We start from the raw sequence: 113,727 nt of genomic DNA, 5'->3' as shown, positions 1-113,727 counted from the left end.
TGACGGTCGCCACCTGGCGCGGCATCGTCGTTCCGAAGAAGACCCCGGCGAACATCGTCGAGACGCTGCGCGCCGCCTCCAAGAAGGCGGTCGAGGAGCAGGGCTTCCGCGACCAGCTGACCAAGATGAACCTCAGCTACGCTTATCTCGACGGCCCGGAGTACAAGGTGGCCATGGAGAAGGACGCCGAGATGTTCAAGGTGCTGATGAAGCAGATCGGCCTGTCCAAGTAAGCCGATCCTAAGCAAGCCGCTTCACGTAAGCCGCATCCCCGGCGTGTCCCCGGCGGCCTTCGGGCCGCCGGGCGTCCGAAGGAGATTCATTCATGAGCAACGCTCCCGCTCCGGGCGGCAAGGTTGGCCTGCGCCCGCAGGACCGCCTTGCCACGCTGGTCATCGCTGTCCTCGTCATGGCGGTCGCTGTGGCCGCCATCATCGTCGCGGGTGATTTCCCGCCGACCATGCTGGAGACCGACGTCGGCCCTGCACGCTTCCCGATCATCTTCGCGGTCGCCCTTCTGGTGCTCTGCGCGATCCTGGTCTTCAACACGCTTCGGGCGCCGGCCGCTCCCCCGGACGATCCGGCGCAGGCCGAACCCAAGGCCAGCTACGGCACGGTGGCCATCGGCATCGTCGCGACCGCCGCCTGCCTGTACGCCATGGAGTTCGTCGGCTACGCCATCGCGACGCCGATCTACCTGTTCGGCCTGATGTGGCTGATGGGGCGGCGCAACGTGATCGCGAACGCCGCCATCGCCGCCGTGCTGACCGCGCTCATCTACGCCGCCTTCGCCGTGGCGCTCAGCGTGCCGCTTCCGGTCGGGAGTCTTTTCGAATGACCCGAACCGATCCGACCGGCCGCAACACTCCGCTGACGGAGGGGTGAGATGTACGAACTCGACATGCTTCTTCACGGCGCGCAGGCGCTGTTCAACCAGCCCATGGCGCTGCTGCTCGCCCTGTTCGGCGTTACGCTGGGCATCATCATCGGCGCGCTGCCCGGCCTGACGGCAACGATGGGCGTGGCGATCCTGCTGCCCTTCACCTTCGGCATGGACCCGCTGTCGGGCCTGTTGATGATTTCCGGTGTCTTCTTCGGCGGCATCTACGGCGGGTCGGTCACGGCCATCCTGCTCAAGATTCCCGGCACCCCGGCCGCCGCCGCCACCGCCATCGACGGCTTCGAGCTGACCAAGAAGGGGCAGGCCGGCATCGCGCTCGGCACCGCCACCTTCTCGTCCTTCCTGGGCGGCACGGCCAGCGTGTTCGTGCTGATCTTCCTGGCCCCGGTGCTGGCGCGCTTCGCGTTGGAATTCAGCGCGTCGGAATCCTTCGCGCTCGCCGTCTTCGGCCTGTCGATCATTGCCAGCATTTCCGGCGTGTCGGTCATCAAGGGCCTGATCTCCGGCTTCCTCGGCCTGCTGCTGGCGACCGTCGGACTCGACCCGATGGGCGGCTTCCCGCGCTACACCGGCGGCTACACCGAGCTGTTCAACGTGCCCTTCATCCCGGTGATGATCGGCCTGTTCGCCGCCGCCGAAGCCTTCAAGTCGCTGGAGGACCCGCAGGTTCGCGCCGGCATGGCCGCGGCGCTGGACCGCATCATCCCGCCCTGGCACATGTTCCGCCGCCAATTGGGCAACATCGCGCGCTCTTCGGGCCTCGGCATCATCATCGGCATGATCCCGGGCGCCGGCGCCGACATCGCCGCATTCGTCGCCTACAACGAGGCCAAGCGCTTCAGCAAGACGCCCGAGAATTACGGCAAGGGCGAGCTGGGCGCCGTCGCCGCTTGTGAATCCGGCGCCAACGGTTGCACGGGCGGCGCGCTGCTGACCATGCTGACTCTCGGCATCCCCGGCGACGCGGTGACCGCCGTGATGCTGGGCGCCCTGACGCTCCAGGGCCTGCAGCCCGGCCCGCTGCTGTTCAAGGACCATGCCGATCTGGTCTTCACGCTGTTCGCCGGCATGCTGGTCTGCTACGTGATGATGCTGGTGGTCGGCCTCGGCTCGCTGCGCTTCATGGGGCGCATCCTGCAGATGCCGAAGTCGGTTCTGACGCCGTGCATCCTGGCGCTGTGCATCGTCGGTACCTACGCCATCAACAACAGCCTGTTCGACATCTGGATCATGCTGGCCGCCGGCGTCGTCGGCTACTTCATGCAGAAGTGGGACTTCCCGGCCTCGCCCGTCGTGCTCGCCCTCATCATGGGGCCGATGGCGGAGGCGAACTTCCGCCGCGCGTTGTCGTTGTCGGGCGGCAGCTACGACTTCCTCTACACCCGCCCGATCACCGCGGTCCTGCTGACCATCGCGATCCTGACGCTGATGCTTCCGCTGCTGCGCCGCCTGTGGGCGCAACGCTCGCCCGGCGGACCGACGACGATCAACCCGGCCGCTGGGAGCAGCCGCATGGGGACCCCGGAATGACGACCACGACCAGCATCGGCCTGGAGGCCGTCTTCGATCCCGAGCTGCGCAACGGCACCGGCGAGAATCCGGTCTGGGACACCGAGCGGGCCTCATGGACCTGGATCGACATCCCGGCGCGGACCATCCACCGGCTCGACCCGTCCAGCGGTGCCCACCGCCGCTGGACCCTGCCGGAGATGATCGGCAGCCTCGTCCTGCGTCCGGACGGCGGCGCGGTCTGCGCCTGCGAGACCGGAATCTTCGACGTGGACCTGCCGGACGAAGGCGGGGAGGCGGTGGTCACCACCCTCGCCACCCACCGCTTCCCCAAGGAGGGCATGCGCTTCAACGACGGGCGCTGCGACCGGCAGGGGCGGTTCTGGCTGTCCAGCATGGTCATGGACATCAGCAAGGGTGACTCCTCCGGCCTGTGGCACCGCTTCACGCGGGCCGACGGGCTGACCGAGACGGGCACCGGCGGCTACATCATCCCCAACGGCTCCGCCTTCAGCCCGGACGGGCGCACGCTCTACGCGTCCGACAGCCACCGCGACGTGCGGATGGTCTGGGCCTGGGACTATGACACGGACACCGGCACCGCCGGCAACCGCCGCCCCTTCGTCGACATGCGGGCCATGGTCGGGCGCCCCGACGGTGCCGCGGTGGACGTCGACGGCTGCTACTGGATCTGCTGCCTGGATGAGGGTTGCATCAAGCGCTTCACTCCGAACGGCGACCTCGACCGCCGCATCGAGGTGCCGATGCGCAAGCCGACCATGTGCGCCTTCGGCGGGCCGGACCTGCGGACGATGCTGGTCACCTCGCTCAGCCGCGGGCCGGCGGACCTCGCCGAGGACCCGCATGGCGGGCGCGTCCTGATGTTCGATCCCGGCGCCCAGGGCCTGCCGGAACCCCGCCTGGCCGATTGAACCCTCTCCCCTCTGGGGAGAGGGTGGCCTGAAGGGCCGGTGAGGGGGGTGCGCGTCGCGGTGCGTCCGGCAAAAGCGCAACCCCCTCACCCTAACCCTCTCCCCGGAGGGGAGAGGGAATGTCAAGACCAAGACACGAGAGGCAAGGAATGTTTGACGATCTGAAGGGCAAGCGCGTTCTGATCACCGGCTCCACCCAGGGCATCGGCCTGGCGGCGGTGGAGGCGTTCGCCCGCGCCGGCGCCAAGGTCGCCATGAACGGCCGCCGCGTTCCGGCGGACCTGGAGACCACGCTGGCCCGCCTGAACGGGCTGGGCGGCGAGGTCGTCTTCCTCCAGGCCGACGTGTCGGACAGCGCGGCCTGCGGCACGCTGGTCGAGGCCTTCGTCGAGCGCTTCGGCGGCATCGACGTGCTCATCAACAACGCCGGTGGTCTGGTCGCGCGCAAGCCGCTGCCGGAGATCGACGACGCGTTCTTCGACGCGGTGACCGACCTGAACTCGCGCTCCGCGCTGATGGTGACCAAGCACGCCCTGCCGCACCTGAAGGCCGCGGCGGCGCAGAACGGCACCACCTCTTCGGTGATCTCGGTCGGTTCGGTCGCCGGCTACACCGGCGGCGGTCCGGGCGCCGGCCTGTACGGCGCGGCGAAGGCGTGGCTGCACAACATCCAGAAGAACTGGGTGGCCTTCCACACCAAGGACGGCATCCGCTTCAACATGGTCTCGCCGGGCACCTTCGACACGGCCTTCCACGCCGACAAGGACGAGGACACCAAGGCCCGCATCGGCTCGGGCTTCCCGATGGGCCGCTTCGGCCGTCCGGAGGAATGCGCCCCGACCTTCCTGTTCTTCGCGTCGCACGCCTGCAGCGGCTACATCACCGGGCAGGTTCTCGACGTCAACGGCGGCCAGTATATGCCGTAACGGGACCTGCTGTAACGGTTGGCGAACCCGTCCGCGTCCGCCTGGGTCAGAGCGGGCGCGGCGGGATGCCCGCCGTGAGGGCCGCCGTCTTGGCGGCGATGGCCGGCAGGGTGGGGAAGGGCACGCCGTCCTCGCACCGCAACTGGCGGGCCACCGCGTGCAGGGTGCCGTGATGACGGCGGCAGAGGATGCCGTCGGTGTCGCGGTCGTAGAGCCGGACGAACTGGACGGGCGCCGCTCCGTCCTCCGCATGGACCTCCACCTCCACCAAGTGGGTGCAGAAGGAGCAGGCGGTCAGCGGGTCCGTCGAATCGAAGGCCACGCCGGCCTCCAGGCAGCGCCGGGCGAAGGCTTCGAGCAGCACCGACGCGCTGTCCACCGTTTCCAGCCCGCGCAGGGCGCGCACGACGTCGCGCATGTGGCCGACCTCCGGCAGGATCAGTCCGGCGGCGGAATGGCGGTCGTGGATCACCAGCTTCATCATGATGCGCAGGCCGTTTCGAACAGGGGGGGGCGGTGGTTGGCCGTGCCGCCCGCGGCGGCGTAGCCGGGCCGGCTCGACCAGACCCGTTGGCGGATGCGAATCTGCGTCCGGCAGTCCGCCGAACAGTAGAGCGGAGCGGGGCCGCGGCCGGAACTGCGGGTGAAGGGACGCCCGCAGCAGGCGCAATGGAGCTTGGGCGTGGGAGTGGTCTGGAGCTTACGGGTGTGTGTCGGCGTCGTCATGGCTGGATTCACGAGGCATTTCCAAAGTTGGACGGACTATACGAGCGGTCTGTGACAGTTTGACGGGTGGGGGCGGGCTACCACTTTTTCGCGCCCCGCCCGTCGCTCGCGGACACGGAAACGCCCTTGGGGGCCGGCCGGTTCCCCTCGGCGCGGCACAGCGTCCGGTGAACTCGGACAATGCATAAAATTAAGTTGTTTTTTCGCCGTAAGACGATTTTTAGGAGAGAGTTGTTCTTCATTTAAGCACTGATAAATTGTCTTTGCCGATAAAAAATCGCGTTGTAAGGTCGCCTCTGGCGGACGTGGGTGTTTCGGCAGGCCAGTGACGCGCTGGTTATGGCTGGCGCCCCAAACCGGGGGAGCGCCGGATCGTCTTGTCCGCCGCAAGAGGAAGGGGCGGATATGGGAGCACCGACGAAGGCGACGATTCTCATCGTGGATGACACCGCCGACAACCTGTCGCTGCTGAGCAGCCACCTGAAATCCATTTATGCGGTCAAAACGGTGAACAACGGCGACGCCGCTCTGCGCATCGCCTTTTCCGACCATCCGCCCGATCTGATCCTGCTCGACGTGATGATGCCGAGCATGGACGGCTACGAGGTGTGCCGCCGCCTGAAGGCCGATCCGCGAACCAGCGACGTTCCGGTGATCTTCCTCACCGCCCGCACCTCGGTGGAGGACGAGAAGTTCGGCCTCGATCTGGGCGCCGTCGATTACATCAGCAAGCCGATCAGTCCCCCCATCGTCTTGGCGCGGGTGAAGAACCACCTGTCGCTGAAGGCCACCGCCGACTCGCTGCGCGCCACCGTCGAGGAGGTGCGGGCCGCCCACAGCCGGCTGGAGGAGACGCAGCAACACCTGATCCAGACGGAGAAGATGGCGGCGTTGGGCCTTCTGGTGTCCGGTGTCGCCCATGAGATCAACACGCCGATCGGCGTGGCCTTGACCGCGGTGTCCCATCTCTCCGGACTGGTCGAATCGTTGGCCTCGCAATTCCAGAGCGGGGCGATCCGCAAATCCGACCTCGCCCGCTTCCTGGAGAACGCGCGGGAGGGGACCCTGCTGGTCACCACCAACATCGTGCGCACCGCCAACCTGATCCAGAGCTTCAAGCAGGTCGTGGTGGACCGTGCCGGATCGGAACGGCGGGTGTTCGACCTCAAGGACTATCTCTCCGACGCGCTGTTCGGGCTGGACCCGCATCTGCGCGAGGCCGGGCACAGCCTCACCGTGTCCTGTCCCGCCGGTCTGGCCATCGACAGCCATCCCGGCCCATTGTCGGAGGTGCTGTCCATCCTGATCCGCAACGCGGTGGCCCACGCCTTCCGGCCCGGCCAGAACGGGCGCGTCATCCTGTCGGTCACGGCGCGGGAGGAGGATTGGGTGGAACTGCGCCTGTCCGACGATGGCAAGGGGATCGACCCGGAGCATCTGCCCAAGCTGTTCGATCCCTTCTTCACCACCCGCCGGGGCATCGAATATCCGGGGCTGGGGCTCTACATCGCCTTCAACCTCGTCCATCAGGTGCTTCAGGGGACCATCGAGGTCGAAAGCCAGCCCGGCGGCGGCGCCAGCTTCGTCGTCCGCATGCCGAGGCGCGTCTCCGCTCCGGCCGACGCGCCGGCCTGAGGTCGGCTCGCAGAGGAATCCGCAATCAGCAGGCCGGAATGCGCGCGGCGACACGCTCCAGCACCGATGGGGGATCGACCGGCTTGGCGATGTAATCCACCGCCCCCATGGCGAAGCCGCGTTCCCGGTCGGCCTCGTCGGCCCGTCCGGTCAGGAAGATCACGGGGATGTTGCGGGTTTCCGGCGCCTCCTTCAAGGCGGCGCAGACCTCATAGCCGTCCATCTCCGGCATGACCACGTCCAGCAGGATCAGGTCCGGCGCCGGAATCGCGGCGGCGATCTCCAGCGCCTTGCGCCCGTTGTTGGCGACCTTCACCCGATAGCTGTCCTTCAGCAGGCCGCTGAGCAGCTTCAGATTGTCCGGCGTGTCGTCAACGACGAGGATGGTGGGCTTCGACGCGGCAGGAGCCGGTGCGGGCGATGCGATGTCCATGAAAGCGTTCCGAATTGGAAGCCGGGGGGCCGGCGTCTGTCAGGATTGGGTGGTCATGCCGCGGTCGATCAGGGCCGCGTCCAGGGTGGCGGCGGCCTCGTCGAAGTCGAAATTGCGGATCTGGCCGACGATGGCTTCGAACCGATCGGGGAAGGCCGCTTGCAGAAGGTCGGCGTTCGCCGTCAGCACGTCCTCGGCGTCGGGATCGCTGTCGAGCAGAAGCTGGCGGAGCCGGTGGCACAGGCCGCGGAGTTCGGCCGCATCCACCATGGCCGGCGGGACCGCGGACGGCGCGCCGTCGCCGTTCGTCGTCAGTGCCGCGTCCAGATGGGCGAGAAGGGCACCCAAAGGCGGTTTCAACGCGGCCAGCCGGGCGTCGATCTCCGGGCGTGGCCGGGCATCGCGGATGGCCGTTTCCAACTGTTCGGCGGCATCCTGGACCGGGTGGGCGCCGATGTTGCCGGCGGTTCCCTTCAGCGTGTGGGCGTACCGCTCCGCCGTGATGACGTCGCCCGCGTCCAGCGCCGAGCGGATCGCGGTGACCACTCCGCTTTGTCCGGCGGAGAACTTGCGCAGCAGGTCGAGGTAGAGACGCTTCTTGCCCAGCACCCGCGACAGCCCGGTGACGGTGTCGAGTCCGGGAACGCCGGTGGGCAGGTCGCCCGGGTCTTCCACAGCCGGCGCGGGGTTGGGAGCCGGGGACCCGGCGCCCAACCCCGGCCGGGGCGTGATCCAGGCCAGCAGGGTGTCCCACAGCGCATCCGGGTCGATGGGCTTGGCCAGATAATCGTTCATGCCGGCGTCGAGGCAACGGTCGCGGTCGGCCTGCATGGCGTTGGCGGTCATGGCGACGATGGGCAGGCCGGTGAAGCCCAGCCGGCGGATTTCCACGGTCGCGGCGACGCCGTCCATGACCGGCATCTGCATGTCCATCAGCACGAGGTCGTAGTGGGCCGCCTGCACCATGCCCACGGCGATGGCGCCGTTCTCCGCGACCTCCACCACCAGCCCGGCGTCGCCCAACAGCTCGCAGGCCACCTGCTGGTTCAGGTCGTTGTCCTCCGCCAGCAGGATGCGGGCGCCGCGCAGGTGCGACAGGTCGGCGGCGGACGTGGCGGCGGTCGCCGAAGGGGTGTCCGCCGTCTGCTCGTCCGCGCCCAGAACCCGCATGATGCCGTCGAACAGGGCGGACGGGTTGACCGGCTTGAACAGAACCTCTTCGATCGCCGTGTTCTCGGCACCCTTCAGCACCTCCTCCCGGCCATAGGAGGTGACCATGATGTGGTGGGGGGCCTGGTCCAGCTCCAAAGCGGCGAGGCCGGCGGAGGTCTCCAGGCCGTCCATGCCCGGCATCTGCCAATCCAGAAGGACGACACGGAAGGGCCGCCCCTCGCGCGCCGCGAACCGCGCCGCCTGGATGGCGGCGGGGCCGGACTCCACGGCCTCCGCGGTGAAGGACATGGCCGACAGCATGTCGGTCAGCACGACGCGGGCGTTCTCGTTGTCGTCCACCACCAGACAGCGCAAGCCACGCAGGTCCGGCCGCGGCAGCAGAACGCGGCGCGGCTTGTCGCGGCCCAGCCGGGCGGTGAACCAGAAGCAGGAGCCACGGCCCGGCGCGCTGTCCACCCCGACCGAACCGCCCATCAGCTCGGCCAGCCGCTTGGAGATGGCCAGCCCCAGACCGGTGCCGCCGTACTTTCGGGTGGTCGAGGCGTCGGCCTGCTGAAAGCTTTGGAAGAGCTGATTTTTCTGGTCGTCGTTCAAACCGATGCCGGTGTCGCGCACCTCGAAGCGGACCAGAAGCTCGCTCCCGACCTCCTCCTCCAGCCGCACGATGATGGCGATCTCGCCGCGCTCGGTGAACTTGACCGCGTTGTTGGCGTAGTTGACCAGGATCTGTCCGATGCGCAGCGGATCGCCGAGCAGGTCGCTGGGCACGTTCTGGGCGACGTCGAAGATCAGTTCCAGCCCCTTGGCCGCGGCCTTTTCTGCGATCAGGTCGGCCAGCGTGCCCAGCACCTTGTCGAGGTGGAAGCCGGTGCGCTCGACGCTCAGCTTCCCGGCCTCGATCTTGGAGAAATCCAGGATGTCGTTGATGATGCCCAGCAGATGCTGGCCGGATTGGCTGATCTTGAGCACGTAGTCGCGCTGGCGCGGCGTCAGGTCGGTTTTCAGAGCCAGATGCGACAGACCGATCACCGCGTTCATCGGGGTGCGGATCTCGTGGCTCATGTTGGCAAGGAAGCTGGCCTTCGCCTGGGACGCCGCCTCCGCCCGGTCGCGGGTCAGGCGCAGCTCCTCGGCCTGGGTGCCCAGCCGGACGACGGCGTTCAGGATGCTGTCCAGCTCCTGGGTGCGGGCGCCGGGAAGCCGGATGTCGCGCTCGCCCTCGCCGATGCGGCGCAGACCGTCGGCCGCGAAGAGCAGGGGCCGCACCACATGGCGGCGGATCAGCAGCCCCGCGGCGATGAAGATCGCCAGCACCGCGACGAAGGCGAACTGGATGACCTGCGACACCAGACGGGTGCGTTCCTGGATCTGACCCAGCCGGCCAGCCGTCAGCTCGGTCACGTCGACGAGCAGCCGGTCGCCGACCGTGTTCAGTTCGACGAGCGTCTGCGCCCATTTCTCGGCGAGGCGCTCCTCCTCGGCGGGCGCGACCGCATCGCCGGAGGGGGGACTCTCCAACCGCCGCGCCTTCGCCGAGGAGACCTGCCGGATCACCGCGTAGGCGTCCGTCACCTGCCGCTTCAGCGCGGGATCGAACTGGAAGGTCGGGTGGAAGGCCAGCGCCTGGGCGGCCAGCAGGGCCTCGCGGCGGCGGCGGGCGTCGTCGGCGGACAGGACGATCGCCCCCGACTGCTTCAGCCGCTCCAGATTCACGACGGCGCGTTGGCGCTCCAGGATCAGCGGCACCATGCGGTCCTGGCTGTCGGCGGCCAGCCGTTCCATCTTGCCCTGTTCGGCGACGATGCCGAGGAAGAGGAGGCCGATCAGCGCCAGCAGGATCGCGCCGCCGGTCAGAATCGCCGGCTGCAGCCGTACGCGGGGATGCCTGCGGTCGCGGGCGGGCGTCATGGCCGGTTCCGGATCAGTAGATGTCGAAGGGGAAGTAATTGCGGTTGATCCGCTGATAGGTGCCGTCGTTGCGCAAGGCCGTCAGCGCCCGGTCCACCGACTCCTTCAGCGCGTGCCGCTCGGGCGGGAAGACGATGTGCACGGTTCCGCCCAGCCCATCCTCCGACATCGGGGTGCCGATGGTTTCGAAACCATCCCCGGAATCGGACAGCAGGAAATGCACCACGTTCAGCGTCGGGCCGATGGCCATGTCGCTTTGACCGCTGCGCATGGCTTCCCACAGGTCGTCGAGTGTGGAGACGGGAATCACGTTGGCGTTCAGCGCCGGATCGGCGCCGGCCAGGCGGAGCAGGGCCGCGTGCTGCCGCGAGCCGCGGATGGCGGCGATGCGCCGGCTGCGGACCGCGTCCTCCAGACCCAGTTCGGGCACGCCCCGCCGTCCGACCAGACTGGTGCTTGATCGCCAGTAGGGGATCGAGAACAGAAGCCGCTGCTCGCGGTCCGGCGTGCGCAGGACGTTGCCGAAACCGATGTCGAAGCGTCCCGCGGCGACGTCGTCGATGATCTGCTTGAAGGGGGCCGCGTCGAAGCTGCACACCACGTCCATCGACCGGCACAGCTCGCGCCCGAAATCGATGTTGAAGCCGACCAGCAGCCCGTCGGCGTTACGGTCGCTGAAGGGCGGCGAATGGTCGATGACCACGATGCGCAGGAACGGCTTGCCGGCCGGCGGCGGTGCGTCCGCCCGTGCCGTCTGGGCCAGCGCGAGTCCGGCGGACAGGGCCGCGATGATCGCAAGGACCGGTGCGGCGGGGAAGCGCATGCGGAAACCCATCGGGGCCTCAGTACATCCGGAAGGGCAGGAAGCGGGAGCTGATGGCGTCGTAGCGCCCGTCCGCGAGGATGGCGCGCAGGGCCATGTTGACGCGGTCGCGCAGTTCCTCGCGCCCCAGCGGCAGGGCGATGGCGGATTCGCCGCCCAGTCCGCTCTCGGTCAGCGGGTCGCCCACCACCTCCAGCGCCTCTCCCTCCGCGCTGGTCAGCAGGTGGACGGTGACGGCGGTCGGGGCCAGCGCCAGATCGACCCGCCCATCGATGACGGCGCGCAGCGCCTCCGCCTGATCGTCGTAGATCACGGTTGTGCAGCCGGTGTTCTTCGCGGCGAGGTAATCATACTGCTTCGAACCGCGGGTGACGGAGACGCGCTTCCCCGCCAGATCCGGCGCCACGCCCGGCGTCCATTCCCCGGCCCGCCCGATGTAGCTGGAGCTGGACCTCTTGTGGCGGTCGGTGAAGAGGTATTTCTTCATCCGCTCCGGAGTCTTCAGGATGCTGGCGACCGCGAAGTCGGCGGCGTTGCGGTCGAGCAGGTCCAGAACCTCCGGGAACTGCAGGGCGGTGATCTCGCAGCGGATGCCCATGGTGTCGCACAGCGCCCGGGCGATCTCCACCTCGAAGCCGGTCAGCGTGCCCTGCTCATCCACCATCGCGTAGGGCGCCATCCTCCAGGTCAGCACCCGGTAGACCTCGTCCGCACGGGCGGACACCGTTGCCAGAACGCAGAGCAGGATGGCAAGCCACAGGGTCGCGACGGTGCGGAACGGCATCAGGCGGTGCATAAGCGGCCTCGGCAAAGCGGAACGATGGAGCGCGGCGCCCGTTCGGCGTTTCGGCGCCGCGGATACGGAGCGCCTGGATTGAACTTCCACGCTTTCACCGGACCATTTTCCGGCTTCTTCGAGACAATACCATCAAGAAAAGACCGGTCAAGCTGGTATTAACCTCATAAGTTGTTTTATCTCTGGAGCATATCGCCGGGATGGTGTCTTGCGGATCGCCCGTCGCCGGTGTTTCCTTCGGGTTTTACCGACCCTGGCGATCGTCAGGCCGCCAGGGTGCGCGACAGCGCCTTGACCTTTCCGGTCGATTCCGCGGCTTCCTCGGTGGCGCGGGCGATGCCGGCCATGTTGCCGCTGATGGTCGTGATGGCGTCGGCGGTGAGCTGCATGTGGGCCGAGATGTCGCGGACCACCGCGCTCTGCTCCTCCGTGGCAGACGCGATGGCAGTGGAGATGCCATTCAGTTTGCGGATTGTCCCGCCGATCGAACTGATGGCGCGGGCGGCGGAATCGGTGGCCCCCTGTACGTTGGCGATCTGCGAGGTGATCTGTTCCGTCGCCTTGGCCGCCTGGGTCGCCAGCGCCTTCACCTCTGTCGCGACCACCGCGAAGCCCTTGCCGTTCTCCCCGGCCCGCGCGGCCTCGATGGTCGCGTTCAGCGCCAGCAGGTTGGTCTGGTTGGCGATGTCCGAGATCATCTTGACCACCAGGCCGATCCGCTTGGCGGCCTCCACCAGCTCCTCGACGGTCGCGCCGATCCGTTCGGCCTCGCCGACCGCTTCGTTCGAGATGACGGAGGCGGTGGCGGTCTGTTGGCTGATCTCGTTGACGGAGGCGACGAGTTCCTCGGCGCCTGCGGCGACGGATTGCACGGTGTGGCTGGTCTGGGCGGCGGCGGTCGCGGCGGCGGCGGCCTGCCGGTTGGCATCGGCGATGGCTTGGCTGATGTGGCCGAGGTCGCCATCCACCGTGCGCCCGACGCCGGCGCGGTTCAGCCGCTCCTTCACCCGCTCCGTGATGTCGGTGGCGAACTTGACGACCTTGACGAGGCGGCCTTGCGGGTCGAAGACGGGGTTGTAGCTGGCCTGGATCCACACATCCCCGCCATCCTTGCGCAACCGTCGGAACTCGGTCGTCTGATGCTCGCCGCGACGGAGCGCGTCCCAGAACCGGCGGTAGCCGTCGCTGTTGCGCTCCTCCGGCGCCACGAACATGGCGTGGTGCCGGCCGGCGATTTCGTCCAGCCGATAGCCCATGGTGGCAAGGAAGTTGGCGTTCGCCGTCAGGACGTTGCCGGTGATGTCGAATTCGATGACCGCCTGCGATTTGTTGATCGCGGCGATCTGCCCCTCCTGGTCGGCGGCGTGGCGTTTGACGGCGGTGATGTCGATCGCACAGACCACGATCCTGGTGGTGCGGCCCCCCCGGTCGCGGATCGGCGCGAAGATCGCCTGGACCCACGTCTCCCGCCCCGTCGCGCCGAGCAGCAGGCATTCCCCGGACCACGGTTCGCCCCGCCGCAGCGCGTCCCACAAGCCCTTCGGGTTGCCGCCTCCCTCGCCGTGAAGGGAAAGAACCGATGACCATTGCCGGCCTTTGACCGCGTCCCGGCTGCAGCCGAGCGCCGCAACAAATGTGTCGTTTGCGGAAAGAACAATTCCGTCCAGCGAAAGTTCGACAATGGACTGCGCGGCATCCAGCGCCGCGAGCTTGGCTGTTTCTTCCGCGCGCTTCGTTGACAGGAGTCTGAACATGGCATCACCAGGGGGCTTGTGGAAATGGCCGTTGGAAGGTACGCGGGATTGATTTAGATGCCACTAATCATGGATTTCAAATAAATTTGTTACATAGTGGCGCGTCAAATGGTCATAATCTTATCGTTTACGGCGTTTGTAATATACAATGGCGGATCTCTGGCCAAATCAGTCCTGCATCATCAGTTTTGACTCGTCCCTGGTAAATTTCAGAAGCATTTGCGGAACAGAAATTACCAGACAGATCGTCAATCCTTGCTGGTCTCACGTGCCAAGTCTGGATCGCGCCGTCCCCGCTGCCGGATGGGCCTTGGTGACAGAGTGCTTCACCGCGATGTCGAACCGTTTTTCCCAACAGTTGACAAGGAAACCATCACGCTATAGTTTCCTAGGAAACTAGCGGGAGTGCCGGTTGCCCGAATCGACCATCAGCCCCCTCGACGCGCATCTCGGCTACTGGCTGCGCTTCGTGTCGAACCATGTGTCCCACGCCTTCGCCGCGAAGCTGGCGGAACGGGGGGTGACCGTCGCCGAATGGGTGGTCCTGCGTGACCTCCACAGCCGCGACGGCGTTGCGCCCAGCCTTCTCGCCGACCGGCTGGGCATGACGCGGGGCGCCATCTCGAAACTGGCCGACCGGCTCGCCGCCAAGGGGCTGCTCACCCAGACCACCGATGCGGACGACCGGCGTTGCCAGACGCTGGCGCTCACCCGGCAGGGGCGGGCGCTGGTGCCGGACCTCGCCGCCCTGGCGGACCGCAACGACGCGGATTTCTTCGGCCACCTCGACCCCGCCGAGCGGGCACGGATCGAGGAGACTCTGAAGGGCATCGTCCGCCGGATGGGGCTGCGCTCCATTCCCATCGATTGACCGCGACGCGCGCGCTTGCACGGAGGAAATGTCATGAACTCCAAAATCACGGCCATCCTGCGGGAGTGCAGCCGCGCTTCGGACGAGGAGCGCACCACCTTCCCCGAGGTTGTCGCGGCGCTGGCCGTCGCGGGGGTGGAGCGCTACCACACCGACCTCGTGCGCGCGGAAACCACCTATTACTTCCCGGACGGGACGACGGAGCGGCTGGAGGCCCGACCTTCCCCGCTGCCGCCGGCCCTGGACTTTTCGGCGGAGGGGGTGGAAGCCGCCGTCCGCGCCATCCAGTCCGGAGCGATCCGTTACGGCGGCTTCTGCGAGCGGGTGCTGCGGGCCGGCTGCGCCGGCTGGACGGTCAGCCTCCTGGGCCGTCGGGTCGTCTATTACGGCCGCAGCGGCGACAGCCACACCGAGTGGTTCCCCAGCGCACGCTGACGCCGCCTTACCTCCGTCACCAGCCCAGGCGGCGGGACAGCACGGGGCCGAGGTCGCCGCGCCACTCCTTCAACTCGGCCTCCGCGCGCTCGACCGCCCGCTGGTCGCGGTAGCGCTTGAGCGCACGGTTCGCGTCGCCGCGCGCCTCCATGGCGGCCAAGCGCTTCGCCACCTCCGGGTCCGACGCCACGGCCTGCCGCCAGCGCTCCAGCCGCACCTCCGCCACCGCGTCGACGATGGGTTGCAGCGCTGGCATGCGGCCCAGCTTCTTCACGCCGGGCGCCAGCCGGGCGGCGGCGGCGGCGGCGGCCTCCTTGGGGATGCGTGGGAAGGCCCGCTGCACCGCCTTGGTCAGGGCGTCCTTGATGTCCTCGCCGCGTTGCTTGGCTTCGGCGCCCCGGCTCACCCGCGCGGCGGCGCGCGCCTGCTTCCTGGCGTGCCAGGACAGGATGCCGTCGGCGATCTCCCGCGCGTCGGCGTCGAGCCAGACGACGCTCCCCGCGCCGGCCGCGAGCAGGGCCTTCGCTTCGTCGGGCAGTTCCGGATCGTCCGCGGAGGCCGTTCCGGCGAGCCCCAGGGCCTTCAGCGACCGCAGCGAGCGTGCCCGCCCCTCGTCGCCGGCCAGCAGAACGGATTCCGCCATCGCCCCGCCGTCCAGCAGGCTGTGCAGAAGCTCCAGGTCGCCATGCGTCCAGCGGCGGGCGGCGGTCAGCCGCTCCACCCGCAGGCGCAGCAGGTCGCGCGCCGCCGGGCGCGCGGCGGCGGGAACGCAGCGTTCCACACGCCACACCCCGCCCTCGAACCGTGCGGCGGCCCATTGCGCGCCGTTCTCGACGGGCTGGTCGGTGGAGAAGGCGTCGCCCAGATTCCATCGGTCGCTGGCCCGCAGGCAGCCCTCCGGCGGCGCCAGCCATGGCGTTCCCGGCTTGGAATAGAAGCTGGCGGCCACCGGGCTGCGCAGGACGAAGCGCCAGCCCGCGACCTCCGCGGCAAGGCTGTCTGGCATGGCGGCCGGACGCGGCGCATCACCCAGCTTCAAGAGGGGTTCGGGGGCGTCCTGGCTGGGCAGAGAGGTTTCGGGCGACGGGTGTTCAGACGGCATGACGGCTCCTTCCGGCGGCACTGTAGCACAGGGCGGAACGGCACCCCGCAACTTTAGCCGCACCCCAGCCTGTCATTTTCAAACGCCATGTGGAAATTTTCTAAAAGAAAATCAGCAATATCTATCGTCAATTTTGGAACTTTGTGGAGAACACGCTCCTGATGTGGCGTTTCAAGGTTCTTTGACCGAAATCAAGGAAAGACGTCTTGCTCTGCCTTTGAATCGGACAATGCTGTCCGTTTTCGAGGATTCTGTGATGCGATTATTGTCCATCAAAGTCACTCTACCGGTGATTGTTGGCGGGCTTGCCCTGCTTGGAATTTTCATGGCGGGAGATGCCGCGCTCGTGGCCCTTCGCGGCGTCGAAGCGGCGTCGGCTTACCGGAACGTCAATCGGGTGGCTGGTGGATTGGTCGTCGCCGCCGGAGAGTTCGCCCTCGAGCGGGGAGCCACCAACGGAGCGCTGAACGGGGCCGGTGCGCTGCCCCCTGAACGGCTCGCCCGGCTGCAGCAGCGCCGCGATGCCGCCGACGCCGCGTTGCGCACCGCGCTGGAGGCGCTTCCCACCATTCCCGAAATGGTCCCGCACGGTCCGCGCCTGAACGAGGTGGAGGCATCGTCGGCCTCCTTCCGGGACGACCGGCGCAGAGTGGACGAGGCGTTGGCCCGCGACGCCGGCGGGCGTCCGCCGCAGGTGGTGTCGGGCTTCGCCGGCACCATCACAGCCCATATCGAACGGATCGGCGCCTTGCGCCTGCTGCTGGAGGCGGTCGCTCCGCCGCCGAAACCGGCAACGCTGCAACTTGTCCAATTGCGCGGCTACGCGGCCGACATGGCCGAACACGCCGGGCGGGAGCGTGGTCTGTTCAGCGCCCTCATCGCCAGTGGGCGACCGGTCGCCCCCGGACAGGCCGAAGCCCTTGCGAAATCCCGCGGGCGGTTGGAACAGGCGTGGGACGGCATCCGCGCCCTGCGCACCCGGCCGGACATCGCGCCCGACCTCGCGCGGGCCATCGACGGGGTCGAAACCGCGTATTTCCAAGCGTTCGCCGAGACCCGGCAGGCGGTGCAGAAGGGAGGGGCGGACGGCCGTTATCCCTTGACCGTCGACGACTGGATGAGCCGGGCGACCATGGGCATCGACTCCATCCTCAGGCTGGCCGGAACGGTGGGCGCCGCCATCGACGCGGCGGTCGCGGAAGCCGCGGAGGAGGCGCGCACCGACCTGCTCGTCAGCCTTGCCGTGCTCACGCTCAGCCTGATTCTGGGCATCGGAGGCTCGCTGCTGGTGATCCGGCGGATCGTCCGCCCGCTGACGGCGATGACCGAGGCCATGCGGCAACTGGCCGATGGCGATCTGACGGCGGCCATCCCCGGCACCGGGCGCCGCGACGAGATCGGCGCCATGGCGCAGGCCGTCGCGATCTTCCAGGAGCACGCCGTCGCCCGCGAGCGGCTGGAGGCCGAGCAGCGGCGCGACCGGGAGGCGCGCGAGCGGCGGGCGGCCGATCTGGACCGGCTGACACGGGGCTTCGAAGCCAAGGTGAGCGGGCTGGTCGGCACCCTGTCCTCCGCCGCGACGGAGATGGAGGCGACCGCCGGCTCCATGTCGGCGGCGGCCCGGCAGACCGACCAGCAGTCCTTCGCCGTGGCCGCCGCGTCGGAACAGGCCTCGACGAACGTGCAGACCGTGGCGGCGGCGACCGAACAGCTCACCGCCTCCATCCGGGAGATCGGCAACCGCGCCGCCCAGTCGCAGGCCATCACGACGCGGGCCGTCGCGGACGCCCGGCGGACGGACGAGACGGTGCGGCTGATGGCGGGCTGCGCCCAACGCATCGGCGAGGTGGTCGGGCTGATCCAGGCGATCTCCAGCCAGACCAACCTGCTGGCCCTCAACGCCACCATCGAGGCGGCCCGCGCCGGCGACGCCGGCAAGGGCTTCGCCGTCGTGGCGCACGAGGTGAAGACGCTGGCGAGCCAGACCGCCCAGGCGACCGACGACATCGCGGCGCAGATCGCCCAGGTGCAGACGGTGACGCGCGACGCCGTCGAGGCGATCCGGGACATCGCCGGTGTGATCGGCGAGGTGAACGAGATCGCCACCGCCATCGCCGCCGCGGTGGAGGAGCAGGGCGCCGCCACCCAGGAGATCACCCGCAACGTCCATCAGGCGGCCGTCGGCACGCAGGAGGTCGCGTCCAACATCGCCGGCGTGCAGCAGGCGGCCAACGACACCGGGGCGGCGGCGACCCATGTGCTGAGCGCGGCGCAGGAGCTGTCGCAGCAGGCGGAGCGGCTGACCGGCGAGGTCGGCGACTTCCTCGCCGGCGTCCGCAGCGCCTGACCGCAACGGGTGCGACCTTACCAGGCGCTCGGGACCAAGCGCTCGGGCGGTGCTCAGTGGGGAGCGGACTCCTCCCCGGCGCCGTCCTGGCCGAAGCTGTGCAGGATGCGGGCGAAGCTGGTGGCGCCGGCGCTGCGCATGGGAACGAAGGGCTTGCCCATGCGGCGGCACAGCCCCTTGACCCGCAGGCAGGCGTCGTGGCTGACGCAGTCGACCGGACAGACCACCACGTCGGCGCGCTCGACCAGCCCTTCCAGGCAGCGGGTCGTCTGTTCGAACCCGCCGTCATGGTGAAGCAGGCAGCCGTTGCGGGTCTCCACCGCCGCCCGCAGGTGGGGCAGGCTCTTGGTCCGTCCGCCCACATAGAGGATGGCCCGCCCGCCGAGATCGGTCGGGGCGTTCGTCCCGGCGGCGGCGGTGCGGCGGAGCTGCGCGGCCGGCGGGTCGAGCAGGCGGCGCAGCCGCTCGACCTCGGCCTCGGCGTGGCGGGCGCGCATGCGCTCGCTGGCGACGCGGCGGTGCAGGGCGTCCATGGTGCGCAGCAGACGCGCCTGGCCCGGCGCCCGGACCGACGGGGTTTTCGGAACGTTGGGCGTTTCCGGAACCGCGGGTGCGGCCCGCTGGGCGGCGAGCTGTGCTTCCAGCTCCCGGATGCGGGCGTCCTTCTCGGCGACGCGTTCGGCGGCGGCGCGCTCCTGCTTCGCCAGCCGGGCGGTCAGCTCCTCGCAGCGCCGCGCCAGATCGCGGTTCTCGCGCAGTTGGCGGCGGTTCTCGCCCCCCATGATGTGGGAGAGCATGTGCACGTCGGCGAAGGCGCGCACCCGCACCGCGTCGGGCATGGCGCCGTGGCTCAGCACGCCCCAGTAGGCGGCGGCGACGTCGCCCGAGGCCACCGCGGCGGTCCACAGCGCCATCCACCCCTCTTCGGTCGTCTCGCGCGCGAAGCGCTTCACCGCGATGGCGAAGGTCTCGTCCAGCCGCTTGTGCATCAGCCGGGCTTCCGGCCCGTCCTCCGCGGCCTTCTCCACGAAATAGCGGTGGATGTCGTAGGGGCGGGCGTCCGCCGTGGGAACCAGCTTCAGCCGCCGGCACAGCCACGCCACATCCTCCGACGACAGGCAGGTGCCCACGATCGAGCAATGATACTCCGTGGGAATCGTCCACAGCTTCCGGCGCTTGGCCTGTCCCAGTGCACAGGATGGCACGGTCTTCCGACAACGCTCACACATCGTCTCCGCCCCCGATCGGCTTCGGCTGTTGGGTTTCCGGTTCCGTCCGGAGCCAAGCGGGGCCGTGGAGCGGAACATGCTCCACTAATAATGCGATTCATTCGCATTTGCAAATGAAGAGCGACGCGGGTCCGCTTCCGGGGGAGGCGGCTCAGGCCGGGAGAATGCGCTCGATCATCAGCCGGCGTGTGATGCCGTCCGTGTCGCTGTACGGCATGTGGGCCCCCTCTCGGAGACCGAGCAGGGCCACCCCGAGTGGTGAGGCGACGGTGATCTGGTCGTCCTTGGGCGACTGATCCGGGTAGACCAGTTCCCCCCATTCGGGCGGCATGCCGTCGTCGCGACGAAACAGCACCCGGCTGCCCATGCGCACGATCGTCCGGGGGAGGTCGCCTTCCGGGCGGACGATCGCCCGCTCCAACTCCCGCGACAGGAACACCGAGACCTCCGGGGCCTGCACGGCCAGCCGGTCCATCGCCCGCAGCAGGCGACCGTAATCCATGCGTCCGATCCAGATCAGCGGCCGATCGGTTTCCTCGGTCATCGATGCGTCCTTGACTGCGTGGCGGCGGTGATTCAAGCCCGGATGAACTCTCGCCCAGGGTCATTGTCCGCGACCATCCGTATGATTACGGAGCACAGGACGCAGGCCGACCTGTAAAAAATTTATCACTGTTTTTCAATGTGTTACTAGGTTTCCGTAGTAATACGGATATTTTGATCCGGGTTATTCCCCAGTAGAAAAGCCGTCCTATGCCTTAGGGGAAGTGAGCAGAACCTTCCAGGAAGGAGATGCGGCCAACCTTCGGTGCGCCTGACCGAAACCATGGGGAAAAGGAATGGACGATCTGCTTTCGGGGGCGTTGAGCCGCCTGGATGAAGCCGCCAAGCACGTCGAGGTGGATTCCGAGGTTCTCGAAAAACTGAAATACGCCAAGGAAACCTTGAGCGTCCGCCTGTCCGTGCGCATGGACGATGGATCGCGGCGCTCCTTCCCGGCGTGGCGGTGCCGCTACGACGACACGCGCGGCCCGACCAAGGGCGGCATCCGCTTCCACCCGAGTTCCAACGTGGAGGAGGTGACCACGCTGGCCTTCTGGATGACCTTCAAGTGCGCGGTGATGAACCTGCCCTACGGCGGGGGCAAGGGCGCGGTGAAGGTCGATCCGCACAGCCTGTCCAAGTCGGAGCTGGAGCGTCTGTCGCGGGCCTATGTGCAGGCCTTCGCCGGCATGATCGGACCCGACCGCGACATCCCGGCGCCGGACGTCTACACCAACTCCATGATCATGGGGTGGATGGCCGACGAGTACAGCTCCATCGTCCGCCAGCCGAGCCCGGCGGTCATCACCGGCAAGCCGCTGCCGCTCGGCGGCTCGCTCGGGCGCGACGACGCGACGGCGCGCGGCGGCTACTACCTGATCAAGCATCTGGAGGAGGATCTGCGCCTGTCCGGATCGGCCCGCCGGGTGGTGATCCAGGGCTACGGCAACGCCGGCTTCCACATCGCCCGCCTGCTGCACGCGGACGGCTACCGCATCGTCGGCCTGTCCGATTCCCGCGGCGCCATCGTCTGCGAGGACGGGCTGGACCCGCGGGCCGTGCAGGAGGCCAAGGAGCGCGGCGGCTCGGTGACCGCCTATACCGGGAACGGCGCCCGCGCGGTGACCGGCGACGAGCTGCTGGGCACCGATTGCGAGATCCTGGTCCCCGCGGCCCTGGAGGATCAGATCCACAAGGGCAACGCCGGGCTCATCAAGGCCCGCGTCGTCCTGGAACTCGCCAACGGCCCGATCACGCCGGACGCCGACCGCATCCTGAACGAGGCCGGCGTCATCGTCCTGCCCGACATCCTGGCGAACGCCGGCGGCGTCACGGTGTCCTATTTCGAGTGGGTGCAGAACCGCCAGGGCTACTATTGGGGCCTCGACGAGATTCACGAGCGCCTTCGCGTGATCATGGAGACCGAGGGCCGCCGGGTCTGGGACATGGGCACGGCCAGACGCATCCCGATGCGCACGGCGGCCTACGCCCACGCGCTGGAGCGGCTGTCGAACGCCATCGCCGCGCACGGAACGCAGCCGTTCTTCGTCGGCTGATCCGTGCGTCGCGGGGACGGGGACCCGCCGGGCTCCCCGTCCACCGCATGGGCGCTCATGCGATGGGCGAACGGGCCGGGGGGACGTGTATAGTCCGTGCCTCGTCCACCCGCGCCGTTCCGCCCTTGCAGCCCGAAAGACTGTTTTGAGATGCCTTTTCCATCCGCCAGCCGTGCATCGGGAGCGCCGGCCATCCTGACCGGCCGGGACATGGTCCTGCTGTCCCTTGCCTTCCTGGCGGCCTATCTGCCCATCGACTGGCTGACCTTCATCCACCCGCGCCCGAGCCTCAACATCACGCCGTGGAACCCGCCGGCCGGGCTCTACATGGCGCTTCTGCTGTGGACCGGCGCGCGCGGCCTGCCGATGGTCTACGCCACGCTGATCCTCGCCGATCTGGTGGTTCGGGGGCATCCCGCCTCGATCGCCTCGCTGCTGCTCTCGAATCTCGCCATCGTCGCCGGCTACGGGGCCGCAGCCCATGTGTTGCGCCACCGGGTGGGGATCGGTCTGGCGTTGAACCGGGTGCGCGATGTCGGCTGGCTGGTCGGCGTCACCTTTCTCAGCGCCGCCGTCGTGGCCCCCGTCTTCGTCGGCGTGTTCGTCCAGGACGGGGCCTTGCCAGCCGCCGACCTGCCGACGCTGGCGTTCCAATACTGGCTGGGCGACGCCATCGGCATCGCCGTGGTCACGCCCTTCGTCCTCCTGCTGCACCGGCCGGACAAGACGCCCGCCTGGAGCGTGCCGAAGACACCCACCGCCGCCCAGACGGCGGCCATCGCCGCTGCGCTCCTGCTGGTCTTCCTGCCCATCGGCGACGGTCAGTTCAACCTGTTCTACCTCCTGTTCCTGCCCCTCGTCTGGGTGGCCGTGTCGCACGGCCTGCCGGGGGCGGTGCTGGCGGCGCTGGCCATCCAGAGCGGCCTGATCGCCGGGCTTCAGGCGATCGGCCTTCCCCTGGGGGCGGTCGTCTACCACCAGACGCTGATGCTGGCCCTGGCCATCACGGCCCTGTTCCTCGGCGCCCTGGTCAGCGAGCGGCGCGAGGTCGAGGCCCGGCTGCGCGAACACCAGACCGAGCTGGCCCATCTCTCCCGCCTCACGGTGACCGGAGAGATGGCGTCCGCCCTGGCCCACGAGCTGAATCAGCCGCTGCTGGCCGCCATCAGCTACGCGCGCGCCGCCCAGCGTCTCCTGGAAGGCGACGACACGCCGCCGCGCGCCCACGAACTCATCGACAAGGCGGTGATCCAGGCGGAGCGCGCGGGCGAGGTCATCCGCGGGCTGCGCACCTTCCTGAGCAAAGGGTCGCTCCAACTGGCGCCGGAACCGGCCAGCGAGATCCTGCGCGAGACGCTGACGCTGGTGCGGGGGGACGCGGCCTACAACCGGGTCCAGCTCCGGGTGGACATGACGGAGCCGCTTCCCCTCGTGCTGTGTGACCGCATCCAGATCGAGCAGGTCCTCCTCAACCTCGTGCACAACAGCATCGAGGCCATCGCCGCGGCCGACAGCCCGGTGCGCGAGGTCGTCCTGCGGGTCCGGGCCACGCCGCCGAACGGCCTGACCTTCGAGGTCGAGGACAGCGGTCCCGGCGTGTCGGCGGGCATGGTCGACCACCTGTACTCGCCATTCGCCACCACGAAGCCGGCGGGCATGGGGCTCGGCTTGCCGATCTGCCGCTCGATCGTCGAAAGCCACGGCGGCAGGCTGTGGCTCGGCCGCACCGGCGCGACCGGTGCCGTTTTCCAGGTCTTTCTGCCCGCAGCCCCGTCCCGACACCCGGCCGTGCCATGACCCAGACAAACAATTCCTTCACCGGCGAACCGACCGTCTTCATCATCGACGACGACGAGGCGGTCCGCGACGCGCTCTCCGTTCTGGTCGAGGTGGCCGGCCTGTCCGTGCGCACCTTCGTCAACGCGTTGGAGTTCCTGCACCGCTACAGCCCCGAGCAGCCGGGTTGCGTGGTGGCCGACCTCCGCATGCCCTTCATGGACGGGCTGGAGCTTCAGGAGGAGCTGTCCCGGCGCGGCTGCGGGCTGCCGGTCATCATCATCACCGCCCATGGCGAGGTGAGTTCGGCCGTGACGGCCTTCCGGTCCGGGGCGGTCGATTTCCTGGAAAAGCCGTTCGACGACGGCGTCTTCCTGCGCCGCATCCACGAGGCCCTGCAACGCGACGCCCACCAGCGCCGGGACCGCTCCGCCGCGGAATCCGCCCTGGCGAAGCTGGCCCTTCTCAGCCCCCGTGAACGGGATGTGGCGGCGCTGATGGTGGAGGGCTGCGCCAACAAGGCCATCGCGATCCGCCTTGGGATCGGCGTCCGCACGGTGGAGACCCACCGGGCGAACATTCTCAGCAAGCTCGACATCCGGACGGTTCCGGAACTCATGCGCCTGTGGATGCACACACCGTGATGCGCATCCCTCTCTCCGACGCTTGAGTGGTCGAACGGCGGCTCAGCGCAGGAAATACTGCACCGGCACCACCAGCTCCATGCGGTCCTGCGCCACGTCCGGCGGTGGGGCCGGGAGCGGGGAGGCGCGTTCGACCAGGGCGATCGTCTCCTCGTCCAGCGCTTCGAAACCGGAGCCCTTGTGCAGCCGCACCGACACCACCCGGCCCTGCCGGTCGATGGTGATCGCCACCTGCGGGACGCCCTGCTGGCGCCGCATCTGGGCGATGCGGGGGTAGCGCTTGTAACGCTCCAGATGGCCGAGCACGGCGCCGTGCCATGTGGGCAGCGCGTTGCTGTTGCGCGGCACCGGCGCCGCCTGGGCCGGCGCGCCCGCGGGCGGTGCGGCGGGAGCGGGGTTGGCCGGGGCTTCGGTCACCGGCTTGGGCTGTGCCTGCGGCTGCGGGCGCGGCTTCGGCGGTTCGGCCTTGGGCTTCGGCTTGGGCTCTTCCTTGGGCTTGGGCTTCGGCTTGGGCGGCGGTTCCGGCAGGGCGACCTCCGCCGGCACGGGCGGGGGCGGCTCCGGGGCGATCTCGGGGATGGGCTCGGGTTCCGGTTCGGGCTCGATCACCGGCTCGGGCGGCAGCTCCGGTTCGGGGAGCATCGATTCCAGCGTCGGCGGCGGCTCCGCGGCCGGCGCTTCCGGCATCGGCGGCAGATCGAGCATCACCGCGGGCGCCATGGCCGGCGCCTCTTCCATCGCGACGTGCCAGGACAGCGCGGCGAGCGCGATGAGGGCATGGGCGCCCAGCACGACCGCCAGGCTGCCGCCCCAGCGCGCCAGGGCGGGCGCCGTGCGCTCCTCGCCGTCCGGAAGGTCGTTTGGATCGAAGGTCGCCACGCTCATTTCGCGGCCGCGCCTTCCAGCCCGACCAGGGCGATCTTCAGATAGCCGGCGGCGCGCAGCGCGTTCATCACCTCGGTCAGCGCTCCGTAATCCACGCTGCGGTCGGCGCGCAGGAAGACGCGGGCGCCCTTGTCGCCGTTCGTCACCCCGTCCAGCGCCGCCGCCAGGGACTCCCGCGCCACCGGGGTGTCGCCCACCGACAGGCTTTTGTCGGCCTGGATGGTCAGGAACAGCGGCTTGTCGGGCCGCGGCTGCGGCTGGGCGGTCGAGGCCGGCAGGTCCACCGGCACGTCCACCGTCGCCAGCGGGGCCGCCACCATGAAGATGATGAGCAGCACGAGCATCACGTCGATGAAGGGCGTGACGTTGATATCGTGCGACTCGGTGAGATCGTCGCCGTCGTCGAGACGCGCCGCCATGGCCTTACTCCGCCGCCTTGGACACGGCGCGCGGCAGGGCGCGGCGGTCCATGTCGCGGCTCAGCAGCCGCAGCACCGCCGCCGAGGAGTCGCCGAGCTGGGCGCGGTAGCCGCCGATGGAGCGGGCGAAGCCGTTGTAGATGACCACCGCCGGGATGGCCGCCACGAGGCCGATGGCCGTCGCCAGCAGCGCTTCGGCGATGCCCGGCGCCACCACGGCGAGGTTCGTCGTCTGCGACTTGGCGATGCCGATGAAGCTGACCATGATGCCCCACACCGTGCCGAACAGCCCGACGAAGGGGGCGGTGGAGCCGATGCTGGCCAGGACGCCGGTGCCGCGCATCATGCGCCGCCCCTCCGCCGCCTCGATCCGCTCCAGGCGGGAGGCAGCGCGCTCCTTCAGGCCGTCCTGCGAGGGGGCGTCGGCGGACTGGTGGGCCTCGGCGATCACCGCGCGCAGGAAGGCGGTGGCCGGAGTCTTCTCGAAACCGATGCTCTCCGCCGCCTGGGTCAGCGAGCGCGCCTGCTCCAGCGCCGCCAGGGAGGCCCGCGCCTTCCGCTTGGCCTTCGACAGCTCCAGCGACTTGGCGAGGAAGATGGTCCAGGTCGCCACCGAGGCCAGCGCCAGCCCGATCATCACCGCCTGCACCACCGGGCTCGCCGCCATGAACATCCCCCAGGGGGACAGGTCGTGCGGAAGAATCGCCGTCGCGGCGGTCATGTGGTCCAGCCCGGCGGCCGCGCCAGCCGCGGCGTCCGGGGCGGCCAGCGGAGCCGTCAGCGTGTCGGCGGCGGGCGCCGCCATGGGGGCCGCCATGGGGGCCGGTGCCGCGGGCGCGGCGCCGTTGGTGGCGGGGGTGCCCTGCGCCCAGCCAACTCCGCTCGACAGGAAGGTGCCGGCGGCGGCCATCGCGGCGATGGAACGGGTGTGAAGCGCTGTGAACATTGGCGGTTCAAACTTCTTTGCGGCTGACTTCCTTCCTGTATAGTGCGAACGACTCTCATTTGCACCCATAAAGTGCTATATTGCTGCCATGCGACAAATGGGCATCGCGGCGGTTGTTCGGGGCGTGACATGTGAACCGCAAGGGAAGATTGCAATGCCCAAGGTCCGGACCGTATCGGAACATGGCAGTTTCCGGCTCGTGGAGCGGGACGGCCGCTATGCCGTGATCGAAGCGCGCGACGGCCAAGTCTACGGTCTTCACGGGGAGGCGGGCAACCGTCCCGGCGTGCCCGACCGTCCGGACGCCGCCGAAGCCGTCATCGCCCCCGGCGGCTGGAGCGCCGAGGATGAGGCGCGCCGCCGTTTCGAGGAACTCGCCACCCGCGGCGAGGATCTTGCCCGCAAGATCTGGTGATCCGGCATCCGGCGACAGCTCAGAAGGCCTGGATCGCCTTGGAAGAAACCGTCCGCCACCGCGCGTCGGCCTCCTTCAGCATGGTCTGGATGTGGCCGATGTGCACCTGACCGTAGAGGATCAGGATGTTGCGGTCCGGCTCGGCCTTGATGGCCGCCACCACCTTGTCCTCGCGCAGGGTGGTCAGCGCGGGCGGCAGGGCCTCGCGCACCATGGAGCCCGACGCAGTGGTGGCCAGCATGATCCGGATGGCCGCCTGGACGCGCCTCTGCACCCAGCCCGGCAGTTTGCCGTACTCGTCCCGAAGTTGCGCCAGATCGATGGTGTCCGGATCGGCCTCGTCCGGGTCGTCGGGGGGCAGGGCGGCCAGAAGCTGCGACAGGGTGACGTCGACGTTGCGGGCGTCCGGCCCCGGCGGGCCGATCAGGGCGCGGTTGTCCTGAAGCACCAGCCCGTCGCCGAGCAGACTCGCCATCATCTCATAGGGATGCTGCTTGCTGTCCGGATTCCAGTCCGCCCCCAGCCGGCGCAGCACGTCGGCCACCCCGGCGGGGTTGGAGGAGTCGTCGGGGCGGACCTCCTCGTAGAAGACCAGCCAACCCTCCTGACGCCGCTGGGCGATGTGCCGGGCGATGCCGCTGTAGAACTCCGGCTTGGCGACATGGACCATGCCCTGCATCTCCACCTGCCGCCGCCCGTCGCTCATCACGACTCGGGACAGTTCCAGCGGGATGTGGCCGGCGATCACCGGCAGGGCGGCCACCACCCCCACGGTCAGGGTGACAAGGCCGCCGGCCAGGATGCCGACGGCGATCAGGGTGGTTCGGAGCGCGCGCTTCATGCCCCGACGCTGGCACGAAAAAGGGGCGGGGGCAACCTTACACCCCGACCTCCACCGCGGCGTTGACGATGTAGATCATCTCGTTGCGGTCGTTCTTGTCGGCCAGGAAGATGCCGCTCGGCGCCAGCATGCCGCCGGACACCACGTTGAAGGACACCTGTCCGTAGGGGAAGACGGCCCGCACGGCCTCCAGGTCCAGACGGTCGGCGTCCGCCGGAACGGCGAGATGGACGCGGACCTGCATCCGGCTGGTGTCGCCATCGACCAACGCCCGCATGCCGGGCATGGAGTTGCGCTCGATGGCGTTGCGCACGGCGCGCACGGCGGCCTTGGTCACGTCCTGACCGTGCAGATCGGCGCCCATGCCGAGTTCGACGAACATCACCTGCTTCATGGTCGTGGTCCTTCCCTGGGTATCGGTTCCGCACAGATTGCGCGAGAGTGGCGCCGCTGCCGCCTCCGGGGCGCCGCTTTTTCCAATCCGCGGAAATCCGTCAGCCGATCCGAAGGGCAAGGTAGCCGTCGGCCCCCACCTGTCCGGGCATGGCGACCAGTCCGCCGGGGGTTTGTCCGCTAAAGGTCAGGCTGAGGTCGGTGGCGCCGTTGCCGTCGAGATCAATGCGTGCGGTGGCCCCCTGGTAGCCGTCGGCGCCCGCCAGATCCTCCCAGGTCACGCGGGAGACGGCGTCGGTCCAGCCCCAGGCGATGGTCCACTCCTCCGGCTGCAGGTCGGTGACGGTGGACCATGTGACGCCGTCGCCACGCCCATCGATGAAGAAGGTGTCGGTGCCGGCTCCGCCGGTCAGGAAGTTGGAGCCCTCGCCGCCGTCCAGCACATCGTCTCCACTTCCGCCCTGCGCGGCGTCGTTGCCGCCGAGGAGATTCATGAAATCGCCCTGCTCGCTGCCAATGACCGCTTCGCCCGCCGCGGTTCCCAAAAACTGGTTGTGCAGTCCGGCGACCGGGCCGGCGTAGGGCTCCATCCGCACCTCGTAGCTTCGGGTGGCGTCCTGAACGAGGGCGCGCTGGTCCGGCGCGGCGCGGGACAGGGGGGTGGCGGCTTCCCGCAGGGTGACGACGCGGTCGGTGAAGACCAGCCGCTCAACGTCACGCAACCGGTCGGTGCCGCCGGCTCCAATGACGATGACGTCCGTTGTGCTTCCCGATGGATCGCTGGTCACGAAGGCGTTCGCGGAGGGGAAGTCGTACAGCGCCGTGTCGTTGCCGGGGCCGCCGTCCAGAAGATCGTCGCCCGCTCCGCCGGCCAGCGTGTCGTCGCCGGCTCCGCCCTCCAGCCGGTCGGCGAAGGCGGAACCGGTCAGCCGGTCGCCCGCCGATCCCCCGATGACGGTCTCGATGCGGGTGCCGTGTCCGACGAAGAACTGGTTCCGGGCCAGGATCGACGAGTCCTGCGCCGAGAACCATCCCCAGCCGCCGGTGAGGTCGATGGTGACGGGGACGGTCGCCCCCGCCGCTGACAGCGTGTCGTTGCCTCCGCCGTCCCAGAGGTAACGCCCCGGCTCCCCGGGCGTCAGGAGATAGAGGTCGCCGCCGGCGCGCACCGTGGGGTTGGGGCCGTAGAGCCGCTGGATCGCCGCGACGTCGTAGACGCCGAGCCCGCCGGGCCAGACGCCGTAATAGGACATGATCGTGTTGGTCCGGTTGTCCTCGGACGGGGGAAGGAAGGGCGGGGTGCCGCCGCCGGTGCCGTTGTAGTCGCCGGGATGCTTCAGCCCGAGGGCATGCCCGATCTCATGGATGTAGGTCCGGTAACCGGCCGCTTCGGGGTCGAGGTAGATGTAGGAGCCCGCGGCGTTGGGGTAGTAGGCCATGCCGGAGGCGCGAAAGACGTCCAGTTGGCTCATGTGGAACTGGAGATTGGCGGTCATGGGGTCCGCCGCCTCCACGAAGGCGAGGTTGGCGACCGCGCTCCATTCCCCCATCGCCTGCAGCGCCATGGCCCGTTGGCTGTCGTTGAGGGGCCGGAAGCCGGGCACGTAGCGGAGGCCGGCGTCCACCACCCAGCCGTAGGTGAGGGTGTAGGGCGCCGTCGTGGTGCCGTCCGGCGGCGTGCCCCAGCGGCGCCCGCTGTCGAAGGCGCGGAGGAACAGCGGGTCGTCGGCACCGCCGGATGTCCGGCGCGCCGTCTCCATCGCCGGGCCTGCAACCGCGTCATCGAAACCTGACCAATCATCGCCGATTCCGTCCCCGTTTTCGCCAGCATCGGGAATCCGAAACGCGTCCATGTCTGCGTGCCCCATCTGAGTGGATCAGTGTTGCGCTAAATTCGTTCCGAATTTCGGTGATGTTTGGCGAAAACAATCGGCGCTCGTCTTTGAATCGCTCAGTACTTATGACGAACGGCGAGGCGGCGTTCAATGGATCAGAGGGCATTCACAAACCCGGAAGAGGGAATTTTCTCTACGGATTTTCAGTGTTTTGCGCATGGGCCGAGAATTTCTCCACACGTCTTCTCGTCCCCAGGATGGCGGGCGGAGCCATGGCGGGGATGACTGGCGGGATTTCAAGGCAAGGCACAAAAGCAGTATTCATAAGTAAAAATTGCGATTATCGCCATCGCTCTCCTGATAAACAGGAAACAAAATCGTTAATTAATATTAAGACACAATCCTGTCACAGCATAGGTGTGGATTCGCGGATTGACAGGGTGGAGAGATTCCGCAACCGTTGCTGCCGAACAACAACGGGGGAGAAAAAGAGTGCGGTATGGCTGTGTTGCGCTCGCAATCTGTGCTGTTTCTGTTGGGGCATGCTCGACCAGTGCACAGATTGCCTCCGTCCCGCCAGTGCCGCAGGACCCGGTGCCGCAGGAGACCGCGTTCGAAGACACATCGGCGCCGGACGTTCCGGACATCGAGCCGGTCTATGTTCACAAGGGCAAGGCGTCCTACTACGCCGATTTCTTCCATGGCCGGACCACGGCATCGGGGGAGCGATTCAGCCAGAACCGGCTGACCGCCGCGTCCCGCCGGCTTCCGTTGGGCAGCCGGGTGACGGTGACCAACGCCGACAACGGGCGCAGCGTCGACGTTGTGATCAACGACCGTGGGCCCTACGTGAAAGGGCGGGTGATCGACCTGTCCCGGAAGGCCGCCAGCGAACTGGGCATGATCGAGGACGGCGTTGTGAACGTCCGTGTCGAAGCCCGGCCCTCCGACCAGCCGAACCGGTCCCTGAGGCACCGGCTGGAGCAGATGGTGGCCACGCTCTACCCTGACCGCAAACCCGCATCCGAACCGCCGGTGACGGTTGCCGAGCGCCCTGAGCCCGATCTGGCCGACACGGATCTGGGCACCGCCGAATAGCGGAACCGCGTCCCGCCCGACGCTTCCCACCCGAACGAACAACGCGCAGGCTTCCGCCCAAGGAGCGTGGCGCCGCGAAGGCTGCCGATGCGCCCCCGCGGGTGACGGAGCCGTGCGCGCAGAGGAGGTTCCAACCCATGCTGAAACTGGTGATTCGCGACACCCATCACGCCGCTGGCCTGTTCCTGGAGCAGGTGGACAACGTCCGCCAGCTCATCGCCGAACTGAAGGCGCTGAAGCGCGTTCCGTCCGCCTCGCTCTATCTGGAGGGGCTGGCCGAGCGCTGCCTGCGGCGCGGCTGGACGGTGATTCCCGCCGATCCGCTGGTCCGCGGCTGCACGTCGCGCACCCACATCGTCGAGCTGCATCTCGACCCCAACCAGCCGGGCGCGCCCTTCGTCGGCATCTACGAGCCGGGGGAGGACGGCACCCCCTGCCGCCGCCTGCACGACTCCCTGGAAGGCTTGGCGAGCCGTCTGCGCCTGCCGCCCGCCAACATGGGCACCGCACCGACGGCGGTGGAGCAGGCCCCCGCGCTGGCCGCGTAGCGCCGTCGCGGCGGTCCGGGGACGCCGGTCGCATCCCCGGCCGCATCCATTGATTGGAATCATACCGCGGCGGGGCGGGCGGGGGTAGCCTGCGGGCCGGCAATCCCGCCGTCCGCTGCCCGTGCCCGTCCCCATGACCGTCGAGCATCTCAGCCTCGTCTTTCTGCTGCTCCAGCAGATGTGCGTGTATCTGGTCATCGCTTACATGCTGAGCCGGACGCCGCTGTTCCTGCCGGTGATGCACCTCACCGTGCGCTGGCCGCACAAGCTGGCCTGCTACGTCATCTTCTCCATGTTCTGCGTCATGGGGACCTATTTCGGGTTGCAGATCGACGATTCCATCGCCAACACCCGCGCCATCGGGGCCGTGCTGAGCGGCATCCTGGGCGGTCCGTCGGTGGGACTGGCGGTCGGCTTCACCGGCGGGCTGCACCGCTATTCGCTGGGCGGCATGTCGGCGGTGGCCTGCGCCATCTCCACGGTGACGGAGGGGCTGATCGGCGGGCTGGTGCACCGCCACTTCGTCAACCAGGGCCGCATCGAGCCGCTGTTCGACCCGCTGCGCGTCGGCGCCGTCACTCTGGTGGCGGAGATCGCCCAGATGCTGATCATCCTGCTGGTGGCCAAGCCCTTCCCCGCGGCGGTCCATTTGGTCGAGGTGGTGGCGCTGCCGATGATCGTCGCCAACACGCTGGGGGCGGGGCTGTTCATGCGCATCCTGATGGACCGCCGTGCCCTGATCGACAAGCAGTCGAGCGCCTTCTCCGCCAAGGCGCTGAAGATCGCCGCGCGGGCCGACGGCGTGCTGCGCCAGGGCTTCAACGAAGAGAACAGCATGCGGGTCGCCCGCATCATCTACGAGGAGACGGGCGTCGGCGCGGTCGCCATCACCGACCGCGAGAAGCTGCTGGCCTTCATCGGCGTCGGCGACGACCACCATCTGCCCGGCACCCCGATCACCTCGCCCCAGACCTATCAGGCCATCGCCAACAATCAGGTGCTCTACGCCGACGGCAATCTGGTGTCCTACAAATGCTCGATCCACCCGAACTGTCGGCTGGGCGCCTCGCTGGTGATCCCGCTGGTCGGGGAGGACGACCGGGTGATCGGCACGGTGAAGCTGTACGAACCGAAGACCAAGCTGTTCTCCACCATCAACCGCACGCTGGGGGAGGGCATCGCCCGGCTGCTGTCCAGCCAGATCCTCGCTGGGCGCTACGAACAGCAGAAGGCGCTGCTCGCCCAGTCCGAGATCAAGCTTCTGCACGCCCAGGTGAACCCGCATTTCCTGTTCAACGCGCTGAACACCATCTCGGCGGTGATCCGCAACGACCCGGAGCGGGCGCGCCAGCTCGTGCAGAGCCTGTCGGTCTTCTTCCGCAAGAACCTGAAGCGCCCCAGCCAGGAGGCCACGGTGGCCGACGAGGTGGAGCATGTCAGCGCCTATCTCCAGATCGAGCTGGCGCGCTTCACCGGGCGCCTGTCGGTGGAGATCGACGTGCCGGACGCGCTGCGCCACGCCCGGCTGCCGGCCTTCCTGCTCCAGCCGCTGGTGGAGAACGCCATCAAGCACGGCACCTCGCAACTCCTCGGCCCCGGCCATGTCCGCATCGCGGCGCGGCGGGAGGGCGGCGACCTGCGGCTGTCGGTGGAGGACAACGCCGGCCTCTACGAGGAGAAGCCGGGTGGCGACGGGCTGGGCATGTCCATCGTGGACCGCCGCGTCCGCAACCGCTTCGGCAACGGCTACGGGGTGGACGTCGCCTGCGAGGCCGACGTCTTCACCCGCATCACCCTGCGCCTTCCCCTGGACATCCCTGCCGTCGCGGAGACCGCGCCATGATGACCGTCCTGATCGTGGACGACGAGCCGCTGGCCCGCGAGGAGCTGCGGCGCCTTCTTGAGGAGTTCCCCGACCTCCAGGTCGCCGGGGAATGCGCCAACGCCATCGAGGCCATCGGCGCCATCAACCGCCAGCCGCCCGACGTGGTCTTCCTCGACATCCAGATGCCGCGCGTCAGCGGGCTGGAGATGCTGAGCATGCTCGACCCGGAGCGGATGCCCCGCATCGTTTTCCTGACCGCCCACGACGAATACGCCGTCCAGGCCTTCGAGGAGCACGCCTTCGACTATCTGCTGAAGCCGGCGGACCCGGCCCGGCTGGCCAAGACGCTGCAACGGCTGCGCCGCGAGCGGGCGCCGCAGGACCTCGCCGTTCTGAAGGACGCCGCCCCGCTGCGGCTGATCCCCTGCACCGGCCACAACCGCATCTCCCTGCTGAAGCTCGACGAGGTGGAATGCGTGGCCTCCAAGGCGAGCGGCGTCTTCGTCGTCGGCGCCGATGGGGAGGAGCGCTTCACGGAGCTGACCCTGCTGACCTTGCAGGAGCGCACGCCGCTGGTGCGCTGCCACCGGCAATATCTGGTCAACCCCGACCGCATCCGGGAAATCCGCCTGATCGACAACGGTCTGGCGGAAATCCAGACGCTCGGCGGCCAGAGCATCCCGGTCAGCCGCCGCTTCCTCGGCCCGCTGAAGGAGCGGCTGGGCATCGGGTGAATCATAAAAGTCCCCTCTCCCCTCCGCTCACGCGCAAACTTCGTTTGCGCTGACGCGACAGGCGGACCATTGGTCCGCCGAAAGCGGGGAGAGGGTTAGGGTGAGGGGGGTGCGCATGGCGTTGCGTCCGGCAAAAGCGCAACCCCCTCACCGGCCCTGCGGGCCACCCTCTCCCCGGAGGGGAGAGGGTTAGGAAAACCCCCACCGCTCATCCCCGCATTCCGACCGCTCGCCACGCCAGGACGCCGCTCCGGGGAGAGCACCACACGAAGGGTGAAACCCGGCCTACCGTGACGGCAGTTCCTTCCAAGGAGAGCTGTCATGGATCACGCCCTAACATTTGTGATCGCGACACTCTGCATCCTCGCCCTCTGCTACCGCTTCTACGGCGTGTTCTTTGTGCGCAAGGTGCTCCGTGCCGATGATTCCGAGGTGACGCCGTCCCACATCCTGGCCGACGGGCGAAACTATGTTCCCACCAAGAAGTGGGTGAACGCCGGCCAGCATTTCGCGGCGATCGCCGCCGCCGGCCCGCTGGTCGGCCCCGTGCTGGCCGCGCAGTTCGGCTATCTGCCGAGCTTCCTGTGGCTGCTGATCGGCTGCGTCATCGGCGGCGCGGTGCACGACACGGTCGTGCTGTTCGCCTCGATGAAGCATAAGGGCCAGTCGCTGTCGGAGGTAGCCAAGGCCGAACTCGGCCCGGTCGCCGGCTGGTGCACCGGTCTGGCGATGCTGTTCATCATCACCATCACCATGGCCGGCCTGTCGATGGTCGTCGTCCATGCGCTGGAGCGCAACGCCTGGGGCGCCTTCGCCGTCTTCATGACGATTCCGATCGCCGTCGCGCTCGGCCTCTACGAGAAGATCACCGGCTCGTCCAAGGGTGCCACCCAGGTCGGCATCGCCGCCATCGCCGCCTCCGTCTTCGCCGGTCCCTACATCCAGGGCACGGTGCTGGGCAGCTGGCTGACGCTGCACGCCGAGACGGTCGCGCTGATCCTGCCGATCTACGCCTTCTTCGCCACGGCGCTGCCGGTGTGGATGCTGCTGACCCCGCGCGGCTACCTGTCGAGCTTCATGAAGATCGGCGTGTTCGGCGCGCTCGTCGTCGGCGTCGTCTTCATCAACCCGGAAATCCGCTTCCCCGCGCTCACCGACTTCATCCATGGCGGCGGCCCGGTGCTGGCCGGCCCGGTGTGGCCGTTCATCTCGATCACCATCGCCTGCGGCGCCATCTCCGGCTTCCACGCCTTCATCGGCTCGGGCACCACGCCGAAGCTGATCGACAAATGGAGCGACATCCGCACCGTGGCCTTCGGCGGCATGCTAGCGGAATGCGTGGTCGGCGTCATGGCGCTGATCGCCGCCACCTCCCTGCACCCGGCCGACTATTTCGCCATCAACTCCTCGCCCGCCGCCTTCCAGGCCCTGAACATGCAGGTCGTCGATCTGCCGCGGCTCAGCCAGGAAATCGGTCTCGACCTCTACGGCCGCACCGGTGGTGCTGTGACGCTCGCCGTCGGCATGACGGAAATCTTCACCCGCATCCCGTGGTTCGGCACGCTGGCCTCCTACTTCTTCCAGTTCGTCGTGATGTTCGAGGCGGTGTTCATCCTGACCGCCGTGGACAGCGGCACCCGCGTGGCCCGCTATCTGATCCAGGACCTGGGTGGCGACCTCTATGCCCCGCTGAAGCGTCTCGACTGGGTGCCCGGTTCGATCGCCGCGAGCGTGCTGGCCTGCGTGGCCTGGGGCTACCTGCTGACGTCGGGCGACATCAACTCGGTGTGGGCGCTGTTCGGGGTGTCGAACCAGCTGATGGCCTCGGTCGGCCTGATCATCGGCGCCACGATCATCCTGCGCCTCGGCCAGAAACGGGTCTACATGCTGACTTGCCTCGTCCCGCTGGCCTACCTGTTCGTGACGGTGAACTACGCCGGCTACTGGATGATCACCAACGTCTATCTGAACCCGCTGGCCAAGGGCTACAACGTCTTCAACGCCGGCATCTCGATCATCATGCTGTCGCTGGGCTTCGTGATCCTGATCGCCGCCCTCAAGAAGTGGAAGGAACTCCTGCGCATCCGCAAGGACACCCTGCCTGAGACGCTGATCGCCACCCCGGCCGAATAGCCGGACACCGGGCAAGCCGCCCCAAGACGACCAAGCGCTCAACCGGAAGAGGTATCGCTGCTCCCCCAGCGGTACCTCTTCTGCGTTTCTGTGGAATGGCTGGGACGCCACCGATTCCGCGAATTACAAGGGTTGATTCGCCGTCCGGCGGGTGCCATCCAAGGGCCGGCGCCGTGGCCTCCCGGCTGCGGCGCCGGTTTGTCGTGAAGGGAACGGGTGGTCGGACACATGCCGCAGGTTGCACGGTCGGTACTTTCGCTCCTGCTCGGGGTCGCTTTCCTGATGCTGGGCAACGGCGCGCTCAGCACGCTCATCGGCCTGCGGCTGGCCGGCACGGAGTCCGGCGCGGTCGCGGTGGGCCTGATCACCGCGGCCTTCTACACCGGGCTCACCGGCGGCTCCCTGTTTGCCCACCGGGTCATCACGCGGGTCGGCCACATCCGCGCCTTCGCCGCCTTCGCTTCCGTCCTGTCGGCGGCGGCACTGTCGCATGCGCTGTTCGAAGCGGTTCCCGTGTGGACCGTTTTGCGGCTGGCCGAGGGCTTCTGCATGGCCGGCCTCTACATCTGCATCGAAAGCTGGCTGAACGGCACGGCCAACAACGAGACGCGCGGGCAGATCCTGTCGCTCTACATGGTCACGCTCTACGCCGCCTCGGCGGTGGGCCAGCAGTTGCTGCAGCTGGACGACGAGACGGGCGTGCGCATCTTCATGCTGATCGCCATCCTGCTGACGCTCGCCCTCGTGCCGGTGGCGCTGACGCGGACCACGCCGCCGACCCTGCCGAACGTCGAATCCTACGGCCTGCGGCGGCTGTACGAGGCGTCCCCGCTGGGAGTCGTCGGCGTCTTCATCAGCGGGACGGTCACCGGCTCGATCTACGGCCTCGCCCCGGTGTTCGGCGCGGCCTCCGGCATCGGGGTGTCGGGGACGGCGCTGTTCATGAGCACCCTGATCCTGGGCGGGGTGGCGCTGCAATGGCCGCTGGGGCGGCTGTCCGACCGCTTCGACCGGCGCGCCGTCATCATCGGTCTGTCGGCGGCGCTGGCGCTGGTCAGCGTCGGCATGATCCTGGCGGACGGCAGCGGGCGCCAGGAGACGCTGCTGCTGGTGGCGCCGTTCTTCGGTGGGCTGGCCTTCACGCTCTACCCGGTCTGCGCCGCCCACACCAACGACCACGCCGGGCCGGACAACGTGGTGTCGGTGAGCGGCGGCCTGATCCTCGCCAACTCGGTGGGAGCGATCATCGGGCCGCCGCTGGCCTCGGCCGCCATGGGCTTCGCCGGGCCGGAGGCGCTGTTCGGCTTCATCGCGGCGGGGGCGGGCTCGGCGACGCTCTACGGCCTGTGGCGCACGCGCATGCGCCCGCCGCCGCCGGCCGAGGCGCAAGCGAGCTTCCGCCCGCTGCCCCAGACGACGCCGACCGTCACCCCGCTCGACCCCGTCGGGCCGCCCCGGCCGGAGTTGGCGGCGGGGGATTGAGGGGGGCGGTGTGACGCCCTCTCCCCCCTGGGGAGAGGGTTTGGGTGAGGGGGATTTACGCCCGACAGGGCGGAGGATAACCTCCACTGCTCAAAGTGGATCGCCTTCGGCGCCCCCTCATCCTGGCCTTCTCCCCAGGGGGGAGAAGGAATGGGGTCACTCCTCAACCTTCGCCGGGGCGGTGGGCTGCCAGGGGAAGGCGCCCATCGGGCCCATGCCGACGCGGTCGCGCGGGATCGCCACGTCGCTCTGCATGTAGAGGGCGATCAGCTCGGCCAGCGAGCGCAGCGAGTCCGCGTGGATGCGCTCGTACCCGTGGGAGCTGTCGATCCCGAAGCAGACCAGCGCCGTGCGGATGTCGTTGCCGGCCTCGATGGCGGCGGCGCTGTCGCAGCGGTAATAGCGGAAGACGTCGCGCTGATGCTCGATCTCGTGCTGCTGGCACAGCGACAGCAGCTTGTGCGTCAGGTGATAGTCGAAGGGGCCGGTGCTGTCGGCCATGGCGACGGTCACGCCGAACTCGCGGCTGTTCTGGCCCATGGCGGTGGTGCCGTTGTCGATGGTCACCATCTCCGCCACGTCCTTGTGCAGCACCGACGAGGCGCCGGAGCCGACCTCCTCCGAGATGGTCAGCAGCAGATGGCAGTCCACCGGCAGCGGCAGCTTGGCGTCCAGCACCGCCTTGGCGGCGGCGAAGATCACCGCCACACCCGCCTTGTCGTCGAGATGGCGGGAGTTGATGAAGCCGCTGGCGTCGAATTCCGCCTGCGGGTCGATGGCCACGAAGTCGCCGACGTTGAAGCCGTGGACCTGCAATTCCGCCAGCGTCTCGCAACGGGCGTCCACCCGGATCTCCAAGTTGGTCCAGGCCACCGGCTGGGTGTCGATCTCCTCGTTGAAGGTGTGGCCGGACGCCTTCAGCGGCAGGATGGTGCCGCGGTAGCTGCCCTTGTCGGTGTAGACGGTGCAGCGCGCCCCTTCGGCGAAGCGCGCCGACCAAGTGCCGATGGGCACGACCTCCAGCCGGCCGTTCGGCTTCAGCATCTTCACCTGGGCGCCCAGCGTGTCGAGATGGGCGACCACGGCGCGGTCGGGGCTGTACTGCCGCCCCGCCAGATCGGCGCGGATCGCGCCGCGCCGGGTCAGCTCGAAGGGGATGCCCAGACGGTGCAGCTCGTCGCCGCAGAAATGCACGATCTGGTCGGTGTATCCGGTCGGGCTCGGGATCTCCAGCAGGCGGCGGAGAAGGCCCGTCAGATAGTCCATGTCGATGACCGGACGGACGATTCCGGTCCGCGTCAAGGCTGCCTGCTCCATACCACCTCCTGAACGTCACGCCCGCGGATCGACCGCGGAGTAGGGGAAGAGAAGATCGAGGAAGCGTTCGGCGGTCGGCTGCGGTTCGTGGTTGGCAAGGCCGGGCCGCTCGTTCGCCTCGATGATCGCGTAATCGGACCCCATCAGGTCGGGGATCAGCAGATCCAGGCCGACCACCGGAATGTCGAGCGCGCGCGCCGCTTCCACCGCCGCCTCCACCACGCGGTGGTGCAGGCGGTCGGTGATGTCGTGCAGCGTGCCGCCCGTGTGCAGGTTGGCCGTCTTGCGCACGGCCAGCGTCTGCCCCTCCGGAAGGACCGAGTCCATGGAGAAACCGGCGTCGCGCACGCAACGTTCCGTCTCCTCGTCCATCGGGATGCGGCTTTCCCCGCCGGTGGCGGCGGCGCGACGGCGGCTCTGCGCCTCGATCAGCTGCGAGATCGTCCGCTCGCCGGTGCCGACGATCTCCGCCGGGCGGCGCACCGCCGCGGCGACGACGCGGTAGTCGATGACCAGGATGCGCACGTCCTGGCCCTGCACGAACTGCTCCAGCAGGACCGTGTCGCAGATCTTCTTCGCCTTTCCCACGGCCCAGGCCAGAGTCTCCGCGTCGCGCACATCCACGGTAATGCCCTGGCCCTGCTCGCCGCGGGCGGGCTTCACCACGACGCTGCCGTGGCGCTCCAGGAAGGCGGCGTTGTCATCCATGCCGTCCGCGGTCATCTGGTCCGGCACCGACAGGCCGGCCCGCAGCAGCGTGCGCCGGGTCACCGCCTTGTCGTCGCAGCGGAACAGCGCCACCGCCGAGGTCAGCTCGCTGAGGCTTTCGCGGCACAGGATGCTGCGCCCGCCGAAGCTCAGGCGGAACAGGTTGGACTCCGCGTCCACCACCTCCACCCCGATGCCGCGGCGCCGGGCCTCGTTGATGATGATCATGGCGTAGGGGTTGAGGCTGGCCTCCACCGCCGGGCCGGCGAACAGCTTCTCGTTGATCGGGTTCTTGGTCTTCAGCGCGAAGACCGGCACCCGCCGGAAGCCCAGCTTTTCGTAGAGCGCGATGGCGTTGGCGTTGTCGTGCAGGACCGACAGGTCCATGAAGCTGCGCCCGCGGTCCTTGAAATGCTCGGCCAGCGCGCGGACCAGCGCTTCGCCGATGCCGGGATAGGCCGCCTGGGGATCGACCGCCAGACACCACAGGGAGGAACCGTTCTGCGGGTCCTTGAAGGCGCGGACATGGTCCACCCCGGTGACCGAACCGATGACCGCCCCGCTGACCGGATCGGTGGCGATCAGGTGGGTCAGCACGCGGCTGTCGCGCTCCGACCAGCAGAATTCCGGGTCCATGGTGACCATGCCGCGGGCGCCGTAGATGCGGTTCACGGCGTCGACGTCCTGGCGGCCGCGCAGCTTTTCGATGGCGAAGCCGCGCGTCTCGCCGCCCGGCCGGAAGCCGGCCAGCCGCAGGCGGTAGGTGTGGGAGGGGTCGAGGAACAGCTCGGTCGGCGCCTGGGCCAGCGCCACATGCGGGTCCTCCAGGTACAGCGCGATGTCGCGCCGCCCCGGCCCCTCCTGACGCATCGCCGCGATCAGCTCGCCGACGTCGGGAAAGGTGTTGGCGAACAGCAGGCGGCCCCAGCCGCAATTCACCACCGCGCGCGGCGTCGGCCCAAACCCTGCCCCCGTCCGGCGGTTCGGGCGCGGTGAATCTTCGTCCATCAGGGCGGAGACCAGGGCGCGTTCGATCCGGAAAGGCGTCTGGGTGCGATTCTGCATCGTCATCATGCGGTGTTCAGATCCCGTGGGTTTGCAGCCAGAACTCCAGCAGGGCGGCCTGCCAGAGCTTCGAACCGCGAAGCGGCGTGATGTGGGTTTCCGGATCGCTGAACAGCCGGTCCAGATAGGCCGGCTGGAACAGAGCACGCTCCCGCGCGGCGGGCTGGTTCAGCACGTCGCGCACCAGCTCCAGATAGGGGCCGCGCAGGTACTTCAGCGCCGGAACGGGGAAATAGCCCTTGGGCCGGTCGATGACCTCGGAGGGGACGACCTTGCGCGCCGCCTCCTTCAGCACGTATTTGCCGCCGTCGCGCACCTTCAGCTCCGGCGGGACGCGGGCGGCCAGCTCGACCAGATCGTGGTCGAGGAAGGGGACGCGCCCCTCCAGCCCCCAGGCCATGGTCATGTTGTCGACCCGTTTCACCGGGTCGTCGACCAGCATGACCGTGGTGTCGAGGCGCAGCGCCTTGTCCACCGGACGGTCGGCGCCGGGCCGGGCGAAATGGGCGGCGACGAAGGCGCTCGCCGCGTCCTCGTCGGCCAGATACTGCGGGTTCAGCGCCTCGGCCATCTCCGCGCGGTTGCGGTCGAAGAAGACCTTGGCGTAGGTAGACAGCGGGTCGGCCGCCTCCATCATCGGCGGGTACCAGTGGTAGCCGGCGAAGATCTCGTCGGCGCCCTGGCCGCTCTGCACCACCTTCACATGCTTGGCGACCTCCTGCGACAGCAGGAAGAAGCCGATGGCGTCGTGGCTGACCATCGGTTCCGACATCGCCCGCACGCAGTCCTGAAGGGCGGGCAGGGCGCGGTTGCTGTCGATGAACAGCTTGTGATGGTCGGTCTGGAAGCGCTGGGCGATCAGGTCGGAATATTGGAACTCGTCGCCCTTCTCCTGTCCCACGGTTTCGAAGCCGATGGAGAAGGTCTGCAGGCCGGTCTGCCCGGCCTCGGCCAGCAGGGCGACGATGACCGAGCTGTCCAGCCCGCCCGACAGCAGCACGCCGACCGGCACGTCGGCGACCAGACGCCGCTCCACCGCCTTGCGCAGCGTGGACAGCACGGCGTCCTGCCAGTCGCCCTCCGACATCCGTTCGTCGCCGGGCTGCGGGCCGAAGACCGGCTCCCAATAGGTTTCCTCGATGCGGCGCCCGTCCGGCTCCAGGGTCAGCAGGGTGGCCGGCGGCAGCTTGCGCACGCCCTTCAGGATGGTCCCCGGCGCCGGCACGACGGCGTGGAAGCTCATATACTGGTAGAGCCCCACCGGGTCGATCGCCGTGTCGATGTCGCCACCGGCCAGCAGGGCGGGCAGGGTGGAGGCGAAGCGCAGCCGCCCCGCCGTTTCGGACAGGTAGAGCGGCTTGATGCCCAGCCGGTCGCGGCCCAGCGTGACGCGCCCGCTGTCGCGCTCCCAGATGGCGAAGGCGAACATGCCGTAGAGCCGTTCGACGAAGCGGCGGCCCCAGGCGTGATAGGCTTTCAGCAGGACTTCGGTGTCGCCGTGCGAGAAGAAGCGGTAGCCCTTGGCTTCCAGCTCCGCCCGCAGTTCCGGGTAATTGTAGATGCAGCCGTTGAAGACGATGCCGAGGCCCAGTTCGGGGTCGGTCATCGGCTGCTGCGCCGCCTCGGACAGGTCGATGATGCTCAGCCGCCGGTGGCCGAAGGCCATTCTGCCATGGGCGAAGACGCCTTGCCCGTCGGGGCCGCGCAACGCCAGGGCTTCGGTCATCGAGCCGACCGCGGACGCGGAGGCCGGGCGAGAATCGAAGCGGATTTCCCCGCTGATGCCGCACATTGTAAGAAATATCTCCGTATTCGAATGGACTGGACGCCGGCAAAAAACGCTCGAAAAGGGCGAAGGACCGGCGCCACCCCTCAACAGGCGTGCAGCTTGATCGTCGCAAGGTTGGGGCCTGCCTTGCACAGGGTATCGGGGGTAGGGCGCGCCGAACGACCGGAGGGGAGCGGTCCGAAAAGGGGGTATCGGGGTTACCCCATAAGGCCGAGGTCGGCGCGCGGCCGGGGAAAGCCAGGGGGGACCGCAGCCCAAAGCGCATTGGTGGGGCTGGTCTTTTTGGGGCTAACCATTTTGCGTCGATAAACGGAGATTAGACGTCTAATCGCGCGGCGCTCAGCGCTGCGGCCAGTTCGCGGGCGGCGTGGCGCAGGGCGCCCGGCTCGTGCCCGGTGAAGCCCAGCATCAGCGCCTGCAACGGCGGAGCGGCGATGTGCATCGGGCTGACCGGGCGGACGGCGATGCCGTGCCGGGCCGCCACCGCCTCCACGTCGCGGTCCGACAGGCCGGGGCGCAGCCGGGCGATCAGCTTCATCCCCTGCTCCGGCACCTCCGCCTCCATCCAGGGGGAGAGATGGGCGCCGATGGCATCGGCCAGCGCGTCCCGCGCGGCCGTGTAGCGGCGGCGCATGCGGCGCAGATGCGGGCCGAAATGACCCCCGTTCAGGAAATCCGTCACCACGCCCGTGTAGAGCGTCGCCGGGTGCCAGTCGGTCAGGCGACGCATAGCGAGCACCGGGTCCAACAACTCGGGCGGCAGGACGGCGTAGCCGAGCCGCAGGCCGGGAAACAGAACCTTGCTGAAGGTGCCGACGTAGATCACCCGCCCGCCACCGTCGATCCCCTGGAGCGAGGCCAGTGGACGGCCCGCGTAGCGGAACTCGCTGTCGTAATCGTCCTCCAGCACCCAGGCGCCGGCCGTGCGCGCCCAGGCCAGCAACTCCATCCGCCGCGCCATCGACAGCACGACCCCCAGCGGGTAGTGAGAGGACGGGGTGACGTAGGCCAACCGGGCGTCCGGCGCCGCGGCGACTCCCTCCGCCACCGCCATCCCCTGCCCATCGACGGGCACCGGCACGATGTGGGCCCGTGCCGCTTCCAGCGCGGCGCGCACCGCGGGGTAGCAGGGGTCTTCCAGCCACACCGGATCACCCGGCCGCAGCAGCACCCGCAGCACGAGGTCGATGGCCTGCTGGGCGCCGGCGGTGATCACCACCTGCTCCGGTTCGCAGCGCACCGCCCGCGCCGTCTGGAGATAGCGGGCGATGGCCTCCCGCAGCGCCGGCGGTCCGCCGGGCTCGCCGTAGCCGAGCATCTCCGGATCGGGCCGTTGCAGGTGCCGCAGGGTCAGGCTGCGCCAGATCCGCAAACTGCGCTCATCCAGCGCGCAACGCCCCGTGCTGAAGGGCAGAGCGCCGAAGGGGTTGGCCGGCGGTGGCGAGGGCGCGCGGCGGGGCGGTTCCGGCGGTGGGATCTCCAGCCCGTCCGGCAGGTCGCCGGACACGAAGCTGCCCGCCCCGACGCGCCCCTCGATGAAGCCCTCGGCCAGAAGCTGCTCATAGGCGGCGACCACCGTGTTGCGGGCGACGCCGAGCCGTTCGGCGAGCGCACGCGTCGGCGGCAGCTTCCCTCCGGGCGGCAGGGCGCCGGACAGGATGGCCCGGCGCAACGCGCCATAGACCTGCCGCAGCAGCGGTTCCCCACCCGTCCGGTCGATGGGGACAAGCATCAGGTCGGAGAGATCGGCGGGCATCGGATTGGTCCAGTCGACAAGGTCGGAATTGGCTCTCACGCCGGACCAATGGCTAGGCTCTAATGGCGCCGTTGTCCACCGCCGCGAAGAGAATTCCGCGATGTCCGAGGCCGTTTCGTCCGAAAGCTATCCCGTCACCGACCGCAACCGGGTGAAGCGCCTGCACGAGCGGGCCCGCTACGACCGGGAAACGGTCCACGCCATCCTCGACGGCGCGATGATCGCCCACATCGCCTACGTGATCGACGGGCAACCCTACTGCACGCCCACGGCCTTCTGGCGGGAGGGCGAGCATCTCTATTGGCACGGGTCCGCGGCCAGCCGGATGCTGCGGGCGCAGCGCGACGGCCTGCCGGTCTGCCTGACCGTCACGCATCTCGACAGCCTCGTGCTGGCGCGCAGCGGGTTCAACCACTCGGCGGATTACCGGTCCGCCATGTGCTTCGGCACCGCCCGCATCGTCGAGGAGGCCAAGGCCAAGGCCCGCGCGCTCGACGCCATGGTCGACCGCTTCTATCCGGGGCGCAGCGCCGACCTGCGGGCCAGCACGGCGCAGGAGATCAAGGCGACCATGGTGGTCGGCATGGAGATCGAGGAGGCGAGCGCCAAGGTCCGGGGCAAGGGCCTGTCCGACGAGGGCGAGGACATGGACTTGCCCATCTACACGGCCCGCTACCCGGTGGTTCAGGTGATCGGCGCCGCCGAACCTTGCCCGCGGCTTCCCGCCGGCACGCCGGTCCCGCCGGGGCAGGCGGGCTTCACCGCCGGCCGCCGGCTGGACGAGCTGATGCTGGAGAACCACCGCATCCGGTTCGGTGGGGAGTGACGCGTCCCGTTACCGTGTCCGGCGCCACTCGCCGTCAATGGTGTAGGGCGTCGAGCGGCGACGGTGGGTCCGGCCGCCCTGCGAGTGAGGACCGTCCAGATGCTCGGCCAGGATCGCCATGTTCTTGCGGTTGGCCTTCCAGAACACGTCGGCGATGTTGCCGGCCACCGGAACGGCGCTGATCAGGCTGTCCATCGCCACGTTGCCGACCATGCGCAGCAGCTTGCCGCGCGGCACGCCGAGCCTCCAGGCCTCGCGGATGAGATAGCCGGACACCGCCGTGGTGGCGAGGTTGCCGAAGCCCGGCACCAGACCCAGCACGGCGTCGGCGCCGAAGGTGATGTTGGTGCCCGGCACGCGGACGGCGCTGTCCATCATCCGCGCCAGCCATTCCAGCCGCTGGCGCGCCGCGAGATGCGCGGTCTCGCCGTAGGCGGAACCGTAACGGAACGAAGAAAAAGAGGTAGCGGTCATACGGACCCTCCAGAAGGGGACGGCTGCGCCGTCCGCTCAAGTGAAGGGCTCCGACATCGCGGTCCGTACCAAGTGGACCGCCAGAGGGGCCCGGAGCCAGTCCCGCACAGATGGCCCGGTCGTCCCGCCCACGCAAGACCCACCCGGTACATTTTCGTATGAGTACGGTGGATTCATCCCCGATTTCTCGGGGGCTCACAAAAGCATCAGGAAGGCCGGCAGGCCGCCCAGAACCGCCCCCTGGGCCCCGCCCCACAGGACGTCGCCCTGCTCCACCGACCGGCGCAGCGCCGGGTTGGTGCCGCGCAGCTGGCACAGGGCGAAGATGGCCGCGTTCATTGGGCCGGCCAGGGCGAACCACAGGATCCAGGAGGGCATGCCGCCGAGCCACACGGCGGGCGCGAGCATCAGGGCGGTGCGCCCGGTCCAGGACAGGCCGCGGAACAGCAGCGCTTCCCAGGACCAGACCCCGCGCGGACCGACCGGGCCGAAGGGCAAAAGATGTTGCCCGACGAGCGTCGCTCCGGCGGTGGCCACGCCGACCACCAGCGCCTGATTGATCGGCATGGCCAGCGACCACAGGGCGGTGCTCAGCAGGGTCGCCGGAACGCTCCACAGCAGCAGGCGGGACAGGGCGCCCGTCTGGCGGCTGAGCGCGCTGAGAAAGAAGCTGCCGAGCAGGGAACAGGTGACGGTGAGCAGGACGGCGGCGAACAGCAGATAGTCGATGACGAACTGTTCGGTCAGCATCACCATGGCCGTGCTCCCCCATCGGTTCTTTGTTCGTATTCCCCTCAATTACGGTGGGGCGCGACCGAGCCGGCGTCAATGGAAATCACCCCGATTTTTGGGGGCCGCCCACGCCCTTCGTTTCCACCCCCTCCATTCCTGTTCGTCTCAGAAGGTCGAGAAACCGTTCCAGCACCAGATTGGCCTGCGTGCCCGTCTTGGTGACCGCCTGGAATTCCTGGGCGTAATGGAAGCGCTCCGGCAGAAGCGCGCGCATCGCCCCGCGCTCGACCCACTGCCGCGCGTAATGGGTGGGCAGGAAACCGACGTAGCAGCCGGTCAGGATGAGGAAGGCCACGCCCTCGCGGTCGGTCGCGGTGGCGGTGGCGGTCAGCGCCCGCTGCACCCCCGCCGCCTCCGGCACCTGCTGCGCCTCGGTCGGGGCGACGGCGTCGGCGGCCTCCACGGCCGCGTCGGGCACCGCCTCCGCATCGAACAGCGGATGGCCGCGCCCGCAGTAAAGGTGTGATTCCTCCTGGTACAGCGGCAGACGGTCCAGGCCGGGCAGGGCGCGCCGTGCCGGCACGACGCCGACGTGCAGGCGCCCGTCCAGCACGCCGCGCTCGATCTCGTTGGGCGGAATCATGCGGATGTTCACCCGCACCTCCGGCCCCTGCTGTTTGAGGCCGCGCAGGGCGTCGGTCACCCGCATCTTCGGCATGGTGACGAGGTTGTCGGTGATGCCGATGTTCAATTCGCCGCGCAGCCGCCCGTGCGCGGCGTTGATCTCGCTGCGGAAGCTCTCCAGGCCGGCGAACAGGCGCAGCGCCGCCTCGTAGGCCATGCGCCCCTCGTCGGTGAGCAGGAACCCCGCCCGCCCGCGCCGGCACAGACGCAACCCCAGCCGCCGTTCCAGATCGGCCATGTGCAGGCTGATGGCGGCGCGGCTGATGTTCAACTCCACCTCCGCCGCGGAAAAACCGCCGCACTCCACCACCGTCTTGAAGACGCGCAGCAGGCGCAGGTCGGCGTCGTTGAGGCCGCTCAGGGGACGGGCTTGCTTGCTCATGGATAGGTAAGCAGATGCTTGCGTAAGGTTTGAATGGTTTGGATTTAACCGCAACCAAGCCTCGGCGCACACTGTTTTCCGAAGCCCATCCCAGCCAGCAGGAGTGCCGCCCGATGCCGCCGTTGGACGAGAGCCAGAAAGCCGGAACCGCCCCGACCGCCGGGCTGACGCGTGCGGAGCTGGACGCCCACTGGATGCCCTTCACGGCGAACCGCGAGTTCAAGGCGAACCCGCGCCTGATCGCCCGGGCCGAGGGCGCCTGGTACTGGGACGCCGAGGGGCGGAAGATCTATGACAGCCTGTCCGGCCTGTGGTGCTGCGGCGCCGGGCACAGCCGCCGCGAAATCAGCGAGGCCGTCGCCCGCCAGATTGGGGAGCTGGACTACAGCCCGGCCTTCCAGTTCGGCCACCCCGCCGCCTTCAAGCTGGCGCACAAGCTGGCTTCGATGACGCCGGCCGGGCTGGATCACGTGTTCTTCGTCAATTCGGGTTCGGAGGCCACCGACACGGCGCTGAAGATGGCGCGGGCCTATTGGCGGCTGAAGGGCCAGCCGGCCAAGACCAAGCTGATCGGCCGGTCCAAGGGCTATCACGGCGTCAATTTCGGCGGCATCAGCCTGGGCGGCATCGGCGGCAACCGCAAGCTGTTCGGCTCGGGCGTCGAGGCCGACCATCTGCCACACACGCTGCTGCCGCAGAACGCCTTCACCAAGGGCCTGCCGGAGCAGGGGGCCGAACTGGCCGACGCGCTGGAGGAGCTGGTCGCGCTGCACGACGCCTCCAACATCGCCGCGGTGATCGTGGAGCCGCTGGCTGGCTCGGCGGGCGTGCTGCCGCCGCCCAAGGGCTATCTGCAGCGGCTGCGCGCGCTGTGCGACAAGCACAACATCCTGCTGATCTTCGACGAGGTCATCACCGGCTTCGGCCGCATGGGGGCCGCCTTCGGCGCCGACGCCTTCGGGGTGGTGCCGGACATCATGAACGTCGCCAAGGGCCTCACCAACGGCGCCGTGCCGATGGGCGCGGTGGTCGCCAGCCACGAGATCTACCAGACCTTCATGGACAATGGCGGCGCCGACTACATGGTCGAGTTCCCGCACGGCTACACCTACTCCGCCCATCCTGTGGCCTGCGCCGCCGGCCTCGCCGCGCTGGAACTGTTCGAGCGGGACAGGTTGGCCGAGAAGGCGGCGGATCTGGCTCCGCATTTCGAGACGGTGCTGCACGGGCTGAAGGGGCTTCGCCACGTCACCGACATCCGCAACTACGGCCTCGCCGGCGCGGTGCAGATCGCGGCCCTGCCGGGCGAGCCGGCCCGCCGCCCGTACGAGATCGCCATGACGTGCTGGAAAGCGGGCTTCTACGTCCGCTTCGGCGGCGACACGCTGCAGTTCGGCCCGCATTTCATCAGCGAGCGCGAGGACCTCGACCGGCTGATGAACGCCGTCGCCGACGCCATCCAGGCAACCGCGTGAGGATGGGAAAGCCATGACCCTCGTTCCGCATCTCATTGGCGGCGTGGTCGACGCCCCTGCCGACACCCGCAGCGCCGACATCGTGAACCCGGCAACGGGCGAAACCGTGGGCCGCGTCCCGCTCGCCGGCCGGGCCACCGTGGAATCGGCCATCGCCGCCGCCGAGGCGGCCTTCCCGGCGTGGCGGGCGACGCCGCCGGGCAAGCGGGCGCGGGTGATGTTCCGCTTCCGCCAGTTGCTGGAGGACAACGCCGACCGCATCTGTGCGGCGATCACACGGGAGCACGGCAAGACGCTGGAGGACGCCCGCGGCGAGCTGGGCCGCGGCATGGAGAATGTCGAATACGCCTGCGGCATCGCCGACCTGCTGAAGGGCGAGCATTCCAAGAATGTCGGGCCGGGCATCGACAGTTGGTCGGAGTTCCAGCCGCTGGGCGTCGTGGCGGGCATCACGCCCTTCAACTTCCCGGCCATGGTGCCTCTGTGGATGTTCCCGGTCGCCGTGGCCTGCGGCAACAGCTTCATCCTGAAGCCGTCGGAGCGCGACCCCAGCGCCTCTCTGCTCGTCGCGCAGCTGGCGCAGGAGGCCGGGCTTCCGCCGGGCGTGCTGAACGTCGTCCACGGCGACAAGGAGGCGGTGGACACGCTGCTGACCGACCCGCGCGTTCAAGCGGTCAGCTTCGTCGGTTCGACGCCGGTCGCCGAATATGTCTACGCCACCGGCACCGCCCATGGAAAACGGGTGCAGGCGCTGGGCGGGGCGAAGAATCACGCCATCGTCATGCCCGATGCCGACCTCGACAACGCGGTCAGCGCGATCATGGGCGCGGCCTACGGCTCCTGCGGGGAGCGCTGCATGGCCATCTCCGTGGTCGTCGCGGTGGGCGACGCAACCGCCGACCGCGTGGTGGCGATGCTGGCGGAGCAGGTGCGCGCCCTCAAGGTCGGGGCGGGGACCGGCTCCGGCTGCGACATGGGTCCGCTGGTCACCCGCGCCCATTTCGAGAAGGTGAAGGGCTTGGTCGACCAGGGCGTCGCCGAAGGGGCGGAGCTGGTGGTCGACGGCCGCGGGCTGGTGGTGCCGGGGCACGAGGGCGGCTTCTTCCTCGGCGGCTGCCTGTTCGACCGGGTGACGCCGGACATGAGCGTCTACCGCGAGGAGATTTTCGGCCCGGTTCTCTGCGTCGTTCGCGTGACCACGATGCAGGAGGGCATGGACCTGATCGACGCCCACGAGTACGGCAACGGCACCTGCCTGTTCACCCGCGACGGCGAGGCCGCGCGCTACTTCACCGACGCGATCAAGGTCGGCATGGTCGGCGTCAACGTGCCGCTGCCGGTGCCGGTGTCCTACCACAGCTTCGGCGGCTGGAAGCGGTCTCTGTTCGGCGATCTGGCGGCCTACGGGCCGGACGGCGTGCGCTTCTACACCCGGCGCAAGACGATCACCCAGCGCTGGCCGGCGGGTGGCGTGCGCGAAGGGGCGCAGTTCTCCTTTCCGTCGATGAAGTGAGGGGGCAATTCCCCTCTCCCCTCCGGAGGGATTCACAACTGAGCGCGTTCGGCCATCGCGCAAAGCCCTCTGCAGGGGAGAGGGCTGTAATCGGCAGCAACGACTGGCCAGCGGATACTGCGAAGCACCCCTCTCATCCACAACCGGCCTTGCCGATAGCGGCGGTCAGCCGTTCATAGCCGGCGCGGTTCGGATGCACCGGGTCCTTGTAGAGCGGACAGGCGCCCTCCGGCGGGCAGGCGTCGCGCAACGCGGTATGGACATCCACCACGCGCAGGCCGGGACCGGCGAGGGTGGTCAGCCGCCGGTTCACGTCCATGATGCGTTCGGCGAAGGCGGCGTTGCCGTCGCGCCGCGGCAGCAGGGTGAGCAGCGTGACGCAGGTGCCGGGGGCGAAGCGTTTCACGTCCGTGGTGATCGCTTCGATGGTGCCGGCGATCTCCGCGGCGGTGCGGTTCGGCAGGTCGTTCGTCCCGACCAGAACCAGCGCGGACCTGAGCTTCATGCCCGGTCCGAAGGACTGCCGCACCCTCCACAGCAGGTTCCCGGTCGTGTCGCCGCCGGCCCCGAAATTCATCGGCTCCGCGTCGAACAGCCGTCGGGCGAGGTCGGCCGGCCAGCCGGCGACCAGGGAATCCCCCAGCAGCATGGCCTTCGGGTTCTGATGCCGCAGCGTTTCCATGCGCTTGGTCAGCCAGTCCGGATAGGGCGGCTGCGTGCGCGGACCGATGGTCGTGTCGCTGTGCGCCGGGACGGCCAGGAACGTCAGCAGTGTGGCCACCCCGGCCCATCCCGCTTTGATGATCCGACTCACGCCGCCTTCGCCGGCAGGGCGACGGCCGGGATCGGCTCCGGGTGCAGGGCGGGCGGCGAGAGGTCCAGCACGGCGCGCTCCCCCTCGGCCAGCGGGCGCACGGCGTTCACGGTCAGCGAGACGGTCAGCGGTCCCTTCGGGGCGGGGGCGTCCAGCACGAGGTCGGTCGCCCGGCCGGGATGCACCTCGAACCGCTCCTCGGCCAGCGTCGCGCCGTCCTCCGCGGCGATGGCGACCGCGACGCGGAGCGGGACGGAATCCCGCAGGGGGCAGCGCAGGCTGGCGCCGAGATGGAAGGGGCCGGGCGCGTGCACTCCCGTCCAGCGCAGCGTGGCGCCGGGCCGCTCCGGATCGGGGCCGTGCAGGCGGAACAGCCCCTCATAGGGGCGGCACCAGCTGTTGCCGTTCAGCAGACGGACCGTCCCCGCGCGCAGGTCGCCCGCGATGGGTTTGCTCATGTCCTGATCGGGGCCGAAGGGGAAGCGGAGCTGCACCAGCGCGTCCGGCGCGCCGATGCGCAGGGCGGCGTGGCGCTGCGTCCAGTCGTGGCAGGGGAACAGGCGCAGCGCGGCCTGGACGATGGAGAACCACGCCGCGGCGTCGATGTCGTCCGCCTGATGGTAGGGGGCGAAGCGGGTGACATAGCCGCGCATCAGGCCGGGCCGGTGCCAGTCCACGCGGCCGATGCGGGCGGGATCGTCCGTCTCCTGGACCTCCAGCAGGGCGAAGTCGTCGTGGCCGGCCAGGGCGGCCAGCGCCTCGTGCAGCCCGTCGATGGTGGCGGGGGCGATGCCGGGGTTCGACTTCACGACGAAGATCACTCCGCCCATCACCGCCCGCGCGGTGAACTTGGCCTGGAGATATTGGATCTTGCGCGTCTCCCGGCGGTGCAGGGCGCGCCTCGTCGCCTCGTCGTCGCGGAAGACCAGCCGCCCGCCGGTCAGGTCGGACTTCATGTCGCTGTGCCAGCCGATGCCGTAGGCGGAATCCAGCACCATGCCGGTGCGCAGCGGCGACAGGTTCTCGAACCGGTACATGCCGTCGAAATTGGCGCGCAGCTTGGTCAGAAGCTGGTCAGGCTTCATGGAAGCCCAGCGGAACAGGCTCCCCGCCTCGCAGGACAACCGGCGCAGGACGAAGCCGAATTCGCAGTTGTCGCCCAGACTTTCAAACCGCAGGAGGTCGTCCGCGCCGATGCCGATGGTCATGCTGTTGTCCCGTTTCGCTGCCAAGCCATGGTTTCGGCAAGCCTAGCGCGAGCCGGTCGGATCACGTCAACGGGCGGTGGCGGCGGCGCCGAAATGATCACCGCGAATTCGAGGCAATCCCTTCGGATTCTCCGGCCGTTCAGACCGTCCGGGTGACCTTGCGCAGATGACGCGGGCGGTCGGGATCGAAGCCGCGCGCCACCGCCAGCCGGGCCATGAAGGGGTAGAAAGCCTGGATCGCCACGATGGGGTCCAGCGCCGGGTGCAGCGGCGGCGGCAGAGGCAGAGGGGTGTCGGCCAGGGCGAGCGCCCGCTCCTCGGCGGAAGCGACCAGCAGATGGGCGCCGGCCCGTTTCAGCGCGCGGGCGGTCTCCAGCACACCGTCCAGCGTCTCGTCCCGCACCGCGAGCACCAGCACGGGGAAGCCCGGCTCGACCAGTGCCATGGGGCCGTGCATCACCTCCGCCGCACTGAAGGGTTCGGCGTGGGCTGCGGCGGTTTCCTTGAACTTCAGCGCCATTTCCTGAGCGATGGGGTAGCTGCGCCCCCGCGCGACGATCAGCAGACTGGACACCGTCTCCAGCACCGGCAGCGCCGCCGACCAGTCCGCCACACCCGCCCGTTCCAGCCCGTGGGGCAGCCGGGGAAGCGCGTCGAGAAGCGCCTCGTCAGCCGTCCAGACGGCGGTCAGCCGGGCGATGGCGGCGAGGCTGGCGACGAAGCTCTTGGTCGCGGCGACGCTCAACTCCGGCCCGGCGTGCAGGGGCAAGGGATGGGCGACCCGCTCCGCCAGCGGCGAGTCCTCCGCGTTGACCAACGCCGCCGTCAGGGCGCCGCCGGCCCGCGCCGCGTCCGCGACGCTCAGAAGGTCGGGGCTCTGGCCCGACTGGGAGATGGCCAGGACGAAGGCGTTCTTCACCCGCAGAGCGGCGCCGTAGGCCGTGATCACCGACGGCGCCGCCGAGGCGGTGACCAGCCCCAGCGCCGTCTCGAACAGGTAGCGGGCGTAGCCGGCGGCATGGTCGCTGCTGCCCCGCGCGATGGTCATCGCGAAGGGCGGCGGCGCGGCCCGCAGCCGGTCGGCCAGGGCGGCCACCGCCGCGGCGTCGGAGTCCAGCAGAAGGCGAACCGCCGCCGGGGCGGCGGCGGCCTCCTGCATCATCAGGGGAGCGCTGGTCATGGGTCGGCCTCCGTTCCAGGCCGATCATAACACGGCGGTGCCGCTTACCTCACGCCGGGCCGGTGGGCGCCTTCGCCAGGACGGCGGCGTCGGATGCGTCCATCTCCTCCGCCGGGGCGGGCTCGGCCTGGGGCGGTTTCCAGTTGCGCAGCCGGTTCACCATCGCGCCGGCCTGGGTCTTCCAGCGCTCGGCGTGGATGCGCATCGATTCGCCTCCCTGGACCAGCAGGCGGCTGGGCAGGGGGCCGGGCGTCTCGAAGGTGCCGAGATGAACCGTCTCGACCGGATGCTTGCCGGCGAGGCCGCGCTTGAACTGATAGACGCCGGGGTTGGTCTGGGCGTTCACCCCGTGCAGGTCGTAGCGCAGCCCGCCGTTCGCCTTGATCCACAGCAGCGCCCGCCATTGCAGCAGGTAGGCGGCGTTGACCCGCAGCCCTGCCTCCAGCGTTGCGGAATTCTGCATCTGCCCGGTGGTGCCGAACAGCGACACGACGACCCCTGCCACCGGCCGCCCCTCGTGCATGGCGAGGAAGGCGCGCATTTTGCGCCGTGGCGGCAGCGCCTCGTTGATGCGGGTGAAGGTGCGGCTGTCGTAGGCCTTGAAGCCTTTGCGGCGCTGCGTCTCGACGAAGATGTCGTCGATGGTTTCCAGCAATTCGGCATGGGAGCCTTCGACGACCTCGATCCCCATCCGCTCGGCCTTGTTCAGCCCGCGTCGCCAGTGGTGCGACAGGTTGGAGCGCAGGCCCGCCTCGTCGGCGTTGAGGTCGGTGATGAAGGTGCGGTAGGGGGCCTTCTCCTCGCGGAACCGCATCCCCAGCGACGCCAGGGCCTCCGTCACCGCCTCGCCGTCCGCCTGCGCGACGTGGGGCAGCAGGCGCAGCAGCAGGCCGCGCCGATCGGTGTATTCCGCCTTCAGCGCGTGCAGGGCGGTCATCAGGGCGGCGTGGTCCGGCCCCTGGCCGCGCGGGTGCCACATCGGCCCCCACATGGCCAGCGCCAAGCCACCGATGCCCGGCACGCGGCGCAGCAGCACCTGCACCGCGGCCACCGGACGACCGTCGCGCCGCACGACGAGGTGGCTCAACTCCCGCCCGGCGTGGGCGATGCGGCCATAATCCCAGGTTTGGAAGATGTTGGCGTCATCGAAACCATCGAGAATGGCGTACCAGCCGCTGCGGTCGACCCGGTCGATCTCGATGGAGGACGCGGGGCACAGGACATCGCCACCAAGCGCGTCGGTGTACATTCAGGTTTCTCCCCTGGAATTCACGGCGATCGTTTTTTGTGGAAGCGTTTGGTAACGGTCAGATGATTGGTCACACGGTTCCGCCGGAGCGGTAGAAGGTGCTGAAGGCGGGGCGGGCCGAGAAGGCGGCCTGCGGGATGTCGAGCAGACGGCGCAGCCGGTCGCGCACCGCCGGTTCCAGGACCGCGGCGACCAGCAGGGCCACGGCGATGGACAGCGCACCGCCCGTCACCGCCCCGGCCATGGAGGAGGCCCCGGCCTGCATCGCCAGCGCCTTGGCCAAGCCGCCGATCACCTCGTGCAGCAGGTAGAGCGGGTAGGTGGCCAGCCCGATGATGCGCAGCAGGGCCAGCAGGGACGGCGGCAGCGCGGCGATCTCCGCCCGCCAGCGCGCCGAGGCGACGATGGCGACGAGCGACGCGCCCCAGATCAGCAGCGGGTTCATCCACAGATCGGCGAGGTTCAGCGGGACGGGCGAGCGCTCCACGAACTCCACCGAGCGGGCGGTGATCTCCAGCGGCGCGGCGATCAAGGCCAGCAGGGCGGCGGCCATGCCCGTCCGGGTCAGCTTGCCGCGCGACCACAGCCACAGGAAGATGCCCAGTGCGAAGAACACGCCGTGGCGCAGCAGCGTCATGTTCAGCATGCCGTACTCGAACTCCAGGAACGGCAGGTTGACGACGCCGAAGACATGCAGGCTGTAGACGCCGAGATAGGCCGAACTGGCGGCGGTCAGCGCCAGGGCGAACAGCGGCAGCCGGTGGAAATTCCCGCTGAACAGCAGCAGGAACACCGCGCCGTAGAAGGCGATCTCGACCGGCAGTGTCCAATAGGCCGACGCGATGTAGGGGCCGGCGGGCGCCAGCGTGAAGGAGGCGATGAAGCGCCGCGCCAAATCCGGATCGGGACCGGGCATCAGCACGAGGGCGACGAGGCACAGGATGGAGCAGACCCAGGCCGCCGGATAGAGGCGCAGCAGACGCGACCGAATGAAGGCGACCGGGGTGGCGTTGTTGGCCGAATTCGCGATGACGAAGCCCGACACCACGAAAAAGACCTGCACCCCGGCCCAGCCTGACCACATGATGTCGGCGACCGCCGGGTCGCGCCAGGTCAGGTGGAAGCCGGTGACCAGCAAAGCCGCGGCGAACCGCACCATGTCGATCCCATAGACGTAGTCGGCCCCGGACCTGTGACGGGCCTGCCCGTCCCCCGGCAGAGTGTGCTTTATCGGCGTTTCAGGCACGATTCCTCCCTTCCTGCATGGGATGTGCCCATGTGCAGGTTCTCGACGTCTGTTGATTCCGGAAGACGAGCGCGGTGCGGCCTCTGGACGCAACTTGCGTGCTGCCGGGGAGCATACCCGTTGGGGGCCGCGGATACAGGGGCCCGAACGGATTCAACAGGAAATCTGCGGGAGTATACTGTTCAGATGATCGGCCGTTACCGAAGCCATGGCACAAAGGGGAGGTGCATGGCGCGAACGGTCCGCCCGATCCCGGGCGTTTTACTTTGAAGGGATGCTTCGAGGAGCGAAAGGCGCACGGCCCGCTCCCGGCTTGGCAACCGGGAACGGGCCGTGTGGTTCAACGAGCCGTTTGCTCCCAGTGGCTTACTGGTAGTTCAGGCCGCCGTTGATGTTCAGGGTCGAGCCGGTGACGTAGCCGGCGATCTCCGAAGCGAGGTAGGACACCGCGCCGCCGATCTCGTCCGGGCGGCCCAGGCGCTTCATCGGGACGCTGTCCGTGATGGCCTGACGGATGTCCTCACGGATCGCCATGACCATGTCGGTGCCGATGTAGCCCGGGGCGATGGCGTTGACGGTGACGCCCTTGGTGGCCAGCTCGGCGGCCAGCGCCTTGGTGAAGCCGATCACGCCGGCCTTGGCGGCCGAGTAGTTGGTCTGGCCGGCCTGACCCTTCACGCCGTTCACCGAGGAGATGTTGATGATGCGGCCCCAGCCGCGCTCGGCCATCTTCGGCGACACCTGCTGGGTGACGTTGAACAGGCTGCTCAGGTTGGTCGAGATGACCGCATCCCACTGCGCCTTGTCCATCTTGGCGAAGAACTTGTCGCGGGTGATGCCGGCGTTGTTCACCAGGATGTCCACCGGGCCGAGGTCGGCCTCAATCTTGGCGACCATCGCCTTGCAGCTTTCGAAGTCGGAAACGTCGCCTTCCGCCACGTAGAACTTGAAGCCGAGGGCTTCCTGCTGGCCCAGCCAGGCGGCGGCCGGCTCGAAGTTCGGCAGGCAGTTCGCCGCCACGATGCAACCGTCCTTGGCCAGGGCCTGGCAGATGGCGGTGCCGAGACCGCCCATGGCACCGGTGACGAGCGCGATCTTCTGAGACATTACAATCGCTCCAGTAATAGAAACGGCCAGCTCCTGGTGAGGCAAGCCCGCTGGTGGACCGCAGAAGCAAAGGGGTTGCTTCTTGTTACGGATGCTGTCGTGCCAATGGTCCTTATGGGGGGGCCATCAACCGCGGCGGCAGGCATAACATAGAACAAGTCCGGCTCCGGGCCAATGCGCTGCAACATCGCAGATGCGAGCGGGTGCGATTTTTCACAGGAATGTCAATAAGAAATGACTTTTCAGGGCCTTACTGCACCGCACCAAGTGGTGTGACCAGTCGGATTCGGCTCAAATCCGCAGGATTTTCTCGCCGGCCTTGAGCGCGAGCGGGAACAGCCGGGGCGCCACCGCCCCCAGAAGCCAGGGCCGCAGCTTCGCCAGAGCGGCCGGAGCGGCCAGAAGGGCGAGCGTCGCGGCGCTGTGCGCCCATCGCCCGGCGGTCATCTGCTCGAAGCCGTTCCACAGCAGGACGCCGCCGCTGCACAGCCCGGCCACGGCGGTGACGGCCTCCCCCAGCGCTTGCAGCGCGTCGATGCCCCACAGTGGGTTCGTCGTGGTGAGCCGGCCGACCAGCCGGCGCAGTTGCGCGATCAGGCGCCTCGCCGCGGCGGCGTCGAACCGCCCGTCCTCGACCGCGGCGCGGGGCAGCGCGACCAGGACGTCGCCGTCGGGCTGGATCGACACGCGGACCGGGATGGTGCGCAGGCCGCTGGGGGATGGCGCGGCCACCGGCACGCGCAGGCCGATCGTCCGCCCCCCCTGGACGAAGAACTGGAGAGCCAGGGCGATGCCATGCCCGCGCCGAGGGATCAGGCCGGCCTTGCCCCGGCGCAGGCGCCCGACCATCTCGGCCAGGGCGTCGCGCCTCCAGGTGAAGCCATGCGGCAGGTCGCTGAGGAAGCGTCGGCGCAGCGGGCTACCCCGTGTCTCCCACCAGGGTGTTCACGGCTTTTCCCGCGAACCGTCCCAACGCGTCGATCAGGAAGCTCCAGTAGCGGAAGGAGACGTCCACCGCGTCCTTGTGGACGCCGATCACGACGCTGCTGCCGGCGTTGTCCCGGCCTTTCAGCAGGCGGGTGACCACGTCGCCGTCGATCTGGATCGTCGACTGCATGACCACCAGCTCGGTCCCCACGTCCCAGGCCTTGCGGATGGTCACCACGTCGGCGGTCTTCAGCGCCGGCATGCGCCGGACCTCCTCGTCCATGCCGCGCAGATAGCTGACGGTGTCCAGACCGCGCCGCCGCAGCACGTCGTTGATCTGGTCGGAATTGCGCTGGATGCGCATCAGGATCGGCAGCGTGTCCTGGTCGATCAGCGCCGCGGCGGACACCAGGTCGGCGGTGGCGCCGGGCTGCCGCGCGGCGTCCAGGGTGCGGTCGGTCATCTCGCGCAGCCAGCTCGCCACCTCGCGCAAATCGTCGAAGACCTTCAGCGTGGTGCCGCGGGCGGGGTCGTTGCCCGGCAGGTCGCGGCTGAAGAAGAACGGGTCGTAGCGGTCGGGCCGGGCGGTGTCGGACGGCGGGACGAACGGCGCCATCCCCCAATGGAAGCTGTCCGAGATCGGGCCGGCCCAGGGGGCGAGGATCGCCGTCTCGCGGCTGCCGAAGACCTCCAGCGCCTCGCACAGGAAGACATAATACTCCTGCGCCAGATCGATCAGCGCGTCCCCCGCCATCGGCATCTTTTCCGCCGAGATGCCGGTCTTCAGCACGGTGTTGATTTCGAGCGCGAGAAGGTTGCGCGCCAGATCGACGAACTGGGACATCGGCCACCTTGCTGAGTTGGGGAGGGCGTGGGGGCGGGCCGCGGCGGGGAAAGGAACGCCCTCGCCGCGGTCCGCCTGCGGGTCAGCTCGGGCGGCCGGAGATCTGGACGGCCAGATCGCGGATCGCCTTCAGGTTGGTGCTGACGATGTCGCTGCTCTTGGTCACCTGGGCGAGATGGAACTCGGTCAGGCTGTGATAGGCGGTGTTGGTCGCGAAATCGCGGCTGATCAGGTTCTCGATGTCGCCGGTGACGAGGTTCACCTGGGTCTGGAACGCCTCGATGGTGGTGCCGGACTTCGGGCGGCAGGTGAAGCCGACCTGATTGGGATCGTCCTGCACCACGTCGATGTCGGCGATCGCGGTGACCACCGTCAGCGTGACCAGCCGGTCCAGCTTGTCCGCGATGGTGTTCAGCAGGGAGTTCGCCTTGCCCTGCTCGTTTTGGATGACGGCGGCGCCGCTCGGCGGAGGCGCGGATGGAGCCGCAGGCGCCTGGACGGCCGGCAAGGGGGCGGTGGAGGCGGTCGGGTTGGCGACGGCGGTATCGGACATGGTTGCACCCTTCTGGAGACGGATGGCGGAACACCGCCAAGCATCGCGCAAGAGTCGAATTCTGTCCAATGACCGCTATCGACGCGGGTTCGTGATAAGAAATCTCCTGTCTGGATGTTTTTTCCTGGTCTTCACTCGCTCAGGAGGGCGTCGATGGCGTCCCGCAGATCGCGCAGCTCCCGCCGCTGGTCCTCGGCCAGCGCATGGCCCGACGCGCGCAGGCTGTGGATCTTGTCCACATTGCTGCGCAACGCCCGCAGGGCGGGTGCCGCGGACGGGGTGGCCGGGAGGGCCGCCTTGCGCTCCTGCTTGGCGTTGCGCACGTCCTTCACGGTCAGGCCGTCGCCGGCCCGTTTCCAGAGCGCGAGCTGGATCGCCTCGTCGGGCAGTTCCGCCAGTTCCATGAGAAGGGAAACGGAGACGGCGGGCCGGTCCGGAGCCTCCTCCAGGATGCGGGCGGGCAGGCGCAGGATGCCCAGCAGGCGGGCCACATACTCCTGCGACTTGCCGATCAGGACGGCGGCCTGCTCCTGCGTCAGCCCCTTGTCGCCGATCAGCCTGGCAAGCGTCAAAGCGAGGTCGATGGGGTGCAGGTCGACGCGCTGCGCGTTCTCGATCAGGGCCAGCGCCTGCACGTCGTCGGTGTCGATGATCAGCGCCGGGATGGTCTCCCGCTCCAGGGTGCGGAAGGCCCAGTAGCGCCGTTCCCCGGCCACGATCTGGAAGCGGTCGGGGGCGACCTCCCGCACATTGATCGGCTGCAGCAGGCCCCGTTCGCCGATCGAGGCGGCCAGCGCCGCGATGTCGGCCTCGCGGGCGTTGCGTCGCGGCTGGTCGGGGTTGGGCTCCACCTGCTCCAGCGGGATCTCGCGGTGGCGCATCTTGCCGGACAGGCCGAACAGAGCGGCGTTGCTGCCCCCGCCGCTGCCGGTGCGGCTGAGCGCCCGCTTGAACAGGCCGGCGTTGGAGGTGTCGAGCTTACGCGCCATGGCGCATCTCCTCCCCGGCGAGCGCCAGCAGGGCGTCGGCGATCTCGCGGTAGCTCTCCGCGCCCGCGGAGTTGGGGTTGTAGGCGAGGCCGGGGCGCCCGGCCATCACGCTCTTGGAATAATCGGCGGCCCGCTTGACCGGGGAGAAGAGGTGGAGCTGCTCCGCCGCGGCAAGCTCGCGCAGCTCCTTCATCACCGTTTCGTCCTGGAGGCGGCGCGGGCTGTACATGGTCGGCAGGACGCCGAGGATCTGCAGGCGCGGGTTCACCAGCTCGCGCACGCCGGCGATGGTCTCGAACAGCTGCGGGATGCCCATCATCGACAGCATCTCCGTCTGGGTCGGAATCAGCAGCTGGTCGGCGGCGTTCAGCACCGAGACGGTCAGCTCGCCCAGATGCGGCGGGCAGTCCAGCACCACGAAGTCGTACTGGCCGGCGAGCTGGGCGATCTTGGCGCGCAGGATCAGCGTGCCGTTGGGCTGGCGCAGCAGCTCGCGGTCGGCCGCCGCCAGCGAGATGGAGGAGGGCAGCAGGTCGAAGGCCCCGTCGCAGACCGGGGTCATGAACTCCTTCATCGGGCGGCTGGCCTTCAGCGCGTGGGTCAGGGTCGCCTTGGCCAGCTCCCGCTCGTGGGGATCGACGCCCAGATGCACGGTGGCGTTGGCCTGCGGGTCGCAGTCGATCAGCAGCACGCGCCGTCCCGAGCCGGCGAGCAGCCACGCGACGTTGACGCAGGTGGTCGTCTTGGCGACTCCGCCCTTCTGGTTGGCGGCGCAGAACACCACCGGGGCCGCCCGCACCGCCGCCGCCGCGGGGATGCCCACCGGTTCCGTCGCGGTCTTCAGGGCGCCCGCGACGTTCTGCGGAATCCGCTCCGCCCCGGTTTCCCAGCGGGAGATCTTGGCGCGGTCGTAGCGCCGGTTCAGCCGTTCGTTCAGCCAGCCGACCAGAGCCTGTTGGTTCATGCCGCGCTGTTCGCGGTAGCGGCGCAGCTCCTCGCCGCTCATCTCGTGGGCCACGGGGGCATCCCTTATTTGGGGTGATCGCGGTGGCACCATGAGTCATGTTGATGGTGGTGTCAACCGCCGTGCTTCACATGTGATGACGCTTCGAAATGGACACGGAAGTGCGGCCCGGCGTGGAACAAGGGGGACGCGCTGCGGCTTTCCTGTGGTGCGAAAGGCCGCTATGGTCGCGGCCGAAAAAATCTGCGCCAGGAATCGTGAGGAAGACCCAATGGACGCCGACTCCATCCGCGCCGCCTACCGGCGCTACGCGCGCTTCTACGACCCCGTCTTCGGGAACCTGCTGGCGTCGGGCCGGCACGCCGCCGTGAAGTGGATCAACCGGCGGGGCGGCCTGCGCGTTCTGGAGGTGGGCGTGGGCACCGGCATCTCCCTGTCCGACTACCGCAAGGACAACAGCGTGGTCGGTATCGACCTGTCGTCGGAGATGCTGCGCGTCGCCCAGGACCGGGTGGACCGCGAGCGGTTGGAGAATGTGGAAGGGCTGCTGGAGATGGACGCCGGCAAGTTGGCCTTCGCCGATGGCAGCTTCGACCTCGTGGTTGCCATGTATGTGATGACGGTGGTTCCCGATCCGCAGGGCACGATGAACGAGCTGGAGCGTGTCTGCCGTCCCGGCGGCGACATTCTGATCGTCAACCATTTCGCCGCCGACAAGCCGGGCATCCGCCGCTCGGTGGAAAACTGGATGGCCCCCTTCTCCAAGAAGCTGGGCTGGCGTCCCGACTTCACGCTGGACACGCTGATGTCCGGCTCCCGTCTGACGGTGGAGGAGTTGCAGACCGTTCCGCCCTTCGGCCTGTTCAGCCTGCTGCACTGCCGCCGCGACGCCGCCACGCCCGCCTGACGGGCCGGAGCATAAGCGCCGGGGAACTCGACCGCGGCCATTGGAGTTTCCCTTCCGGACCTGGATCAACCGGGAATGGAAGGGATTCCATGGCGCGGCGGTGCGCGTTGCTCTTGGCGGGGATGCTGACGGCCGTCTCGGCGCTGCCCGCCGCCGGGGCGACGGTGACGCTCGCCTGCAGTGGGCTCGGCATCAGCTTCGACCTGTGCCGCGACGGCGCGCAGGAGTGGGCGCGGCGTAGCGGCAACGAGGTCCGCTTCGTCTCCCCGCCCAAGGGGGCGAGCGAGCAACTGGCGCTCTACCAGCAGCTCCTCGCCGCCGGGTCGCCGGACATCGACGTGTTCCAGATCGACGTGGTCTGGCCGGGCATCCTCGGCAACTACTTCATCGACCTGAAGGACCGCGCCGGGCCGGACACCGTCCGCCAACATCTTCCGGCGATGATCGAGGCGGCGACGGTCAAGGGGCGGCTGGTCGCGATGCCCTGGTTCGCCGACGCCGGGGTCCTCTACGCCCGCAAGGACCTGCTGGAGGCCCACGGGCGCCCCGTGCCGGAGACCTGGGAGGAGCTTCAGGACACCGCCGCGATGATTCAGCGGGCGGAGCGCGCCGCCGGGCGCGACCGCATGTGGGGCTATGTCTGGCAGGGCCGCGCCTATGAGGGGCTGACCGTCAACGCGCTGGAATGGATCGCCAGCCGCAACGGCGGCACCATCGTCGCCCCCGACGGCGCCATCACCATCGACAACCCGCAGGCCGCCGAGGCGCTGGCCATGGCCCACGGCTGGGTCGGCTCGATCAGCCCGCCCGGAGTCCTCAATTACATGGAGGAGGAGGCGCGCGGCGTCTTCCAGTCGGGCAACGCGGTCTTCATGCGCAACTGGCCCTACGCGTGGACGCTGGTCAACGCGGCGGACAGCGCGGTCGGCGGCAAGGTCGCCGTGGTGCCGCTGCCCAAGGGTGGATCGGAGGGGCGCCACACCGCCACGCTGGGCGGGCAGTTGCTGGCGGTCAGCAAATTCTCCGCCCATCCCAACGAGGCCGCGGACTTGGCGCTGCACCTGACCGGCTTGGCCGAGCAGAAGCGCCGGGCCATCCACGGCGCCTCCAACCCGACCATCCCGGCGCTCTACGAGGACGCGGAGGTGCTGGCCGCCAACCCCTTCTTCGCGGCGCTGGCCGACTCCATCGCCAACGCGGTCAACCGCCCGGCCCAGGCGACCGGCATGCGCTACAATCAGGTGTCGGCGGAGTTCTACGCCAACGTCCACGAGGTGCTGACCGGACGGCAGGACGCCAAGGCGATGCTGCCGGACCTCAAGGAGGCTCTGGTCCGCATCAGTCGGGGAGGGCGCTGGTGAGCGGTCTTCCGCATTCCAGCCTGGAGCGGCAGAGGCGCCGGGCGGCGTGGCTGTTCCTGCTGCCGATGCTGATCGTTCTGGCGGGGGTGGCCGGCTGGCCGCTGGTCCGCACCGTCTTCTTCTCCTTCACCGACGCGACGCTCGCCACGCTGGACAGCTTCCAGGGGGTGGGGGTGGACAATTACCTATGGCTGGTGCGCGACCCCGTCTGGTGGCGGGCGGTGTGGAACACGCTGGTCTTCACCGTGGTGTCGGTGGGGATCGAGACGGCGCTGGGGCTGGGCATCGCGCTGATCCTGAACGCGCATCTGCCGGGGCGCGGGTTGCTGCGCGCCGCCGTCCTGATTCCCTGGGCGATCCCCACCGTGGTGTCGGCCCAGATGTGGGGGTGGATGTTCCACGACCTTTACGGCGTGGTGAACGCGATTTTGATGGGGCTGGGGCTGATCGCCGAACCGCGGGCCTGGACCGCCGACCCCGATCTGGCCCTGCCGGTGGTGATCGCGGTCGATGTCTGGAAGTCCACGCCCTTCATGGCGCTGCTGATCCTGGCCGCGCTCCAGATGCTGCCGCGCGACCTCTACGAGGCGGCGCGGGTGGACGGGGTGCATCCGGTGAAGGTGTTCGTCCGCATCACCCTGCCGCTGATCCGTCCGGCGCTGATGGTGGCGGTGCTGTTCCGCACGCTGGACGCGCTGCGCGTGTTCGACCTGATGTATGTGCTGACCGGAAACAGCCGCTCGACCATGTCGATGTCGGTCTACGCCCGGCAATATCTGATCGACTTCCAGGACGTGGGCTACGGCTCCGCCGCGGCGACCCTGCTGGTCCTGGTGCTGGCGGTGGCGACCGTGCTGGCGGTGACGCTCGGCCGCGTCCGCGTCGATGCGGGGAGATGAGAGGATGGGCCTGAGACGGATCGTCTTTGCTCTCATGGTCCTGGGAATCGTCGCCTGGGCGGTGTTTCCCTTCGCCTGGGCCATCGTCACCTCGCTGAAGGCGGGCAGCGCGCTGTTCACGGTGGAGGCTTGGCCGTCGCATCCCTCGCTGGCGAATTACGCGGCGATCTTCAACGAGCAGCCCTTCGGGCGGAACATCCTGAATTCGCTGATGGCCGCTTCGGCGGTGGTCGCGCTGTCGCTGGGGTTGGCGGTTCTGGCCGCCTACGCGCTGGGGCGGGTGCGCTTCCGCGGGCGGGGGCTGCTGCTGTTCGTGGTGCTGGGCGTGTCGATGTTCCCGCAGGTCGCCGTTCTGTCGGGCCTGTTCGAGCTGGTGCGCTGGCTCGGCCTCTACAACCGGATCGGCTCGCTGGTGCTGTCCTACCTGATCTTCACGCTGCCCTTCACCGTCTGGGTGCTGACCACCTTCATGCGCGAGCTGCCGAAAGAGTTGGAGGAGGCCGCCATGGTGGACGGGGCCGGCCCCTTCGTGATCGTGACGCGGGTGTTCCTGCCGCTGATGGGGCCGGCGCTGGCGGCGACCGGGCTGCTCGCCTTCATCGCCGCCTGGAACGAGTTCCTGTTCGCCCTGACCTTCACCCTGACCGACGACGCGCGCACCGTGCCGGTGGCGATCGCGCTGATGTCGGGGGCCAGCCAGTACGAGCTGCCCTGGGGCCAGATCATGGCGGCGTCCGTGGTGGTGACGGTGCCGCTGATCGGGCTGGTGCTGCTGTTCCAGCGGCGGATCGTCTCCGGCCTGACCGCCGGCGCTGTGAAGGGGTAGGGCAATGGCGGGCGTCACGCTGCGCGGGGTGCGCAAGAGCTTCGGGCGGATCGAGGTCATCCACGGCGTCGACCTGGAGGTCGCGGACGGCGAGTTCGTCGCCTTCGTCGGGCCGTCCGGCTGCGGCAAGTCCACGCTGCTGCGGCTGATCGCCGGGCTGGAGGAGCCGAGTGGCGGGGACCTGTCCATCGGCGGGCAGCGGGTGAACGACCGGCCACCGGCGGCGCGCGGCATCGCCATGGTCTTCCAGTCCTACGCGCTCTACCCGCACATGACGGCCTACGACAACATGGCCTTCGGCCTGACCCTGGCGCGGACCGGCAAGGCGACCATCGCGGAGCGGGTGCGCGACGCCGCGCGTCTGCTGCAGATCGAGGACCTGCTCGACCGCAAGCCGCGCGACCTGTCGGGCGGGCAGCGCCAGCGGGTCGCCATCGGGCGGGCCATCGTGCGCGAGCCGCAGGTCTTCCTGTTCGACGAGCCGCTGTCCAACCTTGACGCCGGCCTGCGCGTGCAGATGCGCCTGGAGATCGCCAAGCTGAAGGCCGACCTGCGCGCCACCATGATCTACGTGACCCACGATCAGGTGGAGGCGATGACGCTGGCCGACCGCATCGTCGTGCTAAACGCCGGACGGGTGGAGCAGGCCGGCACGCCGCTGGAGTTGTACCACCGACCGCGCAACCGCTTCGTCGCCGGCTTCATCGGCTCGCCGGCTATGAACTTCCTGGATGTGGTCTCGGAGGGGCGGGCGGATGGGTCGGTGCGGGTGTGGCTGCCCGGCGGGGTGCCTCTGGACATTGCTGTGGATGGTGCCGCGCCGGCGGCGGGCACGCCGTTGACCCTTGGAGTGCGGCCGGAGCATGTCGGCTTGGCCGATGGAGGAGCCGGCCTGTTCGCCACCATCCTGGCCGTGGAGCGGCTGGGCGGCGAGACCCATTGCCACGCCGCGCTGGAGGACGGGCAAAGGCTCTTGGTCCGCCTCGACGGCGACCGGCCGGTGGCGGCGGGGGAGCGCTTGCGCTTGAACCTGCGGGGTGAAACCGCGCATCTCTTCGGGTCCGACGGGCAAAGGCTCTGAGCGTAGGGGTGGATCGCCCTGGTTTGCTTTCAAATGAACTTGCGGGCGAAGCGACGGTCGGCTTGAATGCCGCCATGGACATCATGACTCCCCGGCAGACCGACATCCTGGCGCTCGCCCGCAAGCAGGGGCGCGTGCTGGTCGACGATCTGGCCGCCCGCTTCAACGTCACGCCGCAGACCATCCGCAAGGACCTGAACGAGCTGTGCGACCGCCGCCTGCTCCAGCGGGTCCACGGCGGCGCCGTCGCCGGGTCGGGGGTGGAGAATCTCGGCTACGAGGCGCGGCGGCTGATCGCCCAGGACGAGAAGCGCGCCATCGGCCGCCGCGCCGCGGAGCTGGTGCCCGACAGCTCCTCCCTCTTCATCAACATCGGCACGACGACGGAGGAGGTCGCCCGCGCCCTCCAGGGACGCAGCGGGCTGGTGGTCATCACCAACAACATCAACGTCGCCAACCTGCTGCGCCCCGAGCCGCACATCGAGGTGATCGTGGCCGGCGGTGTGGTGCGGCGGTCGGACGGCGGCATCGTCGGCGAGGCCGCCATTGACTTCTTCAACCAGTTCATGGCCGACTTCGCGGTGATCGGCGCCTCGGCCATCGACGAGAGCGGGGCGCTGCTCGACTTCGACTACCGCGAGGTGCGGGTGTCGCAGGCGATCATGGCGAACGCCCGCCACGTCATCCTGGTCGCCGACCGCGGCAAGCTGGAACGCACCGCACCGGTGCGCATCGGCCATATCTCACAGGTCCACACCTTCGTCACCGACGTCCTGCCCTCCGACCGGCTGGCCCGCATCTGCCGGGAGGCGGGCGTGCGGGTGGAGGAACTGTTCCCCGACCGCGCGGCCGAGCCGGAACCCCAGGACTGAACCTTAAAGCGAACTTTCGTTCGCTTTAAACTCACATCGCCTCATTCGCCGGCGGGCTCCGGTCGCATGTGCGACCGGGACCGCCGTCGCGGTCCAAAGCGGATCGCGATCCGCTTTAAGCCAGCCAGACCCAGGCGACGACGACGAGGAGCAGCGACGCCGTGGAAGCGAGGCCGATGGGCAGCGCCAGTCGGTAGATCGCGGATTCCGCCTTGGTCAGCCCCAGCAGGCTGGAGGCCAGCACGATCCGGCCGGGGGTGAGCAGCGTGCAGACGCTGCCGGCCACGACCTGGATCGCGGCGGCGGCGATCAACGGCAGGCCGCTGCCCGACGCCAGATTGACCTGGATGTGCATCATCAGGGCGTTCGACGCGGTGTTGGAGCCGGTCAGCATCCCCGTCGCCGCCCCCAGCACCGGCACCGCCAGCACGGCGGCGGAGCCCGCCACCGCCTGCCACGCCTGCCCGAAGGCCGTGGCCCCGCCGGAGGCGGCCATGAAGGCGGCCAGCTCCACGAAGACCAGCGTCGCCGCCATCGGCACCAGCGCCGCGCGCAGGGCGGGACCCGCCACCGCCAGGGCACGCCCGCGCGGCAGGCTCGCCAGCATGACCAGGGCGATGGCGACCAGCCATGTCGAGGGGTGGCGCAGCAGGGGCATCGGCGCCAGCCCACCGAACGGGTCGAGGACCAGCGAGTTCGCCGTCCAGCCCGACAGCGGCGGCACCAGCCGGGTTGCCATCAGCCCGCCGACCAGAACCACATAGGGCCACAGAAGGGTGAGCAGCCGCGACAGGCCGGCGGCGTCGCGCGGCAGCCGTCGCGCCTCCACCGCCAGCAGAAGCACCGCCGTCGCCAGCCCGCCGCCCAACTCCGGCGCCACGAAACGGTTGGTCAGCCAGAGCAGCCCGGCCAGCGCCAGCATCAGGGCAACGTCCCGGACCCGGTCGGTCAGGCTGGAGGTCAGCCCGGCACCGTGGATCAGCCGCCAGAACACCAGCAGCAGGCTGGGCAGCACGACCACCATCAGAGCGGCGCTGGCCGTCCCCAGCTCGGTGAAGGACACGCCGATCAGCTCCGCCCCGACCCGTGTGCCGACGCCCAGCGCGCCCCAGGGGGCGAGCATCTGGCTGAACAGGCCCAGCGCCGCGGCATGGGCCGGCGGAAGGTTCAGCGGGCGCAGCAGGGCGAGCGCCACCACCAGCCCGACGCCGAACCCCGTCACCGATTCGGCGAAGGGGCCGGCGAGCAGGCAGGCGACGAAGACGGCGCGGCGGCGCTCGGCCGGGGTCTTCGCCTCGACCTGCGCCTCGGCCTTGACGGCCCGCGCCTCGAAGGCGCGGTGGAACAGCAGGCCCGCCGCGATGATCGACATGGCGTGCCACGCCAGCCACGCTCCCTCGCCGGCCTTCAGCGCCACGGCGGGGAGCAGGCCGGGCAGTTGGGCCGGCCAATCCGGAGCGGTGGCGCCGCTCGGCTGCGCCGCCATCAGGGCCGCCATGAGCACCCCGGCGGCCAGCGCCATACCCGCGGTCCCGGCGGTCAGCATGCTGACGCGCCGCGACACGAGCAGGGCGACGGTGGCGGCGAGCGGCAGAAGATGGAGGGTCAGGGGCATGATCGACACAGGGGACCGTGGAAGAAGCGTGCTGATATACTAATATCGGCACGCTTGGGCCAGCCCCATCGGTCTTTGCGCGGCTGCCCCGCGCGCCCGGCCCGTCCCCCCGGCGGTTTAGGCGCCCTTGGCGCCGCGCAGCAGGGCGATTTCCGCCAGCAGGTCGTCGATGGCGGCCAGCGCGAAGTCCAGCGCGGCCCGGTCGGCCAATCGGCCTTCCTTGATCTTCTCGTGCACCATGCCGATGACCACCTGCGGGCGGGCGATGACCCGGCCCATCATGCCGGACAGCGTCTCGCGCATTTCGTGCTGGGCGCGCACACCGCCGGTGAAGGCGGGGGAGGCGGTCATGATGAGGATCGGCTTGCCCCGCACCGGCGACTTCATGGCCGGGCGCGACGCCCAGTCCAGCGCGTTCTTCAGCACACCCGACATACCGTAATTGTATTCCGGGGAGATGATGACCAGCCCGTCGGCCGCGGCGATGGCGTCGCGCAGGGCGCTGGCCGGGGCCGGGGTGTTTTCGGCGTCCAGGTCGGGATCGTAGGGCGGAATGTCGTTCAGCGGGAAGAGCGTCATCTGCGCCTTGCCGTCCGCCGAGCTGCCCAGCGAGTTGGCGAGCGTGTTCAGCACCGCGGTGCAGTGGGAGTGGCGGCGGATGCTGCCGGAAAGACCGAGAAGGCGGACGGGCGTGGCGGTGTCGGTCATCGTGGCTGTCCTGTTGCGGTTTGAGAGGGATGTCCGTTCCAACGGTGCGCGTGGAGGATGGTGCCGCCCCCGTCCCTGCGCCGCAACTCGCGGGATCGGGGACCGGCCCGCGTCTCCGCTCCGGATCGAGGCGGACTCCGTAGAATCCACAATAGGGGAAAGCAGCGCTGCGAATACGCTTAAAATGCAAGATAAATCGATGATTTTTTCAGCGTTTGCAGGGCTCTAGCGGGTGGGCTCCGGCTCAAGCGAGGCTGGCGACGGGCTGGTACGGTGCGACAATATGGTGATGTTTTTCGGCCATTAATACAGTAGAAGTAGCACTTAAGTAGTGTTTGTGCGTGTTCTCCGCGACGGGGTGCTGGCTTATGCGCGACAATGGACCGGTTACGAACCGCGAAATCGAAATGGCCGACGACATGCTGCTTGTGTCGCGGACCGACACCCGCGGCAAGATCACGTTCGTCAATAAAGCATTTGTTGATATTAGCGGTTTCTCAGAAACGGAATTATTAGGCTCGCCACATAATCTTGTGCGCCATCCGGACATGCCCCCGGTGGCCTTTGCCAACCTGTGGGAAACCATCAAGGATGGCAGGCCGTGGGAAGGGCTGGTCAAGAACCGGTCCAAAAGCGGCGACCATTATTGGGTCAAGGCGAACGTCACCCCGATCACCGAGAAGGGCGTGGTGACGGAGTACATCTCGATCCGCACCAAGCCGACCCGCGAGGCGGTGGCGGAGGCCGAGCGCATCTACGCCGAGATCCGCGCCGGGCGCGGCCAGCAGTACGGGTTGCTGGACGGCCAGATCGTCCGCCGCGGCTTCGGGGTCTGGCTGGGCAATCTGACGTCGAGCATCGCCGGGCGCATCCTGGCAACCACCGGCCTGCTGTTGCTGACCGTCATGGTCCTCGGCTGGCTGAGCCTGACCGGCAGCGACAGCGTCGAAATCTTCGCAGGGCTGATGTTGTTCGGCCTGCTGGTGGCCGGCGTCGGCACGCTCAGCGTTCTGGGGACGGTGCGCCGTCCGCTCGGGCTCGTCGAAACCCATCTCGACGCCATCGCCCGCGGCGACCTGATGACCAACGTCCCCAGCTCCGGCGTGGCGGAGTTCGCCCGCATCCGCTCGCAGATCCGCGCCGTCAAGGCGAAGCTGAGCTACTCCATCCAGGAACGCGCGGAGCGTCAGCGCCAGGCGGAGGAGGAGCGCATCACCGCCCTCCAGGCCATGGCCGAGACGGTGGAGCGTGAAGCCAGCCACGCCGTGGAGCAGGTCGCCCTGCGCACCGGCGGCATGGCCCAGGACGCCGACGCCATGGCAACCTCGGCGGAGCGGGTCAGTGTCAACGCGCAGAACGTCGCCGCGGCGGCTGAGGAGGCCCTGGCCAACGCCCAGACCGTGGCGGCGGCGACGGAGGAGCTGGCGGCCTCGATCCGCGAAATCTCCGCGCAGATCGCCCATTCCAGCGCGGTCACCCGCCGCGCCGTGGAGAATGGCCAGCGCACCCAGGGCACCATCCAGTCGCTGTCCGAGGCGGTCGGCCGCATCGACGAGGTTGTCAAGCTGATCACCGACATCGCCAGCCAGACCAACCTGCTGGCGCTGAACGCCACCATCGAGGCGGCCCGCGCCGGCGAGGCCGGCAAGGGCTTCGCAGTGGTGGCCCAGGAGGTGAAGAACCTCGCCAACCAGACCGCCCGCTCGACCGAGGAGATCACCCGCCTGATCGCGGAGATCCAGGGGGTGACCGGCACCGCCGTGGGTGCCGTGGCGGAGATCGGCGACACCATCGGCGAGATCGACCAGATCTCCAGCGCCATCGCCGCGGCGATGGAGGAGCAGGCCGCCGCCACCCAGGAAATCAGCCGCAACGTGGTGGAAACCTCCAACGCCGCGCAGGAGGTGTCGGTGCGCATCGCCGCCGTCTCCAGCGACGCCGACCAGACCGGGTCGCAGGCGTCGGGCGTGCGGGCTGGTTCGGACGAGGTGGCGACCAGCATCGACGAGCTGCGCCGGGTGCTGGTGCGCGTCGTCCGCACCTCCACGACCGACGCCGACCGCCGCCGCAGCCCGCGCTACCGGGTGAACGAGGCGTGCAGCGCCGTGGTGCACGGGCGCGACCAGTCCGGCACCCTGACCGACCTGTCGAACGGCGGCGCCATGCTGAACGGGATCGCCGGTCTCGGCGTGGGCGACCGCGGCACCCTGCGGCTCGACCGCTTCGGCCTGACCGTCGCCTTCGAGGTGCGGGCCATCGACAAGGCGGCGGTCCATGTCCGCTTCGCCGAAAGCGACGTGGCCCAGCCGCGCTTCCGCGACGTCTTCGCCCAGCTCACCCGCGGGCTTCAGCCGGTGGCCGCCTGACGAACCGCAGTCTGTCCTGAAAAAGCGACGGCCCGGCGTGTGGAACGCTGGGCCGTCGTCGTTTCGGGCTTTCCCCCGTCAGCCCTGCGGCGTGTCCACGCGGTAGCGGAAGTCGCAATGGCTGGCGCCCTGCATGATCGTCTGCGTCCGCTCCATCGTGATCGACGGGTCGTAGCCCGTGCAGAAGGCGGCGTCGCGGTTGCAGGACAGCAGGTGGCCGATGTGACCCAGCCCCATCTCCCGGTACATCTCGGCGTAGCGGCAGCGGGTGACGTTGTAGTCGAACCGCGTCTCGTCCTGGTGCAGCACCTCCAGCCGCAGCGCGTCGTCCTTGGTCCACAGCGGCTGCAGGTCGGCGAAGCTTTTGAGGCTGGTGCCGTTCGGCTCGGTGGCGGCGAAGGCCGCGGCGGATTCCACCGCGGCGCGGGTGATGGCGGCGCCCAGGATCTCCTGCGCCACCGCCTCGCCCAGCCGGGCAGCCATTTCCTCATAGACCGGCTTCAGGATCGCCGCCTCGATCCCGCGGCGCTCCAGCATGCCCATCGCGGGCTTGGCCGCAGGCGTGTCGGTCGGTTCGGTCATCACGGTCTCCGTCAGTGGGCGTGGCCGCCGAGATAGGCCTCGGCGATGCGGGGATCGTCGCGGAGCTGGGCGGCCGGGCCGGCCAGCACGATGCGCCCGTCCTCCATCACCGCCGCGTGGTCGGCGACCCGCAGGGCGGCGCGGGCGTTCTGCTCGACCAGCAGGATCGACACGCCCTCCGCCCGGATGCGCTGCACCAGATCGAAGATTTGCGCGACGACCATCGGGGCCAGCCCCAGCGACGGCTCGTCGAGCAGGAGTAGGGCGGGACGGCGCATCAGGGCGCGGGCGATGCACAGCATCTGCTGCTCGCCGCCCGACAGCGACCCGGCGTTCTGGCGCAGACGCTCGCGCAGGACCGGGAACATGTCGAGCATCCGGTCGAGTTCGCCCAGGCCCACGTCGCCGCCGCCGAGCACCAGATTCTCCCGCACGCTCATGTTGGAGAAGATCTGGCGGCCTTCCGGCGCCTGCGACAGGCCGAGCTTGACGATGCGGTGGGCGGGCAGGTTGGCGATGGGCTCGCCGCGGAAGGCGATGCCGCCCCGGCTCGCCCGGTAGACGCCGGAGATCGCCCGCATCAGCGTCGTCTTGCCGACGCCGTTGGAGCCCAGAACGGCGACGATGGCGCCCTGCGCCACGGTCAGGTCGATGCCGTGCAGGATCTCCTGCGGCCCCATGGTGACGTGCAGGTTCTCGATCGCGAGGATCGGGCCGTTGGCTTGCGGCTGGCTCATGCGTCCACCCCCAGATAGGCTTCCAGCACCGCTGGGTCGCGGCGGATGGCGTCGGGCGGGCCGTCGGCGATCTTGCGGCCGGAGGCGAGCACCAGGATGCGCTGGCAGATGCTCATGACCAGGGTCATGTCGTGCTCCACCAGCATGATGGTCAGGCCGGTGCCGTGCAGCCGCTTGATGAAGTCGGCCAGAGCGCGCGTCTCGGTGTCGTTGAGGCCGGCGGCCGGCTCGTCGAGGATCAGGAAGCGCGGCTGCATCGCCAGGGCGCGGGCGATCTCCAGATACTTGCGCTGGCCGTAGGGCAGGTTGGCCGCCAACTCCCCCGCCACATGGGTCAGGCCGACGGCCTCCAGCGCCTCCCAGGTGCGGCGGCTGATCTCGGCGGAGCGGGCGCCGCCCCCGGCGAGGGAACCGAACAGCGCGCCCAGCGCCCCCTGCGGCAGCGCGCCCACGGCACCCACCGACACGTTGTCGAAGACCGACATGTTCGGGAAGACGCGCAGGTTCTGGAAGGTGCGGCTGATGCCCAGCCGGGCCACCTGGTTGGTCTTCAGCCCGCTGATGGTCCGGCCGTCGAAGGAGACGGTGCCCGACGACAGCGGCGTGAAGCCGGAGATCAGGTTGAACAGGGTGGTCTTGCCGGCGCCGTTCGGGCCGATCAGCCCGACCAGCTCGCCCTCGTCCACATGGCCGGTCACGTCGTTGACGGCCAGAACGCCGCCGAAGCGGCGGCTGACGTTGCGGATGTCGAGAAGATGGGTCATCGCCAGCCGATCCCTTCGCCCTTCACGGTGTTGCGCCACGCCGCACCCAGCTGGCGCCGCGCGAGCTGGAGCGCGGAGACCTCGCCCAGCAGGCCCTTGGGCAGCAGCAGGATCGACAGGAACATCACCAGACCGACCATGATGTTGCGGAAGTCGCCGAAGGCGCGCAGCCCTTCCGGCAGCAGAATCAGCAGAAGCGCGCCGATCACCGCGCCGGGCAGGCTGCCCAGGCCGCCCACCACCACCATCGCCAGGATCAGGATGGATTCGGAGAACTTGAAGTCGCCCGGCGAGATGTAGCCGGTCATGTGCGCCCACAGGCTGCCCGCCACCCCGGCGAAGAAGGCCGACAGGGTGAAGGCCTCCATCTTCAGCCGCGCCGTGCTGACGCCCATGGCGTCGGCGCACTGGTCGTCCTCGCGGATCGAGCGCAGGGCGTTGCCGTAGTAGGAGTGGCTGAGCCGCCCGATCGCCAGCACGCACAGCGCCACCACCGTCGCCACCGTGTAATAGGTGGCGAGCCGGCCCGACAGGCTGAAGCCGAACAGCTCCAGGCCCTTGGTGACGATGATGCCGTTGGGGCCCTTGGTAAACTCCACCCAGTTCAGCATGACCAGATAGAGCATCTGCCCGATGGCCAGCGTCGCCACGGCGAAATAGATGCTGACCAGCCGCATGGTCGGCAGCGCCACCAGGAAGGCGATCAGCGCCGCCACCACACCGGACAGCGGCAGGGTCACCGTGAAGCCCAGTCCGAACTTGGTCGAGAGCAGGGCGGCGGTGTAGGCGCCGACCCCGTAGAAGGCGGCGTGCCCGAGATGCAGCAGCCCGGCGACCCCGGTGACCAGATGCATGGAGGCGGACAGCAGGATGAAGATCAGCGCCAGATTGGCGATCTGGTAGAAATAGCCGCGGTCGAAGCCGGCCAGCATGGCCGGCAGTCCCACGAAGACCAGCAGGGCGAGCAGGAGCGGTATCAGCAACCCCCGCCCGCGCGGCGGCGCCGACAGGTCAGACACGTTCACGGCGCGCTCCGAACAGTCCGTTGGGGAAGAAGATCAGGGTCAGGATCAGGAAGCCGTAGGCCACCATGTCCGACCAGCCCGACGACACGAAGGTCGTCGCCATGCTCTCCGAGATGCCCAGGATCAGGGCGCAGATGACCGCACCCGGGATCGAGGACAGCCCGCCCATCACCATGGCGACGAAGGCCTTGATGCCGGGAACGAAGCCCATGGCGGGGAAGATCGCTCCGTAATAGAGCCCGGTCAGGATGCCCGCCGCCGCCCCCATCATCGAGCCGACGACGAAGGTCATGATGATGGTGCGGTCGGTGTCGATGCCGACATACTTGGCGCCCAGCGGGTTGTTCGACACCGCCCGGATCGACAGGCCGATGCGGGTGCGGGTCAGCAGATACTGGAGACCGATCAGCATCGCCGCGGCCACGCCGAAGATGATGAAGTCGCCGGTCACCAGGATCACCGGCCCGATGCGCACCGGCGTGTTGATGAGATACTCGAACGGGACGGAGCGCATCTGCGACCCGAACACGATCTCCAGCGCCTCGCGCACCACGATGGACACGGCGAGCGAGGAGAGCAGGGTGGACTCGCGCATCGCCCGCGACTTCAGCGACGCCTCGTCGGTGAAGCGGCGGAAGGGTTTGAAGGCGATCCGTTCCAGCGAGAATCCGGCCATGGCGCCGATCGCCAGGGCGATGAAGATCACCGCGAAGATCGGCGGGGCCGTCGCGGAGATCAGCACCAGCCCGGCGAAGGCGCCCAGCGTGTAGACCTCGCCATGGGCGAAGTTGACGACGTTCAGCACGCCGAAGATCAGCGTGAAGCCGATTGCCATCAGCGCGTAGGTCATCCCCAGCGACAGCCCGATGGCGAGCTGCTGGAGGTAGTAAGGGTCGATCATGCGGGCCGTTCGCTGGAGATCGTTAGGCTATCGGGTCGGAAGGGGGCGCGCCGGTCAGTCGGCGACCGGCACGAAGGCGCCGCCCTTGACCTCGACCTTCACCAGCTCCTTCTCGGCCTCGCGGTCGGCGCTGAAGCTGGTCTTGCCGGTGACGCCGGCGAAGTCCTTCGTCTCGGCCAGGGCGTCGCGCACCTTCTCGCGGGTCGGGTTCGGGTACGCCTTCTCGACCGCGGCCAGCATGATGCGCACGGCGTCATAGGCCTGGGCCGGGAACTGGCCGGGAACCGCGCCGTTGGAGGCGGCCTTCCACTCCGTCACGAAATGCTGGATGTGCGGGGCCGGGTCGGTCGGCAGGAAGTTGGAGGTCAGGTGCACGCCCTCCGCCGCTTCACCGGCCAGCTCGATCAGCTTCGGGCTGTAGGCGGCCGAGGTCGAGTAGACCGGGGTCTTGATGCCGAGCTGCTGCACCTGGCGCAGGAACTGCGCGCCGTCCTCATAGAAGAAGCCGGTGTAGATGGCGTCCGGCTTCGCCCGCTCCAGCTTGCTGATCAGCGAGCGGTAGTCCTTCAGGCCGCGGTTGAAGAACTCGGAGAACACGACCGTGCCGCCGTTGGCCTTCACACCGTCGGTGAAGCCGGAGACGACGGACTGGCCCCAGTCGGTCTGCTCGGCGATGACGGCGATGTTCTTGTAGCCCTTGGACAGCATCCACTTGGCGTTGTAGGGGCCTTCCTGCGCCTGGGTGGCGATGTTGCGGAACTGGTACTTGGAGATCTTGGTGTAGTCGGGGTGCGAGGCCGTCTGCGAGAGCTGCGGCATCCCGGCGTCCTTGTACACCTGCGCCGAGGCCATCGACACGCCCGAGGTGAAGTCGCCCAGCACGCCGACGATCGCCTTGTCGTCCACGAACTTGCGGGCGATGTTGGTGCCTTCCTTGGCGTCGGAGCGGCTGTCCTCGAAGACGATCTCCGCCTTGAAGGGCTTGCCGGCGGCGTTGAACTCGGTCAGCGCGATCTCGGCGGCCTTGCGGAAGTCCTGGCCGTACTGGGCGGTCTCGCCGGTCAGCGGGAGCTGGTAGCCGATCTTCACGGTGTCGGCGGCCAGGGTGGTGCCGGCCAGTGCGGCCGTCATGAGGGCGGCGAGGGAGGCGGTCTTCAGGGCGGTCATCGCGTGTGAACCTTTCTTGTGAAGGCCGGCTTCGAGGCCGGTGTTGGGCAGCATCGTACGATTGGGAGGCTTACTCGGCGGGTCAGGCGGCCTTCGGGCCGGGGAGAACCTTCAGGCGGCAACAGCCCTCGTCGCCAGGCTTCCAGGTCTCGCCGCGGAAGACGAAGCCGGCCGCCTCGAACAGGCCGCCATCGATGGCGCCGGCCATGTTGCAGAGCAGCTCCAGATCCTCGTCGGACTTGCCCTGGGCCTGCCACGCCTCCTTCAGGGGACAGCGGTGGAAATGGATTTCCAGCGCGTCGCCGTCGCAGCGCTTGATTTCCGGAGCGAACATGGAATCGCGGTTCGGGATGCCGTCGAGGAAGGCATGGCACAGGCCGGCGAGGTCGTCGGGACCGTGCGCCGCGTACTTCACGCCCATCGCCTCGCCCAGGCGGCGGGTCGCCTCGCGCCCGATGTCCAGCGCCGTCTCGGTGCCGTAGCGCTCGCGCAGCACGTCGAACATGTGGGCGTAGGACGCGGCCCGCATGGCGTAGGCGTTGCGCAGCTGCGTGGCGTGGTCCGGGGCGGCGGGCGCCTTGGTGTCTTCAGTCATCGTCAGATTTCCCGGATGTCGTTCCAGCGGTATTGCAGGAGTTTGAACGGGCCGATGCGTTGCAGCAGCTCGTTGAAGGGCAGAGGGCGCGGCTCGGTCAGCGGCAGCGCCAGCTCCGCGGGGTCGCGGCCCAGCGCGGCGTGGGCCAGCTCCCGCCCCAGCGAGACGGACAGAGCGACGCCGCGCCCGTTGCAGCCCGCCCAGGTGAAGGCGTTGGGGCCGAGTTGGTGGACCCGCGGGGTGTAGTCGGTGGTCATGGCGATCCGCCCGTTCCACACATGGTCGAACCGCAGCCCGCGCAAAGTGGGGAACATGGAGGCCAGCCGTAGGCCGACGATGCGCCGCAGCCGGTCGGCCCCGTCGACGGGAACCAGCAGCGCGCCGCCGCTGACCAGCCGGTGGTCGGCGGTGTAGCGCATGAAGCGCAGGTCGCCGTGGGTGTCCGACATGGCCTGACGGCCGGGCAGGATGCTGCGCCGCTGCGCCTCGTCCAGCGGCTGGGTGGCCATCTGCCAGGACAGGACCGGCACGACCTCCGTGCGGATCTCCGGGAAGACCGCGGCGGCGTAGCCGTTGGTGCCCAGCACCAGGGCATGGGCGGTCACCGTGCCGTCCGGCGTGCGGGCGACCCAGCGGTCGCCGCGCCGCTCCACCGACAGGACCGGCGAGTTGATAAAGACCGACGCGCCGGCCTCCACCGCTTTGCCGGCCAGCCCGCGGGCCAGGGCCAGCGGGTTGATGTGGCCGCCGCTGCGGTTCATCCAGCCGCCATAGTAGGCGTCGGTGCCCAGCAGCGCCGAAATGCCGGCGCGGTCGAGCAGCTCCACCGGAGCGCCGCGGCTGCCCCACTGCTTCGCCCGCCGTTCGGCGATGGCGATGCGGCCCGGCGAATGGACCGGCTGCACCCAGCCGGTCTGCTCGGCCGCGCAGTCGATGCCCAGGCGGCGAATCAGGGCGAACAGGGTTTCGGCGCTGTCGCGGATCAGCGCGACGAAGCGTTCGCCCCGCTCCGGCCCGAATTTGGCGATCAGGTCCTCGGGGTCGGGGCGGGTCAGGGTCGGGATGACCTGCCCGTTGTTGCGCCCGGACGCGCCGCGTCCGATCTCCGACGCCTCCAGGACGACGGCGCGCTTGCCCGATTCGGCGGCGTGCAGGGCCGCCGACAGGCCGGTGAAGCCGCCGCCGATCACCAGCAGGTCGGCTTCCACCGCGTCCTTCAGCGTCGGGAGGGCCGGCGGCGGCGGGGCCGTGGCCTCCCACAGGGAGTCGGGCCGCTGCCAGATGCCGCCGGTTCCAGGAACACCGGTCTTCTTCTCTATCGCCTTCACCGTGCCTTGTCCCACGTCTGTCGGGTGAAATCGGCCCGATCATGGGACAAATTGCATACTCGGGCAATTACCATGGACGGGGCGCGGTAATTTTCCTGTTTCATACACAAACCATAGGGAGATAGGAATGGTTTGTACAAAGCTGCCGGAATGACGGCGGTGGCCCTTGTAACCCTCTCCCCTCCGGGGAGAGGGTGGCCCGGAGGGCCTCTCGCGCTGGCCAGAGGCCAGCGCTGACGGCGGCAGGCGGATGCCTCTGGCATCCGCTGAGAGCCGGTGAGGGGGATGCGCTTTTGCCGAACACACCAACACGTCCAACCCCCTCACCCTAACCCTCTCCCCAGAGGGGAGAGGGGATTTCGCCCGCCGTCACGCCGCGCGCGGCAGCACCGTTTCGGCGAGCCGTACCCAATAGCTGAGGCCGATGGGCAGAACCGCGTCGTTGAAGTCGTAATGCGGGCTGTGCAGGTTCCGCCCGCCGTCCGACGGGCCGGCGCCGACCCAGACGTAGCAGCCCGGCCGCCGCTGCAGCATGAAGGCGAAATCCTCGGCGCCCATGCTGGGCATCGGGTCGAGGTCCAGCCCCGATTCGCCGACCACTCCGGCGGCGGCGCGGCGGGCCAGCTCGGTCGCCCCGGCCTCGTTCACCGTGGAGGGGTAGCGGCGTTCGTAGCGCAGCTCCGCCTCGATCCCGAAGCCGCCGGCGATGGCCTTGGCCAGTTCGCCCATGCGCCGCTCCACCATGTCCTGCACCTCCTTGCGGAAGGTCCGGACGGTTCCACGCAGGACGGCGGTGGCCGGCAGGACGTTCCACGTATCGCCCGCGTGGAACTGCGTGACGCTGACCACGGCGGAATCGACGGGATGCACGCTGCGGCTGGCGATGGTCTGCCAGGCGCTGACGATCTGGGTGCCGGCGAGGATCGTGTCGGTGCCTAGATGGGGCATGCCGGCGTGGGTGCCCTTGCCGGTCAGGGTCAGCTCGAAGATGTCGTAGGCCGCCATGATCGGGCCGGGGCGCAGCGCGATCTTGCCGACCTCCAGCCCCGGCCAGTTGTGCATGCCGTAGACCTGCTCGACAGGGAATTTCTCGAACAGCCCGTCCTCGACCATCACGCGCCCGCCGCCCTCGTTCTCCTCCGCGGGCTGGAAGACGAAGGCGATGGTGCCCTGGAAGTTCGGATGCGCCGACAAATGGCGCGCCGCGCCCAGCAGCATCGCCGTGTGCCCGTCATGCCCGCAGGCATGCATGCGCCCCGGATTGCGCGAGGCGTGGGGCAGGTTGGTCTGCTCGTGGATGTGCAGGGCGTCCATGTCGGCGCGGAAGGCGACCGCCGGACCCTCGCCGTTGCGCAGCAGCCCGACCACGCCGGTCTTGGCGAGGCCGCGGTGAACCTCCAGCCCGAAGGAAGCCAGCTTCTCCGCCACGAAATCGCTGGTCCGCTCTTCCTCGAAGGCCGTTTCCGGGTGGGCGTGCAGGTCGCGCCGCCACGCGGTCATGTCGGCCGTCAGCGCCTCCGTCCCGTCGATCGTCCTCACCATGTCCCTGTTTCCCTGTGTTTGAAGAGTGTGTGCGAATGATCTTGCCCAAAAAAACCCTCGCCGTGCAAAGCGCACGGCGATGCGGTGCCGTCACATCACCCTTGCAGCGCGGCCCGCTTCCGTGCAGAGTGTGAGTGAACGTTCACTTATAATGAACGCCACGAACGGGAACGCCATGTCCAAAGACGCCCGCATCGACGCACGCAACAAGGTCCGGGACGCCGCCATCGCGCTGTTCGCCCAGAAGGGGGTGAAGGCGACTACCATCAAGGACATCGCCCGCGCCGCCGGGGTGTCGGAGGGGGCGCTGTACCGCCATTGGGCCAGCAAGGAGGATCTCGCCGCCGCCCTGTTCGCCGCCGAATACACCGCCCTGTCGCATGACCTGCGCGAGGCGGCGGGGAGCGGGCCGGCGCCGCAGCGGCTGCGCCGCGTCATCGCCTGGGCCTTCGGGCTGGTCGAGGCGGCGCCGGACCGCGCGCGCTTCCTCCTGCTGTCGCAGCACGACGCGCTGCCGCTGGTGCCGGACGGATTGGAGACGCCGGTGGACGTGGTCTGCGCCATCGTCGGCGACGGCATCGCGGAGGGGAGCGTCGTCGACGCCGACCGCGAGGCGCTGGCCCACACGGTGATCGGCGCCATCGTCCTCAACATCCAGTCGCACGTTTACGGACGGCAGACGGCCCCGCTCGGCACGCTGGCCGACACGGTCGCCGACACGCTGCTGCGCGGCCTGTCCACCGGAAAGGAAACCTGAGCCATGGGCGAACTCGGCCTTCTCGCGACGCGGCGCTTCCTGCCGCTGTTCGTCACCCAGTTCCTCGGCGCCTTCGGCGACAACGTGCTGCGCGGCGCCATCGCGGTGCTGGCCGTCTACGGCATGGCGGGGACGGCGGGCGACGGCGCGCTGATCTCGACGCTCGCCGCGGCGGCCTTCACCGTGCCCTTCCTGCTGTTCTCGGCGACCGCCGGCCAACTGGCCGACCGGTTCGACCGCACGCTGATCGCCCGCGCCGTGAAGGTGGCGGAGATCGGCCTGATGGCGATCGCCGCCTGGGGCATCATGCGCGCCGACCTCGGCGTGCTGATCGTCGCGCTGGTCGGCATGGGCGCCCATTCCACCGTCTTCGGGCCGGTCAAGTACGGGCTGCTGCCCGACCTGCTGAAGCCGGAGGAGCTGACCGCCGGCAACGGTCTGGTGGAGGCCGGGACCTTCGTGGCGATTTTGCTGGGCACCATCGCCGGCGGCTCGCTGGCGCTGGCCCACCCGCTGGCGCTTCCGGGGCTGCTCGGCGCGACGGCGCTGGGCGGGCTGGCGGCGTCGCTGCTGATCCCGCGGGCGGGCAACGCCGACCGGACGGTGCGCGTCGGGCTGAACCCGGTGTCGGTCACCCTGCGCGTTCTGCGCGCCACCGCGCAGGACCGCGTGTCGATGCTGGCGATCTACGGTATCTCGGTCTTCTGGGGTGTCGGCGCCGTCGTCATGGCGCAGTTCCCGGCCATCGCGCGGGAGACGCTGGGCACCGACAGCGAGGGCGCGACCCTGCTTCTGGCGGTCTTCGCCGTGGGCGTGGCGGTCGGCTCGGTCTATGCCGGGCTGGGGCACCGGGTGCCGTCGCGCGCCGACGCGCGCCGCGCCGCCCTGGCCGGCCTCGTCGCGGCGGTGGCCGGGGCGGCGCTGCCTTTCCTGACGCCCGACGCGCCGTCGGCGGAGCCGCTGTCGGCGCTGGCGCTGCTGGCCCAGCCCTGGGCGATGCCGCTGCTGGCCGACCTGTTTTTGATCGCTGCGGCGGGCGGCGCCTTCGCCGTGCCGCTCTACGCGCTGATCCAGCACCGCGCGGCGGCCTCGGCCCGTGCCCGGGTGATCGCGGCGGCCAACGTGGTAAACGCGCTGTTCATGGTGGTCGGCTCGGGCATCGCGGCGGCTATGCTGGCGCTGGGCGTGACGCCGCTGACCGTGGCCGCCTGGGGCGGGGCGAGCATGCTGGCCGCCGTCGTGCTGGCGCTCGCCATCGACGCGGTGGGGCTGGGGCGGGCGCTGGCCCGCGCCTTCTTCCGGCTGGCCTTCCGCGTCGAACTGCGCGGCGCCGAGCATCTGGAGCGGCTGGAGGGGGCGGCCGTCGTCACGCCGAACCACCAGTCCTTCCTGGACGGCGCTCTGCTCGCCGCCTTCCTGCCGGGCATGCGCTTCGCGGTGGACAGCTTCATCGCGCAGCAGGCATGGGCCAAGCCCTTCCTGGCGCTGGCCGACCATGTGACCATCGACCCGACCAAACCGATGGGCACGCGCCTGCTCGCCCGCACCCTGGCCGAGGGCCACAAGATCTGCATTTTCCCGGAGGGGCGGATCACCGTCACCGGCTCGCTGATGAAGATCAACGGCGGCCCCGGCATGCTGGCCGACAAGGCGGGCTGCCCCATCGTCCCGGTCTGCATCGAGGGGGCGCAGCGCTCCATCCTGTCGCGGATGCATGGGCGGCTGCGGCTGGGCCTGTTCCCGCGCATCACCATCACGGTCATGCCGCCGGTTGCCACCCCGGACGTGACGGGGCTGGCCGGCAAGAAGCGGCGGGCGGCGTTGAAGTCCTGGCTGTCGCGCGTCATGACGGAGACCGTCTTCGCCGCCGGGCAGCGGCCGGACACGCTGGCGCTCGCCCTGCTGGAGGCCGGGCGGAAGACCGGCTGGGGCAAGGCGGCGGTGCAGGACGGCGACTTCACCACGCTGTCCTACCGCGCCCTGGCCGCGCGCTCCCTGGTGTTGGGCCGCATCCTGGCCCGCGGCACGGAACCGGGGGAGGCGGTGGGCGTGCTGCTGCCGACCGCCTCGCCGACCGCGGCGGTGTTCTTCGGGCTGGCGGCCTACGGGCGGCCGGCGGCGATGCTGAACTTCACCGCCGGGGCGGAGGCCGTGAAGGCGGCCTGCCGCGCCGCCGGGCTACGCCGCATCGTCACGTCGGCCCGCTTCGTGGAGATGGGGCGGCTCGGCCCGCTGGTCGAGGCGCTGGCCGCCGAGCACAGCATCGTCTATCTGGAGGACGTGAAGCGCGGGCTGGGCATCGGCGACAAGCTGCGGGCGCTGGCCGCCTCGGTGGCGCCGGAACGCTTCCTGCCCCCGCAAGGACAGCCGGACGACGTGGCGGCGATCCTCTTCACCTCGGGGTCGGAGGGGCCGCCCAAGGGCGTGGCGCTGACCCACGACAACCTGCTCGCCAACATGGCGCAGGTGGCCTCTGTGGTCGACTTCACGCGGCAGGACGTGGTGTTCAACTGCCTGCCGGTCTTCCACTCCTTCGGGCTGCTCGGCGGGATGCTGCTGCCGATCCTGAACGGGGTGAAGACGGTGCTCTACCCCAACCCGCGCCACGTCCGGCTGATCCCGGAGCTGGTCTACCAGACCAACGCCACGGTGCTGTTCGGCACGGACTTCTTCCTGAACGCCTGGGCGCGGGCGGCCGACCCCTACGACTTCCGCTCGCTGCGGCTGGTCTTCGCCGGAGCCGAGCGGTTGCAGGAGGAGACGCGCCGCACCTACACGGAACGGCTGCGCGTGCATCTGCTGGAGGGCTACGGCACCACCGAGACCTCCCCGGTGATCGCCGTCAACACGCCGGCCCGCTTCCGCCCCGGCACGGTCGGGCAGGCCCTGCCGGGCATCGAGACGGAGCTGCTGCCGGTCCCCGGCGTGCCGGTGGGTGGGCGGCTGCGGGTGCGCGGGCCGAACGTCATGAAAGGCTACATGCGGGCCGACAACCCCGGCGTGGTCGAGCCGACGGAGGACGGCTGGCACGACACCGGCGACATCGTGGACATCGACGCCGACGGCTTCATCCGCATCGTCGGGCGCGTCAAGCGCTTCGCCAAGGTGGCCGGCGAGATGGTCCCGCTGGGGCTGGTCGAGGAACTGGCGCTCCAGGCCGCGCCGGACGCCACCCACGCCGCCATTGCCCTGCCGGACGCCCGGCGCGGCGAGCGGATCGTGCTGGTCACCGCCGGCGCCGGCCTGACCCGCGACGCGCTGGCGGCGGCGGCCAAGGCCAAGGGCGCGCCGGAGATCGCCATCCCCCGCGACGTGCTGCGGGTGGCGGCGATCCCCCTGCTCGGCACCGGCAAGACCGACTACCCAGCCGTCAGCCGGCTGGCCGCGGCGATGCTGGCGAGCGAAACGGCCTGACGGCCGGTGGGGTCAGGGGCGGCAGGCGACGTGCAGCCCCTTGCCCACCGGGAAGACGGTGGAGCCGAAGCCGGGCAGGGCCTCCACCGCCGCGATGTAGCCGGCAATCTCCTGCGGGTGGGACAGGGCGTTGTCGGCCAGAAGCAGGCAGTCCGGCTCCAGCTTCGGCAGCAGAAGGCGAAGCTGCTCCGGGGCGCTCCAGCGGTCGGCGTCGAAGAACACGCAGTCGAAGGGGCCGTCCAGCCCGGCCACTGTCTCCGTCGCGTCGCCGACCAGAAGGGTGACGCGGCTGGCCAGCCCGGCGCGCTCCAGGTTGGTGGCGGCCTGCGCGCTCTTGCCCGGATCGCGCTCGATGCTGGTCAGCGGCTCGGTGGCGCCGATGGCCTGCAACGCCGCGGCAAGCCACAGGGTGCTGACGCCGTTGGAGGTGCCGATCTCCAGCACCCGGCGCCGCCGCCCGCTGCGCACCAGGATGTGGAGCAGTTCCGCCGTCTCGCGCTCCAGATTCAGCATCTTGCGGGCGCGGTCGCCCTCGCGCGCGTCGTTGTCGCGCCCATAGCTCTCAAGATCGCGGAGCACGCGGTCGACGGCGTCATTGAGCAACATGGTGTTGGTCCCGGTGGCGGAGAGTGGGCCAAGACCCTGCGCCGAGTGTGGCCGTGCGGTCAAGAGCGTGTGGTCGATGGAAGGCCCCTCCCGCACGGTGACGGGAGGGGGTTTTGGGGGTTGGAGCGGTCACGCCGCCTGGTTGAGTTGCTCGGCGCGTTGCGGGGCGATCTTCAGGCGGGTGGCGAGGTAGGTGAGATAGGCGCGCTCCGCCTCATGCTCGCGGTCCACCGCCATCAGCGAGGCGAGATAGACCTGCTCCGCCATGTCCGGATCGGTGACGGAGCGAACCAGCGAGTCGAGCGACTGAGGCTGGGACAGCTCCTGCTCCACGATTCGCCGCTCCTCCGGGCCGCCGCCGGCCTCGTCCAGGGCGGCCATGACGCGCTGGCGCTCGGCCGCCGAAATCTCGCCGTCGGCGTTGGCGGCGGCGATCATGGCGCGGATCAGCAGCAGGGCGTGCTGGTCCTCCATGGCGAGTTCCGGAAAGGCGCCTTCGCCGGCCGCCGGAGGGGTGGCGTCAGGCGGGGGAGCGGTGCGCTGCTGGAAGACCTGGGACAGCCGTTCGCCCAGCGATCCACCGCCGGAAGCGCCGGCCCCGCCGAGAATGCCGCCGAGGATACCCCCCGGCGTGTTGCCCGAACCGGACGGCGGGGACCCCCACGGGCTGGTCCCCGGCTGCCCGGAGGGGGCCGGCGCCTGCCCGGACGACGGCATGTTCTGCTGACGCTCCTGATAGGCGCGGTAGGCGAGGTAGGCCAGCGCGCCCAGCCCGGCCATGGGGCCGACGCCCATGCCGCTTCGGGCATGCATCGCCGGCCCGCCGCCCATTCCTGACCGGGTCAGGATCGACCCCAGATCCTGCGGGCTCCGGCGGCTGTGCCCTCCCATGCCGGTCGCCAGAAGGGTGCCGAGGATGTTCTGAAGATTCGCCATGACGCGCCTCTCTCCTGTTCAGTGTCCGTGTCGATGCAGCTTCGCGCCCCATCAACAGACGAAAGGGATTGGCGTCACGGCACAGCTGTCGGTGCCAATGATGGGCCTGACCAGCCGATCCCTCTTCTATGACGACCTCTATGCCGGAGGTGGGGTGGCTTTCGAACAGGCTGTGCAGGACACTGACTTCCGCTATCGTGGCGCGCATCAGAGCGCAGCAAGCGCCGACGCCCGCCGGTCGGCGGGTGGCATTTTGGAGGAGACGCCCATGACCTTCGACCGGCACGCGGAACCGCCTCCGCTGGACCTATCGCCGACGCCGTTCGTTCCTCCGCCGGCCCCGGCCTGCGGGTCGCTGTGGAACGACTATCTCCACCGGCTGCTGGGTACGGCGCACGGCTGCGTCGCCGCGAACGACGACGAGTCCGATCCGGAGCCCGCCTGCTGCTGCGCCGCCGGATGATGCCGTGACACCGTGCCCCTGAAATCGTGCCCCTGAAGCCGTGACCGGGAGCGGTTGGGTGCCCGTCAGCGGGCGCCCGCCGCCTCGATGATCACCGCCGCCACCGCGTCGGGCCGGGAGGCGTGCGGGATGTGGCTGGCCGCGACCTCCACCGTCCGCGCGCCGATGCGTTCGGCGGTCGCCCGCAGGAAGGCCGGGGGAAGCATCCGGTCCTCGCTGGCGACGATGTACCAGGACGGCTTGTGTTCCCACGCTGCGGCGGTCACCCGCGTGCGGAAACAGCCGGCATGGACCGGCCCCTGCGTCGCGGCCAGCAGCGCCGCCTCCGCCGCCGGCACATCCTGGGCGAAGTTCGCCGCCAGGCTCTCCGCCGACAGATGCAGATAGCCGGCGCGGTCCATCGACACGCTGGACAGGCCGGGCGAGGGCGGGAAGGACTTGAGTGTGTCGTTCGGCGACTGGCCGACCCCCGGCGCGAAGGCCGCCACATAGACCAGCGCCTTCACCTTGTCCTGAGTCCCGATCTGCGTGATCACCGCCCCGCCCCAGGAATGACCGACCAGCACCACCGGCCCCTTGGCGCGGTCGATGGCGCGCTGGACATGGGCGACGTCCTCGTCCAGCGAGGTCAGCGGATTCTGCACGGCGATCGCTTCCAGCCCCTGGGCCTGGAGCAGGGGGATCACGCGGCTCCAGGCGGAGCCGTCCGCGAAAGCGCCGTGGACGAGGATGACGGAAGTGGCGACCGGGTCCATGGACCGATTCCCGTGACAGTGACCGACCCTATCCTCTGAGCACGCCCGTGCCCGCCTGTCCAGCGCGGAGGCTGCGCTTTTCCTCCCTGCGGAAAAGCCGCCCGGCCTCTGGGGTCAAAGGGTGTCTTGCTGCGGAGCGGGATGAAAATTTCGCGAAATCGCCCTTGAAGCTAAGATTGTTCTGGGATACGGTATACCAACAGTGAGGCGGGGCGATTGTCCGCCCCTTCCGCCAAGCCAGTCCGTCCGTATCCGCCAGCCCGAGCCCTTGAGGTGAGCCATGGTCAAGACCCTTTCCGCCGTCCGTCCCGGAAGCCGCCCGAACGCCGTCCGCGGTGTCGACGATGCCGCTCCCGCCGGCGTCGTGGTCGCCCTGCGGCCCGATCATCGGCAACGGGCGACGGTGCTGGCGGCGACCACCGGCGGGCGCGGTCCGCGCATGGACATGCTGACGATCACCCACAGCCGCGGCGCGGCGGAGGATCGTGGGGCGGAACTCATCCACATCGACGGCCCCTACGCGGACGTCCTGGCCTACATCGCCGACTCGCCGGAGTGCGTGGTCTGCTTCGACACGCTGCACGGCGGCATGGCCCGCGCGCAATTGTCCGTGCCCTGACATTGTCCGTGCCCTGACATTTTCCGCCCCCTGACTGGGCGCCGGGTCCTGCTGGAGACCGAACCGATGAACGCTTTTATGATGAGTGATTGTGTGACGACGCCCTTTTCCGGGCAGGAACTGGCCTCGGCGATCATCGCGGCGGCGCTGTCGCTCCCGTCGGCCAACGGCCGGCTCCATCTGCCCAACGGTGCCGTGCTGTGCGACCCGGCGGCGCTGGAGCGGGAGTTCGCGCTGGCCGCGCAGGGGCTGTCCCACTGGCTGGCGCAGAACGAGCCACGCATCGCCGAGGCCGCGCGGGCCAGCCGGTTGAAGATCGGGGCCGGGGTCATCCGGGCCGCCGTGGCGACCCTGGAGCACGCCGGGCGGCGTTGCGGCGAACTGAGCGACCGTGGAGAGCGGGCGCTGTCCATCGACTTCAGTGCGGTCTGCGATCGGGTTCAGGAGCGTCCGGGCCTGCTCGCCCAGACGGTGGCCGCCGTCGCCGCCGGCCACACCATCCACGCGGTCGCTGCCTGAGGACGGCGGCCGCTGACGGGGCGGGCGTTACAGAAGGGTGTGCTCGACCAGGATCTTGGTGCCGATGGCGAGCAGGCCGAGGCCACCGATCAGTTCCGCCCGGCGCCCCAGCAGCGGGCCGGCGGCCCGGCCCAGCAGGACGCCGCCGAAGCCCATCAGGAAGGTGACGACGCCGATCAGGCTGGCGGTCACCGCGATGTTGACGTCCGCCATGGCGAGGCCCACCCCCACCGCGCTTGCGTCGATGCTGGTCGCCACCGCCACGGTCAGCAGGGCCAGCCAGCCCGAGCGGGCGGCGGCGGCCTCGTCGTCCTCTTCCCCGGCGAGCGCGTTGCGGATCATCGAGCCGCCGATCAGCAGCAGCAGGCCGAAGGCGATCCAGTGGTCGACCGCCTGGACGAAGCCGGCGAAGGCCGACCCCACCGCCCAGCCGATGGAGGCCATCGAAAGCTGGCAGAGGCCGAAGGCGAAACCGACCCGCAACGCCTCGGACAGGCCGGGACGCTTCTGAACGGCACCGCGACCAAGCGCCGCGGCGAAGCTGTCCATGGAAAGGCTGACGGCGAGGACGAGGGAGGTCACACCGAGCATGGCAACGAACTCCGGCCAAACGGACACGACAGCACGGCTACCCCCGGTTGGCCTTCGGGAGCGTCCGCACCATCGGTCTTGCCGAACCGGCCGGACTCTGTCCGGCTGCCGCGTGCGCCACGGGACCGCCTGAGGCAGGATGGTCCCGAGTCTGTTGGCGCACGCCCCTCTCGCAGGAGGGTGGCTACTCCCCAATGACGGGGCGGACCGTAACGCCGGAGAGTGTGGGTGTCAATCTATATGAACAGCTGTTCATATATATTTGAATCGCTCTAAACAGGATGCCCCGCGCCCCGCCGCGGGCGAGGCATGATGCGGCCCGGAACGATTTGTTAAGAGCCTTTGACGCTTTTAGGACGCGGCGGTTCGTTGGGGTACGAAACGCTCGGATTCAATGGGCATCATTGGGCGCGGGGGTTCGCCATGGGGTTGCTGACGGGGGTCGGCTCGCTGTCGCTTTCGGGCAAGACGGTGTCGCTGTGTGTTGGCGGGTTGGTGGTGTTGACGAGCGCCACCTTTGCCGTCAATGAAACGTTGCTGAGCCGCTATGCGGAGCGCATGGCGGTGGAGCGGCAGGAAACCAACATGCGCGTCGCCTGGGACGTGCTGAACCAGTACGGGCGCGACATCAGCGTCCGCGACGGCGCGCTGTACGCCGGCGACCGCGCGCTGAACGGTTTCTTCGAACCGGTGGACCGGGTGAAGGCGCTGGTCGGCGGCACCGCCACCCTGTTCATGGGCGACACGCGGGTCACCACCAACGTCCAGAAGCCGGACGGCAGCCGCGCTGTCGGCACCCAGCTGGCCAAGGGGCCGGTCTACGACGCCGTTCTGGTTCGGGGCGAACCGTACCGCGGGCAGGCCGACATCCTGGGCGTTCCTTTCTACACCGCCTACGACCCGATCAAGGACCGCTCGGGCAAGGTGGTCGGCGTGCTCTATGTCGGCGTGCCGAGGGCGGAGTTCTTCGCCCCGATCCGCAACACCCAGACGATGATCGGCGGGCTGGGCGCCGTGGTGACGCTGCTGGTGGCCGGCGGCAGCCTGCTGCTGTCGCGGCGCATCTTCCGCCCGCTGACCGCCATGCGTGGCGCCATGGAGCAGCTGGCGACGGGGACCCTGTCGGTCGAGGTTCCGGCGCTCGGTCGCAAGGACGAGATCGGTGGCATGGCCCGGGCGCTGAGCGTCTTCAAGGAGAACGCGCAGCGGGTCGCCCGGCTCGACGCCGCCCAGGCGGAGGAGCGCGCCCGCGCCGAACGGGAGCGCCGCGACGCGTTGAAGGCCGTCGCCCGCAGCTTCGAAGGAACCATGCTGAGCGTCGTCGAGACGCTGAGCGCCACCACGGCCCAGCTCGAATCCAACGCCCAGCGTCTGCATGGCATCGCCGAGAGCAGCAGCGGGCAGGCCGCCGCGGTCAGCGGTGCGGCGGGCGAGGCCAGCGACGACGTGCGGACGGTGGCCGGCGCCACCGAGGAGTTGACGGCGTCCATCGTCGAGGTGTCCCGCCAGATCGACGAGTCCTCCCGCATGGTCCGCAACGCGGTGGAGGAGGTGGAGCGCACCAACCACACGGTCGAGGGCCTTGCCGCCGCCGCCGGCAAGATCGGGGAGGTGGTGACGCTGATCCAGAGCATCGCCGCGCAGACCAACCTGCTGGCGCTGAACGCGACCATCGAGGCCGCAAGGGCGGGGGAGGCCGGCAAGGGCTTCGCCGTCGTCGCCAACGAGGTGAAGGGCCTCGCCAACCAGACCGCCAGGGCGACCGACGAGATCGCCCAGCAGGTCGCGGAGATCCAGGCGGTGACCGGCAGCGCGGTGACGGCCATCGGCGGAATCGGGCGCACGGTGGTCGCGGTCAACGATCTGGTCGGTCGCATCGCCGGGTCCGCCGACCGCCAGAACGCCACCACCGGCGCCATCGCCCGCAGCGTCCAGCGCGCCGCCGACCGCACGTCGGAGGTGACCCACAGCGTCCGCGACGTGTCGGCCTCCGCGCACGAGACCGGCACCATGGCGTCGGAGGTGCGCTCCGCCGCCGCCGACCTCGGCCGGCAGGCGCTGGCCCTGCGCGAGCAGGCCGGCGCGTTCCTGCGGCAGATCCGCTCGGCCTGAAAGGAGAGTCCCGCCCGTGTTCCGCAACCCGCGTTCGCTGCTGTTCGTGTTCTTCTTCGCGTGCCTGGCGGCGTTGCTGATTTTCAGCGGCGACCCGCCGGACGGTGGGCGGACCGACGCGAACCGGGATTTCCTGGCGGCCTGCGAGGCCAGCCCCTTCGCGGCGCAGAACGCCGGCTCCACCGAGGCGGCGGTGCGGGTGTGCTCCTGCATCCTGTCCTGGCACCGCAAGGAGGGCGAGGCCACCGGCCGGCCGCTTCCCGCCGCGCTCTATGGCGGGGAGGGGGCGGCCGGCGCCGCGGCGATGGCGGTGGACGAGCGGGCGCGGGCCTCCTGCCTGTCCGGGCGCGTGACGCCCTGACGATCGCAGACCCGCTTTTTTGAGAATTGTCCGCAGGATGGGCGGCCGGGGCTTTTCCTTCGGCCATGCCACCCCCATCCTATGGCGCCATGAGCACGCACGACACCCGCAATCCCTGCACGAAGCTCTGCCGCTTCGACGCGGCGGACCGCTGCATGGGTTGCTTCCGCACCCGCGCGGAAGTGAAGCATTGGAAACGCCTGCCGGACGAGACGAAGGCGGCGATCAACGCCCGCATCGTCGCGCGCGGCGGCACCGTCTCCAAAAAGGACGGCAAGCGGGCGAAGAAGCTCGACAGGAAAATCCGCAAGCTGGAAGCGAAGCTCGCCACCCTGCGCGCCCGCCGGTCGGAACTGGAGGGGCCGGTCGTCAAAGCGGCGGAGTGAACGCCGCCTCACCCGATCCCGGCGTGCCGTTCCACATAGAGCAGCAGGGCGGGATAATAGTGCTTCTGTGACGCCGTCAATTTCTGGCAGTAACGGCGTGCCATGCCGTTGGAAAGCCAAGCATCAAGCTCGCCGCTCTCGCGTTTCTGGGCGATGATGCGGTCGATCTTGTCCATGATCTTGTGGATCACGTCCGTTCCTTTTCCGGTGTTGATTTGCTGTGGAAGGTCTGGGTGCCGCAGAGGCGGCGCCGTCGATTGCCCGTTCAATATGAACCTTGGGACGGCGGTGAGCTGCGCATTATGGGCATGCCTGTGTACCGCATTGCACAAAAGTCCGTCCGGGCCATCGAGGCCACGCGCGGGTCTGCCCTTCGCAGGCGTTCGTTGACCGGCTTCCCGGCACCGTCCCATTCTGCACGTCGAAGAAAGAAAAACCGGGAGGACTTGCGGTTGGGATGGCGGTGGACCGCCGCGCCGCCGCAGCCATCATCATGACCGCCATCGCCATGACCGAACGCCGCGCGGAGCTGGACGGCGCCGCCTCCGCCACGCTGGTCCTGCTCTGCCTGCTCTGGGGCTTGCAGCAGGTCGCCATCAAGGTCGCCATGACCGGATTCTCGCCGGTGCTCCAGGGCGGGTTGCGCTCGCTGGGCGCGTTGGCGCTGCTGTGGGGCTGGGCGATGCTGCGCGGCATGCGCCTGTTCGAGCGGGACGGCACGCTGGGGCTGGGCCTGCTGGCCGGGCTGCTGTTCGCCGGGGAGTTCCTGCTGGTCTATGCCGGGCTGTCCTACACCACGGTGTCGCGCAGCATCCTGTTCCTCTACACAGCCCCCTTCCTGGTGTCGGTCGGCGCGCATCTGCTGCTTCCGGGCGAGCGGATGCGCGGCGTCCAGGCGGCCGGGCTGGCCTGCGCCTTCGTCGGGGTGGCGGTGGCCTTCGCCGACGGGCTGCGCCTGCCGACGAACCGCGAGATCGTCGGCGACCTGATGGTGCTGGCGGCGGCGGTGCTGTGGGCGGCCACCACCCTGGTCATCAAGGGCAGCCGGCTGGTCCGCGCCAGCTCGACCAAGGTGCTGTTCTACCAGCTCGCCGTGTCGGGGGCGGTGATGCCGGTGGCCTCGCTTCTGATGGGCGAGCCGGGGGTGATGGCGCCCGGCCCGCTGGCCTTGGCCTGCCTGGCCTTCCAGATCGTGGTGGTGGCCTTCGCCTCGTATCTGGCGTGGTTCTGGCTGGTCGCCCGCTACCCGGCGGCCCGCCTGTCGGCCTTCACCTTCCTGACGCCGCTGTTCGGCGTGCTGTCCGGCGCTCTGCTGTTGGGCGAGCGGGTCAGCGTGAGCCTCGCCGCGGCGATGCTGCTGGTCTGCGCCGGCATCTGGCTCGTCAACCGCCGCGCTCCCGCCGCAAGCGCGTAGAAAGACGGGAACCGCCCCGGCCGCCATCGGTTGGCTCTGCTGTCCCAGCACAAGCAGCGGAGCCGGTTTCATCATGGATTTGAACGGAAAAGTCGCCCTCATCACCGGGGCCGGGTCGGGCATCGGCAAGGCGTCCGCCACCCTGTTCGCCAGCGCCGGGGCGAGCGTCGGCGTGCTCAGCCGCACCGAGGACGAGATCCGCAAGACGGCGGAGGAGATCACCGCGGCGGGCGGCAAGGCGATTCCCCTGGTCGCCGACGTCGCCGACAGCGAGGCGGTGAAGCGGGCGGTGGACCGGCTGGTCCAGGAGTACGGGCGGCTCGACATCGTCTTCGCCAACGCCGGCATCAACGGCGTCTGGGCGCCGATCGACGAGCTGACGCCGGAGGAATGGGACCGCACCATCAACATCAATCTGCGCGGCACCTACCTGACGCTGCACCACGCGGTGCCGCATCTGAAGAAGGCGGGCGGCGGGTCGGTGCTGGTGACCGCCTCGATCAACGGCACGCGGGTGTTCAGCAACGCTGGGGCCACCGCCTATTCCTGCACCAAGGCGGCGCAGGTTGCCATGGTCCAGATGCTGGCGCTGGAACTGGCCAAGCACCGCATCCGCGTCAACGCCATCTGTCCGGGAATGATCGACACCGCGATCCAGGACAACACCCAGGCGCGCAACACCGAAGAAGCCGAGGAGACCGCCGAGTATCCCGACGGCGAGATCCCGCTGACCCGTGGCAAGCCGGGCAGCAGCGCCGACGTGGCGGAACTGGCACTGTTCCTGGCGTCGGATCGCTCGAAGCACATCACCGGCACACCGGTCTGGATCGACGGCGCCGAGTCCCTGCTGATCGGCTGAGGACCCGCTCATGGCGGACAGCTTCATGGCGGACGGTGTCGCGTGGTGGCAGAACGGGGTGATCTATCAGGTCTACCCGCGCTCCTTCCAGGATTCGAACGGCGACGGGGTTGGAGACCTGCCCGGTATCCTTTCCCGGCTCGACCATCTCCAGGCGCTCGGGGTGGATGCGCTGTGGGTGTCGCCGATCTACCCCTCGCCGATGGCCGATTTCGGCTACGACGTGTCGGACTACACGAGCGTCCACCCGATGTTCGGGACGATGGAGGATTTCGACCGGCTGCTGGCGGAGCTGCACCGCCGGGGCATGAAGCTGATCCTGGATTTCGTGCCCAACCACAGCTCCGACCGGCACCCCTGGTTCCAGGCCAGCCGTTCGTCGCGCACCGACCCGAAGCGGGACTGGTACATCTGGCGCGACCCCGCTCCCGATGGCGGACCGCCGAACAACTGGCTGTCGGAGTTCGGCGGCGGCGCCTGGGAATGGGACGCGGCGACCGGCCAATATTATTACCACGCCTATCTGAAGGAGCAGCCGGACCTCAACTGGCGGAACCCGGGGCTGCGCGCGGCCATGCTGGACGCGCTGCGCGTCTGGCTGGACCGCGGTGTGGACGGCTTCCGGGTGGACGCCATCCACCACCTGATCAAGGACGCGCAATTCCGCGACAACCCGCCGAACCCTGGCTGGCGGGAGGGCATGTCGCCGGTCCGCCGGCTGATCCGCCTCCACACGGTGGACCAGCCGGAGGTGCACGACGCCATCACCGCCATGCGCCGCGTGGCGGACGGCTACGGCCCCGACCGGCTGCTGATCGGCGAGGCTTATCTGCCCATCGACCAGCTCATGGCCTATTACGGCGCCGACCTGACCGGCTTCCAGCTTCCCTTCAACTTCCATCTGCTGTCCACACCGTGGGAGGCCAAGGCGCTGGCCGCGCTGATCCGCACCTACGAGGCCGCCCTGCCGCCCGGGGGCTGGCCGAACTGGGTGCTCGGCAACCACGACCGCTCCCGCGTGGCGAGCCGGCTGGGACAGGGCCAGGCGCGGGTGGCGGCCATGCTGCTGCTGACCCTGCGCGGCACGCCGACGCTCTACCAGGGCGACGAGATCGGGATGACCGACGTGGCGATCCCCCCGGACCGCGTGCAGGACCCCTGGGAGAAGAACATCCCCGGCCTGGGGCTGGGCCGTGATCCGGTGCGCACGCCGATCCCCTGGGACGGCGGTCCGCAGGGCGGCTTCACGACCGGCGAACCCTGGCTGCCGCTCGGTCCCGACCATGACCGGGTGAACGTCGCGGCGCAGGCGGCCGACCCGCTTTCCATGCTGGCGTTGCACCGCGCGTTGCTGGCGCTGCGGCGGGCCGAGCCGGCCCTGTCGGTCGGGCGCTACGAGCCGGTGTCGGCGGAGGACGACGTCCTGGTCTACGAGCGCCGCCATGGACGCGACCGTTTCCGCATCCTGCTGAACCTGTCGGCGGCGGAGCGAATGGTGGACGCGGTGCCCGACGCTGCCCATATCCGGCTGTCCACCCATCTCGACCGCGATGGGGAGCCGGCGTCCGGCGCCCTGCGCCTGCGGCCCGACGAGGGGGTGGTGATCGGTTTCGACGACAAGCGAAAGGGTGGGGAATGAGCGGGGACGTGAAGAACAACGCGGCCAAGAACCGTTACGAGCTGACCGTGGGCGACGCCACCGCGGTGGTGGAGTACGAAAAGCGCGACGGGGCCATCGTCTTCACCCACACCGAGGTTCCGGAAAGCATGGCCGGGCAGGGTGTCGGTTCCGCGCTGGCGCGCGGCGCGCTGGAGGATGCGCGCTCCAGCGGGCGGAAGGTTGTGCCGGTCTGCCCCTTCATGGCCAAATACATCCAGCGCCACCCGGAGTACCAGGATCTGGTCGACGCGGACGGCGGACCATCGACGTGAGGCGTTCGCCGTGAAACGGATTCTCCTGGCCGCCGGCTTGCTGTGTCTTCTGCCGGCGGCTGGATCGGCCGCGACGCTGGAGTTGGACTTCGCCGCCTATGGCGGCGGCGTCTCCCTGGCGCGCGGCAGTGTCGTGCTGACCGAGGAGGCGGAGGGCGGCGCCAGCCGCTACCGGGCGGCCCTGGAGGCGGAGGCGGTGCCCTGGCTCGGCCTCTTCACCAATTTCCGCTACCAGGCCGAGTCCGCCGGACGGCTTGAGGCCGGCGCCGCCCAGCCGGACCGCTTCCGCGGCGAGCGGCGCCTGCGCCGCAAGCAGGACATCATGACGCTGACCTTCGGCCCCGATGGGGTGGATGCGACGGCCGAGCCGCCCCTCAGCCCCGACAAGGCGGCGCGGGTGCCGCCGGACAGCCGCCGCGGCAGCATCGATCCGTTGAGCGCCGGGGCGGCGGTGATCCTGACCGCCAGCCGGGCGGGCGGCTGCGGCGGACGCTACCCCGTGTATGACGGGCGCCGCCGCTACGACATCATCATGACGCCGCAGGGCAAGGGCGACCTGCCGTCGTCGCGCTACCGCATCGCCACGGGTACGGCGGAGGTCTGCGCGGTCACCGTCCGTCCGGTGGCCGGCTTCCAGGGCGACCGCGACCGGGACCGCTTCTTCGCCGAAGGGGTGGAGCGCAAGGCGACCGTGTGGTTCGCCCGCGCGCCGGAGAGCGGGCGGGTCGTCCCGGTGACTGTGGAGGTGCCGACCGACACCATGACGGTGCTGGTCCATACCGTCGGCGTGAAGGCCGGCTTGTAACCGGAGTTACGGGTTGGCGGCGAGGCGCCACTGGCCGTCGTCGCCGCGGCAGGCCGTGCCGGTGGCGGACTCCTGGCGGCCGTCGATGGTCACCTTGTGCTGGAACTCCTTGCACTCCCGCCCGGCGGAATCGCGCCCGGCGCGGATCGGGGTGATGGTGCCGCCGGTGTTCGCGCTGTCCGGGCTGTTCCAGCGGATGGTCTGCCCGACCGGCGCGTCGAGCGCGCGGGTCTCGGCGGTCTGCGCCGCGTTGCGGCTGCCCGGGCTCAACTGCTCCATCAGGTAGCCGCCGGCGAAGTAGCCGAGCAGACCGCCGGCGCCGATGGCCAGCAGATTCCCGCTGCCCTTGCCGATCTGCGACCCGGCGAGCGCCCCGACGGCGGCCCCGCCCAGCTTGCCCAGCAGGTCGTTGTCGATGCCTAAGGTGGTGGTGTTGCCGCCGTTGCCGAGCGGGCCGCCCTGCGGGTTGGTCTGGGTCGGCGCGCCGTAACCGCCTTGGCTGAACACCTGCGCCGTGGCGGGCACGGAGGTCAGGGGCAGGGCGACGGACAGGCCAAGGCACAGGACCGAGGCCAAGCGAATCCCGGACAGGCGAATCCCGGACAGGCGAATCCCGGACAGGCGGACAGCGGACACGTCGGCTACTCCTTTATTGCAACGCGATGGTCATCTGAACATCACGGCCCCGCTCACGGTTGAGGCAAAAGGGCGACAATGACCTTCGACGAAGATGGCAATCGTCAGGCGCTCTTCAACTCCGGGACGGCATCCGCCGCGGCACCCCCCAGCGCCTTGCGGACGGCGCGGGCGAGGTCGCGGTCGCGGTAGGGCTTGATCAGGAATTCCGCACCCGGCCCATCGCCGTTCAGCCCTCCGGCCACGCCATGGGCGTAGCCGGAGGCGTAGAGCGCCTTCAGGGCGGGATGGCGGCGCTGCGCCTCCTGGGCCAGTTCCAGCCCGTTCATACCGCCGGGCATCACCACGTCGGTGAACAGCAGGTCCACACGGGGCTCTCCGGCCAACACGGCCAGCGCCTCCGGCCCGTTCTCCGCCTCGACCACGCTGTAGCCGAGATCCTGGAGGGTCAGCACGGCGACCTGACGCACGTCGCGGTCGTCGTCCACCACCAGGATGACCTCGCCCTGGCCGGGCAGCGGGCCACTGTCCTCGCTCTCCTCCGGCGTCTTCGTCTGACGGACGGCTGCGGGCGCGCAGGGCAGATGGAGGTGGAAGGACGTGCCGCGCCCCGGCTCGCTCTCCACCCGGATCAGCCCGCCCGACTGCTTCACGAAGCCGTGGATCATGCTGAGTCCCAGCCCGGTGCCCTTGCCGATCTCCTTGGTGGTGAAGAAGGGCTCGAAGGCGCGGGCCAGAACCTCCGGCGGCATGCCGCAACCGGTGTCGCTCACGGTCATCCGCACATAGCGTCCGGGGCTCAGCTCCGCGTCCCCCTCCTCAGCCTCCACCATCGCGGTGGCGATGGTCAACTTGCCGCCCGCCGGCATGGCGTCGCGGGCGTTGATGACGAGGTTCAGCAGGGCCGACTCCGCCTGGGTGCGGTCCACCAGCGCCGGGCAGAGGGACGGCGCGCTGTCGATCTCGATGGTGATCGCCGAGCCGAGCGTGCGCTCCATCAGTTCGCCCATGTTGCGGACCAGCGCCTCCACGTCCACGCTCTCGGGGTGGAGCTGCTGGCGCCGCGCGAAGGCGAGCAGCCGCCGCGTCAGGTCGGAGCAGCGCAGCGACGCCTGCAGTGCCATCTCCACCCGCCGCGCCGCCTTGGGGTCGTCGAAGGCCATGCGGCCCAGCCGCTCCAGGCTGCCGATGACCACGGTCAGCATGTTGTTGAAGTCGTGGGCGATGCCCCCGGTCAACTGGCCGATGGTCTCCATCTTCTGGACATGGGCGAGCTGAAGCTGAAGCTCCCGCGTGTCGGTGACGTCTAGCACCGTGCCGCAGAGTTCCGGCGGCCGGCCGTCCTCGCCCGGCAGCAGCATGGCCTTCTCCAGAAGCGTGCGGTACTGCCCGTCGGCGGCGCGCCAGCGGTATTCCACCGTGGACACGCCGCCCTGCCGCATCGCGTCGAACTGGACGGCGGCGCGCTCGCGGTCGTCCGGATGCAGGCGCGATTCCCAGAAGCCGCCGTCCGTCAGGAAGCGTTCGGCGGGGAAGCCGAACAGCGCCTCGACATTCTCGGTGACGTAGCGGAAGGGCGTGCCGCGCTCCGGCCCGGCGGTGTAGAGCAGGATCGGCAGGGAGCGGGCGATCATCGCCTGCCGCTCCTCCGACCGGCGCAGCGCCTGCTCGGCTTCCAGCTTCTCGGCCCGCACGCGGTAGTTCTCGGCCATCAGCCGCTCGCGCAGGGCGGCCTGGCGCTTGACCTCCTCGGTCTTGCGGTACAGCTCGACGAAGACGGTGACCTTGCTGCGCAGGATGACCGGGTCCACCGGCTTGAACATGTAGTCGACCGCCCCCGCGGAATAGCCGCGGAAGATGTGCATCTCGTCCTTGTTGATGGCGGTCAGGAACAGGATGGGGATGTGCCGCGACTTGCGGCGGTTGCGGATCAGCTCCGCCGTCTCGTAGCCGTCCATGCCCGGCATGTGGACGTCCATCAGGATCGCCGCGAAGTCCTGGTCGAGCACGCGCTTCAGCGCTTCCTCCCCGGAGCGGGCGAGGACCACCGTGGCGTCGAGGTCGGCCAGGGTTTCCCGCATCGCCAGCAGGTTTCGCGCGTCGTCGTCGACGACGAGCACCCGGACCTCCGGCGGCGGCAGGCCGGCGTCCTCGATCTCGGGGAAGCCGGCGGGCATCGGGGTGTGGGGCATCGGCATCTCCTCACTCCCGTCCGGCAGGGCTGTGCCCCGCGTCGTCGTCCTGCCGGCGTCCGGCCCAGACCCGCAGCAGCGACAGCAGATGGTCGATGTCCACCGGCTTGGCGAGATAGTCGGTCGCTCCCGCCTCGATGCACTTCTCGCGGTCGCCCTTCATCGCCTTGGCGGTGACGGCGATCACCGGCAGGCCGCGCCCGGACGCGGTGGCGCGGATTTCCCGGATGGTCTGGTAGCCATCCATCAGCGGCATCATGATGTCCACCAGCGCCACGTCGAGGTCCGGGTGCGCCTTCAGCAGGTCCAGCCCCTCCGGCCCGCTCTCGGCGTGCAGCACGGTCATGTCGTGGGCCTCCAGGACGCTGGCGAGCGAGAAGATGTTGCGGAAGTCGTCGTCCACGATCAGCGCCTTGCGCCCCGCCAGCACCGGGTCGCGCTGACGGATCTGGTCGAGCGCGTTGCGCTTGTCGTCGGGCAGCCGGTCCACCGCCCGGTGCAGGAACAGCGCCGTCTCGTCGAGCAGCGAGTCCGCGGAATGGACGCTGCGCAACACCACCGTCTCGGCGAGCCGGCGCAGCCGCGCCTCGTCCTCCGGCGCGATGGTGTCGCTGACATAGGCGACGACCGGCATCCAGGCGGTGGAATCGCGGGTGCGCAGGCTGTCGATCAGCTCGAAGTCGCTGGGCTGTGGGATCGTCAGGTCGAGCACCATGCAGTCGAACCGCTCCTGCGCCAGCAGCGCGCGGGCGGCCTCGGCGGAGGCGACGGTGGTGATGTCGATGTCATCCCCGCTGCCGTTCCCGCCCTTGTCGTGGTCGATCAGGCCGGCGATGCCGCCGGTCTCCGGGTTGGGCACCTTCTCGACGATCAACAGCCGGCGCTGGTGCCGCTCCACGAAGCCCTTGACCTTGGCGAGCGCCGCGAAGATCGCCTCGCGGTCGGCCGGTTTCTCGGTGTAGTCGAAGGCCCCCATGGCGAGGCCGCGGCGCCGCTCCTCCTTGGCGGAGATGACGTGGACCGGGATGTGGCGGGTGTGCGGATCGCGCTTCAGCAGGTCGAGCAACGCCCAGCCGTCGATGTCCGGCAGGCCGATGTCCAGCATCACCGCGTCCGGACGGTATTTGCGGGCCATCGGCATGGCCGGGCTTCCGGCGTGGGAGAGGATCGCCTTGAAGCCTTTCTCGCGCGCCAGATCGACCAGGATCGAGGCGAACTTCACGTCGTCCTCGACGATCAGAACCACCGGGTCGCCGGGGCGGATGCGCTCGCGGTCGTCGGCGACGGGGTGGTGCTGTGCCAGCGCCAGCCGCTCCTCCGGTCCCGGCACGACGATGGGCCGCGTCGGGGTGGGGAAGGGGGCCAGCTTCGGCGCCGGGTCGCCGTAGCGGGCGACGTCGAATTCCATGGGCACATAGAGCGTGAAGGCGCTGCCCGCCCCGGACTCGCTCTGCACGCGGATCTCGCCGCCGAGCAGGCGGGCGATCTCGCGGCTGATCGACAGGCCGAGGCCGGTGCCGCCGTACTTGCGGCTGGTCGTGCCGTCGGCCTGCTGGAACGCCTCGAAGATGATGCGCTGCTTGTTCTCGGGGATGCCGATGCCGGTGTCGACGACGGTGAAGGCCAGCACCCCCTCCGCCGCGTTCAGCACGGGGTGGGCGGCGCTCCAGCCTACGCCGGCCAGTCCGACGCGGAAGGTGACGCCGCCGGTCTCGGTGAATTTGAAGGCGTTGGACAGCAGGTTGTTCAGCACCTGCTCCAACCGCTTCTGGTCGGTCTGGATGGCCGCGGGCAGCGGTTGGGTCATGTCGATGTCGAAGCGCAGCCCCTTCTCCTCGGCGAGCTGGGCGAAGGTGCGCTCGACATGGCCGCGCAGGTCGTCCAGCACCACCGCGCCGATCTCCAGCGTGACCGTGCCGGACTCGATCTTCGACAGGTCGAGGATGTCGTTGATGAGGTTCAGCAGGTCGGAGCCGGCGGCGTGGATGGTGCGGGCGAACTCCACCTGCCGGGGGGTCAGGTTGTGGTCGCCGTTGTCGGACAGCAGTTTGGACAGGATCAGCAGGCTGTTCAGCGGGGTGCGCAGCTCGTGGCTCATGTTCGCCAGGAACTGCGACTTGTACTTGGAGGTGAGGGAGAGCTGCTCCGCCTTCTCCTCCAGCGCCTCGTTGGTCTGGCGCAGCTTTTCCTGCTGCGCCATCAGCAGCTCCTCCGACTGGCGCAGCGAGGCGGCCTGATGCTCCAGCCGCTCGTTGGTGGTCTTCAGCTCCTCCTGCTGGCTCTGCAACTCGGCGGTCAGGCGCTGCGACTGCTTGAGCAGCCCTTCGGTCCGCATGTTGGTGGCGATGGTGTTGAGGACGATCCCGATGCTTTCCGTCAGCTGCTCCAGGAAGCTGCGGTGCGTCTCGCTGAAATGGCCGAAGGAGGCCAGCTCCAGCACGGCGTTCACCTCGTTCTCGAACAGCACGGGCAGGACGATGATGTTCAGCGGCGCCGCCTCGCCGAGGCCGGAGCTGATGCGCACATAGTCCTTCGGCACGTTGGTCAGCAGGATCGGCTTCTTCTCGTGGGCGCACTGGCCGACCAGCCCCTGCTTCAGCGTGAAGCGGGTGCCCAGCCCGTCGCGCTCCTTCAGGGCGTAGCTGGCGACCAGATCGAGGACCGGCTCGTCGCCCTCGCGGCTGGTGACGTAGAAGACGCCGTGCTGGGCGTTCACCAGCGGCGCGATCTCCGACAGGATCATGTTGGTGACGGTGACCAGATCGCGCTCGCCCTGGAGCATCCGGGTGAATTTGGCGATGTTGGTCTTCAGCCAGTCCTGCTCCGCGTTCTTCTGCGTCGTGTCGCGCAGGTTGCGGATCATCTCGTTGATGTTGTCCTTCAGCGACGCCACCTCGCCCGACGCCTCGACGGCGATGGAGCGGGTGAGGTCGCCCTTGGTCACCGCGGTCGCCACCTCGGCGATGGCGCGGACCTGGGTGGTCAGGTTGGCGGCGAGCTGGTTCACGTTGTCGGTCAGGTCGCCCCACACGCCGGTGGCGCCGGGCACCTTCGCCTGCCCGCCCAGCTTGCCCTCGATGCCGACCTCGCGCGCCACGTTGGTGACCTGATCGGCGAAGATGGCCAGCGTCTCGATCACGCCGTTGATGGTGTCGGCCAGCGCCGCAATCTCGCCGCGCGCCGCCACGGTCAGCTTGCGCTTCAGGTTGCCCTCGGCGACCGCCGTCACGACCTCGGCGATGCCGCGCACCTGACCGGTCAGATTGGCGGCCATCATGTTGACGTTGTCGGTGAGGTCCTTCCAGGTGCCGGCGACGCCCTTCACCTGGGCCTGACCGCCCAGCTTGCCCTCGGTGCCGACCTCGCGGGCGACGCGGGTGACCTCGCTGGCGAAGCTGTTGAGCTGGTCGACCATCGTGTTGATGGTGTCCTTCAGCTCCAGGATTTCGCCCTTCACGTCCACGGTGATCTTGCGCGACAGATCGCCGTTGGCCACCGCCGTGGTCACGTCGGCGATGTTGCGGACCTGATTGGTCAGGTTGCCGGTCAGCAGGTTGACGTTGTCGGTGAGATCCTTCCAGGTGCCGGCCACACCCTTCACCTGGGCCTGACCGCCCAGCTTGCCCTCGCTGCCGACCTCGCGGGCGACGCGGGTGACCTCGCTGGCGAAGCTGTTGAGCTGGTCGACCATCGTGTTGATGGTGTCCTTCAGCTCGCGGATTTCGCCCTTCACGTCGACGGTGATCTTGCGCGACAGGTCGCCCTTCGCCACCGCCGTGGTGACCTCCGCGATGTTGCGCACCTGACTGGTCAGGTTGGTCGCCATCGCGTTGACGTTGTCGGTGAGGTCCTTCCAGGTGCCGGCCACACCCTTCACCTGGGCCTGACCGCCCAGCTTGCCTTCGGTGCCGACCTCGCGGGCGACGCGGGTGACCTCGCTGGCGAAGCTGTTGAGCTGATCGACCATCGTGTTGATGGTGTCCTTCAGCTCGCGGATCTCGCCCTTCACGTCGACGGTGATCTTGCGCGACAGATCGCCGTTGGCCACCGCCGTGGTGACGTCGGCGATGTTGCGCACCTGATTGGTCAGGTTGCCGGTCAGCAGGTTGACGTTGTCGGTGAGGTCCTTCCAGGTGCCGGCGACGCCCTTCACCTGGGCCTGACCGCCCAGCTTGCCCTCGGTGCCGACCTCGCGGGCGACGCGGGTGACCTCGCTGGCGAAGCTGTTGAGCTGGTCGACCATCGTGTTGATGGTGTCCTTCAGCTCGCGGATTTCGCCCTTCACGTCGACGGTGATCTTGCGCGACAGGTCGCCCTTCGCCACCGCCGTGGTCACGTCGGCGATGTTGCGGACCTGGGCCGTCAGGTTGGCGGCCATCAGGTTGACGTTGTCGGTGAGGTCTTTCCAGGTGCCGGCGACATCCTTCACCTGGGCTTGCTCGCCCAGCTTGCCCTCGATGCCGACCTCGCGGGCGACCCGCGTCAGCTCCGCCGAGACGGTGACGAGCTGCCCGACCATCCGGTTGACCGTCTGGGCGGTCTGGAGGAAGTCACCCTGGAGCGGCCGCCCGTCGACCTCCAGCGGCATCGACTGCGACAGATCTCCCTTCGCAACGGCGCCGATGACGCGGGCCATCTCCCGGGTCGGCTGGGTCAGGTCGGCGACCATGGCGTTGACGCTGTCCACGCAGGCACCCCAGCCGCCGGATGCGGTGGGCAGGCGGACGCGCTGGCCGATCCGGCCCTCCTTGCCGATGGCGACGCTGACCCGGCCGACGTCCTCCACCAGGGCTTCGTTCATCTCCACCACGTCGTTGAAGGCGGCGGCGATCTCGCCGTCCAGCCCGTCCAGGTCCAGCGGCAGGCGCACGGAAAAGTCGCCCTTGCGGAACTGGCGCAGCGCGCGCAGGAGAAGCTGGGGAGAAAGCCGGTCGTGAGCGTCGGTCATCGTCATGAGGCGATGGTCCCTGAGAAGTCCAGTCCTGTGGCTCGGATGTGCCCTCGCGCCGCATCGGCGGGGCGCCCGGCGGAACGCCGGAATGGCCGCGCGCCGGAGCGGCGCAGCCATGGGACGGCACGCGGAAGGCGGCGGGGGCTAATGTCGGGGGGCGGCGTTGTTCAGCAGGGTCTTCAGCTGGCGCTCGTCATAAGGCTTCTGGATGAAGCCGTGCGAGCCGGCGGCGCGGGCGCGCTCCAGCAGGACGGGGTCGCTGGCCCCGGACATGAAGATGCTGCCCACGGCGAAGCGCTCGCGCAGAGCCTGCGCGGTCTCGATGCCGTCCTTCGGCCCGGCGAGGCCGATGTCCACCAGTGCGAGGGCGGGGCGTTCCCGCTCGGCGATCTTCAGCGCGTCGGCGGCGTTGGCGGCGACGCCGCAGACCTCGTAGGACAGCTCCTCCAGCATGTCGGTCAGATACATGGCGACGATCGTCTCGTCCTCGACGACCAGGACCCGGACGGGGGTGGCTGCGGCGGTTGCGGTCCCGTCCGCCCCGGCCCGTGGTGACCTGTTGATCGGGTTGGTCATCCCTTATCCCTCTTGTCGTTCTGCCGGCTGCGGTGCCGGGAGGGCGCTGATGAGACGCCCGCCCTTTCCGCCGCCGAAACCCGAGCGGAGGCGTCGGATGCCGGCGAAGCTGACCGGGACGAGTAGCACGGAGGGGTGAGGCAATTAAGGGAGAAAAGGTCAAATACCCCCTACAGGTTATACCCAATAGAGTGAGCGCACTCCAAAAGAGGGCACGCATATTCCTTATCCTTGATAGGGAATAGTGCGAGGCGGGAGCGTTCAGACCGTCTTTGCTTTGCGTCGATTGAAATACATGGCGGAAATGCGCGGCTGCCATGTGGCGATGTGCAGGCTTATTAATAATTTTGCAAGCAATTTTACGCGTAATCTTGCTTCTCTCCACGAGGCGGGCGTGGAGTCGACCATTGGGGTGCTGGGGACCGGGATGAGCGTTGCCCCGACAAACGGGCCGGGCGATGGGACGGACTTGAGCCTGGAGGATCTGGCGCAGGCCATCAGAGCCCACCGGCTCTATCTGGCGGCGCGCCCGAACGGCCTGCGCCTTCAGTTGAAGGCGGCGGACCTGACCGGCTTCGACCTGTCGGGGCTTGTTCTGTCAGACGCCATTCTGACCGGCGCGAATTTCCGGCGCAGCGTTCTCCAGCGCTGCAACTTCGACGGGGCGGATCTGTTCGGCGCCAGCTTCGTGTCCGCCGATCTGCGGGAGGCCTCGCTGGTCGGGGCGGACATGCGCGGGGCCAACTTCACCAAGGCATGCCTGCGCAACACCCTGTTCGAGCGGGCGGACCTGCGCCCGGGGCAACTCGTGCTGTGGAAGGACCGGCGCAAGGCCCGGCAGGAGGCCGCGCTGCGGGAAGCCGTCCTGGTCAACGCGAACTTCACCGACGCCGACCTGACCAACGCCAACCTGACCCGCGCCAACCTGGAAGGGGCGGATTTCAGCAACGCCGCCCTGTTCGGCGCCAACCTCAGCGGCGCCGATCTGCGCGGCGCCGATTTCAGCATGGCGAAGCTGAAGGGCGCCATCCTGAACAACGCCGCCGTCGCCGGCGCCACCTTCCAGGGTGCCGACCTGCGCGACGCCGAACTGCGCAACGTCGCCATGGCAACCGCCGACTGGGCGGAGGCGCGCATGATGGGCGCCATCTACCACCGCAACCAGTCTGACTTTCCACCGGAAATCCGCGAGGGGCTGGACGGCCATGTCCGTTGGATCAACAGCAACGGCAAGCAGGGCAAGCGGTTCGATGTGTCCGACGCCGCCTTCGTCGGGACGGATTTCGACGGCTGCGACCTGAGCGGGGCGATCTTCCGCAACTGCGACTTCACGCGGGCGAGCTTCCGCGACAGCAAGCTGCAGATCGCCCAGTTCCCCGGTTGCCGCATGCGCGAGGCCTGTTTCGAGAACTCCGAACTGTCCGGTGCCAGCTTCGAAGGCTGCGACCTGACCCGCGCCATGATGCGCAATGCGGTGATGCGCGCCATCGAGCTGCTGGCGGCCAACGGCCAGCCCACCGGACGAATGTGGCCGACCAATCTGCGCAACGCCCAACTGGCCGACAGCGACATCCGCGGCGCCGACCTGCGGGGCGCGCGGCTGACCGGAGCGGACCTGACCAACTGCAATCTGTCGGGCGCCGACCTGCGCGACACCGACATCGACAAGGCCAACACCAGCGGAACGACGCTGGTCCATTGCCGATTGAAGTGACCGAGAATTTTAATCCCGAAAAATTTTCGCAAAGAGTTGGTCATTTTGTCGCAGGGCATGCTCGCCGCCCATGCCCGGCATTGTGCATGCCTGCACAGCAGGATTAAAACGCCGGCCGAGGCGGCGGCTGGTTTCCCAAGCCGCTTGTCATGATCGAAGCCAAGTAACGGGCCGGCCATCGCCGCGCGCCGAAGCGATGAATATTGATCGTGGCGAAGCGAGGGACGCAGGATGTCCTGCGGGCTTTGGGTGGCCGTGCCTGTCTTTTGGGCATTTGAAATCGAGGATAGCGCAATGAAGCGTAGTGTTGCCGTTCTGGCCTTCGGCCTGTTCGCCGCCCTTCCCGGAATCGCCTCGGCGCAGGACGCCGATGCGGGCGAGAAGGTGTTCAACCAGTGCAAGGCTTGCCACACCATCGAGGCCGGCGGCCCCAACCGCGTCGGCCCCAACCTGCACGGCGTCGTCGGCCGTCCGTCGGGCTCCATCGAGAGCTTCAAGTATTCCGACGCGATGAAGGGCGCCGGGCTCACCTGGGACGAGGCCAACCTCGACAAGTATCTGACCGACCCGAAGGGCACCGTCCCCGGCAACAAGATGGCCTTCGCCGGTGTGAAGAACGAGCAGGCCCGCAAGGACCTGATCGCCTTCCTGAAGAAGAACAGCTGACGCGTCCGTCAGCCCACGCACGGCGTGGCCGGGAGGGGCAGGGTTGCCCCTCCGGTGCCGCCGGCTCCGAACCCCAGTGCCTCAGGCGACCGCCGGAAGCGGGCGCAGGCCGGCGGTGAGACGCTGGACCTCGGTGGCGAAGCGGTCGGCGACGTCCGGCGTCAGTTCGAACCGGACATGCAGATCCTGCTCCTTGCCCCCCAGCACCGCGAAGGGGAGGGAGACGGTGCAGCCGGGAATGGTCAGCACGCCGCGGCTGCCCATTTGCGAGCGGTCCAGGCCGCGGATGGTGGCGCCGCCTTCCGACAGATTGGTGAGCTGTCCGGCGAGCGATCCCACCGCCCCGGCCACGGTGCAGGGCAGGTTGACCTCGAAGCGCGGGGCGCGGCGGCGGTCCACCTCCGGCGTGGCGGTGCGCACGGCGCGCACCAGCATCTCGCGCAGCTGATCGATGCTCCCCGCCACGTCGGACGCGACGCGGCGCACCTCGTCGGCGCGGCTGCCGGTCACCGCCGCTTCCTCCGACACATGGGCGATGCGGGACGACACCTCCTGGGCGGCGGCGGCGGTCTGGCCGACGTTGCGGGAAATCTCGCTGGTCGCCGCCCCCTGCTCGTCCATGGCGCTGGCGATGCTGCTGGCGACGCCGTCGATCTCGGTGATCGTCCGCCCGATGTCCTGCACCGCGTCGACGGCCCCGGCGGTCATGCTCTGCAGGTCGGTGATCTGGCGGGAAATCTCCTCGGCCGACTTGGAGGTCTGGGTGGCGAGATTCTTCACCTCCTGGGCCACCACGGCGAAGCCCTTGCCGGCCTCGCCGGCGCGGGCCGCCTCGATGGTCGCGTTCAGCGCCAGCAGGTTGGTCTGGCTGGCGATGTCCTGGATGAAGGTGGCGACCTCCCCGATGTGGCCGATGGCGTCGGACAGGGACAGCACCACATCCTCGGTCTTGCGGCCGCTTTCCACGGCGCGGCGGGAAATCTGGCTGGCGAAGGTGACCTGCCCGGTGATCTCTGCGATGGAGGCGGTGAGCTGGTCGGTGGCCGCCGCCACGGCCTGGGCGTTGCCCAGCGCCTGTTCCGCCGCCGCCGCCACGCTCTGCGAGTTGGCGGACACGGTTTCGGCGGAGCTGGCCATCGCCTGGGCGTTGCTGTCCATCGAGACGGAGCGCTCGGCGACGCGGTCCACGGCGGTGCGGGTTTCCTGCTCCACCGTGCGGGCCATGGATTCCAGGGCGGCGATCTTGGCGGCCTCGGCCTCGCGACGCTCGCGCTCCTGCGCCTCGCGCAGGCGCTGGTTGTCGATGCCCTTCTGGCGGAAGACCTCGACGGTCTTGGCCATGGCGCCGATCTCGTCCTGGCGGTCCAGACCGGGCACCGTCACCTCGTAACGCTCGTCGGCCAGCAGGAACATGGTGCCGCGGATCTGGTCCAGCGTGCGGAACTGGCGCCGCACCACCAGCAGCATCACCAGGGCCATGCCGACGGTGATGACCGCCGCCAGTTGGACGATGTTGGGCACCACCTCTTCCAGCACGCCCAGGGCGACGCTCTTCTTCAGGCCGACGAACAGCACGCCGATGACCTCGCCATTCCGGTCGATGATCGGATCATAGGCGGTGAAATAGGCCTCGCCCAGGATGTCGGCCTCGCCGCGGAAGGGCTCCTTGCCGTCGATGACGGCGCTGTAGACCGGGCCGCGGGCCAGCTTGGTCCCGACGGCCCGGCTGCCGTCCGCGTTGTGGATGTTGGTCGCCACGCGGGTGTCGCCGCGGAAGATGGTGGCCACGCCGCCGGTCACGCTGCGCACGGTGTCGACGATGTCGTTCGCGCCGTCCAGCTTGACATCGTCGATGTAGAGCGCGCCGTCCTTGAGCCGGTACTCCGACCCTCGCTGGTCGAGCAGCATCCGGAAGTTGGTGATGGCCTGCTCCCTCCGCTCCGCGGCGTCCTTGCTGATGCTGGCGGTGATCTTGGCGATGGTCGCGTAGGTCAGCGCGCCGGACAGGGCAATCAGACCGATTGTGCACAGAATGGTCAGCTTCGTCGCAAGGCTGAGCGTGCGGAGGGGATTCATCGGCCGAAAACTCCTTGAAACATCGTCGGGTCGTCCCGGAGGCGCCGGGACGGCGGCGCATTGGTAACTTTGTCGCGTATTTGTAACAAATAGTTTTATCAACCCCGGGACGCACCGGATCCCGGCAATGTGAAAGTGTCGTTGCGGCATCGGATGCCCGCCCGGAGGAAAGTGATTGTATTATCAGGGTTATTGACCCCATTCCTTTTGGGCGGTGCACAAACTAAACCATCTGTTAATCATGAAGTGGGACAGCATGCCGCATGGGAATTCCTTTTCCCGATACCTTTGGTTTGACGAAAATGTTATCGGTTGGTGTCCTTTCATTACAGAATACAAACATTCGCCATGCCGGATTCCCTGCGCGCCCTTGACGTTGCGAAGACCGCTTATTTCGATCTGGGACCGGAGGCGGTCGGCAGCCTGCAGCAGGCGTCGCCGATCATCGCCAGAGCCCTTCCGGGAATTCTGGACCGCTTCTACGCCCGCACCTTGTCGCAGCCCGAACTGGCCGCGCTGTTCACCAGTCCGGCGCAGGTCGAGGGCGCCAAGCGCGCCCAGATCGCGCATTGGAACCGGCTGTTCGAAGGCCGCTTCGACGACAGTTACAAGGAATCGGTGCGCGCGGTCGGCATCGCCCACCACCGCATCGGGCTGAGCCCGAGCTGGTACGTCGGCGGCTACGCCTTCATCCTGGGCGAGATCATGGCCGCCCTGGCGCAGAGCATGGGCGGGACCCTGCTGACCGGCAGCCGGCTGGCCTCGATCGTGACCATGCAGCGTGCCGTGGTGTCGGCGGTGTTGATGGATCTCGACGCCGCCCTGTCCGTCTATTGGGACCGGCTGATCGACGAGCGGCTCCAGGCGGTGGACGCGATGGTCGATTCCATCGACCACGAGGCCAACGACGTGGTGGACAGCGTCGCCAGCTACACCGCGGACCTGCGCCGCACGGTCGGTGACCTGGACAGCGTCTGCGCGGCCGTGAAGGACAGCATCACCGGCACGTCCGCCGACACCGCGGAGGCGCTGGACGCCGCCCAGACCGTCGCCGCAGGGGCGGAGCAGCTCCAGGCCGCGGTCGGCGAGATTTCGGTCCAGGTCGGCGGCGCGTCCCGGATCGCCGGCGAGGCGGTGGAGAAGAGCGGCGAGGCCCGCCAGATCATGGCGCAGCTCAGCACCGCGGCGCAGGAAATCGGCGGCATCCTGAACCTGATCCGGGCCATCGCCGGGCAGACCAACCTGCTGGCCCTGAACGCCACCATCGAGGCGGCCAGGGCCGGGGAGGCCGGCAAGGGCTTCGCGGTGGTGGCCACCGAGGTGAAGAACCTCGCCGGGCAGTCGGCCAAGGCTGCGGACGAGATCGCCGCCAAGGTCGGCGCGATCCAGGCGGTGGCGGAGCAGGCGATCACCGGCATGGACGGGGTGGCCACCACCATCACCACCATGCAGGAGATCAATTCCTCGATCGCGGCGGCGGTGGAGCAGCAGTCCTCCGCCTCGCGCGAGATCGCCCGCAGCATCGGCGAGGTCACCGGCATCTTCCGCGGCATCGCCAGCCGGATGACCGAGGTCGGCGGCGAGACGCAGCGCGCCACCACCGTGGCCTACACCGTCGGCGAAAGCGCCAACCGCATGCAGGAGGCGCTGGACACCCTGCCGTCGCTGCTGGCGCGGGCCATCCGCACCTCCTCCGATCTGGCGAACCGGCGCCACACGCGCCGCCGTCCGGTCCTGCTCGACGGCAGCGTGGACCAGACGCCGGCGCTGGTCCGCGACATCTCCGAATGCGGCTGCTACGCCGAGACGAAGGGGGAGGCGCCCAGCGGCGGGCAGGTCACGGTGTCGCTTCCCGGCTACAAGCTGTCGCTGCGTGGCTCGGTGGTGGCCCGGCACGACAACCGGCTGCACATCCGTTTCGACGAACGGAAGATCGGCCGCGAGGAGGTGGACCGCATGAGCCGCGACGGGGTGGGCGAACTGGTCCGTCTCGCCAAGCAGGACCATCTCGCCTTCGTCGAGAAGATCATGGAGGCGGTGGGCGGGCAGCGCACGCTTCTGCCGGCGGACCTGTCCACCCATCACTCCTGCCGCCTCGGCCGCTGGTACGACAGCGTGAACGATCCCCGGACGATGCGCCTGTTGACCTACAAGGGCATGGCCACCCCGCACCGCACCGTCCATGATTCGGGTCGCGAGACGCTGCTCGCCCTCCAGGCCGGCAACCGCATGGAGGCCGAGCGTCACGCCGCCGAGATGAAGCGGGCGTCGGCGGAGGTGATCCGCTTGCTGGACGAGATGGAGCGCGACTTCGCCCGGACCCTCGCCGAGGCCGCGGAGTAGCCGGCCCCTGTGGGCGGTCCCGCCGGGCGTCAGCGCCCGGCGGCGTCCGGGGGGGCTTCCGGCGGGTTGTTTTCCGACGGCGGCTGGTCCAGGGTGGACAGGCGTCCGGCCAGACCGTCCGGTTCCTTGGCGGCGGTTTCGTGAGGGGTTGCGGTCCCGGTCGCCGTTCCCGACGCTCCCGTTCCCGATTTGGCGTCGTCGCCGGTGTTCAGGATGACCGGCAGGCCGTCCCGCCCGCCGATGATGATGGTCTTGGCGTTGGAGGAGGTGGCGAAGGCCCGCGTCGCCTCGATGCCGCGCAGGCGCAGATACTCCGGTGTGATGTTGCGGGCGACGATGTCCTGGAAGTCGCGCACGCCCTCCGCCTCGATCCGCTTGCGGTCGCGCTCCTTGATCTCGCGTGCGATGCGGAAGTCGTATTCCTCCATGATCTGCTGCTGCTCGATCTTGCGGTCGATGGCCTGACGGACCAGCGGCGGGAAGCTGACCCCGGCCACCAGAACATCCTCCACCCGGATCATCACGGAGGCATAATCGTCGGGGACCACACCGGGAGGCAGCTTCAGCGCCTGCAGATCGGTCGGTGGCGAGGGGAACTGCTGCTGGGCCTCCCGCAGCAGGAAGCCCTGGATGTCGGCGCGGTTGATCGAATAGAAATTCTCCGGATTGTGCTTCGACACGAATTCGTAGACGAGGCTGGCGATCTCCGGATGCACCAGCTTTTCCGCATAATCGTCGCCGGCCAGCTTGTGGACCAGACCGGCGGCGGGCGGGTTGACGCGGTAGCGCAGCGCCACGGCCACCGTCATCGACATGCCGTTGGCCGCCACCGCCTCGTAGGTGCGGGTGTCGGTGCGCAGGCGCACGTCGTACATCGTCACCCGATCCCACGGGAAGATCAGGTGGGTGCCTTCGCTGTAGACCCGGTCGGTGACCGTGCCGCCGAAGAAGCGCAGCCAGAGCACGCCGACATGGCCGGACGGCACCTCGACGAAGACCGCGGGCGCGATGGCGAGGAAACCGAGGATCAGCGTCAGGGCCAGCGCGTAGATCGACACGCTGCGCCGCTTCAGCCAAAGGCCGGCGCGCTGCGGTAACGGCGCGCGGGCGACGCCGTTGTCGGTGGACGGATCCAGCGTGGTCATCGCGGTCTCGTCGTCAGCATCTTCTCACGTTCCCGCGTGCTGGGGCGGCCCACCGCCTGGATCACGAAGTTCACCGGCGGAGTCAGGAAAAAGGCCAGCAGGAAATGGCCGATGAAGCCGATCGTGGTGTTGCGGCCCATGACGGCGCATACCAGACAGGCGACGAGATAGAGCATGGCGAGAACGAGGGGCATGCGCGTCCGGCCTTGGAAGGGGAGCAGGGCGGAGGGGTGACGGCGGACGGAGGG

102 protein-coding genes and 1 riboswitch (1 of these 103 only partly in view) are annotated in these 113,727 nt (G+C 69.0%); of the genes, 45 read left to right on the top strand and 57 right to left on the bottom strand.

Features of this window, described 5'->3' with window-relative positions; genetic code table 11:
- From DXK32_RS00525 to DXK32_RS00505, 5 genes are all read left to right on the top strand, one after another.
- Positions 1–233, top strand: partial view of a Bug family tripartite tricarboxylate transporter substrate binding protein gene (locus DXK32_RS00525; RefSeq protein WP_059399493.1) — the final stretch only. The gene continues 733 nt to the left of window position 1, outside the view; only the last 233 of its 966 coding nucleotides appear in the window; its start codon lies beyond the left edge, outside the window; the stop codon is at positions 231–233.
- A 92-nt stretch (positions 234–325) separates the two neighbouring features.
- Positions 326–838 (top strand): tripartite tricarboxylate transporter TctB family protein, encoded by a 513-nt coding sequence (locus DXK32_RS00520; protein WP_114856703.1) that lies wholly within the window; start codon positions 326–328, stop codon positions 836–838.
- Between the two features lie 48 nt (positions 839–886).
- Entirely contained in the window at positions 887–2,431 is a 1,545-nt protein-coding gene (locus DXK32_RS00515; RefSeq protein WP_114856702.1) for a tripartite tricarboxylate transporter permease, read from the top strand.
- The gene (locus DXK32_RS00510; RefSeq protein ID WP_114856701.1) at positions 2,428–3,342 is read left to right on the top strand and encodes an SMP-30/gluconolactonase/LRE family protein; all 915 of its coding nucleotides are present in this window, start codon (positions 2,428–2,430) and stop codon (positions 3,340–3,342) included. Before DXK32_RS00515 ends, DXK32_RS00510 begins: the two co-directional genes overlap by 4 nt.
- Before the next feature lie 149 nt (positions 3,343–3,491).
- The gene (locus tag DXK32_RS00505; RefSeq protein WP_114856700.1) at positions 3,492–4,268 is read left to right on the top strand and encodes an SDR family NAD(P)-dependent oxidoreductase; all 777 of its coding nucleotides are present in this window, start codon (positions 3,492–3,494) and stop codon (positions 4,266–4,268) included.
- 46 nt (positions 4,269–4,314) lie between these two features.
- On the opposite strand, the gene DXK32_RS00500 is transcribed toward DXK32_RS00505, so the two are convergent.
- Both DXK32_RS00500 and DXK32_RS00495 read right to left on the bottom strand, forming a co-directional pair.
- Positions 4,315–4,752, bottom strand: a complete 438-nt coding sequence (locus DXK32_RS00500) for a hypothetical protein (protein ID WP_114856699.1) — start codon at positions 4,750–4,752, stop codon at positions 4,315–4,317.
- A complete protein-coding gene (locus DXK32_RS00495) occupies positions 4,749–4,994 on the bottom strand; it encodes a hypothetical protein (protein WP_114856698.1) in 246 nt (81 codons plus the stop codon). Before DXK32_RS00495 ends, DXK32_RS00500 begins: the two co-directional genes overlap by 4 nt.
- A gap of 405 nt (positions 4,995–5,399) precedes the next feature.
- Between DXK32_RS00495 and DXK32_RS00490 the strand changes: the two genes are divergently transcribed.
- Positions 5,400–6,629: a sensor histidine kinase gene (locus DXK32_RS00490; protein WP_114856697.1), complete on the top strand. Its 1,230-nt coding sequence runs from the start codon at positions 5,400–5,402 to the stop codon at positions 6,627–6,629.
- Between the two features lie 25 nt (positions 6,630–6,654).
- On the opposite strand, the gene DXK32_RS00485 is transcribed toward DXK32_RS00490, so the two are convergent.
- From DXK32_RS00485 to DXK32_RS33385, 5 genes are all read right to left on the bottom strand, one after another.
- The gene (locus DXK32_RS00485; RefSeq protein WP_114856696.1) at positions 6,655–7,062 is read right to left on the bottom strand and encodes a response regulator; all 408 of its coding nucleotides are present in this window, start codon (positions 7,060–7,062) and stop codon (positions 6,655–6,657) included.
- 39 nt (positions 7,063–7,101) lie between these two features.
- Positions 7,102–10,143, bottom strand: coding sequence for a response regulator (locus tag DXK32_RS00480; protein WP_114856695.1), 3,042 nt, complete (start codon positions 10,141–10,143; stop codon positions 7,102–7,104).
- Positions 10,144–10,156: 13 nt separating this feature from the next.
- On the bottom strand, positions 10,157–10,978 hold the full coding sequence (locus tag DXK32_RS00475; protein WP_247876900.1) for a substrate-binding periplasmic protein: 822 nt from the start codon (positions 10,976–10,978) through the stop codon (positions 10,157–10,159).
- Positions 10,979–10,985: 7 nt separating this feature from the next.
- Positions 10,986–11,762: a substrate-binding periplasmic protein gene (locus tag DXK32_RS00470; protein WP_114856694.1), complete on the bottom strand. Its 777-nt coding sequence runs from the start codon at positions 11,760–11,762 to the stop codon at positions 10,986–10,988.
- Positions 11,763–12,025: 263 nt separating this feature from the next.
- Complete coding sequence (locus DXK32_RS33385; RefSeq protein WP_114856693.1) at positions 12,026–13,516, bottom strand: methyl-accepting chemotaxis protein; 1,491 nt, start codon at positions 13,514–13,516, stop codon at positions 12,026–12,028.
- Between the two features lie 412 nt (positions 13,517–13,928).
- Here DXK32_RS33385 and DXK32_RS00460 point away from each other — a divergent pair, with 412 nt between their 5' ends.
- Complete coding sequence (locus DXK32_RS00460) at positions 13,929–14,387, top strand: MarR family winged helix-turn-helix transcriptional regulator (RefSeq protein WP_114856692.1); 459 nt, start codon at positions 13,929–13,931, stop codon at positions 14,385–14,387.
- Between the two features lie 33 nt (positions 14,388–14,420).
- Positions 14,421–14,822, top strand: coding sequence for a DUF1398 domain-containing protein (locus tag DXK32_RS00455; protein ID WP_114856691.1), 402 nt, complete (start codon positions 14,421–14,423; stop codon positions 14,820–14,822).
- A 16-nt stretch (positions 14,823–14,838) separates the two neighbouring features.
- On the opposite strand, the gene DXK32_RS00450 is transcribed toward DXK32_RS00455, so the two are convergent.
- Positions 14,839–15,924: a hypothetical protein gene (locus DXK32_RS00450; RefSeq protein WP_247876899.1), complete on the bottom strand. Its 1,086-nt coding sequence runs from the start codon at positions 15,922–15,924 to the stop codon at positions 14,839–14,841.
- A gap of 325 nt (positions 15,925–16,249) precedes the next feature.
- On the opposite strand from DXK32_RS00450, the gene DXK32_RS00445 reads away from it, so the two are divergent.
- Positions 16,250–18,271: a methyl-accepting chemotaxis protein gene (locus tag DXK32_RS00445; RefSeq protein WP_162801020.1), complete on the top strand. Its 2,022-nt coding sequence runs from the start codon at positions 16,250–16,252 to the stop codon at positions 18,269–18,271.
- Between the two features lie 53 nt (positions 18,272–18,324).
- Here DXK32_RS00445 and DXK32_RS32875 read toward each other — a convergent pair whose 3' ends face one another.
- Entirely contained in the window at positions 18,325–19,476 is a 1,152-nt protein-coding gene (locus tag DXK32_RS32875) for a DUF2325 domain-containing protein (RefSeq protein WP_247876898.1), read from the bottom strand.
- A gap of 175 nt (positions 19,477–19,651) precedes the next feature.
- The gene (locus DXK32_RS00435; protein WP_114856689.1) at positions 19,652–20,044 is read right to left on the bottom strand and encodes a GreA/GreB family elongation factor; all 393 of its coding nucleotides are present in this window, start codon (positions 20,042–20,044) and stop codon (positions 19,652–19,654) included.
- Between the two features lie 295 nt (positions 20,045–20,339).
- On the opposite strand from DXK32_RS00435, the gene DXK32_RS00430 reads away from it, so the two are divergent.
- The 3 genes from DXK32_RS00430 to DXK32_RS00420 all read left to right on the top strand — a co-directional run bounded on the left by DXK32_RS00430 (position 20,340) and on the right by DXK32_RS00420 (position 24,019).
- Complete coding sequence (locus tag DXK32_RS00430; RefSeq protein ID WP_114856688.1) at positions 20,340–21,599, top strand: Glu/Leu/Phe/Val family dehydrogenase; 1,260 nt, start codon at positions 20,340–20,342, stop codon at positions 21,597–21,599.
- Positions 21,600–21,749: 150 nt separating this feature from the next.
- Complete coding sequence (locus tag DXK32_RS00425) at positions 21,750–23,396, top strand: ATP-binding protein (RefSeq protein WP_114856687.1); 1,647 nt, start codon at positions 21,750–21,752, stop codon at positions 23,394–23,396.
- The gene (locus tag DXK32_RS00420; RefSeq protein WP_114856686.1) at positions 23,393–24,019 is read left to right on the top strand and encodes a response regulator transcription factor; all 627 of its coding nucleotides are present in this window, start codon (positions 23,393–23,395) and stop codon (positions 24,017–24,019) included. Before DXK32_RS00425 ends, DXK32_RS00420 begins: the two co-directional genes overlap by 4 nt.
- A gap of 42 nt (positions 24,020–24,061) precedes the next feature.
- Here DXK32_RS00420 and DXK32_RS00415 read toward each other — a convergent pair whose 3' ends face one another.
- Genes DXK32_RS00415 through exbB form a run of 3 tightly spaced genes read right to left on the bottom strand, consistent with a single transcriptional unit; the run spans position 24,062 to position 26,269 of the window.
- Positions 24,062–24,898, bottom strand: a complete 837-nt coding sequence (locus DXK32_RS00415; RefSeq protein WP_247876897.1) for an energy transducer TonB — start codon at positions 24,896–24,898, stop codon at positions 24,062–24,064.
- 2 nt (positions 24,899–24,900) lie between these two features.
- A complete protein-coding gene (exbD, locus tag DXK32_RS00410; protein ID WP_014241770.1) occupies positions 24,901–25,323 on the bottom strand; it encodes a TonB system transport protein ExbD in 423 nt (140 codons plus the stop codon).
- Between the two features lie 4 nt (positions 25,324–25,327).
- Complete coding sequence (gene exbB, locus DXK32_RS00405; RefSeq protein ID WP_247876896.1) at positions 25,328–26,269, bottom strand: tonB-system energizer ExbB; 942 nt, start codon at positions 26,267–26,269, stop codon at positions 25,328–25,330.
- Positions 26,270–26,423: 154 nt separating this feature from the next.
- Between exbB and DXK32_RS00400 the strand changes: the two genes are divergently transcribed.
- The gene (locus DXK32_RS00400; protein ID WP_114856684.1) at positions 26,424–26,684 is read left to right on the top strand and encodes a hypothetical protein; all 261 of its coding nucleotides are present in this window, start codon (positions 26,424–26,426) and stop codon (positions 26,682–26,684) included.
- A gap of 19 nt (positions 26,685–26,703) precedes the next feature.
- Here the strand turns inward: DXK32_RS00400 and DXK32_RS00395 are convergent, their stop codons facing one another.
- The 3 genes from DXK32_RS00395 to DXK32_RS33380 form a co-directional block, all read right to left on the bottom strand.
- Positions 26,704–27,525, bottom strand: coding sequence for a hypothetical protein (locus DXK32_RS00395; protein WP_114856683.1), 822 nt, complete (start codon positions 27,523–27,525; stop codon positions 26,704–26,706).
- A 37-nt stretch (positions 27,526–27,562) separates the two neighbouring features.
- The gene (locus DXK32_RS00390) at positions 27,563–27,919 is read right to left on the bottom strand and encodes a Lin0512 family protein (protein WP_014241764.1); all 357 of its coding nucleotides are present in this window, start codon (positions 27,917–27,919) and stop codon (positions 27,563–27,565) included.
- A gap of 100 nt (positions 27,920–28,019) precedes the next feature.
- Positions 28,020–29,678, bottom strand: a complete 1,659-nt coding sequence (locus DXK32_RS33380; RefSeq protein ID WP_282184559.1) for a reprolysin-like metallopeptidase — start codon at positions 29,676–29,678, stop codon at positions 28,020–28,022.
- A 669-nt stretch (positions 29,679–30,347) separates the two neighbouring features.
- Here DXK32_RS33380 and DXK32_RS00380 point away from each other — a divergent pair.
- The 6 genes from DXK32_RS00380 to DXK32_RS00350 all read left to right on the top strand — a co-directional run bounded on the left by DXK32_RS00380 (position 30,348) and on the right by DXK32_RS00350 (position 37,573).
- Complete coding sequence (locus tag DXK32_RS00380; protein WP_114856792.1) at positions 30,348–30,851, top strand: septal ring lytic transglycosylase RlpA family protein; 504 nt, start codon at positions 30,348–30,350, stop codon at positions 30,849–30,851.
- A 137-nt stretch (positions 30,852–30,988) separates the two neighbouring features.
- Positions 30,989–31,399 (top strand): hypothetical protein, encoded by a 411-nt coding sequence (locus DXK32_RS00375; RefSeq protein WP_114856681.1) that lies wholly within the window; start codon positions 30,989–30,991, stop codon positions 31,397–31,399.
- Between the two features lie 133 nt (positions 31,400–31,532).
- Positions 31,533–33,242, top strand: a complete 1,710-nt coding sequence (locus DXK32_RS00370) for a sensor histidine kinase (RefSeq protein ID WP_114856680.1) — start codon at positions 31,533–31,535, stop codon at positions 33,240–33,242.
- Entirely contained in the window at positions 33,239–33,958 is a 720-nt protein-coding gene (btsR, locus tag DXK32_RS00365) for a two-component system response regulator BtsR (RefSeq protein WP_014241759.1), read from the top strand. Before DXK32_RS00370 ends, btsR begins: the two co-directional genes overlap by 4 nt.
- Before the next feature lie 321 nt (positions 33,959–34,279).
- Entirely contained in the window at positions 34,280–36,091 is a 1,812-nt protein-coding gene (locus DXK32_RS00355; protein ID WP_035679491.1) for a carbon starvation CstA family protein, read from the top strand.
- A gap of 228 nt (positions 36,092–36,319) precedes the next feature.
- Complete coding sequence (locus DXK32_RS00350; RefSeq protein WP_114856679.1) at positions 36,320–37,573, top strand: MFS transporter; 1,254 nt, start codon at positions 36,320–36,322, stop codon at positions 37,571–37,573.
- Positions 37,574–37,729: 156 nt separating this feature from the next.
- Here the strand turns inward: DXK32_RS00350 and DXK32_RS00345 are convergent, their stop codons facing one another.
- The 4 genes from DXK32_RS00345 to DXK32_RS00330 form a co-directional block, all read right to left on the bottom strand.
- Complete coding sequence (locus DXK32_RS00345; protein WP_432612337.1) at positions 37,730–38,875, bottom strand: osmoprotectant NAGGN system M42 family peptidase; 1,146 nt, start codon at positions 38,873–38,875, stop codon at positions 37,730–37,732.
- 30 nt (positions 38,876–38,905) lie between these two features.
- Positions 38,906–40,672, bottom strand: a complete 1,767-nt coding sequence (gene ngg / locus DXK32_RS00340; protein ID WP_114856678.1) for an N-acetylglutaminylglutamine synthetase — start codon at positions 40,670–40,672, stop codon at positions 38,906–38,908.
- Positions 40,673–40,679: 7 nt separating this feature from the next.
- Positions 40,680–42,455, bottom strand: coding sequence for an N-acetylglutaminylglutamine amidotransferase (locus DXK32_RS00335; protein WP_114856677.1), 1,776 nt, complete (start codon positions 42,453–42,455; stop codon positions 40,680–40,682).
- Positions 42,456–42,768: 313 nt separating this feature from the next.
- Entirely contained in the window at positions 42,769–44,208 is a 1,440-nt protein-coding gene (locus DXK32_RS00330; RefSeq protein WP_114856676.1) for a PLP-dependent aminotransferase family protein, read from the bottom strand.
- A 100-nt stretch (positions 44,209–44,308) separates the two neighbouring features.
- Between DXK32_RS00330 and DXK32_RS00325 the strand changes: the two genes are divergently transcribed.
- The gene (locus DXK32_RS00325; RefSeq protein ID WP_114856675.1) at positions 44,309–45,034 is read left to right on the top strand and encodes a pyridoxamine 5'-phosphate oxidase family protein; all 726 of its coding nucleotides are present in this window, start codon (positions 44,309–44,311) and stop codon (positions 45,032–45,034) included.
- 9 nt (positions 45,035–45,043) lie between these two features.
- Here the strand turns inward: DXK32_RS00325 and DXK32_RS00320 are convergent, their stop codons facing one another.
- The 3 genes from DXK32_RS00320 to DXK32_RS00310 form a co-directional block, all read right to left on the bottom strand.
- Positions 45,044–45,508 carry a DUF4112 domain-containing protein gene (locus DXK32_RS00320; protein ID WP_114856674.1) on the bottom strand — a complete coding sequence of 155 codons (465 nt, stop codon included), beginning with the start codon at positions 45,506–45,508 and terminating at the stop codon, positions 45,044–45,046.
- A 195-nt stretch (positions 45,509–45,703) separates the two neighbouring features.
- Positions 45,704–46,264: a hypothetical protein gene (locus tag DXK32_RS00315; RefSeq protein ID WP_014241751.1), complete on the bottom strand. Its 561-nt coding sequence runs from the start codon at positions 46,262–46,264 to the stop codon at positions 45,704–45,706.
- 79 nt (positions 46,265–46,343) lie between these two features.
- Positions 46,344–47,306, bottom strand: coding sequence for a LysR family transcriptional regulator (locus tag DXK32_RS00310; RefSeq protein WP_114856673.1), 963 nt, complete (start codon positions 47,304–47,306; stop codon positions 46,344–46,346).
- A 113-nt stretch (positions 47,307–47,419) separates the two neighbouring features.
- Between DXK32_RS00310 and DXK32_RS00305 the strand changes: the two genes are divergently transcribed.
- Together DXK32_RS00305 and DXK32_RS00300 are read left to right on the top strand one after the other, a co-directional pair.
- On the top strand, positions 47,420–48,781 hold the full coding sequence (locus tag DXK32_RS00305; protein ID WP_114856672.1) for an aspartate aminotransferase family protein: 1,362 nt from the start codon (positions 47,420–47,422) through the stop codon (positions 48,779–48,781).
- A gap of 13 nt (positions 48,782–48,794) precedes the next feature.
- The gene (locus tag DXK32_RS00300) at positions 48,795–50,294 is read left to right on the top strand and encodes a CoA-acylating methylmalonate-semialdehyde dehydrogenase (RefSeq protein ID WP_114856671.1); all 1,500 of its coding nucleotides are present in this window, start codon (positions 48,795–48,797) and stop codon (positions 50,292–50,294) included.
- A 133-nt stretch (positions 50,295–50,427) separates the two neighbouring features.
- On the opposite strand, the gene DXK32_RS00295 is transcribed toward DXK32_RS00300, so the two are convergent.
- The 11 genes from DXK32_RS00295 to DXK32_RS00240 form a co-directional block, all read right to left on the bottom strand.
- Complete coding sequence (locus tag DXK32_RS00295) at positions 50,428–51,075, bottom strand: SGNH/GDSL hydrolase family protein (protein ID WP_247876895.1); 648 nt, start codon at positions 51,073–51,075, stop codon at positions 50,428–50,430.
- A 29-nt stretch (positions 51,076–51,104) separates the two neighbouring features.
- A complete protein-coding gene (locus DXK32_RS00290) occupies positions 51,105–52,316 on the bottom strand; it encodes a hypothetical protein (protein WP_114856669.1) in 1,212 nt (403 codons plus the stop codon).
- A gap of 139 nt (positions 52,317–52,455) precedes the next feature.
- Positions 52,456–53,496, bottom strand: coding sequence for an SIS domain-containing protein (locus tag DXK32_RS00285; protein WP_114856668.1), 1,041 nt, complete (start codon positions 53,494–53,496; stop codon positions 52,456–52,458).
- Between the two features lie 49 nt (positions 53,497–53,545).
- Positions 53,546–54,745 (bottom strand): lipid II:glycine glycyltransferase FemX, encoded by a 1,200-nt coding sequence (locus tag DXK32_RS00280; RefSeq protein ID WP_114856667.1) that lies wholly within the window; start codon positions 54,743–54,745, stop codon positions 53,546–53,548.
- A 70-nt stretch (positions 54,746–54,815) separates the two neighbouring features.
- Entirely contained in the window at positions 54,816–55,991 is a 1,176-nt protein-coding gene (locus DXK32_RS00275) for an acyltransferase family protein (protein WP_114856666.1), read from the bottom strand.
- A gap of 366 nt (positions 55,992–56,357) precedes the next feature.
- Complete coding sequence (locus tag DXK32_RS00265; protein WP_114856665.1) at positions 56,358–57,098, bottom strand: beta-ketoacyl-ACP reductase; 741 nt, start codon at positions 57,096–57,098, stop codon at positions 56,358–56,360.
- A gap of 291 nt (positions 57,099–57,389) precedes the next feature.
- Positions 57,390–57,947 (bottom strand): hypothetical protein, encoded by a 558-nt coding sequence (locus DXK32_RS00260; RefSeq protein WP_114856664.1) that lies wholly within the window; start codon positions 57,945–57,947, stop codon positions 57,390–57,392.
- Positions 57,948–58,017: 70 nt separating this feature from the next.
- Complete coding sequence (locus DXK32_RS00255) at positions 58,018–58,869, bottom strand: hypothetical protein (protein ID WP_114856663.1); 852 nt, start codon at positions 58,867–58,869, stop codon at positions 58,018–58,020.
- Positions 58,870–58,951: 82 nt separating this feature from the next.
- Entirely contained in the window at positions 58,952–59,422 is a 471-nt protein-coding gene (locus DXK32_RS00250; RefSeq protein ID WP_114856662.1) for a hypothetical protein, read from the bottom strand.
- 131 nt (positions 59,423–59,553) lie between these two features.
- Positions 59,554–60,411 (bottom strand): ParB/RepB/Spo0J family partition protein, encoded by an 858-nt coding sequence (locus DXK32_RS00245; RefSeq protein ID WP_114856661.1) that lies wholly within the window; start codon positions 60,409–60,411, stop codon positions 59,554–59,556.
- Complete coding sequence (locus DXK32_RS00240) at positions 60,401–61,429, bottom strand: AAA family ATPase (protein ID WP_114856660.1); 1,029 nt, start codon at positions 61,427–61,429, stop codon at positions 60,401–60,403. The genes DXK32_RS00245 and DXK32_RS00240 overlap by 11 nt, the downstream gene beginning before the upstream one ends.
- Positions 61,430–61,646: 217 nt before the next feature.
- On the opposite strand from DXK32_RS00240, the gene DXK32_RS00235 reads away from it, so the two are divergent.
- The 6 genes from DXK32_RS00235 (at position 61,647) to DXK32_RS00210 (ending at position 67,321) form a co-directional block, all read left to right on the top strand.
- A complete protein-coding gene (locus DXK32_RS00235; RefSeq protein ID WP_114856659.1) occupies positions 61,647–62,282 on the top strand; it encodes a class I SAM-dependent methyltransferase in 636 nt (211 codons plus the stop codon).
- Positions 62,283–62,371: 89 nt separating this feature from the next.
- The gene (locus DXK32_RS00230) at positions 62,372–63,643 is read left to right on the top strand and encodes an ABC transporter substrate-binding protein (protein WP_114856658.1); all 1,272 of its coding nucleotides are present in this window, start codon (positions 62,372–62,374) and stop codon (positions 63,641–63,643) included.
- Positions 63,640–64,542, top strand: coding sequence for a carbohydrate ABC transporter permease (locus DXK32_RS00225; RefSeq protein WP_432612336.1), 903 nt, complete (start codon positions 63,640–63,642; stop codon positions 64,540–64,542). Before DXK32_RS00230 ends, DXK32_RS00225 begins: the two co-directional genes overlap by 4 nt.
- 4 nt (positions 64,543–64,546) lie before the next feature.
- Positions 64,547–65,368 carry a carbohydrate ABC transporter permease gene (locus DXK32_RS00220; RefSeq protein WP_162801019.1) on the top strand — a complete coding sequence of 274 codons (822 nt, stop codon included), beginning with the start codon at positions 64,547–64,549 and terminating at the stop codon, positions 65,366–65,368.
- A 4-nt stretch (positions 65,369–65,372) separates the two neighbouring features.
- Positions 65,373–66,449 carry an ABC transporter ATP-binding protein gene (locus DXK32_RS00215; RefSeq protein WP_114856656.1) on the top strand — a complete coding sequence of 359 codons (1,077 nt, stop codon included), beginning with the start codon at positions 65,373–65,375 and terminating at the stop codon, positions 66,447–66,449.
- A 74-nt stretch (positions 66,450–66,523) separates the two neighbouring features.
- Positions 66,524–67,321, top strand: coding sequence for a DeoR/GlpR family DNA-binding transcription regulator (locus DXK32_RS00210; protein ID WP_114856655.1), 798 nt, complete (start codon positions 66,524–66,526; stop codon positions 67,319–67,321).
- Between the two features lie 115 nt (positions 67,322–67,436).
- Here the strand turns inward: DXK32_RS00210 and DXK32_RS00205 are convergent, their stop codons facing one another.
- Both DXK32_RS00205 and DXK32_RS00200 read right to left on the bottom strand, forming a co-directional pair.
- Positions 67,437–68,936: an L-lactate permease gene (locus tag DXK32_RS00205; protein ID WP_114856788.1), complete on the bottom strand. Its 1,500-nt coding sequence runs from the start codon at positions 68,934–68,936 to the stop codon at positions 67,437–67,439.
- A 117-nt stretch (positions 68,937–69,053) separates the two neighbouring features.
- On the bottom strand, positions 69,054–69,644 hold the full coding sequence (locus DXK32_RS00200; RefSeq protein WP_114856654.1) for an NADPH-dependent FMN reductase: 591 nt from the start codon (positions 69,642–69,644) through the stop codon (positions 69,054–69,056).
- 368 nt (positions 69,645–70,012) lie between these two features.
- Here DXK32_RS00200 and DXK32_RS00195 point away from each other — a divergent pair, with 368 nt between their 5' ends.
- Complete coding sequence (locus DXK32_RS00195) at positions 70,013–72,010, top strand: methyl-accepting chemotaxis protein (protein ID WP_205215596.1); 1,998 nt, start codon at positions 70,013–70,015, stop codon at positions 72,008–72,010.
- Between the two features lie 78 nt (positions 72,011–72,088).
- Here the strand turns inward: DXK32_RS00195 and DXK32_RS00190 are convergent, their stop codons facing one another.
- From DXK32_RS00190 to DXK32_RS00150, 9 genes are all read right to left on the bottom strand, one after another.
- Entirely contained in the window at positions 72,089–72,592 is a 504-nt protein-coding gene (locus tag DXK32_RS00190; protein WP_114856653.1) for an L-2-amino-thiazoline-4-carboxylic acid hydrolase, read from the bottom strand.
- An 11-nt stretch (positions 72,593–72,603) separates the two neighbouring features.
- Complete coding sequence (locus DXK32_RS00185; RefSeq protein ID WP_114856652.1) at positions 72,604–73,329, bottom strand: ABC transporter ATP-binding protein; 726 nt, start codon at positions 73,327–73,329, stop codon at positions 72,604–72,606.
- Positions 73,326–74,093, bottom strand: a complete 768-nt coding sequence (locus DXK32_RS00180; RefSeq protein ID WP_114856651.1) for an ABC transporter ATP-binding protein — start codon at positions 74,091–74,093, stop codon at positions 73,326–73,328. The genes DXK32_RS00185 and DXK32_RS00180 overlap by 4 nt, the downstream gene beginning before the upstream one ends.
- Positions 74,090–75,118 carry a branched-chain amino acid ABC transporter permease gene (locus DXK32_RS00175; RefSeq protein ID WP_247876894.1) on the bottom strand — a complete coding sequence of 343 codons (1,029 nt, stop codon included), beginning with the start codon at positions 75,116–75,118 and terminating at the stop codon, positions 74,090–74,092. The genes DXK32_RS00180 and DXK32_RS00175 overlap by 4 nt, the downstream gene beginning before the upstream one ends.
- Entirely contained in the window at positions 75,105–76,019 is a 915-nt protein-coding gene (locus DXK32_RS00170) for a branched-chain amino acid ABC transporter permease (RefSeq protein WP_040136279.1), read from the bottom strand. The genes DXK32_RS00175 and DXK32_RS00170 overlap by 14 nt, the downstream gene beginning before the upstream one ends.
- A 54-nt stretch (positions 76,020–76,073) precedes the next feature.
- The gene (locus tag DXK32_RS00165) at positions 76,074–77,186 is read right to left on the bottom strand and encodes an ABC transporter substrate-binding protein (RefSeq protein WP_114856650.1); all 1,113 of its coding nucleotides are present in this window, start codon (positions 77,184–77,186) and stop codon (positions 76,074–76,076) included.
- A gap of 82 nt (positions 77,187–77,268) precedes the next feature.
- Positions 77,269–77,781, bottom strand: coding sequence for an L-2-amino-thiazoline-4-carboxylic acid hydrolase (locus tag DXK32_RS00160; RefSeq protein WP_114856649.1), 513 nt, complete (start codon positions 77,779–77,781; stop codon positions 77,269–77,271).
- 2 nt (positions 77,782–77,783) lie between these two features.
- Positions 77,784–79,109, bottom strand: a complete 1,326-nt coding sequence (locus tag DXK32_RS00155; protein WP_114856648.1) for an NAD(P)/FAD-dependent oxidoreductase — start codon at positions 79,107–79,109, stop codon at positions 77,784–77,786.
- 369 nt (positions 79,110–79,478) lie between these two features.
- The gene (locus tag DXK32_RS00150; protein WP_114856647.1) at positions 79,479–80,651 is read right to left on the bottom strand and encodes a M20 aminoacylase family protein; all 1,173 of its coding nucleotides are present in this window, start codon (positions 80,649–80,651) and stop codon (positions 79,479–79,481) included.
- 175 nt (positions 80,652–80,826) lie between these two features.
- On the opposite strand from DXK32_RS00150, the gene DXK32_RS00145 reads away from it, so the two are divergent.
- Both DXK32_RS00145 and DXK32_RS00140 read left to right on the top strand, forming a co-directional pair.
- Positions 80,827–81,408, top strand: a complete 582-nt coding sequence (locus tag DXK32_RS00145; RefSeq protein WP_114856785.1) for a TetR/AcrR family transcriptional regulator — start codon at positions 80,827–80,829, stop codon at positions 81,406–81,408.
- Between the two features lie 3 nt (positions 81,409–81,411).
- Positions 81,412–84,822, top strand: coding sequence for an acyl-[ACP]--phospholipid O-acyltransferase (locus tag DXK32_RS00140; RefSeq protein WP_114856646.1), 3,411 nt, complete (start codon positions 81,412–81,414; stop codon positions 84,820–84,822).
- A 12-nt stretch (positions 84,823–84,834) separates the two neighbouring features.
- Here DXK32_RS00140 and DXK32_RS00135 read toward each other — a convergent pair whose 3' ends face one another.
- Both DXK32_RS00135 and DXK32_RS00130 read right to left on the bottom strand, forming a co-directional pair.
- Positions 84,835–85,428, bottom strand: a complete 594-nt coding sequence (locus DXK32_RS00135) for an O-methyltransferase (protein WP_114856645.1) — start codon at positions 85,426–85,428, stop codon at positions 84,835–84,837.
- A 129-nt stretch (positions 85,429–85,557) separates the two neighbouring features.
- Entirely contained in the window at positions 85,558–86,364 is an 807-nt protein-coding gene (locus DXK32_RS00130) for a tellurite resistance TerB family protein (RefSeq protein ID WP_114856644.1), read from the bottom strand.
- 268 nt (positions 86,365–86,632) lie between these two features.
- Here DXK32_RS00130 and DXK32_RS32860 point away from each other — a divergent pair, with 268 nt between their 5' ends.
- Positions 86,633–86,827: a hypothetical protein gene (locus DXK32_RS32860; protein ID WP_246654055.1), complete on the top strand. Its 195-nt coding sequence runs from the start codon at positions 86,633–86,635 to the stop codon at positions 86,825–86,827.
- A 65-nt stretch (positions 86,828–86,892) separates the two neighbouring features.
- On the opposite strand, the gene DXK32_RS00120 is transcribed toward DXK32_RS32860, so the two are convergent.
- A complete protein-coding gene (locus DXK32_RS00120; protein ID WP_114856643.1) occupies positions 86,893–87,582 on the bottom strand; it encodes an alpha/beta fold hydrolase in 690 nt (229 codons plus the stop codon).
- Positions 87,583–87,862: 280 nt separating this feature from the next.
- Between DXK32_RS00120 and DXK32_RS00115 the strand changes: the two genes are divergently transcribed.
- Both DXK32_RS00115 and DXK32_RS00110 read left to right on the top strand, forming a co-directional pair.
- A complete protein-coding gene (locus tag DXK32_RS00115; RefSeq protein WP_114856642.1) occupies positions 87,863–88,201 on the top strand; it encodes a hypothetical protein in 339 nt (112 codons plus the stop codon).
- A gap of 93 nt (positions 88,202–88,294) precedes the next feature.
- On the top strand, positions 88,295–88,720 hold the full coding sequence (locus DXK32_RS00110) for a hypothetical protein (protein ID WP_114856641.1): 426 nt from the start codon (positions 88,295–88,297) through the stop codon (positions 88,718–88,720).
- A 27-nt stretch (positions 88,721–88,747) separates the two neighbouring features.
- Here the strand turns inward: DXK32_RS00110 and DXK32_RS00105 are convergent, their stop codons facing one another.
- Positions 88,748–89,311 carry a manganese efflux pump MntP gene (locus DXK32_RS00105; protein ID WP_114856783.1) on the bottom strand — a complete coding sequence of 188 codons (564 nt, stop codon included), beginning with the start codon at positions 89,309–89,311 and terminating at the stop codon, positions 88,748–88,750.
- 83 nt (positions 89,312–89,394) lie between these two features.
- A riboswitch (yybP-ykoY riboswitch) is annotated at positions 89,395–89,516 on the bottom strand.
- A gap of 218 nt (positions 89,517–89,734) precedes the next feature.
- Here DXK32_RS00105 and DXK32_RS00100 point away from each other — a divergent pair.
- The 3 genes from DXK32_RS00100 (at position 89,735) to DXK32_RS00090 (ending at position 92,170) form a co-directional block, all read left to right on the top strand.
- Positions 89,735–91,423, top strand: coding sequence for a methyl-accepting chemotaxis protein (locus DXK32_RS00100; RefSeq protein ID WP_247876893.1), 1,689 nt, complete (start codon positions 89,735–89,737; stop codon positions 91,421–91,423).
- 16 nt (positions 91,424–91,439) lie between these two features.
- Entirely contained in the window at positions 91,440–91,784 is a 345-nt protein-coding gene (locus DXK32_RS00095; RefSeq protein ID WP_114856640.1) for a hypothetical protein, read from the top strand.
- An 89-nt stretch (positions 91,785–91,873) separates the two neighbouring features.
- Positions 91,874–92,170 (top strand): DUF1289 domain-containing protein, encoded by a 297-nt coding sequence (locus tag DXK32_RS00090; RefSeq protein ID WP_114856639.1) that lies wholly within the window; start codon positions 91,874–91,876, stop codon positions 92,168–92,170.
- An 8-nt stretch (positions 92,171–92,178) separates the two neighbouring features.
- Here DXK32_RS00090 and DXK32_RS00085 read toward each other — a convergent pair whose 3' ends face one another.
- Entirely contained in the window at positions 92,179–92,361 is a 183-nt protein-coding gene (locus tag DXK32_RS00085; protein WP_114856638.1) for a hypothetical protein, read from the bottom strand.
- A gap of 266 nt (positions 92,362–92,627) precedes the next feature.
- Here DXK32_RS00085 and DXK32_RS00080 point away from each other — a divergent pair, with 266 nt between their 5' ends.
- From DXK32_RS00080 to DXK32_RS00060, 5 genes are all read left to right on the top strand, one after another.
- The gene (locus DXK32_RS00080) at positions 92,628–93,584 is read left to right on the top strand and encodes a DMT family transporter (RefSeq protein ID WP_247876892.1); all 957 of its coding nucleotides are present in this window, start codon (positions 92,628–92,630) and stop codon (positions 93,582–93,584) included.
- 73 nt (positions 93,585–93,657) lie between these two features.
- Entirely contained in the window at positions 93,658–94,443 is a 786-nt protein-coding gene (locus DXK32_RS00075; RefSeq protein ID WP_114856637.1) for an SDR family oxidoreductase, read from the top strand.
- A gap of 10 nt (positions 94,444–94,453) precedes the next feature.
- Positions 94,454–96,082, top strand: a complete 1,629-nt coding sequence (locus DXK32_RS00070; RefSeq protein ID WP_247876891.1) for an alpha-amylase family glycosyl hydrolase — start codon at positions 94,454–94,456, stop codon at positions 96,080–96,082.
- Positions 96,079–96,375: a GNAT family N-acetyltransferase gene (locus DXK32_RS00065; protein WP_114856636.1), complete on the top strand. Its 297-nt coding sequence runs from the start codon at positions 96,079–96,081 to the stop codon at positions 96,373–96,375. Before DXK32_RS00070 ends, DXK32_RS00065 begins: the two co-directional genes overlap by 4 nt.
- Positions 96,376–96,385: 10 nt before the next feature.
- Positions 96,386–97,180 (top strand): DUF3108 domain-containing protein, encoded by a 795-nt coding sequence (locus tag DXK32_RS00060; RefSeq protein WP_114856635.1) that lies wholly within the window; start codon positions 96,386–96,388, stop codon positions 97,178–97,180.
- A gap of 6 nt (positions 97,181–97,186) precedes the next feature.
- Here DXK32_RS00060 and DXK32_RS00055 read toward each other — a convergent pair whose 3' ends face one another.
- The 4 genes from DXK32_RS00055 to DXK32_RS00040 all read right to left on the bottom strand — a co-directional run bounded on the left by DXK32_RS00055 (position 97,187) and on the right by DXK32_RS00040 (position 105,535).
- Positions 97,187–97,816, bottom strand: coding sequence for an RT0821/Lpp0805 family surface protein (locus DXK32_RS00055; RefSeq protein WP_247876890.1), 630 nt, complete (start codon positions 97,814–97,816; stop codon positions 97,187–97,189).
- A 104-nt stretch (positions 97,817–97,920) separates the two neighbouring features.
- On the bottom strand, positions 97,921–100,008 hold the full coding sequence (locus DXK32_RS00050; RefSeq protein WP_247876889.1) for a response regulator: 2,088 nt from the start codon (positions 100,006–100,008) through the stop codon (positions 97,921–97,923).
- Positions 100,009–100,018: 10 nt separating this feature from the next.
- Positions 100,019–104,962: a HAMP domain-containing protein gene (locus tag DXK32_RS00045; RefSeq protein ID WP_247876888.1), complete on the bottom strand. Its 4,944-nt coding sequence runs from the start codon at positions 104,960–104,962 to the stop codon at positions 100,019–100,021.
- Positions 104,963–105,103: 141 nt separating this feature from the next.
- Positions 105,104–105,535 (bottom strand): response regulator, encoded by a 432-nt coding sequence (locus DXK32_RS00040; protein WP_114856633.1) that lies wholly within the window; start codon positions 105,533–105,535, stop codon positions 105,104–105,106.
- 394 nt (positions 105,536–105,929) lie between these two features.
- Between DXK32_RS00040 and DXK32_RS00035 the strand changes: the two genes are divergently transcribed.
- Both DXK32_RS00035 and DXK32_RS00025 read left to right on the top strand, forming a co-directional pair.
- A complete protein-coding gene (locus tag DXK32_RS00035; RefSeq protein WP_247876887.1) occupies positions 105,930–107,249 on the top strand; it encodes a pentapeptide repeat-containing protein in 1,320 nt (439 codons plus the stop codon).
- A gap of 294 nt (positions 107,250–107,543) precedes the next feature.
- Positions 107,544–107,915, top strand: coding sequence for a c-type cytochrome (locus tag DXK32_RS00025; RefSeq protein ID WP_040136324.1), 372 nt, complete (start codon positions 107,544–107,546; stop codon positions 107,913–107,915).
- An 81-nt stretch (positions 107,916–107,996) separates the two neighbouring features.
- On the opposite strand, the gene DXK32_RS00020 is transcribed toward DXK32_RS00025, so the two are convergent.
- On the bottom strand, positions 107,997–109,991 hold the full coding sequence (locus DXK32_RS00020) for a methyl-accepting chemotaxis protein (RefSeq protein WP_114856630.1): 1,995 nt from the start codon (positions 109,989–109,991) through the stop codon (positions 107,997–107,999).
- 348 nt (positions 109,992–110,339) lie between these two features.
- Between DXK32_RS00020 and DXK32_RS00015 the strand changes: the two genes are divergently transcribed.
- The gene (locus tag DXK32_RS00015; RefSeq protein ID WP_114856629.1) at positions 110,340–112,334 is read left to right on the top strand and encodes a protoglobin domain-containing protein; all 1,995 of its coding nucleotides are present in this window, start codon (positions 110,340–110,342) and stop codon (positions 112,332–112,334) included.
- A gap of 29 nt (positions 112,335–112,363) precedes the next feature.
- Here DXK32_RS00015 and DXK32_RS00010 read toward each other — a convergent pair whose 3' ends face one another.
- A complete protein-coding gene (locus tag DXK32_RS00010; protein ID WP_114856628.1) occupies positions 112,364–113,479 on the bottom strand; it encodes a prohibitin family protein in 1,116 nt (371 codons plus the stop codon).
- Positions 113,476–113,727 (bottom strand): hypothetical protein (locus tag DXK32_RS00005; RefSeq protein ID WP_247876886.1); only part of this gene is annotated, 252 nt, incomplete at its 5' end. The genes DXK32_RS00005 and DXK32_RS00010, both read right to left, overlap by 4 nt.

It is taken from the genome of Azospirillum brasilense, from assembly GCF_003349955.1.
Taxonomy (GTDB): Bacteria; Pseudomonadota; Alphaproteobacteria; order Azospirillales; family Azospirillaceae; genus Azospirillum; species Azospirillum brasilense_B.
Note: the sequence above shows the minus strand (reverse complement) of the source record. Positions and strands in the feature narration are given on the sequence as shown.

Coding starts and splice junctions, on each gene's coding strand:
- DXK32_RS00520 (WP_114856703.1), top strand. CDS start 326: ATGAGCAACGCTCCCGCTCCGGGCGGCAAGGTTGGCCTGCGCCCGCAG.
- DXK32_RS00515 (WP_114856702.1), top strand. CDS start 887: ATGTACGAACTCGACATGCTTCTTCACGGCGCGCAGGCGCTGTTCAAC.
- DXK32_RS00510 (WP_114856701.1), top strand. CDS start 2,428: ATGACGACCACGACCAGCATCGGCCTGGAGGCCGTCTTCGATCCCGAG.
- DXK32_RS00505 (WP_114856700.1), top strand. CDS start 3,492: ATGTTTGACGATCTGAAGGGCAAGCGCGTTCTGATCACCGGCTCCACC.
- DXK32_RS00500 (WP_114856699.1), bottom strand. CDS start 4,752: ATGATGAAGCTGGTGATCCACGACCGCCATTCCGCCGCCGGACTGATC.
- DXK32_RS00495 (WP_114856698.1), bottom strand. CDS start 4,994: ATGACGACGCCGACACACACCCGTAAGCTCCAGACCACTCCCACGCCC.
- DXK32_RS00490 (WP_114856697.1), top strand. CDS start 5,400: ATGGGAGCACCGACGAAGGCGACGATTCTCATCGTGGATGACACCGCC.
- DXK32_RS00485 (WP_114856696.1), bottom strand. CDS start 7,062: ATGGACATCGCATCGCCCGCACCGGCTCCTGCCGCGTCGAAGCCCACC.
- DXK32_RS00480 (WP_114856695.1), bottom strand. CDS start 10,143: ATGACGCCCGCCCGCGACCGCAGGCATCCCCGCGTACGGCTGCAGCCG.
- DXK32_RS00475 (WP_247876900.1), bottom strand. CDS start 10,978: ATGGGTTTCCGCATGCGCTTCCCCGCCGCACCGGTCCTTGCGATCATC.
- DXK32_RS00470 (WP_114856694.1), bottom strand. CDS start 11,762: ATGCACCGCCTGATGCCGTTCCGCACCGTCGCGACCCTGTGGCTTGCC.
- DXK32_RS33385 (WP_114856693.1), bottom strand. CDS start 13,516: ATGTTCAGACTCCTGTCAACGAAGCGCGCGGAAGAAACAGCCAAGCTC.
- DXK32_RS00455 (WP_114856691.1), top strand. CDS start 14,421: ATGAACTCCAAAATCACGGCCATCCTGCGGGAGTGCAGCCGCGCTTCG.
- DXK32_RS00450 (WP_247876899.1), bottom strand. CDS start 15,924: ATGCCGTCTGAACACCCGTCGCCCGAAACCTCTCTGCCCAGCCAGGAC.
- DXK32_RS00445 (WP_162801020.1), top strand. CDS start 16,250: ATGGCGGGAGATGCCGCGCTCGTGGCCCTTCGCGGCGTCGAAGCGGCG.
- DXK32_RS00435 (WP_114856689.1), bottom strand. CDS start 20,044: ATGACCGAGGAAACCGATCGGCCGCTGATCTGGATCGGACGCATGGAT.
- DXK32_RS00430 (WP_114856688.1), top strand. CDS start 20,340: ATGGACGATCTGCTTTCGGGGGCGTTGAGCCGCCTGGATGAAGCCGCC.
- DXK32_RS00425 (WP_114856687.1), top strand. CDS start 21,750: ATGCCTTTTCCATCCGCCAGCCGTGCATCGGGAGCGCCGGCCATCCTG.
- DXK32_RS00420 (WP_114856686.1), top strand. CDS start 23,393: ATGACCCAGACAAACAATTCCTTCACCGGCGAACCGACCGTCTTCATC.
- exbD (WP_014241770.1), bottom strand. CDS start 25,323: ATGGCGGCGCGTCTCGACGACGGCGACGATCTCACCGAGTCGCACGAT.
- exbB (WP_247876896.1), bottom strand. CDS start 26,269: ATGTTCACAGCGCTTCACACCCGTTCCATCGCCGCGATGGCCGCCGCC.
- DXK32_RS00400 (WP_114856684.1), top strand. CDS start 26,424: ATGCCCAAGGTCCGGACCGTATCGGAACATGGCAGTTTCCGGCTCGTG.
- DXK32_RS00395 (WP_114856683.1), bottom strand. CDS start 27,525: ATGAAGCGCGCGCTCCGAACCACCCTGATCGCCGTCGGCATCCTGGCC.
- DXK32_RS00390 (WP_014241764.1), bottom strand. CDS start 27,919: ATGAAGCAGGTGATGTTCGTCGAACTCGGCATGGGCGCCGATCTGCAC.
- DXK32_RS33380 (WP_282184559.1), bottom strand. CDS start 29,678: ATGGAGACGGCGCGCCGGACATCCGGCGGTGCCGACGACCCGCTGTTC.
- DXK32_RS00375 (WP_114856681.1), top strand. CDS start 30,989: ATGCTGAAACTGGTGATTCGCGACACCCATCACGCCGCTGGCCTGTTC.
- DXK32_RS00370 (WP_114856680.1), top strand. CDS start 31,533: ATGACCGTCGAGCATCTCAGCCTCGTCTTTCTGCTGCTCCAGCAGATG.
- btsR (WP_014241759.1), top strand. CDS start 33,239: ATGATGACCGTCCTGATCGTGGACGACGAGCCGCTGGCCCGCGAGGAG.
- DXK32_RS00355 (WP_035679491.1), top strand. CDS start 34,280: ATGGATCACGCCCTAACATTTGTGATCGCGACACTCTGCATCCTCGCC.
- DXK32_RS00350 (WP_114856679.1), top strand. CDS start 36,320: ATGCCGCAGGTTGCACGGTCGGTACTTTCGCTCCTGCTCGGGGTCGCT.
- ngg (WP_114856678.1), bottom strand. CDS start 40,672: ATGATGACGATGCAGAATCGCACCCAGACGCCTTTCCGGATCGAACGC.
- DXK32_RS00335 (WP_114856677.1), bottom strand. CDS start 42,455: ATGTGCGGCATCAGCGGGGAAATCCGCTTCGATTCTCGCCCGGCCTCC.
- DXK32_RS00330 (WP_114856676.1), bottom strand. CDS start 44,208: ATGCCCGCCGATCTCTCCGACCTGATGCTTGTCCCCATCGACCGGACG.
- DXK32_RS00325 (WP_114856675.1), top strand. CDS start 44,309: ATGTCCGAGGCCGTTTCGTCCGAAAGCTATCCCGTCACCGACCGCAAC.
- DXK32_RS00320 (WP_114856674.1), bottom strand. CDS start 45,508: ATGACCGCTACCTCTTTTTCTTCGTTCCGTTACGGTTCCGCCTACGGC.
- DXK32_RS00315 (WP_014241751.1), bottom strand. CDS start 46,264: ATGGTGATGCTGACCGAACAGTTCGTCATCGACTATCTGCTGTTCGCC.
- DXK32_RS00310 (WP_114856673.1), bottom strand. CDS start 47,306: ATGAGCAAGCAAGCCCGTCCCCTGAGCGGCCTCAACGACGCCGACCTG.
- DXK32_RS00305 (WP_114856672.1), top strand. CDS start 47,420: ATGCCGCCGTTGGACGAGAGCCAGAAAGCCGGAACCGCCCCGACCGCC.
- DXK32_RS00300 (WP_114856671.1), top strand. CDS start 48,795: ATGACCCTCGTTCCGCATCTCATTGGCGGCGTGGTCGACGCCCCTGCC.
- DXK32_RS00290 (WP_114856669.1), bottom strand. CDS start 52,316: ATGACCATCGGCATCGGCGCGGACGACCTCCTGCGGTTTGAAAGTCTG.
- DXK32_RS00285 (WP_114856668.1), bottom strand. CDS start 53,496: ATGACCAGCGCTCCCCTGATGATGCAGGAGGCCGCCGCCGCCCCGGCG.
- DXK32_RS00280 (WP_114856667.1), bottom strand. CDS start 54,745: ATGTACACCGACGCGCTTGGTGGCGATGTCCTGTGCCCCGCGTCCTCC.
- DXK32_RS00265 (WP_114856665.1), bottom strand. CDS start 57,098: ATGTCTCAGAAGATCGCGCTCGTCACCGGTGCCATGGGCGGTCTCGGC.
- DXK32_RS00260 (WP_114856664.1), bottom strand. CDS start 57,947: ATGGTCGGGCGCCTGCGCCGGGGCAAGGCCGGCCTGATCCCTCGGCGC.
- DXK32_RS00255 (WP_114856663.1), bottom strand. CDS start 58,869: ATGTCCCAGTTCGTCGATCTGGCGCGCAACCTTCTCGCGCTCGAAATC.
- DXK32_RS00250 (WP_114856662.1), bottom strand. CDS start 59,422: ATGTCCGATACCGCCGTCGCCAACCCGACCGCCTCCACCGCCCCCTTG.
- DXK32_RS00245 (WP_114856661.1), bottom strand. CDS start 60,411: ATGGCGCGTAAGCTCGACACCTCCAACGCCGGCCTGTTCAAGCGGGCG.
- DXK32_RS00235 (WP_114856659.1), top strand. CDS start 61,647: ATGGACGCCGACTCCATCCGCGCCGCCTACCGGCGCTACGCGCGCTTC.
- DXK32_RS00230 (WP_114856658.1), top strand. CDS start 62,372: ATGGCGCGGCGGTGCGCGTTGCTCTTGGCGGGGATGCTGACGGCCGTC.
- DXK32_RS00220 (WP_162801019.1), top strand. CDS start 64,547: ATGGGCCTGAGACGGATCGTCTTTGCTCTCATGGTCCTGGGAATCGTC.
- DXK32_RS00215 (WP_114856656.1), top strand. CDS start 65,373: ATGGCGGGCGTCACGCTGCGCGGGGTGCGCAAGAGCTTCGGGCGGATC.
- DXK32_RS00210 (WP_114856655.1), top strand. CDS start 66,524: ATGGACATCATGACTCCCCGGCAGACCGACATCCTGGCGCTCGCCCGC.
- DXK32_RS00205 (WP_114856788.1), bottom strand. CDS start 68,936: ATGCCCCTGACCCTCCATCTTCTGCCGCTCGCCGCCACCGTCGCCCTG.
- DXK32_RS00200 (WP_114856654.1), bottom strand. CDS start 69,644: ATGACCGACACCGCCACGCCCGTCCGCCTTCTCGGTCTTTCCGGCAGC.
- DXK32_RS00195 (WP_205215596.1), top strand. CDS start 70,013: ATGCGCGACAATGGACCGGTTACGAACCGCGAAATCGAAATGGCCGAC.
- DXK32_RS00190 (WP_114856653.1), bottom strand. CDS start 72,592: ATGACCGAACCGACCGACACGCCTGCGGCCAAGCCCGCGATGGGCATG.
- DXK32_RS00185 (WP_114856652.1), bottom strand. CDS start 73,329: ATGAGCCAGCCGCAAGCCAACGGCCCGATCCTCGCGATCGAGAACCTG.
- DXK32_RS00180 (WP_114856651.1), bottom strand. CDS start 74,093: ATGACCCATCTTCTCGACATCCGCAACGTCAGCCGCCGCTTCGGCGGC.
- DXK32_RS00170 (WP_040136279.1), bottom strand. CDS start 76,019: ATGATCGACCCTTACTACCTCCAGCAGCTCGCCATCGGGCTGTCGCTG.
- DXK32_RS00165 (WP_114856650.1), bottom strand. CDS start 77,186: ATGACCGCCCTGAAGACCGCCTCCCTCGCCGCCCTCATGACGGCCGCA.
- DXK32_RS00160 (WP_114856649.1), bottom strand. CDS start 77,781: ATGACTGAAGACACCAAGGCGCCCGCCGCCCCGGACCACGCCACGCAG.
- DXK32_RS00150 (WP_114856647.1), bottom strand. CDS start 80,651: ATGGTGAGGACGATCGACGGGACGGAGGCGCTGACGGCCGACATGACC.
- DXK32_RS00145 (WP_114856785.1), top strand. CDS start 80,827: ATGTCCAAAGACGCCCGCATCGACGCACGCAACAAGGTCCGGGACGCC.
- DXK32_RS00140 (WP_114856646.1), top strand. CDS start 81,412: ATGGGCGAACTCGGCCTTCTCGCGACGCGGCGCTTCCTGCCGCTGTTC.
- DXK32_RS00135 (WP_114856645.1), bottom strand. CDS start 85,428: ATGTTGCTCAATGACGCCGTCGACCGCGTGCTCCGCGATCTTGAGAGC.
- DXK32_RS00130 (WP_114856644.1), bottom strand. CDS start 86,364: ATGGCGAATCTTCAGAACATCCTCGGCACCCTTCTGGCGACCGGCATG.
- DXK32_RS32860 (WP_246654055.1), top strand. CDS start 86,633: ATGACCTTCGACCGGCACGCGGAACCGCCTCCGCTGGACCTATCGCCG.
- DXK32_RS00120 (WP_114856643.1), bottom strand. CDS start 87,582: ATGGACCCGGTCGCCACTTCCGTCATCCTCGTCCACGGCGCTTTCGCG.
- DXK32_RS00115 (WP_114856642.1), top strand. CDS start 87,863: ATGGTCAAGACCCTTTCCGCCGTCCGTCCCGGAAGCCGCCCGAACGCC.
- DXK32_RS00105 (WP_114856783.1), bottom strand. CDS start 89,311: ATGCTCGGTGTGACCTCCCTCGTCCTCGCCGTCAGCCTTTCCATGGAC.
- DXK32_RS00100 (WP_247876893.1), top strand. CDS start 89,735: ATGGGGTTGCTGACGGGGGTCGGCTCGCTGTCGCTTTCGGGCAAGACG.
- DXK32_RS00090 (WP_114856639.1), top strand. CDS start 91,874: ATGAGCACGCACGACACCCGCAATCCCTGCACGAAGCTCTGCCGCTTC.
- DXK32_RS00080 (WP_247876892.1), top strand. CDS start 92,628: ATGGCGGTGGACCGCCGCGCCGCCGCAGCCATCATCATGACCGCCATC.
- DXK32_RS00075 (WP_114856637.1), top strand. CDS start 93,658: ATGGATTTGAACGGAAAAGTCGCCCTCATCACCGGGGCCGGGTCGGGC.
- DXK32_RS00070 (WP_247876891.1), top strand. CDS start 94,454: ATGGCGGACAGCTTCATGGCGGACGGTGTCGCGTGGTGGCAGAACGGG.
- DXK32_RS00065 (WP_114856636.1), top strand. CDS start 96,079: ATGAGCGGGGACGTGAAGAACAACGCGGCCAAGAACCGTTACGAGCTG.
- DXK32_RS00050 (WP_247876889.1), bottom strand. CDS start 100,008: ATGCCCCACACCCCGATGCCCGCCGGCTTCCCCGAGATCGAGGACGCC.
- DXK32_RS00045 (WP_247876888.1), bottom strand. CDS start 104,962: ATGACGATGACCGACGCTCACGACCGGCTTTCTCCCCAGCTTCTCCTG.
- DXK32_RS00040 (WP_114856633.1), bottom strand. CDS start 105,535: ATGACCAACCCGATCAACAGGTCACCACGGGCCGGGGCGGACGGGACC.
- DXK32_RS00025 (WP_040136324.1), top strand. CDS start 107,544: ATGAAGCGTAGTGTTGCCGTTCTGGCCTTCGGCCTGTTCGCCGCCCTT.
- DXK32_RS00020 (WP_114856630.1), bottom strand. CDS start 109,991: ATGAATCCCCTCCGCACGCTCAGCCTTGCGACGAAGCTGACCATTCTG.
- DXK32_RS00015 (WP_114856629.1), top strand. CDS start 110,340: ATGCCGGATTCCCTGCGCGCCCTTGACGTTGCGAAGACCGCTTATTTC.
- DXK32_RS00010 (WP_114856628.1), bottom strand. CDS start 113,479: ATGACCACGCTGGATCCGTCCACCGACAACGGCGTCGCCCGCGCGCCG.